Annotated in this window: 96 protein-coding genes and 3 pseudogenes (2 of these 99 cut by a window edge); 49 read left to right on the plus strand and 50 right to left on the minus strand. The window is 66.3% G+C overall.

Annotated features, from left to right (window positions below):
* The 4 genes from P5703_RS23390 to P5703_RS23405 all read left to right on the plus strand — a co-directional run.
* Positions 1 to 795: the 3' portion of a tripartite tricarboxylate transporter substrate binding protein gene (locus tag P5703_RS23390; RefSeq protein ID WP_111481836.1), read on the plus strand. The gene continues 180 nt to the left of window position 1, outside the view; only the last 795 of its 975 coding nucleotides appear in the window; the start codon falls outside the window, past its left edge; it ends in the stop codon at positions 793 to 795.
* A gap of 78 nt (positions 796 to 873) precedes the next feature.
* Positions 874 to 1317, plus strand: coding sequence for a tripartite tricarboxylate transporter TctB family protein (locus P5703_RS23395; protein WP_063541127.1), 444 nt, complete (start codon positions 874 to 876; stop codon positions 1315 to 1317).
* Between the two features lies 1 nt (position 1318).
* The gene (locus P5703_RS23400; protein WP_285590483.1) at positions 1319 to 2833 is read left to right on the plus strand and encodes a tripartite tricarboxylate transporter permease; all 1515 of its coding nucleotides are present in this window, start codon (positions 1319 to 1321) and stop codon (positions 2831 to 2833) included.
* Position 2834: 1 nt separating this feature from the next.
* Positions 2835 to 3857 carry an AbrB family transcriptional regulator gene (locus P5703_RS23405; RefSeq protein ID WP_013984386.1) on the plus strand — a complete coding sequence of 341 codons (1023 nt, stop codon included), beginning with the start codon at positions 2835 to 2837 and terminating at the stop codon, positions 3855 to 3857.
* Here the strand turns inward: P5703_RS23405 and P5703_RS23410 are convergent.
* Together P5703_RS23410 and P5703_RS23415 are read right to left on the minus strand one after the other, a co-directional pair.
* Positions 3854 to 5533, minus strand: coding sequence for a Na/Pi cotransporter family protein (locus P5703_RS23410; protein WP_011915039.1), 1680 nt, complete (start codon positions 5531 to 5533; stop codon positions 3854 to 3856). The two genes, P5703_RS23405 and P5703_RS23410, sit on opposite strands and share 4 nt — an antisense overlap.
* 135 nt (positions 5534 to 5668) lie before the next feature.
* Positions 5669 to 6556: a cache domain-containing protein gene (locus P5703_RS23415; RefSeq protein ID WP_014598046.1), complete on the minus strand. Its 888-nt coding sequence runs from the start codon at positions 6554 to 6556 to the stop codon at positions 5669 to 5671.
* A gap of 226 nt (positions 6557 to 6782) precedes the next feature.
* On the opposite strand from P5703_RS23415, the gene recC reads away from it, so the two are divergent.
* From recC to P5703_RS23435, 4 genes are all read left to right on the plus strand, one after another.
* A complete protein-coding gene (recC, locus tag P5703_RS23420; RefSeq protein WP_011915037.1) occupies positions 6783 to 10061 on the plus strand; it encodes an exodeoxyribonuclease V subunit gamma in 3279 nt (1092 codons plus the stop codon).
* 663 nt (positions 10062 to 10724) lie between these two features.
* Positions 10725 to 14273, plus strand: coding sequence for an exodeoxyribonuclease V subunit beta (gene recB / locus P5703_RS23425; protein ID WP_011915036.1), 3549 nt, complete (start codon positions 10725 to 10727; stop codon positions 14271 to 14273).
* Positions 14274 to 14343: 70 nt separating this feature from the next.
* Complete coding sequence (gene recD / locus P5703_RS23430; RefSeq protein ID WP_011915035.1) at positions 14344 to 16194, plus strand: exodeoxyribonuclease V subunit alpha; 1851 nt, start codon at positions 14344 to 14346, stop codon at positions 16192 to 16194.
* A gap of 130 nt (positions 16195 to 16324) precedes the next feature.
* Entirely contained in the window at positions 16325 to 16768 is a 444-nt protein-coding gene (locus P5703_RS23435) for a hypothetical protein (RefSeq protein WP_014598042.1), read from the plus strand.
* Here the strand turns inward: P5703_RS23435 and P5703_RS23440 are convergent, their stop codons facing one another.
* The gene (locus P5703_RS23440) at positions 16769 to 17677 is read right to left on the minus strand and encodes an AEC family transporter (protein ID WP_020305612.1); all 909 of its coding nucleotides are present in this window, start codon (positions 17675 to 17677) and stop codon (positions 16769 to 16771) included.
* 172 nt (positions 17678 to 17849) lie between these two features.
* Between P5703_RS23440 and P5703_RS23445 the strand changes: the two genes are divergently transcribed.
* Positions 17850 to 19043: a GGDEF domain-containing protein gene (locus P5703_RS23445; protein WP_014598040.1), complete on the plus strand. Its 1194-nt coding sequence runs from the start codon at positions 17850 to 17852 to the stop codon at positions 19041 to 19043.
* Positions 19044 to 19053: 10 nt separating this feature from the next.
* Here P5703_RS23445 and P5703_RS23450 read toward each other — a convergent pair whose 3' ends face one another.
* Positions 19054 to 19455, minus strand: coding sequence for an acyl-CoA thioesterase (locus P5703_RS23450; protein ID WP_003303235.1), 402 nt, complete (start codon positions 19453 to 19455; stop codon positions 19054 to 19056).
* A 223-nt stretch (positions 19456 to 19678) separates the two neighbouring features.
* Between P5703_RS23450 and P5703_RS23455 the strand changes: the two genes are divergently transcribed.
* The 5 genes from P5703_RS23455 (at position 19679) to phoU (ending at position 26623) form a co-directional block, all read left to right on the plus strand.
* A complete protein-coding gene (locus P5703_RS23455) occupies positions 19679 to 20644 on the plus strand; it encodes a PstS family phosphate ABC transporter substrate-binding protein (protein ID WP_011915030.1) in 966 nt (321 codons plus the stop codon).
* Between the two features lie 161 nt (positions 20645 to 20805).
* Entirely contained in the window at positions 20806 to 23082 is a 2277-nt protein-coding gene (locus tag P5703_RS23460) for an ABC transporter permease subunit (RefSeq protein WP_011915029.1), read from the plus strand.
* 27 nt (positions 23083 to 23109) lie between these two features.
* Positions 23110 to 24780 (plus strand): phosphate ABC transporter permease PstA, encoded by a 1671-nt coding sequence (gene pstA, locus P5703_RS23465; RefSeq protein WP_037004313.1) that lies wholly within the window; start codon positions 23110 to 23112, stop codon positions 24778 to 24780.
* A gap of 101 nt (positions 24781 to 24881) precedes the next feature.
* Positions 24882 to 25709, plus strand: coding sequence for a phosphate ABC transporter ATP-binding protein PstB (gene pstB, locus P5703_RS23470; RefSeq protein WP_015275234.1), 828 nt, complete (start codon positions 24882 to 24884; stop codon positions 25707 to 25709).
* A 185-nt stretch (positions 25710 to 25894) separates the two neighbouring features.
* Positions 25895 to 26623: a phosphate signaling complex protein PhoU gene (gene phoU, locus P5703_RS23475; protein WP_020305617.1), complete on the plus strand. Its 729-nt coding sequence runs from the start codon at positions 25895 to 25897 to the stop codon at positions 26621 to 26623.
* Positions 26624 to 26678: 55 nt separating this feature from the next.
* Here phoU and P5703_RS23480 read toward each other — a convergent pair whose 3' ends face one another.
* The gene (locus P5703_RS23480) at positions 26679 to 27593 is read right to left on the minus strand and encodes a LysR family transcriptional regulator (protein ID WP_020305619.1); all 915 of its coding nucleotides are present in this window, start codon (positions 27591 to 27593) and stop codon (positions 26679 to 26681) included.
* Positions 27594 to 27681: 88 nt separating this feature from the next.
* Between P5703_RS23480 and P5703_RS23485 the strand changes: the two genes are divergently transcribed.
* The gene (locus tag P5703_RS23485) at positions 27682 to 28593 is read left to right on the plus strand and encodes a DMT family transporter (protein WP_014598034.1); all 912 of its coding nucleotides are present in this window, start codon (positions 27682 to 27684) and stop codon (positions 28591 to 28593) included.
* Positions 28594 to 28617: 24 nt separating this feature from the next.
* Here the strand turns inward: P5703_RS23485 and P5703_RS23490 are convergent, their stop codons facing one another.
* The 3 genes from P5703_RS23490 to P5703_RS23500 all read right to left on the minus strand — a co-directional run bounded on the left by P5703_RS23490 (position 28618) and on the right by P5703_RS23500 (position 32586).
* A complete protein-coding gene (locus tag P5703_RS23490) occupies positions 28618 to 29991 on the minus strand; it encodes a DUF3482 domain-containing protein (RefSeq protein WP_014598033.1) in 1374 nt (457 codons plus the stop codon).
* Positions 29984 to 31378 (minus strand): DUF2868 domain-containing protein, encoded by a 1395-nt coding sequence (locus tag P5703_RS23495; RefSeq protein ID WP_020305623.1) that lies wholly within the window; start codon positions 31376 to 31378, stop codon positions 29984 to 29986. The genes P5703_RS23490 and P5703_RS23495 overlap by 8 nt, the downstream gene beginning before the upstream one ends.
* A gap of 92 nt (positions 31379 to 31470) precedes the next feature.
* Positions 31471 to 32586: a glycerophosphodiester phosphodiesterase gene (locus P5703_RS23500; RefSeq protein ID WP_020305624.1), complete on the minus strand. Its 1116-nt coding sequence runs from the start codon at positions 32584 to 32586 to the stop codon at positions 31471 to 31473.
* A gap of 148 nt (positions 32587 to 32734) precedes the next feature.
* Between P5703_RS23500 and P5703_RS23505 the strand changes: the two genes are divergently transcribed.
* Both P5703_RS23505 and P5703_RS23510 read left to right on the plus strand, forming a co-directional pair.
* Entirely contained in the window at positions 32735 to 33250 is a 516-nt protein-coding gene (locus tag P5703_RS23505) for a dihydrofolate reductase (protein WP_020305625.1), read from the plus strand.
* 87 nt (positions 33251 to 33337) lie between these two features.
* Positions 33338 to 33985, plus strand: a complete 648-nt coding sequence (locus tag P5703_RS23510; protein WP_011915019.1) for a YitT family protein — start codon at positions 33338 to 33340, stop codon at positions 33983 to 33985.
* Here P5703_RS23510 and P5703_RS23515 read toward each other — a convergent pair.
* On the minus strand, positions 33978 to 34433 hold the full coding sequence (locus tag P5703_RS23515; protein WP_125460090.1) for a metallophosphoesterase family protein: 456 nt from the start codon (positions 34431 to 34433) through the stop codon (positions 33978 to 33980). The two genes, P5703_RS23510 and P5703_RS23515, sit on opposite strands and share 8 nt — an antisense overlap.
* A gap of 97 nt (positions 34434 to 34530) precedes the next feature.
* Between P5703_RS23515 and P5703_RS23520 the strand changes: the two genes are divergently transcribed.
* Both P5703_RS23520 and P5703_RS23525 read left to right on the plus strand, forming a co-directional pair.
* On the plus strand, positions 34531 to 35649 hold the full coding sequence (locus P5703_RS23520; protein WP_125883035.1) for an NAD(P)/FAD-dependent oxidoreductase: 1119 nt from the start codon (positions 34531 to 34533) through the stop codon (positions 35647 to 35649).
* 97 nt (positions 35650 to 35746) lie between these two features.
* Positions 35747 to 37480, plus strand: coding sequence for a DUF4153 domain-containing protein (locus P5703_RS23525; protein ID WP_285590496.1), 1734 nt, complete (start codon positions 35747 to 35749; stop codon positions 37478 to 37480).
* Positions 37481 to 37538: 58 nt separating this feature from the next.
* Here P5703_RS23525 and ilvD read toward each other — a convergent pair whose 3' ends face one another.
* Positions 37539 to 39377 carry a dihydroxy-acid dehydratase gene (ilvD, locus tag P5703_RS23530; protein ID WP_013984363.1) on the minus strand — a complete coding sequence of 613 codons (1839 nt, stop codon included), beginning with the start codon at positions 39375 to 39377 and terminating at the stop codon, positions 37539 to 37541.
* 511 nt (positions 39378 to 39888) lie between these two features.
* Between ilvD and P5703_RS23535 the strand changes: the two genes are divergently transcribed.
* Positions 39889 to 40737, plus strand: a complete 849-nt coding sequence (locus P5703_RS23535) for a poly(ethylene terephthalate) hydrolase family protein (protein WP_169918081.1) — start codon at positions 39889 to 39891, stop codon at positions 40735 to 40737.
* Between the two features lie 50 nt (positions 40738 to 40787).
* Here P5703_RS23535 and P5703_RS23540 read toward each other — a convergent pair whose 3' ends face one another.
* A complete protein-coding gene (locus P5703_RS23540; RefSeq protein ID WP_013984361.1) occupies positions 40788 to 41984 on the minus strand; it encodes a class I SAM-dependent rRNA methyltransferase in 1197 nt (398 codons plus the stop codon).
* A gap of 100 nt (positions 41985 to 42084) precedes the next feature.
* Positions 42085 to 42624, minus strand: a complete 540-nt coding sequence (locus P5703_RS23545) for a type 1 glutamine amidotransferase domain-containing protein (protein ID WP_013984360.1) — start codon at positions 42622 to 42624, stop codon at positions 42085 to 42087.
* A gap of 130 nt (positions 42625 to 42754) precedes the next feature.
* Here P5703_RS23545 and P5703_RS23550 point away from each other — a divergent pair, with 130 nt between their 5' ends.
* The 4 genes from P5703_RS23550 to P5703_RS23565 all read left to right on the plus strand — a co-directional run bounded on the left by P5703_RS23550 (position 42755) and on the right by P5703_RS23565 (position 46885).
* Positions 42755 to 43621 carry an HDOD domain-containing protein gene (locus P5703_RS23550; protein ID WP_019406047.1) on the plus strand — a complete coding sequence of 289 codons (867 nt, stop codon included), beginning with the start codon at positions 42755 to 42757 and terminating at the stop codon, positions 43619 to 43621.
* A gap of 56 nt (positions 43622 to 43677) precedes the next feature.
* Entirely contained in the window at positions 43678 to 44490 is an 813-nt protein-coding gene (gene mutM, locus P5703_RS23555) for a bifunctional DNA-formamidopyrimidine glycosylase/DNA-(apurinic or apyrimidinic site) lyase (RefSeq protein ID WP_017244120.1), read from the plus strand.
* Positions 44491 to 44604: 114 nt separating this feature from the next.
* Positions 44605 to 44946: a hypothetical protein gene (locus P5703_RS23560; RefSeq protein WP_013984357.1), complete on the plus strand. Its 342-nt coding sequence runs from the start codon at positions 44605 to 44607 to the stop codon at positions 44944 to 44946.
* A 103-nt stretch (positions 44947 to 45049) separates the two neighbouring features.
* Positions 45050 to 46885 (plus strand): Na/Pi cotransporter family protein, encoded by a 1836-nt coding sequence (locus P5703_RS23565; protein WP_125460085.1) that lies wholly within the window; start codon positions 45050 to 45052, stop codon positions 46883 to 46885.
* Here P5703_RS23565 and ggt read toward each other — a convergent pair.
* From ggt to P5703_RS23595, 6 genes are all read right to left on the minus strand, one after another.
* On the minus strand, positions 46869 to 48602 hold the full coding sequence (gene ggt / locus P5703_RS23570) for a gamma-glutamyltransferase (protein WP_125460084.1): 1734 nt from the start codon (positions 48600 to 48602) through the stop codon (positions 46869 to 46871). The genes P5703_RS23565 and ggt overlap by 17 nt on opposite strands.
* Positions 48602 to 48853 (minus strand): YfhL family 4Fe-4S dicluster ferredoxin, encoded by a 252-nt coding sequence (locus P5703_RS23575; RefSeq protein ID WP_008568547.1) that lies wholly within the window; start codon positions 48851 to 48853, stop codon positions 48602 to 48604. Before P5703_RS23575 ends, ggt begins: the two co-directional genes overlap by 1 nt.
* Before the next feature lie 102 nt (positions 48854 to 48955).
* Positions 48956 to 49435 carry a pantetheine-phosphate adenylyltransferase gene (coaD, locus tag P5703_RS23580; protein ID WP_044403635.1) on the minus strand — a complete coding sequence of 160 codons (480 nt, stop codon included), beginning with the start codon at positions 49433 to 49435 and terminating at the stop codon, positions 48956 to 48958.
* Positions 49436 to 49565: 130 nt separating this feature from the next.
* Complete coding sequence (locus P5703_RS23585; protein ID WP_169918079.1) at positions 49566 to 51161, minus strand: GMC family oxidoreductase; 1596 nt, start codon at positions 51159 to 51161, stop codon at positions 49566 to 49568.
* A gap of 70 nt (positions 51162 to 51231) precedes the next feature.
* Positions 51232 to 51777, minus strand: coding sequence for a twin-arginine translocation pathway signal protein (locus P5703_RS23590; RefSeq protein WP_074967169.1), 546 nt, complete (start codon positions 51775 to 51777; stop codon positions 51232 to 51234).
* 33 nt (positions 51778 to 51810) lie between these two features.
* Positions 51811 to 53241 (minus strand): coniferyl aldehyde dehydrogenase, encoded by a 1431-nt coding sequence (locus P5703_RS23595; protein WP_169918078.1) that lies wholly within the window; start codon positions 53239 to 53241, stop codon positions 51811 to 51813.
* Between the two features lie 201 nt (positions 53242 to 53442).
* Between P5703_RS23595 and P5703_RS23600 the strand changes: the two genes are divergently transcribed.
* Positions 53443 to 54114: a TetR/AcrR family transcriptional regulator gene (locus P5703_RS23600; RefSeq protein WP_169918077.1), complete on the plus strand. Its 672-nt coding sequence runs from the start codon at positions 53443 to 53445 to the stop codon at positions 54112 to 54114.
* Positions 54115 to 54135: 21 nt separating this feature from the next.
* On the opposite strand, the gene P5703_RS23605 is transcribed toward P5703_RS23600, so the two are convergent.
* Positions 54136 to 55122: a hydrolase gene (locus P5703_RS23605; RefSeq protein WP_256449711.1), complete on the minus strand. Its 987-nt coding sequence runs from the start codon at positions 55120 to 55122 to the stop codon at positions 54136 to 54138.
* A gap of 174 nt (positions 55123 to 55296) precedes the next feature.
* Between P5703_RS23605 and P5703_RS23610 the strand changes: the two genes are divergently transcribed.
* Entirely contained in the window at positions 55297 to 55701 is a 405-nt protein-coding gene (locus P5703_RS23610) for a hypothetical protein (RefSeq protein ID WP_043942372.1), read from the plus strand.
* Here P5703_RS23610 and rsmD read toward each other — a convergent pair.
* Genes rsmD through P5703_RS23625 form a run of 3 tightly spaced genes read right to left on the minus strand, consistent with a single transcriptional unit; the run spans position 55695 to position 59198 of the window.
* A complete protein-coding gene (rsmD, locus tag P5703_RS23615; protein ID WP_011915000.1) occupies positions 55695 to 56312 on the minus strand; it encodes a 16S rRNA (guanine(966)-N(2))-methyltransferase RsmD in 618 nt (205 codons plus the stop codon). The genes P5703_RS23610 and rsmD overlap by 7 nt on opposite strands.
* Positions 56312 to 57853, minus strand: coding sequence for a M16 family metallopeptidase (locus tag P5703_RS23620; protein ID WP_169918075.1), 1542 nt, complete (start codon positions 57851 to 57853; stop codon positions 56312 to 56314). The genes rsmD and P5703_RS23620 overlap by 1 nt, the downstream gene beginning before the upstream one ends.
* A complete protein-coding gene (locus P5703_RS23625; RefSeq protein ID WP_049340272.1) occupies positions 57846 to 59198 on the minus strand; it encodes a M16 family metallopeptidase in 1353 nt (450 codons plus the stop codon). The genes P5703_RS23620 and P5703_RS23625 overlap by 8 nt, the downstream gene beginning before the upstream one ends.
* A 227-nt stretch (positions 59199 to 59425) precedes the next feature.
* On the opposite strand from P5703_RS23625, the gene ftsY reads away from it, so the two are divergent.
* The 4 genes from ftsY (at position 59426) to rpoH (ending at position 63338) form a co-directional block, all read left to right on the plus strand.
* Positions 59426 to 60688: a signal recognition particle-docking protein FtsY gene (ftsY, locus tag P5703_RS23630; RefSeq protein ID WP_111481861.1), complete on the plus strand. Its 1263-nt coding sequence runs from the start codon at positions 59426 to 59428 to the stop codon at positions 60686 to 60688.
* Positions 60685 to 61353, plus strand: coding sequence for a cell division ATP-binding protein FtsE (gene ftsE / locus P5703_RS23635; RefSeq protein ID WP_011914996.1), 669 nt, complete (start codon positions 60685 to 60687; stop codon positions 61351 to 61353). The genes ftsY and ftsE overlap by 4 nt, the downstream gene beginning before the upstream one ends.
* Positions 61353 to 62372, plus strand: coding sequence for a permease-like cell division protein FtsX (gene ftsX / locus P5703_RS23640; protein WP_084903600.1), 1020 nt, complete (start codon positions 61353 to 61355; stop codon positions 62370 to 62372). Before ftsE ends, ftsX begins: the two co-directional genes overlap by 1 nt.
* A 111-nt stretch (positions 62373 to 62483) precedes the next feature.
* Positions 62484 to 63338, plus strand: coding sequence for an RNA polymerase sigma factor RpoH (gene rpoH, locus P5703_RS23645; protein ID WP_011914994.1), 855 nt, complete (start codon positions 62484 to 62486; stop codon positions 63336 to 63338).
* A 76-nt stretch (positions 63339 to 63414) separates the two neighbouring features.
* Here the strand turns inward: rpoH and P5703_RS23650 are convergent, their stop codons facing one another.
* From P5703_RS23650 to mtgA, 3 genes are all read right to left on the minus strand, one after another.
* On the minus strand, positions 63415 to 65976 hold the full coding sequence (locus tag P5703_RS23650) for a hybrid sensor histidine kinase/response regulator (protein ID WP_043942283.1): 2562 nt from the start codon (positions 65974 to 65976) through the stop codon (positions 63415 to 63417).
* Positions 65977 to 66156: 180 nt separating this feature from the next.
* Positions 66157 to 68085 (minus strand): phosphodiesterase DibA, encoded by a 1929-nt coding sequence (gene dibA, locus P5703_RS23655; protein WP_125872275.1) that lies wholly within the window; start codon positions 68083 to 68085, stop codon positions 66157 to 66159.
* A gap of 124 nt (positions 68086 to 68209) precedes the next feature.
* Positions 68210 to 68938 carry a monofunctional biosynthetic peptidoglycan transglycosylase gene (gene mtgA / locus P5703_RS23660; protein ID WP_020305647.1) on the minus strand — a complete coding sequence of 243 codons (729 nt, stop codon included), beginning with the start codon at positions 68936 to 68938 and terminating at the stop codon, positions 68210 to 68212.
* Positions 68939 to 69005: 67 nt separating this feature from the next.
* On the opposite strand from mtgA, the gene P5703_RS23665 reads away from it, so the two are divergent.
* The 5 genes from P5703_RS23665 to P5703_RS23685 all read left to right on the plus strand — a co-directional run bounded on the left by P5703_RS23665 (position 69006) and on the right by P5703_RS23685 (position 72875).
* The gene (locus P5703_RS23665; protein WP_014598011.1) at positions 69006 to 69380 is read left to right on the plus strand and encodes a DUF423 domain-containing protein; all 375 of its coding nucleotides are present in this window, start codon (positions 69006 to 69008) and stop codon (positions 69378 to 69380) included.
* Between the two features lie 87 nt (positions 69381 to 69467).
* Positions 69468 to 69668 carry a sulfur carrier protein ThiS gene (thiS, locus tag P5703_RS23670; protein WP_003282763.1) on the plus strand — a complete coding sequence of 67 codons (201 nt, stop codon included), beginning with the start codon at positions 69468 to 69470 and terminating at the stop codon, positions 69666 to 69668.
* A 77-nt stretch (positions 69669 to 69745) separates the two neighbouring features.
* The gene (locus P5703_RS23675; RefSeq protein WP_013984334.1) at positions 69746 to 70540 is read left to right on the plus strand and encodes a thiazole synthase; all 795 of its coding nucleotides are present in this window, start codon (positions 69746 to 69748) and stop codon (positions 70538 to 70540) included.
* Between the two features lie 64 nt (positions 70541 to 70604).
* Positions 70605 to 71321: a tRNA (guanosine(46)-N7)-methyltransferase TrmB gene (trmB, locus tag P5703_RS23680; RefSeq protein ID WP_003282761.1), complete on the plus strand. Its 717-nt coding sequence runs from the start codon at positions 70605 to 70607 to the stop codon at positions 71319 to 71321.
* A 216-nt stretch (positions 71322 to 71537) separates the two neighbouring features.
* Complete coding sequence (locus tag P5703_RS23685) at positions 71538 to 72875, plus strand: DUF1329 domain-containing protein (RefSeq protein ID WP_011914986.1); 1338 nt, start codon at positions 71538 to 71540, stop codon at positions 72873 to 72875.
* Between the two features lie 43 nt (positions 72876 to 72918).
* Here P5703_RS23685 and arcC read toward each other — a convergent pair whose 3' ends face one another.
* The 4 genes from arcC to arcD form a co-directional block, all read right to left on the minus strand.
* On the minus strand, positions 72919 to 73848 hold the full coding sequence (gene arcC, locus P5703_RS23690) for a carbamate kinase (RefSeq protein WP_014598010.1): 930 nt from the start codon (positions 73846 to 73848) through the stop codon (positions 72919 to 72921).
* 40 nt (positions 73849 to 73888) lie between these two features.
* Complete coding sequence (locus P5703_RS23695) at positions 73889 to 74899, minus strand: ornithine carbamoyltransferase (protein WP_011914984.1); 1011 nt, start codon at positions 74897 to 74899, stop codon at positions 73889 to 73891.
* Positions 74900 to 74950: 51 nt separating this feature from the next.
* Positions 74951 to 76207 carry an arginine deiminase gene (gene arcA / locus P5703_RS23700; protein ID WP_014598009.1) on the minus strand — a complete coding sequence of 419 codons (1257 nt, stop codon included), beginning with the start codon at positions 76205 to 76207 and terminating at the stop codon, positions 74951 to 74953.
* 91 nt (positions 76208 to 76298) lie between these two features.
* Positions 76299 to 77726: an arginine-ornithine antiporter gene (arcD, locus tag P5703_RS23705; RefSeq protein ID WP_254161967.1), complete on the minus strand. Its 1428-nt coding sequence runs from the start codon at positions 77724 to 77726 to the stop codon at positions 76299 to 76301.
* 187 nt (positions 77727 to 77913) lie between these two features.
* Between arcD and P5703_RS23710 the strand changes: the two genes are divergently transcribed.
* A complete protein-coding gene (locus tag P5703_RS23710) occupies positions 77914 to 78276 on the plus strand; it encodes a DUF5064 family protein (protein WP_255222867.1) in 363 nt (120 codons plus the stop codon).
* Positions 78277 to 78282: 6 nt separating this feature from the next.
* Here P5703_RS23710 and P5703_RS23715 read toward each other — a convergent pair whose 3' ends face one another.
* From P5703_RS23715 to P5703_RS23760, 10 genes are all read right to left on the minus strand, one after another.
* Complete coding sequence (locus tag P5703_RS23715; protein ID WP_125852415.1) at positions 78283 to 78606, minus strand: DUF3392 domain-containing protein; 324 nt, start codon at positions 78604 to 78606, stop codon at positions 78283 to 78285.
* Between the two features lie 9 nt (positions 78607 to 78615).
* Positions 78616 to 79794: a radical SAM family heme chaperone HemW gene (gene hemW, locus P5703_RS23720; protein ID WP_125842301.1), complete on the minus strand. Its 1179-nt coding sequence runs from the start codon at positions 79792 to 79794 to the stop codon at positions 78616 to 78618.
* Positions 79791 to 80384, minus strand: a complete 594-nt coding sequence (gene rdgB / locus P5703_RS23725; protein WP_011914978.1) for an RdgB/HAM1 family non-canonical purine NTP pyrophosphatase — start codon at positions 80382 to 80384, stop codon at positions 79791 to 79793. Before rdgB ends, hemW begins: the two co-directional genes overlap by 4 nt.
* A complete protein-coding gene (locus P5703_RS23730; protein ID WP_013984330.1) occupies positions 80381 to 80803 on the minus strand; it encodes a DUF4426 domain-containing protein in 423 nt (140 codons plus the stop codon). The genes rdgB and P5703_RS23730 overlap by 4 nt, the downstream gene beginning before the upstream one ends.
* A gap of 24 nt (positions 80804 to 80827) precedes the next feature.
* Positions 80828 to 81427 carry a methionine biosynthesis protein MetW gene (gene metW, locus P5703_RS23735; RefSeq protein ID WP_011914976.1) on the minus strand — a complete coding sequence of 200 codons (600 nt, stop codon included), beginning with the start codon at positions 81425 to 81427 and terminating at the stop codon, positions 80828 to 80830.
* Positions 81428 to 81436: 9 nt separating this feature from the next.
* Positions 81437 to 82576 carry a homoserine O-succinyltransferase MetX gene (gene metX / locus P5703_RS23740; protein ID WP_013984329.1) on the minus strand — a complete coding sequence of 380 codons (1140 nt, stop codon included), beginning with the start codon at positions 82574 to 82576 and terminating at the stop codon, positions 81437 to 81439.
* A 130-nt stretch (positions 82577 to 82706) separates the two neighbouring features.
* A complete protein-coding gene (locus P5703_RS23745; protein ID WP_049340280.1) occupies positions 82707 to 84674 on the minus strand; it encodes a dynamin family protein in 1968 nt (655 codons plus the stop codon).
* Positions 84675 to 84943: 269 nt separating this feature from the next.
* Positions 84944 to 85534 (minus strand): YggT family protein, encoded by a 591-nt coding sequence (locus P5703_RS23750; RefSeq protein WP_014598006.1) that lies wholly within the window; start codon positions 85532 to 85534, stop codon positions 84944 to 84946.
* A gap of 9 nt (positions 85535 to 85543) precedes the next feature.
* On the minus strand, positions 85544 to 86368 hold the full coding sequence (gene proC / locus P5703_RS23755; protein ID WP_049325487.1) for a pyrroline-5-carboxylate reductase: 825 nt from the start codon (positions 86366 to 86368) through the stop codon (positions 85544 to 85546).
* 10 nt (positions 86369 to 86378) lie between these two features.
* On the minus strand, positions 86379 to 87068 hold the full coding sequence (locus P5703_RS23760) for a YggS family pyridoxal phosphate-dependent enzyme (RefSeq protein ID WP_020305660.1): 690 nt from the start codon (positions 87066 to 87068) through the stop codon (positions 86379 to 86381).
* A 66-nt stretch (positions 87069 to 87134) separates the two neighbouring features.
* Here P5703_RS23760 and pilT point away from each other — a divergent pair, with 66 nt between their 5' ends.
* Positions 87135 to 88169 (plus strand): type IV pilus twitching motility protein PilT, encoded by a 1035-nt coding sequence (pilT, locus tag P5703_RS23765; RefSeq protein ID WP_011914970.1) that lies wholly within the window; start codon positions 87135 to 87137, stop codon positions 88167 to 88169.
* 59 nt (positions 88170 to 88228) lie between these two features.
* Entirely contained in the window at positions 88229 to 89374 is a 1146-nt protein-coding gene (locus P5703_RS23770; protein WP_019405534.1) for a PilT/PilU family type 4a pilus ATPase, read from the plus strand.
* Here P5703_RS23770 and P5703_RS23775 read toward each other — a convergent pair.
* Complete coding sequence (locus tag P5703_RS23775; RefSeq protein ID WP_019405533.1) at positions 89371 to 90204, minus strand: TIGR03915 family putative DNA repair protein; 834 nt, start codon at positions 90202 to 90204, stop codon at positions 89371 to 89373. The genes P5703_RS23770 and P5703_RS23775 overlap by 4 nt on opposite strands.
* Positions 90204 to 91418: a putative DNA modification/repair radical SAM protein gene (locus P5703_RS23780; protein ID WP_049340316.1), complete on the minus strand. Its 1215-nt coding sequence runs from the start codon at positions 91416 to 91418 to the stop codon at positions 90204 to 90206. Before P5703_RS23780 ends, P5703_RS23775 begins: the two co-directional genes overlap by 1 nt.
* Positions 91419 to 91553: 135 nt before the next feature.
* On the opposite strand from P5703_RS23780, the gene P5703_RS23785 reads away from it, so the two are divergent.
* Complete coding sequence (locus P5703_RS23785; RefSeq protein WP_011914966.1) at positions 91554 to 91949, plus strand: NINE protein; 396 nt, start codon at positions 91554 to 91556, stop codon at positions 91947 to 91949.
* Positions 91950 to 92006: 57 nt separating this feature from the next.
* On the opposite strand, the gene P5703_RS23790 is transcribed toward P5703_RS23785, so the two are convergent.
* The 7 genes and pseudogenes from P5703_RS23790 to gshB all read right to left on the minus strand — a co-directional run bounded on the left by P5703_RS23790 (position 92007) and on the right by gshB (position 97873).
* A complete protein-coding gene (locus P5703_RS23790) occupies positions 92007 to 93281 on the minus strand; it encodes a dihydroorotase (protein WP_011914965.1) in 1275 nt (424 codons plus the stop codon).
* Positions 93281 to 94297, minus strand: a complete 1017-nt coding sequence (locus tag P5703_RS23795; RefSeq protein WP_011914964.1) for an aspartate carbamoyltransferase catalytic subunit — start codon at positions 94295 to 94297, stop codon at positions 93281 to 93283. Before P5703_RS23795 ends, P5703_RS23790 begins: the two co-directional genes overlap by 1 nt.
* A gap of 52 nt (positions 94298 to 94349) precedes the next feature.
* Positions 94350 to 94865, minus strand: coding sequence for a bifunctional pyr operon transcriptional regulator/uracil phosphoribosyltransferase PyrR (pyrR, locus tag P5703_RS23800; RefSeq protein ID WP_095460260.1), 516 nt, complete (start codon positions 94863 to 94865; stop codon positions 94350 to 94352).
* A 17-nt stretch (positions 94866 to 94882) separates the two neighbouring features.
* A complete protein-coding gene (ruvX, locus tag P5703_RS23805) occupies positions 94883 to 95311 on the minus strand; it encodes a Holliday junction resolvase RuvX (protein ID WP_011914962.1) in 429 nt (142 codons plus the stop codon).
* Positions 95308 to 95877, minus strand: coding sequence for a YqgE/AlgH family protein (locus tag P5703_RS23810; RefSeq protein ID WP_125460074.1), 570 nt, complete (start codon positions 95875 to 95877; stop codon positions 95308 to 95310). The genes ruvX and P5703_RS23810 overlap by 4 nt, the downstream gene beginning before the upstream one ends.
* A gap of 65 nt (positions 95878 to 95942) precedes the next feature.
* Positions 95943 to 96836, minus strand: a complete 894-nt coding sequence (locus P5703_RS23815) for an energy transducer TonB (RefSeq protein ID WP_019405529.1) — start codon at positions 96834 to 96836, stop codon at positions 95943 to 95945.
* 87 nt (positions 96837 to 96923) lie between these two features.
* A pseudogene (gene gshB, locus P5703_RS23820) lies at positions 96924 to 97873 on the minus strand (glutathione synthase).
* Between the two features lie 236 nt (positions 97874 to 98109).
* On the opposite strand from gshB, the gene pilG reads away from it, so the two are divergent.
* From pilG to P5703_RS23860, 10 genes and pseudogenes are all read left to right on the plus strand, one after another.
* Positions 98110 to 98517 (plus strand): twitching motility response regulator PilG, encoded by a 408-nt coding sequence (gene pilG / locus P5703_RS23825; RefSeq protein ID WP_003282729.1) that lies wholly within the window; start codon positions 98110 to 98112, stop codon positions 98515 to 98517.
* Positions 98518 to 98561: 44 nt separating this feature from the next.
* Positions 98562 to 98927: a twitching motility response regulator PilH gene (gene pilH, locus P5703_RS23830; RefSeq protein ID WP_003297216.1), complete on the plus strand. Its 366-nt coding sequence runs from the start codon at positions 98562 to 98564 to the stop codon at positions 98925 to 98927.
* 41 nt (positions 98928 to 98968) lie between these two features.
* On the plus strand, positions 98969 to 99505 hold the full coding sequence (locus P5703_RS23835) for a chemotaxis protein CheW (RefSeq protein WP_013984316.1): 537 nt from the start codon (positions 98969 to 98971) through the stop codon (positions 99503 to 99505).
* Positions 99506 to 99583: 78 nt separating this feature from the next.
* Entirely contained in the window at positions 99584 to 101632 is a 2049-nt protein-coding gene (locus P5703_RS23840; protein ID WP_020305670.1) for a methyl-accepting chemotaxis protein, read from the plus strand.
* Positions 101633 to 101692: 60 nt separating this feature from the next.
* Positions 101693 to 102558 (plus strand): annotated as a pseudogene (locus tag P5703_RS23845) (CheR family methyltransferase).
* Complete coding sequence (locus P5703_RS24060) at positions 102555 to 103112, plus strand: Hpt domain-containing protein (protein WP_502989191.1); 558 nt, start codon at positions 102555 to 102557, stop codon at positions 103110 to 103112. Before P5703_RS23845 ends, P5703_RS24060 begins: the two are co-directional and overlap by 4 nt.
* A complete protein-coding gene (locus P5703_RS24065; protein WP_502989192.1) occupies positions 103064 to 105418 on the plus strand; it encodes a FimL-related protein in 2355 nt (784 codons plus the stop codon). The genes P5703_RS24060 and P5703_RS24065 overlap by 49 nt, the downstream gene beginning before the upstream one ends.
* Positions 105415 to 109854, plus strand: a complete 4440-nt coding sequence (locus P5703_RS24070) for a hybrid sensor histidine kinase/response regulator (RefSeq protein ID WP_502989193.1) — start codon at positions 105415 to 105417, stop codon at positions 109852 to 109854. The genes P5703_RS24065 and P5703_RS24070 overlap by 4 nt, the downstream gene beginning before the upstream one ends.
* A complete protein-coding gene (locus P5703_RS23855; RefSeq protein ID WP_014597991.1) occupies positions 109847 to 110899 on the plus strand; it encodes a chemotaxis protein CheB in 1053 nt (350 codons plus the stop codon). The genes P5703_RS24070 and P5703_RS23855 overlap by 8 nt, the downstream gene beginning before the upstream one ends.
* Positions 110896 to 111366 (plus strand): chemotaxis protein CheW, encoded by a 471-nt coding sequence (locus P5703_RS23860; protein ID WP_011914952.1) that lies wholly within the window; start codon positions 110896 to 110898, stop codon positions 111364 to 111366. The genes P5703_RS23855 and P5703_RS23860 overlap by 4 nt, the downstream gene beginning before the upstream one ends.
* Before the next feature lie 24 nt (positions 111367 to 111390).
* Here the strand turns inward: P5703_RS23860 and P5703_RS23865 are convergent.
* Positions 111391 to 112095, minus strand: a pseudogene (locus P5703_RS23865) (16S rRNA (uracil(1498)-N(3))-methyltransferase); the annotation flags it as partial.
* Between the two features lie 86 nt (positions 112096 to 112181).
* Positions 112182 to 113273 carry the 3' portion of an adenosylmethionine--8-amino-7-oxononanoate transaminase gene (locus P5703_RS23870; RefSeq protein ID WP_285585059.1) on the minus strand. Its footprint extends 315 nt past the window's final position, so 1092 of the gene's 1407 nt are visible here — the last part of the coding sequence; its start codon lies off the right edge, out of view — the gene reads right to left on this strand; its stop codon occupies positions 112182 to 112184.

Genomic DNA, 113273 nt, shown 5'->3' on the forward strand with positions numbered 1-113273 from the left:
ATGCGCGTCACCTACATGCCTGGCGGTGTCGGCGCGGTGGCCTACAACGCGGTGGTCGCCCAGCGTGCGGCGGAAGCCGGCACCATCACCGCCTTCTCCAGCGGTTCGCTGCTCAACCTCGCCCAGGGCAAGTTCGGTCGTTACGACGAGAACGCTGTGCGCTGGCTGGCCGCGGTCGGCACCGACTACGGCGCCATCTCGGTACGCGCCGACGCGCCCTACCAGAACCTCGACGAGCTGATCGCCGCGGTGAAGAAGGACCCGGGCAGCGTGGTGTTCGGCGCCGGCGCCACCATCGGTGGCCAGGACTGGATGCAGACCGCGCTGATCGCCCGCGCTGCCGGTGTCGATCCGAAGAAGCTGCGCTACGTCGCCTTCGAGGGCGGCGGCGAGACGCTCACCGCCATGCTCGGTGGTCACGTGCAGGTCACCAGCAGCGGCCTCGGCGAAGTCACCCCGCAGCTCGATGCCGGCAAGATCCGCATCCTCGCCGTGCTCTCCGACGAGCGTCTGCCGGGTAAGCTGGCCGGGATTCCCACTGCCAGGGAGCAAGGCTACGACATCAGCTGGCCGGTGATCCGCGGCTTCTACATGGGGCCGGAGGTGCCTGACGAGGACTTCGACTGGTGGAAGACCCAGTTCGACACCCTCCTGGCCGACGAGGACTTCGCCAAGCTGCGCGAACAGCGCGACCTGTTCCCGCTGTCGATGACCGGCGACGAGCTGGAAGCCTTCGTCCAGAAGCAGGTGCAGGACTACAAGGCGCTGGCCGGCGAGTTCGGCCTGGTCAAGTAACGCGAACCGGCCCGCGTTCGCGGGCCGCACGGTCGACCCGGCAACTGCCGGGTCGCCGAATCCCAGAGGTATCCCGTCATGTACGTACGTGTCTTCGCCGCGGCGTGGCTGCTCGCCTGCGCCGGCCTCGCCCTGCTCGCCTGGGGCTTCGAGGCGCCCTTCGCCTACGACCCGGTCGGGCCGCGCGCCTACCCGTTGTTGCTGCTGTTGCTGATGGCCTGTGGTGCGGCGTGGCTGCTGTTCAAGCCGCACGGTGAGCCAACACCGCCATTCGATCGGCCCAAGGCGCGCCGCGCCGTGCTGTGCGTGCTGGCCCTGCTGGCCTACGCGCTGCTGTTCGAAACCCTGGGTTTCGTCATCAGCACCGCCCTGGCCGGTTTTGCCCTCGGTCTGCTGTTCAATGGTCGCCTGTGGCCCAGCGTGATCAGCGGTGCGCTGCTTGGCGTGCTGCTCTACGGGCTGTTCGATTACCTGCTGGACGTGCCGCTGCCGCTCGGCCTGCTGCGTCTGCTGGAGAGCTGATATGGAAACTTTGAATTTCTTGCTGCAGGGCTTCGACGTCGCCACCCGGCCGACCAACCTGCTGGTGGCGCTGTTCGGTGCCTTCGTCGGCACCGTGGTCGGCCTCTTGCCGGGGCTCGGCCCGATCAATGGCGTGGCGCTCTTGCTGCCGCTGGCCTTCGCCCTCGGCCTGCCGCCGGAGACCGCGCTGATCCTGCTCGCCGCGGTGTACCTGGGCTGCGAGTACGGCGGACGCATCTCGGCGATCCTGCTCAACGTGCCGGGTGATGCCGCCGCGGTGATAACCACCCTCGATGGCTACCCGCTGGCGCGTCAGGGCAAGGCTGGCATCGCCCTGTCGCTGTCGGCGGTGAGCTCGTTCATCGGCAGCATCATCGCCACCTGCGGCGTGGTGCTGTTCGCTCCGCTGCTGGCCAAGTGGGCGGTGGCCTTCGGCCCGGCGGAATACTTCGTACTGATGATCTTCGCCATCGCCTGTCTCGGCGGCATGGTCGGCGACAAGCCGGTGAAGACCCTCATGGCCGCGCTGATGGGCCTGGCGCTGGCCACCGTCGGTGTTGACTCGACCACCGGCGTCTACCGCTTCACCTTCGGCAGCGTCAGCCTGTCCGACGGTATCCAGTTCGTCATCGTGGTGATCGGCTTCTTCAGCGTCAGCGAGATCCTGCTGATGCTGGAAAAGACCCACAGCGGGCAGAAGGCGGTCAAGGCCAGTGGCCGGCTGCTGTTCAACTTCAAGGAGTTCTGCCTGACCTTCTGGACCATGGTGCGCAGTGCCGTGGCCGGCTTCGTCATCGGCACCCTGCCGGGCGCCGGGGCGACCATCGCCAGCGCCATGACCTACATGAGCGAGAAGCGCATGGCCGGCGAAAAGGGCCGCTTCGGCGATGGCGACCTGCGCGGCCTGGCGGCACCGGAAGCCGCCAACAACGCCTCGGCCTGCGGTTCGCTGATCCCCATGCTGACCCTCGGCGTGCCGGGTTCGGGCACCACCGCGGTGATGATCGGCGCACTGACGCTGTACAACATCACCCCGGGGCCGCTGTTGTTCGAACAGCAGCCGGACGTGGTCTGGGGTCTGATCGCCTCGCTGTTCATCGGCAACGTGATCCTCTTGATCATGAACATCCCGCTGGTCGGCCTGTTCTCGCGCATGCTCAGCGTGCCGAACTGGGTGCTGGTACCGACGATCACGGTGATCAGCATGGTCGGCGTGTATTCGGTGCACAGCACCGTGTTCGACCTGGTGCTGATGGTCGGCCTCGGCGTGTTCGGCTACCTGCTGCGCAAGCTGGACTTCCCGCTGTCGGCGCTGATCCTCGGTTTCGTCCTCGGCGAGATGATGGAAGACAACCTGCGCCGCGCGCTGTCGATCTCCAACGGTGAGCTGGGCATTCTCTACGGCAGCCCGATCACCCTGGCACTGTGGGGGCTGACCGTGGCGATGCTGGCCATGCCGGGGCTGCGCTGGTACCTCAAGCGTCGTCGCGGCAACGCGGTCGAGGCACAGGCCTGATATGCACCAGCGGCTGCCGGCCTGGTGGGCGACGCCGCTGATCGGTGCGTTCGGCGGCTGGCTGGCGAGCCTGGCCAACTGGCCGCTGCCGTGGATGGTCGGCTCGCTGCTGGCGGTGATCGCCGTGCGCTGCAGCGGCTGGCTGGTGAGCGAAGTGCCGCGCGGCCGGCAGGTGGGGCAGTGGATCGTCGCCAGCGCCATCGGCCTGCATTTCACCGGTGAGGTGATGCGCGAGGTGCTGGCGCACTTCGGCGTGATCCTCGCCGGCGCCGTGGGCACCCTGCTGCTGGGGCTGATCGGCATCTTCATCCTGCTGCGCAGCGGCAGCGACCGTGCCACTGCATTCTTCGCCAGCATGCCGGGTGGCGCCAGCGAGATGGTGGTGCTGGCCAACCGGCACCAGGCCGAGGCGGCCAGCGTGGCGGCGGCGCACAGCCTGCGCCTGCTGCTGGTGGTGCTGATCGTGCCAGCGCTGTTCACCTGGGGGTTGCCGACCGTCGCGGCGCCGCCCGCGGCCCCGGTGAGCTGGCCCTGGCTCGCCGTGCTGCTGCCAGCCGGTGGTCTGCTGGCGCTGCTCTGGAAGCGCCTTGGCCAGCCCAACCCCTGGATGCTCGGCCCGCTGACCGTCTGCGCGCTGGCCAGCGTGGCGTTCGACCTGCACATCGGCCTGCCGGGCTGGGCCGGCGCGCTCGGCCAGTGGCTGATCGGCTGCTCGCTGGCCTGTCATTTCGATCGGCCATTCTTCCGCAGTGCGCCGGCCTTCCTGTTGCGCATCCTGCTGTTCACCCTGCTGGCCATGCTGGTCGCCGCTGCGCTGGGCGGTGCCCTGGGCTGGCTGACGGCGCTGGACGAGGTGTCGCTGATGCTCGGCATGATGCCCGGCGGCATCACCGAGCTGTGCCTGACCGCCGAAGCCTTGCAGCTGTCGGTGGCGCTGGTTACCGCGGTGCAGGTGCTCAGGCTGTTTCTGGTGATGTTTCTCGCCGAGCCGTTGTTCCGCCTCTGGCAGCGCCGCGCAGGCTAGGCGGGACGCCCCGGCAGGTGCGGCTCGCTGGGCAGCACCTCACGGTTGGTGTCGCCGGAAGTGCGCGGCTTGCCCGGGCCTTCCAGAGCCGGATAGGCGGCGCTGCAGAACAGCGAATTGAGCCGTTTCATGTCGGCAATCAGCTCCAGATGCGCCGCGCTGGTCTCGATGCTTTCCACCACTTGTCGGTGCAGCCGATGCACATGGGAATGGGCCAGCTCGCGCTCCAGTTTGCGGAACTGGCGCTTCTGCTGCAGAAGCTGGCGCGCACCGTGGGAGTCGCCGGAGATGAACACCGACAGGCCCAGCCGCAGGTTGGCGCTGAGCTGGGCATGCAGCTGGCCGAGTTCCTCCAGCCCGCTGTCGGAGAAGGAACGGCGCTTGGCGGTCTTGAGGTTCTGCACCTTGCTCGCCATGTGCTCGATGATGTCGCCGGCCTGCTCCAGATTGATCGCCAGTTCAATGATCTCCGCCCAGCGCCGGCCTTCCTGCTCGGCCAGGTCCTCGCGGGGCATCTGCGCCAGGTAGAGCTTGACCCCGCTGTAGAGCGCATCGACGTCGTCGTCCAGGCGGCGGATCTCCTCGCCCGGTTCGGCACGGTCCTCGCGCAGCACTTCCAGCAGGCGCGCCAGCATCAGCTCCACCATGTCGCCGATGCGCAGGGTCTCGCGCACTGCATTGGCCAGCGCCAGGCTCGGCGTGTCCAGCGCCGCCGGGTCGAGGTGCCGCGGCTGCGCCACGCCGTTGTCCAGCTGGCGCTCGGGCAGCAGGCGCTCGCACAACCGGCTCATGGGGTGCACGGTGGGCAGCAGGAGCAGGCAGCGCAGGCTGTTGTAGACCAGGTGGAAGCCGATCACCTGGGTCTGCGCGCTGTAGCCGAGGGTGTCCATCCAGGCCACCAGCGGCACCAGGAAAGGCAGCACGATGAGGCCGGCGAGCTTGTACAGCAGGTTGCCCAGCGCCACCCGCCGCGCCGAGGCAGGCTGCAGGCTGGCGTTGAACCAGGCGAGCAGGCCGCTGCCGATGTTGGCGCCGATCACCAGGCCGAGTGCCACCGGCAGGCTGATCAGGCCCGCGCCGGCCAGCGTCGAGGTCAGCAGCACCGCCGCCAGGCTGGAATACGACAGGACGGCGAACAGCGCACCCACCAGCACCGCCAGCAGGGTGTCGCCGGCGAGCGAAGAGAACAGCACCTGCATGCCGCGCGCCTCGGTGATCGGCTCGGCGGCGTGCACGATCAGCTGCAGGGCGAGGATGATCAGGCCGAGGCCGATCAGCACGCGGCCGATCTGGCCGGTGCGGCTCTGCTTGCGCGAGAGGAACAGGCTGACACCGACCAGCGTCAGCAGCGGCGACAGCCAGGACAGGTCGAGGGTCAGCACCCGCGCCATCAGCGCGGTACCGACGTCCGCGCCGAGCATGATCGCCAGTGCCGTGGGCAGCCCCATCAGGCCCTGAGCGACGAAGGAAATGGCCAGCAGTGCGGTGGCATTGCTGCTCTGCACCAGCGCGGTGACGCCGATGCCGGCGCCGAAGGCCAGCGGCGCGTTGCCCATGCTCTGGCCGAGCATGCGCCGCAGGTGCGAGCCATACACCCGCATGATCCCGGTGCGCACGATATGCGTACCCCAGACCAGCAGGGCAATGGACGACAGCAGGTGCAGCAGGGTCAGCATGGTTCGGGCTCCTGCCCCGGCGAGCGGCAACGACGACAGCCGCGTCATGAAGACGCAGATCTGCACCGGGGATACTCGATTGACCCTGGCCCGCCGGCCCCGTTCACCGAACCGTCACAAACCCTGCGAGTGCCCTCAGGGGCGGGTGTAGTAGCCCACGCCCAGCAGCACGTCGTCGACCCGCTGGATCAGCGTGTGCTTCTGCTCGACCGCATTGGTCGCCGGGTTGCGCCAGACGTAATCCACCGTGCCCGAACCCTGCTTGCGTGCCAGTTCGATCATGTCCTTGAACAGCGGCTTGCCGGCGGCATCGGTGACGCTGCGCACATCGACGCCCACCAGGTTCGGCGAGCTGCCGCTGGCGCGGTAACGGCCGTCGTCGAGGCCGATGGCGAAGACGTATTCATCCTGGAAGACGAAGCCGCCGCGCGGGTCGTTGAAGCTGCGGAAGGCTGCCTCGGCGCCCTTGTCCTTGACCTGCCGAACGGCGCGGTCGAGCAGCGCCTTGGCATGTTCGGCCGTGGCGCGGGGGATGTAATAGCCGACGCAGAGCACATGGTCGCCGACCTTGCGGAACTGGCTGATCTTATTCTCGACCTTGTTGTCGGCGGGGTTGAGCCACTTGTACTCGACTTCGCCGCTTTCCTGCCTGGCCGACTTGTCCAGCAGCTCGCGCATGAACGGCTTGCCGGAGGCGTCCTTCAGCTCGCCGACGTTCAGTCCCACCAGGCTGGCCGACGGCCCGCTGCTGGCCTGCATGGTGCCGTCCTCGCCGAGCACGAAGATGTAGTACTGGCCGCGGACGAATTCGCCGCTGCGGTCGTTGAAGGCGGCCAGCGCCTGCTCCGGGCCCTTGGCCTGGAAGGTCAGCACGGCCTGGTCGAGCAGGGCGCGAGCCTGGCTGGCGTGGCTGCGCTCCACCGAGCCAAGGGTGCGTTGCGGGGCCTGCTCCTGGGCATGCAGCAGCGGCGTGGCGCCCAGGGTGGCGGAAAGGGAAAGGACGAGCAGCGTCTTGCGGTTCATGAACGACTCCCGAGCGGATGGCGGGCGACCAAGCAGCCGCCCCTCAAGCCCATGCTAGGCAGCCGCGGCGCAATTGATATTGGTCGAGAGAAGCAAAAGGGCAGGGCGAAAGGAGGAGAAATACCGCGACACGGCCTGTCGCATCCGGGATGCAGACTCAAGCGCACGGCTCGCTCCCCTGCGGAGCGGCCTGTAACCTAGCGACTTCTGTTCACGCGGTGCGCCCATGCTCAGCCTCTACCACGCCCCTGATCTCGAAACCCTCGGCGAACTGGCCACCACGCTGCTCGCCCAGCCGCTGGCCGACCCCTTCGCGCCGGCGCGGGTGGTGGTGCCGAGCCAGGGCATGGGCCGCTGGCTGACCCTGGAGCTGGCGCGCCGGCAGGGCATCGCCATGCAGCTCGAGCTGCAGCTGCCGGCGGCCTTCGTCTGGGACCTGAGCCGCACGGTGCTGGGCAGCCTGCCCGAGCAGTCGGCGTTCTCCCCGACCACCCTGACCTGGCGCCTCTACGGCTGGCTGTGCGAGCCGGCCAATCTCGAGCTGGCGCCGCGTTTGGCGCAGTACCTCGATGGCGGCGATGAGCGCCGGCGGCTGTCATTGGCGGCGAAGATCGCCGACGTCTTCGACCAGTACCTGCTCTATCGCGACGACTGGCTGGCGGCCTGGGAGCGCGGCGAAACCCTCGACCTCGGTCCCGACGAAGCCTGGCAGGCGCTGCTCTGGCGCGAACTGACCAAGGACGGCCACCCGCACCGCGCGCGCCTGCTCGGCGACCTGCTGCAGCGCCTGTACCGCGACGAGCCGTTGCCGGACCTCCCCGAGCGCCTGCTGGTGTTCGGCATCAGCAGCCTGCCGCCGCACCATCTTCGTGTGCTCGACGGCCTGGCGCGGCATATCGACGTGGTGGTCTGCGCGCTCAACCCAAGCCGCGAAGCCTGGGGCGAGATTCGCGATATTCGCGAGCTGGCCAGGCAACCGGAAAGCGGTGTCGATGACTGGTATCTGGACGTCGGCCATCCGCTACTGGCGAGTCTCGGCAAGCAGGGTCGCGACTTTTTCGACTCGCTGTTCAGCCTGACCGCCAGCGAAGGCAGTCAGGAATTCGGCCTGTATTCCGAAGACGAGGACCTGCACGACGACAGCCTGCTGCATGCCTTGCAGAACGACATCCTGCGCCTGCGCACCCGCCTGCCCGATGAGCGCATCAGCCTGGCCGAGAACGACCGTTCGCTGGAGGTGCATATCGCCCACTCGCCGCTGCGCGAGGTGGAAATCCTCCACGACCAGCTGCTGGCGCGCTTCGCCGCCGACCCGGCGCTGACGCCGGATCAGGTGGTGGTGCTGACCCCCGACATCGAACGTTATGCGCCTTTCATCGAGGCGGTGTTCGCCCCGCGCGAGGGCAGCCCGCGGATTCCCTACAGCCTCGCCGACCGCAGCCTGCGCGCCGAGGTACCGTTGATCGAGGCCTTTCTCGAACTGCTGTTGCTGGCGCAGAGCCGTTTCGCGGCCGAGGAAATCCTCGCCTGGCTGGAACAGCCGGCCATCGCCCGCCGCGCCGGCATCGAAAGCGAAGACCTGCCGCTGCTGCGTGACTGGCTGCGCGAGGCCGGCGTGCGCTGGGGCCGCGATGGCGAGCAGCGCGCACGGCTGGGCCTGCCGGCCGAACCGGCCTTTACCTGGCGCCAGGGGCTGGACCGCCTGCTGCTGGGCTTCGCTGCACCGCCGCAGCTGGCCGGCGACCGCGCGCCCTTGCTTGGCGAGCACTGGCCGCTGGACGCGCTGGAAGGCGCGCGCGGGCAGTTGCTCGGGCGATTGGTGGGCTTCGTCGAGCGGCTCGGCAGCCTAGCCGATCAACTGGCTCGGCCGCGCCCGCTGGCCGAGTGGGCGGATGACCTGCAAGTGCTGATCGATACGCTGTTCGACGAGCGCGAGGCCGGCGAGACGCTGCTGCTGCTCTCCCAGGCCTGCGCCGCCCTGCGCGATCAGGCCCAGGCCGCCGACCTCACCCGGCCCATCGAGCTGGAACTGGTGCACCAGCAGCTCAGTGCCGCGTTGCAGCAGGGCGGCGGCGCCTCGGGCTTTCTCACCGGTGCGGTGACCTTCTGCACCATGGTGCCGATGCGCAGCCTGCCGTTCCGCGTGGTCTGCCTGCTCGGCCTGGACGATGGCGCCTTCCCGCGGCGCACGCCGCCGTCGGGCTTCGACCTGATCGGCCGACATCCGCGCCGTGGCGACCGGGCGCGGCGCCTCGACGACCGCTACCTGCTGCTGGAGACGCTGCTCTCGGCGCGTCAGGCGCTGTACCTGTCCTATGTCGGCCGCGACCCGCGCGACAACGCCGTGCTGCCGCCCTCGGTGTTGCTCAGCGAGGTGCTGGAGGCGGTGGACATGACCGCCGTGCTGGCCGACGGGGCGCGGCCGGTCAGCCAGAAGATCCTCATCGCGCATCCGCTGCAGCCGTTCTCGCCGCGTAATTTCGGCGAAGCGCCCTGTGCCGGCTATTCGCTGCCCTGGTTCCGCGCCGCCCAGCGCCTGGCCGAGCCACCACAGGCGCAGGCGCAACCCTTCGCCAGCCTGCTCGCCGAACCCGATGAGGCCTGGCTGACCATCGAGCCGTCGCAGCTGCTGCAGTGCTTCCGCCACCCGGCGCGCTTCCTGCTCGAACAGCGCCTCGGTCTGCGCCTGGCCGATGATCAGGAATCGCTTGCCAGCGACGAACCGTTCGACCTGGAAATGCCGGCCTGGAACGGCCTGCGCCGCCTGTCGCTGCAAGCGATGGAGCAGCGCTGGAGCGACGAGGAGGAGCGGCGCATGGCCTGCGCGGCGGGCTGGCTGCCCACCGGTGAGCTGGGCCAGGCGCTGTGGGGCAAACTGCGCGGACCGGTGCGTGCATTTGCACCGCGGCTGTTCGAACTGCGCCCGGACGCCGTGCCCGAGCCGCTGCCGGTGGACATCAACCTGGCCGGCGTGCGCGTGCATGGCTGGCTTGATGGCGTGACGCCGGGCGGGCTGTTCGGCTGGAAGCTCGGCCGCCTCGGCGAATGGGATCTGCCGCCGTTCTGGCTGCGCCACCTGCTGCTCAACCTGTGCGCCACGCCCGGCATCGAACGCCACAGCCTGATGCTTTCGCCGGCCGGTGACTGGCAGCTGGGGCCGCTGGCCAATGCGGCCGAGCTGCTGGAGCCCTGGCTGGTGGCCTACCGCAGCGCGATCCGCGAGCCACTGCCGCTGTTGCCGCGCAGCAGCCAGGCGTTCGCCCGCGGCTACCGCAAGCCGAGCCGCGGCAGCGAGCCGCTGGACTGCGCCCGCAAGCGCGCCCGCGAAGCCTGGTTCGGCGCCGAATTCAGCCCCATTGCCGCCGAAGCCGAAGACCCCTGGAACGCCTTGGCCTTCCGCGACAGCGATCCGCTGGACGAGCGTTTCGAAACCCTGGCCGAACAGCTGATCGGCCCGGCGTTGGATGCGTTGGCGGATGGAGAGGAGCAGAGTGATGACGTCTGAAGCATTGTGTCTCCACTTGCTGCCGTGCCTGTTCGACGGTCAGGGTTTCGCCCCTGACGGGCGAGTCACTTTCTCTTTGCTTGCGGATCGCCGCCCGGTGCAAAGAGAAAGTAACCAAAGAGAAAGCACACCCCGCATCCGGCCCCGGCTGCGCCGGGGTTCCCTCGTTCCATCGCTGCTCCAGGGGCACGCTCAGAAGGGACGTCCCTGTCCCTTCGGAGCTCTCGCGGCGTCCATGCCGCTCGACCCCTTGCGCATCGACTCCACTCGGCCTCCTGAGGGGCCCCGGTTCGCGGCGCCAGCTCATGTCGGTATACGTGCTTTTCGCGGTGGCATCGGCTTCTTGTTTTTCAGGCGCAGGCGCTGTCAGGCGACTCATGAATCCCCTTCAGGAGGCCGAGCGCAGGCGTTGTGTAGGGGGACGCGAGGCATGGATGCCGAGCGAGGCGCGAAGGGACAGGGACGTCCCTTCGCGGCGTGCCCCCGGAGCAGCGCCGGAGCGAGGGAAGTCTGGCCGCGCAGCGGCCAGACCCGGATGTTGGGGTGCCCTTCTTCTTGCTTACTTCTTCTTGGGCAAGCAAGAAGAAGTAAGGCGCCCGGCGGGGCGCAACCCGAGGGTGCGGCCAGCACTGCAAAGTCGGCTTTGGCTCGGAGGATCAAGCCATGAAACTCGACCTCCTCGACTCGCCCTTCGACGGCCGCTCGCTGATCGAAGCCAGCGCCGGCACCGGCAAGACCTGGACGCTCACCGCGCTCTATGCGCGTCTGCTGCTGGAACGCCAGCTCTCGGTGGGGCAGATTCTGGTGGTCACCTACACCACCGCCGCCACCGCCGAGCTGCGCGAGCGCATCCGCGCGCGGCTGGCCGATCTGCTGGCGGTTTATGACGGCACGCCGAGCAGCGATGACTTCCTCAATCGCCTGCACGCCCGCTATCCGGACGACGCCTCGCGGCGGCGCCTGTTGCTGGCGGTGCACGGCTTCGACGAGGCGGCGATCTTCACCATCCACGGCTTCTGCCAGCGCGCCCTGCAGGACGCGGCCTTCGAGGCCGGCGGCGACTTCGACAGCGAGCTGACCGCCGATGACCGCGAGATCATCGACGCGCTGCTCGCCGACGCCTGGCGCAGCGAGCTGGCCGATGCCGACCCGGCCTGGGCACGCTTCCTGGCCAAGAGCCGGATCACTCCGCAGTGGTTGCGCCAGCGCCTGCGCAGTCATCTGGGCAAGCCCTATCTGCGGGTCGAGCCGCAGGGTGCGCCGGTCGCGGCCGATCTGCGCCCGGTCGAGGCGGCCTGGCAGCGGGCTGCCGAGTTGTGGAAGCAGGCGGGCACCGCCTGGATCGCCGAGCTGCTGACGCATGGCGGGCTCAGCCAGAGCACGCACAAGAGCGTCAAGTTTGCGCCATGGCAGGCGGAACTGGATGCCTATTTTGCCGATCCGGCGGTGATGTTCGACCTGCCCGAGGGCGCGGCGAAGTTCGGCGTGCGCGCCCTGAGCAAGGCCTGCAAGAAGGGCTTCGACGCGCCGGTGTGCGAGCTGGCCCAGGCCCTGGACGAGCTGGCCGATCAGGTGGCCGACGCACTGCCAGCGGGCAAGCAGCGGCTGATCGCCCTGCAGGTGGCGCTGCTCGAGCGGCTCAACCGAGAGTTGCCTGAACGCAAGGCGGCGCAGAGGCTGCTGGCCTTCGACGACCTGCTGAATCGTCTGGATCAGGCACTGCAAGGCCCGGTCGGCGAGGACCTGGCGGCCTCGCTGCGCGCCACCTATCCGCTGGCGCTGATCGACGAGTTCCAGGACACCGACCCGATCCAGTACGCCATCTTCAACCGCATCTATGCCAAGGGCCGTGATGCCTCGCTGTGCTTCGTCGGTGACCCCAAGCAGGCGATCTACGCTTTCCGCGGCGCGGACCTGGCCACTTACATGACGGCCAAGCAGCAGGCCGATCGCGAACCCTTCAACCTGCCGACCAACTACCGCTCGACGCCCGAGCTGATCGCCGCGCTCAACCAGCTGTTCGACCATCCGCAGCCGTTCGCCCAACCCGACCTGCGCTACCCACCGGTGGGTGCCGCCGACAAGCCGCGTGCGAGCCTGCGTCTGGCAGAGGAGGGCGAGGCGGCGCCGCTGTCGCTGGTCTGGCTCGGCGACGATCCGCTGGGCAAGGGTGACGCCGCGCAGCTGGCGGCCAGTGACACCGCGCGACGGATCGCCGTGCAGCTGGCCGCCGCCGCCGAGGGACGCGCAGGTTTCGACAAGGATGGCGGTTTCGCCCCGCTCAAGGGCGGCGATATCGCCGTGCTGGTGGCCAATCACCGCCAGGCCGGGATGATCGCCGACGAGCTGGCCGCGCGTGGCGTGCCCAGCGTGCGCCGCGGGCGCGACAGCGTCTGGCGCAGCGAGGAGGCCGGCGAACTGGCCGCGGTGCTTGCCGCCTATGCCGAGCCGGGACGCGAGGGTTTGCTGCGGCATGCCCTGGCGACGCGCCTGCTGGGCCGCAGCGCCGCCGATCTCGCCCGCTGCCAGGATGACCAGCATGAATGGGACGCCGAGCGCGAAGCCGCCGAGCGCTACCACCAGCTCTGGCAGCAGCAGGGCTTCATGCGCGTGTTCCGCGCCTGGCTCGACGAGCAGGCGGTGGCCGAACGCCTGCTGGCGCGGGTGGATGGCGAACGGCGGCTGACCAACCTCTTGCACCTCGGTGAATTGCTGCAGGCCGAGAGCCTGCTGCGGCCCGGGCTCGAGCCGCTGCTCGCCTGGTTCAACGCCCAGCGCGGCAGCGAAGGCGCCGGTGAAGAAGCGCTGCTGCGCCTGGAAAGCGATGCCGAACGGGTGCAGATCGTCACCATTCACACCAGCAAGGGTCTGGAATACCCCTTGGTGTTCTGCCCGTTTCTCTGGGACGGCAAGCTGCTCGGCAAGAACCAGGACAGTGCCCGTTGTCACGATGCCGATGGCCAGCCGCTGCTGGACCTGGGCAGCGGCGAACTGGAGGACAACCTCGAACGCGCCCGTCAGGAGGTGTTCGCCGAACAGCTGCGGCTGGCCTACGTCGCCCTGACCCGCGCGCGTGACCGGCTCTGGCTGCATTGGGGGCCGGTGAGCCTGCCCAAGGCGAAGAAGGATGGCAGTCTGCCCGACGAAGGCTTGCACAGCAGCGCCCTGGCCTGGCTGCTGCACGGCCGCGAACTGCCGGGCGAGCAGCCACTGACGGAGCTGGGCAACCACCTGGCTAGCCTCAACGGCGGTAGCTTGCGTCTGGCCATCGAGCGGCTGGTCGCCACGAGCGACGGGCGCATGGCCTGCCTGCCGCTCGAGTCGCGTGAGGCCAGCACCCAGGGCAGCAGCCGCGCAGCGCCGCCCGAGCAGCTGGCGCAGCTCAACCGCAGCCTCTACAGCGCCTGGCGCATCGGTAGCTTCTCCGGGCTGGCCGCCGGCATGCACATGGAAGCGCCGGACCGCGACGCCCTGGCGATGCCCGATGCCGGCGAGCCGGGCAGCGGCTTCTTCGCCTTCCCACGCGGCGCGCGGGCCGGTACCTGTCTGCATGCCATCCTCGAGGACTGGGCACGGGGCAAGGGCGAGCTGGCCCAGCTGGTCGAGCCGGCGCTCAAGGCCTACGGCTTGCCCCTGGACTGGCGGGACGTCGCCACGGCTCAGCTGGAGCGGGTGCTGCAGACCGATCTGGACGGCGCCGGGTTGACCCTCGCCAGCCTGCTGGCCGCGCGCCGGCTGCCGGAGCTGGGCTTCACCTTCCCGGTGCGCGAGCTGGACGTGGTTCGCCTGCGCGCCTTGCTGACCGACCCGGCCAACGGGCTGGCCGCACCGCTGCGCGAGGCCGCAGCGCGGCTTGAATTCGACAGCCTCAAGGGCTTTCTCAAGGGCTTTATCGACCTGACCTTCGAGCACGGCGGCCGCTGGTACATCGCCGACTACAAGTCCAACTGGCTCGGCCCGGACGCCAGCTACTACGGCGGCGAGCGGTTGCTGCAGGCGCTGGCGGGCGAGCACTACTACCTGCAATACCTGATCTATCTGGTGGCGCTGCGCCGCTTCCTGCGCCAGCGTCTGACAGATTTTCGCGATGAGCAGCTGGGCGGCGCCTTCTACCTGTTCCTGCGCGGCATGCCCGAGGCGGGCGTCTACTTCGCGCGGCCGGACGATGCGCTGCTCGATGGGCTGGATCGACTGTTCGAGGAGGGACGGTGATGGTGCGCTTTGGCGGTCTTGACCGCGACAATGGGCGTGGCAGCGCTTTTCTGCCGACCAGGAGCGATGTATGACCCTTGCCGATCTGCCCCTCGGCCCGCTTGAGCGCGCCTTTGTCGCCAGCCTGCAACGCCTGGAACCGCAGGCGCCCGAAGCGGTGCTGCTCGCCGCCACGCTGTGCTGTGAGGCGTTGGCGGCCGGCGATGTCTGTCTACCACTGGAACGCCTGGCCGGAAGGCGCCCCTGGCCCGATGTCGATCTCAGCATGCCGGCGCTGCCCGTCTGGCGCGCACAGCTCGAAGCTTCCACGCTGGTCGGAACACCGGACGACTATGCGCCGCTGACCCTGGTCGGCGACCGGCTCTACCTGGCCCGCTACCAGGCCTACGAACAGCAGCTGGCCGAACAGCTGCTGGCCCGCACCGGCGATGCGCCCGAGGTGGACGAAGCACGGCTCGCCGAGAGCCTGGCGCGCTTGTTCGCCTTCAATCAGCAGCGCCCCGACTGGCAGCGCCTGGCCGCCGCGCAGGCAGTTCGGCGGCGCCTGGCGGTGATCTCCGGCGGGCCTGGCACCGGCAAGACCACCACCGTGGTGCGCCTGCTGGCGGCGCTGCTCGAGCAGCCTGGCGGCGAGCGCCTGGCCATCGGCCTCGCCGCACCCACCGGCAAGGCCGCGGCGCGCATGGCCGAGGCGATCCGCAACGCCAAGGCCGAGCTGCCGGTCAGCGATGCGGTGAAGGAGGCCCTGCCGGACGAGGCGCGGACCCTGCACCGCCTGCTCGGCAGCCGCGGGGACAGCCCCCGCGTGCGCCACGATGCGGCCAATCCGCTGGCGCTGGACGTGCTGGTGGTGGACGAGGCGTCGATGGTCGACCTGGCGCTGATGGCCAAGCTGGTCGCCGCGCTGCCGCCGAAGGCGCGGCTGATCCTGCTCGGCGACAAGGATCAGCTGGCCGCCGTGGAGGCCGGTGCGGTGTTCGCCGAACTCTGCGAAGGCCGTGGCTTCGATGCCGGGGCGGCAAGCGAGCTGGAGCGCATCACCGGCCAGCCCGTGCCGGTCGAGACGCCGCGCTCGCGCCTCGGCGATGCGGTGGTGCTGCTCACCCACAGCCACCGCTTCGCCGGCGACAGCGGCATCGGCGAGCTGGCGCGGCGTATCAACGCCGGCGATGCGAAAGGCACCGTCGCGCTGCTGCAGGAAGGTCGTGCGGATCTCGCCTGGAACGCGACGCCCAGCCCGACCGCCTTGATCGAGCGGCTGGAACAGGGTTACGGCGGCTACCTGCAGGCTGCGCGGCAGGGTGATCCAGGCGCGGCGTTCGAGGCCTTCAATGGTTTCCGGGCGCTGACTGCGCAACGCGAGGGCCCGTTCGGCGTGACCGGTATCAACGAGGCGCTGGAAACGCGCTTCAGGCGTCGCCTCGGCGTGCCGGCCCGCGAACGCTGGTATCCCGGCCGTGCGGTGATGGTCCGGCAGAACGACTACGCGCTGGGGCTGTTCAACGGCGATGTCGGCCTGTGCCTGAAAACCGAGCAGGGCCTGCGGGTGTTCTTCGAGGGTGACGACGGTTACCGCGGCTTCGCGCCGGCACGGCTGCCGAGCCACGACAGCGCCTTCGCCATGACCGTGCACAAGAGCCAGGGCTCGGAATTCGCCGAGGTGCTGCTGGCATTGCCGGATCAGCCGAGCCCGCTGCTGACCCGCGCGCTGTTCTACACCGGCATCACCCGCGCCAAGCGCCGGGTGGAGATCTGGGCGCTGCCGGCACGTCTGGCCGAAGCGGTCAGCACCCGCGCCGAGCGCGCCGCCGGGCTGGCCGAGCGGCTGGTTCCGGCGGGTGCCGCGGCCGATGCCGATGCGGTGCCAGAAGCCCCGATCGGTGCGGCGCCAACCGAGGGCGATCAGGTCAGCCTGTTCTAAAAGCGTGCGCGGCTGCTCGAAGCCGGCACGATCGCGGCTCATCGCCTCCGTTTCGTGAAGCGGTTGTGGGTTTGGCTGGCGCAATTCTGTTCCGATGCGCGTTCGCCGAAAGCCGATACCAGGACTCGCGATGAAAACCTTCTTTCTTCTGCTCTGGGGCGCGCTCAGCCTGACAATCAGTACCGCGGCGCTGCGTGCCCTCTGGCTCGAGCCGTCGCTGGCCAGCGGTTTCGCGCTGCTGCTGGTCGTCTACTACATCGTCTGCTTCTTCCAGCTCATCCGTGCCGCCTATCTGCCGTGGGGGCTGCTGGGTGCCTACCGGCGTGCCGGCTATTGGCTGTGCCTGATCCTGCTGCCGCTGACGCTGATTCCCCTGCATGCCGCCTATGAGATATGGCAGCAGGGCGGCTACGTCGCGGTCGAAGCCTCGCTGCATACCGAGTGGCTGCACCTGCTGCTGGGCTGGTTGCAGGACGCCCTCGGTTACCTCGGGCCGCTGCTGGTGCTGTGCGCCGTGGGCATCGGCCTGGCGCTGATGCTGCTGCGTCTGTTGCGTGGGCAGGTGGCGCGCTGATCAGCCGTTCAGCAGGGTGAGCACCAACGGCAGGCTGGCCGCGGCCAGCAGCGTCTGCAGGGTGATGATGCCGGCCATCAGGTGGCTGTCGCCGCCGAGCTGGCGGGTCAGCACGTAGGCGGTCGGCGCGGTGGGCAGGGCGAAGAACAGCACCAGGATGGTCGTTTCCATCGCCGGCAGGCCGAGCACGACCGCGACGCCGTAGGCCAGCAGGGGCACGGCGAGCAGACGTACCGCGCAGTTCCAGCCCAGCGCCGGGATTTCCCCGCCCAGTTCCTGCGGCTTGAGCGCCGCGCCGACACAGAGCAGGCCCAGTGGCAGGCTGGCTGCGGCCAGCAGGCCGAGCAGCCGGTCGGTACCGCCCGGCAATCCCAGCCCTGACAGATTCACCAGCGCGCCGGTCAGGCAGGCCAGGATCAGCGGGTTCTTCGCGATCGGCAGCAGCAGCCCGCGTACGCTGACGCCGCGCTCGGCGGTCAACGCCCAGACCGACATCACGTTCACCGTGGGCACCATCAAGGCCAGCATCAATGCTGCCAGGGCCAGACCTTCCTTGCCGAACAGGCTGCCGACCGCCGCCAGCCCGAGGTAGGTGTTGAAACGCAGCACGCCCTGGGTGATGGCACCGAAGCGGCCAGCGGACCAGCCGCGCAGTCGCTTGGCGATCAGCAGCCCGACCCAGGCCAGACCGAGGCCGAGCATCACCGCGCCGGCCAGTTGCGGCAGGGCGGGGTTGTCCAGCGGCGCGGTGGCCAGGCTGCTGAACAACAGGGCAGGAAACAGGACGAAGTAGTTGATGCGCTCGGCGCCGGGCCAGAACTCCTCGCTGGGAAAGGCCCGCAGACGCAGGAAATAACCAGCAACGATCAGCGCGAACAGAGGCCAGAGGGCCAGCAGAAGGGTGGTCACGGATACATCCAGCAATGCATGTGGGTCGATCTTCGATGCTGGAAACGTCCAGTGCAAGTCTTGTGTCCAACCAGCCATTCGCCGCTGTCGCTACGCTGGTCGGGCCAGGAACCATCACTAATGGCTCGGTGATATCATTCATGCCCTGAACCGCGAGCTGCCGATGTCACCCATGATCGACCATCCCTCTGCCGAGGATTTTCGCGATACCCCCTACGGCCGGCAGCTGCACAGCGGGTTTCGTCTCCTGCGCTTCAAGTCCGAGCTGGAACGCGAGTTTCGCCAGTACCTGGATCGGCATGCGCGCACGTCGCAGCGGCTCGCCGCGCTGCTGCTGATCATCGCCGTCTCCGGCTACCTCTATGTCGAGCACCGGCTGTTCAGCCTCGCCGACACCGGCTGGCTGGCGACGCTGACGCTGCTGCGCATCCTGCAGATCCTGCCCGGTGTCGTCGTGCTGGTGCTGACGTTCTACAGCCGCACCTTTCGCGCCCAGGCCAACCGCATCTTTCCGGTGCTGCTGGTGCTCATCGGGATCATCGCCGCGCTGATCGACATTCGCTTCGAGGCCCTGGGAACCGAGCTGAACTTCCGCTACGGCGCCGGATTGCTGATCGTCAGCTCGTTCTTCTTCCTCGGCGTGACCTTCTGGTGGGCACTGCTCTGCGCGGTGCTGATCGTGGTGGCCGATGTGCTCATCGCCGGTCTGATTCTCACGCCCGAACAGATGCCCGAGCACTGGATCGCCGTCAGCTACTACCTGCTGCTGCTGATCATCGGTGCCATCAGCCGCTACGTTCACGAGTATTCGCAGCGCGACCAGTTCCTGATGCGCAAGCTGCTGGGCTGGGTGGCCGAGCATGATGCCCTGAGCGGCCTGGCCAATCGGCGCAGTCACGACCTGGCGTTGCGTCAGCGGATCGCCCAGGCGCGCCGGGACCGCCAGCCGCTGAGCCTGCTGTTGCTCGATCTGGATGATTTCAAGGCCTACAACGATACGTTCGGCCATCCGGCCGGCGATGCGCTGATCCGTTCATTCGGCGAGCTGGTGGCAAAGTTCGCCCGACGGCCGTTGGATCAGGCTGCGCGGGTCGGCGGCGAGGAGTTCGCGCTGCTGCTGTACAACTGCGACAACGCGGCGGCGCAACGCATCGCGCGGCAGCTGGTGGCCGCGCTGGCGGCGCTGGAGGTCAGGCATCCGCGCGATCCGGCGTCGCGCGTGGGGGTCAGCATCGGCGTGGCCACGCTGCAGGATGGTCAGCAGGCCGAGCAGCTCTATCACAACGCCGACATGGCGCTGTACCAGGCCAAGACGACCGGCAAGAACCGCTTCGCGGTCGCCCCCGGGCAGGCGCGCCGCGACTAGCTGGCCAACCTCAGCGGCGCGGCGGGACCGAACGGGTGCGGCCGCTGCCGTCGATGGCGACGAAGACGAACACCGCCTCGGTGACCTTGCGCCATTCGCTGGACAGCGGGTCGTCGCTCCAGACTTCCACCAGCATGCGAATCGAGCTGCGCCCGACTTCCAACGTCTGGGTATAGAAGGACAGCTGCGCGCCGACGGCCACCGGCACCATGAAGGCCATGCGATCGATGGACACCGTGGCCACGCGGCCGGCCGCCACGCGGCTGGCCATCGCGGTACCGGCCAGGTCCATCTGCGACACCAGCCAGCCGCCGTAGATATCGCCGAACCCGTTGGTTTCGCGCGGCAATGCGGTGAGCTGCAGGGCCAGGTCGCCCTGGGGAATCGGATCTTCCTGTTCGTATTCTTTCATCGGTCGGACTCGCGGCGCGTTTGTTGTTCTGGCGCGAAATGCCCGCGCTAGCGCGGGCGACGGCGCCGAGTATAGCGGCAGTGCAGACGTACAGCGACCGCGCTGGGTCAATGGGCCGGTTCGTAATCAGATTGTCACACTTGCTTCATAGAGTGTTCACACGGCCTGCAGATACTGGCCCCCGTTCCAACACACTCGAGCACACACCTGCTAGGAGCAAGGTATGAAACTGAATCGTTTGATGGCGGCCCTCACCTTCGTAGCCGCTGGCGTGGGCGCCGCAAGCGCAGTCGCTGCAGTAGACCCGGCACTGCCGAGCTACCAGAAGACCTCTGGCGTTTCCGGCAACCTGTCCAGCGTCGGTTCCGACTCGCTGGCCAACCTGATGACCCTCTGGGCCGAAGAGTTCAAGCGCAGCTACCCGAACGTCAACATTCAGATCCAGGCCGCCGGTTCCTCCACTGCGCCGCCCGCGCTGACCGAAGGCACCGCCAACATGGGCCCGATGAGCCGCCCCATGAAGGACAACGAGATTCAGGCCTTCGAAGAGAAGTACGGCTACAAGCCGACCGCCGTGCCGGTGGCCATCGACGCCCTGGCGGTGTTCGTGCACAAGGACAACCCGATCAAGTCCCTGGACATCGAGCAGGTCGACGCCATCTTCTCCAGCACCCGCCTGTGCGGTGGCGAGAAGGACATCAAGACCTGGGGCGATCTGGGCATGACCGGCGAGTGGGCTGCCAAGCCGATCCAGCTGTTCGGCCGCAACTCGGTATCCGGCACCTACGGCTACTTCAAGGAAGAAGCCCTGTGTAAAGGCGACTTCAAGCCCAACGTCAACGAGCAGCCGGGTTCGGCCTCGGTGGTGCAGTCCATCTCCAGCACCCTGAACGCCATCGGTTACTCGGGCATCGGCTACAAGACCTCCAGCGTGCGCGCCGTACCGCTGTCCAAGGGCGGCGAAGCCTTTGAGGCGAGCGAAGAGAACGCCCTGGCCGGGAAATTCCCGCTGGCTCGCTTCTTCTACGTCTACGTCAACAAGGCGCCGAACAAGCCGCTGAGCCCGATCGACGCCGAGTTCCTCAAGCTGGTGCTTTCCAAGCAGGGCCAGGACGTCGTGGTCAAGGACGGCTACATCCCGCTGCCGAAGAAGGTGGTCGACAAGACCATGCAGGAGCTGGGTCTGTAAGACCCGCGTAACGGCCGGCGCCCGCTGCGCCGGCCTTGCGCAGATGCCCGCCACGCTGAACGCGCTGGCGGGCATCGTCGCGTCACCTGGCTGTAACTTTTCTGTCACACGGCTTTATTAGATTAGGCGCCCCGAAGGGCCGCTCGGCCCAGGAGCCTGGCATGAACGACATGGACAACATGACCGCGAATTACGATGTGCAACGGCTGGACTTCAACACGCCGGCACTGCAGCGCAAGCGGCGCATACGCGCGCTGAAAGACCACCTGGCGCGCTGGTACGTGTCCATCGGCGGCCTGGCCGTGCTGGGCGCTATCACCCTGATCTTCTTCTATCTGGCGCAGGTCGTGCTGCCGATGTTCCAGGGCGCCGAGCTGGAGGCCCGCAAGGCTCAGCAGCCGGCCTGGCTGGCCGATGCCGGCAAGCCGCTGCTGCTGGCCATCGAAGAGCAGAACCAGGTCGCCCTGCGTCTGGGCGAGGACGGCCAGGCGCGTTTCTTCAGCCTGCGCGACGGTGCGCTGCTGACGAGCAAGCCCCTGCCGCTGCCGGAAGGCAGCCGCATCGTCTCGGTGGGCCAGGACACCCCCGGCACCCGCCGAGTGGTGCTCGGTCTGGACAATGGCCAGGCCCTGGTGCTGGAGCACAACTACAAGGTCACCTACCCGAACAACCAGAAGACCATCACCCCCGAGCTCGCCTATCCCTTCGGCGAGGCGCCGCTTGAGCTCGATCCGGAAGGCCGCCCCATCGAGCGTGCCGCTATCAGCCTGAACGGCAAGACCCTGCTGGTCGCCGGCGCCACCGGCAGCGCGCTGCATGCCCAGCGCATCGCCAGCAGCGAGAACCTGCTGACCGGCGAGGTGACCCTCGAGCAGGAGCGCCTGAACCTGCCGCAGCTGGCCGAGCCGATCCGTCAGCTGCTGATCGACCCGCGGCACATGTGGCTTTACGCGATCAGCGGCAAGGCCAGCGCGGATGTCTTCGACCTGCGCCGCAAGCAGCTCAACGGTCGTTACAAGCTGGTCGGCGACGGCAGCGAGATCACCAGCGTCAGCCCGCTGCTGGGCGGCATCTCGCTGATGGTGGGCGACTCCAGGGGCAGCATCGGCCAGTGGTTCATGGTGCGTGCGGCCGATGGCCAGGCCGAACTGAAGAACGTGCGCAACTTCAAGCTGGGCAGCAGCCCGGTCCGCCAGATCCTCCCGGAGGAGCGCCGCAAGGGCTTCCTCGCCCTGGACGACAGCGGCAGTGTCGGCATCTTCCACAGCACCGCACACCGCACGCTGCTCAAGGAGCAGGTCGCCGATGGCGCCGCGCTGGCGGCCATGTCGCCGCGCGCCACACGTCTGCTGCTGGAGTCGGCGCAGGGGCTGCAGCGCTTCGTCATCGACAACCCGCACCCGGAGATTTCCTGGAGCGCGCTGTGGGGCAAGGTCTGGTACGAGAGCTATCCGGAGCCCGATTACGTCTGGCAGTCCACCTCCGCCAACAGCGATTTCGAACCCAAGCTGAGCCTTGCGCCGCTGGCCTTCGGCACGCTCAAGGCAGCCTTCTACGCCATGCTGCTGGCGGCCCCGCTGGCCATCTGCGCGGCGTTCTATACCGCCTACTTCATGGCGCCGTCGCTGCGCCGCAAGGTCAAGCCGGTGATCGAGCTGATGGAGGCGCTGCCGACGGTGATTCTCGGCTTCTTCGCCGGCCTGTTCCTCGCGCCGTTCCTGGAGAACCACCTGCCGGGCATCTTCGCCCTGCTGCTGCTGATGCCGGTGGGCATCCTCTTCGCCGCCTGGACCTGGAGCCGCCTGCCGCAAAGCGTGCGCCTGGCGATCCCGGAAGGCTGGGAAGCGGTGCTGCTGATCCCGGTGATCCTGCTGGTGGGCTTCGGCTCGCTGGAGATCAGCGGGCACCTGGAGAACTGGTTCTTCGGCGGTGACATGCGCCTGTGGCTGTCCAACGACATGGGTATCCCGTTCGACCAGCGCAACGCCCTGGTGATCGGCCTGGCGATGGGTTTCGCGGTGATCCCGACCATCTACTCGATCGCCGAGGACGCGGTGTTCAGCGTGCCGCGCAGCCTCACCCTTGGCTCGCTGGCCCTGGGTGCGACGCCCTGGCAGACGCTGACCCGCGTGGTGCTGCTGACCGCCAGCCCTGGCATCTTCTCGGCGCTGATGATCGGCATGGGCCGCGCGGTGGGCGAGACGATGATCGTGCTGATGGCCACCGGCAACACGCCGATCATGGAAGCCAACATCTTCGAAGGCATGCGCACCCTGGCCGCCAACGTCGCGGTGGAAATGCCCGAATCCGAGGTGGGTGGTACCCATTACCGCGTGCTGTTCCTCGCCGCGCTCGTCCTGCTGATGTTCACCTTCGTGATGAACACCCTGGCCGAGCTGATTCGCCAGCGCCTGCGCGGCAAGTACGCCAGCCTGTAACCCGATTTCGCCAAAAGGTATCGATCCGTGAAAAAGGATTCGTTGAACAGCTGGGTCAAGAGCGGCACGCCCTGGATCTGGATGAACGCCGGCGCGGTGTCCATCGCCGTGATCATGACCCTGGGGCTGCTGGCGATCATCGCCGTGCGCGGTCTGGCGCACTTCTGGCCGGCCGACGTGATCGTCGCCGACTACAGCATGCCCGGCGCGGAAATGCGCGTGCTGGCCGGCGAGGTGGTGCAGGCCGAGGAAGTGCCACGGGCACGCCTGGCTGCCAGCGGGCTGCCGGTGAACGTCGAGGGCGGCGAGTTCATGACCCGCGAGCTGCTCAAGGTCGGTAACCGCGAGGTGTACGGCGCGGACTTCTCCTGGGTGATCGGCGAATGGCTGAGCAACCAGCGCAAGCCGGCCGAGCTGATGGTGCTGGAGCGTCGCGAGTGGGGCAACTTCTATGGCTATCTGCTCAACGTCAAGGAAGCCGGCCAGCTGGTCGCCGAAGGCGATGCCGCCTGGGGCGAGCTGCAGCGTCGGATCGATCGGGTCGACCAGCTGCATGCGCAGATCTCGCGCATCGAGAAGGTGGAGATCGGCCGCATCAACCATGGCCTCGAACGCCTGCGTCTGAAGACCCGCAAGCTGGAGCTGGACGACCGTCTGGATACGGCCGCCCAGGCCGATCTGGACGCCGAGCGCGCCCAGTGGGATGCCGAGTACCGGGTGCTGGAAGACAAGCTGGTGGCGCTGCAGCAGCAGTTCAACCGCGACAGCATCACCGTGCGCACCGCCGACGGCCGCGAGCAGGAGATCACCCTCGGCAAGGTGGTGCGGGCGTTCCAGCCCAATGCCATGTCGACGCCGCAGAAGCTGATGTTCTACTTCGCCAAACTGTGGGAGTTCGTCAGCGACGAGCCGCGTGAGGCGAACACCGAAGGCGGCGTGTTCCCGGCGATCTTCGGCACCGTGCTGATGACCCTGATCATGGCGGTGATCGTCACCCCGTTCGGTGTGATCGCCGCGGTCTACCTGCGCGAATACGCCAAGCAGGGCCTGCTCACCCGGATTATCCGCATCGCGGTGAACAACCTCGCCGGGGTGCCGTCGATCGTCTATGGCGTGTTCGGTCTGGGCTTCTTCGTCTACGTGCTGGGCGGCTCGCTGGATCGGCTGTTCTATCCCGAAGCCGCACCGGCGCCGGTGTTCGGCACGCCGGGCCTGATGTGGGCCTCGCTGACCCTGGCCATCCTTACCCTGCCGGTGGTGATCGTCGCCACCGAGGAAGGCCTGGCGCGCATCCCGCGGATGATCCGTGAAGGCTCTCTGGCTCTCGGCGCGACCAAGTCCGAGACGTTGTGGAAGGTGGTGCTGCCGATGGCCAGCCCGGCGATGATGACCGGTCTGATCCTCGCCGTGGCGCGTGCCGCCGGCGAAGTGGCGCCGCTGATGCTGGTCGGCGTGGTCAAGCTGGCACCGAACCTGCCGCTCAACGGCAACTACCCTTACCTGCATCTGGATCAGAAGATCATGCACCTGGGCTTCCACATCTACGACGTCGGCTTCCAGAGCCCCAACGTCGAAGCGGCGCGGCCGCTGGTCTATGCCACCGCACTGCTGCTGGTACTGGTGATCGCCACGCTCAACTTCAGCGCGATCTACATCCGCAACCACCTGCGCGAGAAGTACAAGGCGCTGGATCACTAATTGAAGCGGCGAGTTCAAGCCAGCGGCCTCGGGAGAACGAGGCGCTGGTCTGGACTTGCAGCCTGTAGCTTGCAGCTGGCAGCTGCGAACGGAGCGAACACATGCAAACCAACACGCATTCCATCGATATCTCGGCCCTCGGTCGTGACAAGCGCAGCCTAAACCTGGCCAAAGAGCCGGTGGCCATCGAAGTGCCGGATCTCAGCCTGTACTACGGCCAGAAGCAGGCGCTGTTCAACGTCAGCATGAACATCCCGCGCCAGCGCGTGACCGCCTTTATCGGCCCGTCCGGCTGTGGCAAGTCGACCCTGCTGCGCTGCTTCAACCGGATGAACGATCTGGTCGACGGCTGCCGCATCGAAGGTGCGATCAACCTCGACGGCACCAACATCTACCGCAAGGGCGAGGACGTGGCCGACCTGCGTCGTCGCGTCGGCATGGTGTTCCAGAAGCCCAACCCGTTCCCCAAGAGCATCTACGAGAACGTGGTCTACGGCCTGCGTATCCAGGGCATCAAGCAAAAGCGCGTGCTCGACGAAACCGTCGAATGGGCGCTCAAGGGCGCGGCGCTGTGGGACGAGGTCAAGGACCGTCTGCACGAGTCGGCGCTCGGCCTCTCCGGTGGTCAGCAGCAGCGCCTGGTGATCGCCCGCACCATCGCCGTGCAGCCGGAAGTGCTGCTGCTCGATGAGCCGAGTTCGGCCCTCGACCCGATCTCCTCGCTGAAGGTCGAAGAGCTGATCTACGAACTGAAGGCCAAGTACACCATCGTCATCGTCACCCACAACATGCAGCAGGCCGCGCGGGTGTCCGACTACACCGCGTTCATGTACATGGGCAAGCTGATCGAGTACGGCGACACCGATACGCTGTTCACCAACCCGGCCAAGAAACAGACCGAAGACTACATCACGGGCCGCTACGGCTAGTCTGGCCATGTCAGAGCGCGCCAGGCGGCGTCGGCGGAACTTGCCGTACAAATCGTACTGTCTGCGTTCCGCCTCCTTGCCTGACACACTCTGCCAAAGCCCAGACGGGCTTGCGTGGGATTCAATCTACCTGGGTGCGCTGCGCACCAGAGCCGCTTAGCGGCAGTCTCCTCGGAGCGAGAACAATGATCAGCAAAGACAGCCACACTCAACACATTTCCCAGCAGTTCAACGCCGAGCTGGAGGAGGTGCGCAGCCACCTGCTGGCCATGGGCGGGCTGGTGGAGAAGCAGGTCAACGATGCGGTCACCGCGCTGATTCAGGCCGATTCGGGCCTCGCCCAGCAGGTGCGCGAGGTGGACGACCAGATCAACCAGATGGAGCGCAACATCGACGAGGAGTGCGTGCGCATTCTCGCCCGCCGTCAACCGGCGGCCTCCGACCTGCGTCTGATCATCAGCATTTCCAAGTCGGTGATCGACCTCGAGCGCATCGGTGACGAGGCGACCAAGATCGCCCGCCGCGCCATCCAGCTGTGCGAGGAAGGCGAGTCGCCCAAGGGTTACGTCGAGGTGCGTCACATCGGCGACCAGGTGCGTCGGATGGTGCAGGAATCGCTGGATGCCTTCGCTCGTTTCGATGCCGAACTGGCGCTGTCGGTGGCGCAGTACGACAAGACCGTCGACCGCGAATACAAGACCGCGCTGCGCGAACTGGTCACCTACATGATGGAAGACCCGCGCTCGATCTCCCGCGTGCTCAGCGTGATCTGGGCGTTGCGCTCGCTGGAGCGCATCGGCGACCACGCGCGCAACATCGCCGAACTGGTGATCTACCTGGTGCGCGGCACTGACGTGCGCCACCTCGGCCTGGCACGCATTGCCGAGGAAGTGGAAGGCACCAAGGAGCGCTGATCGGTGCGCCGGTAGCGGTGCGCGTCCGCTCACTGTCTGCGGGTGCGCGTTGCGCTCAGCTGGCTATCAGCGCCTCGCTCAGATAGTCGATCAGTGCCCGCGTCTTCGGCGGCAGGTGATGATTCTGTCGCCACAGCAGCCAGGCCGCGCCCTGGTAGGAGCCGGTGTAGCGCCACTGCGGCAGCACTTCGCGCAACTGCCCGTCGGCCAGCGCCTGGGCGGCGGTGAAATGCGGCAGGCAGGTGATGCCCAGGCCCGCCAGCGCCACCAGTAGCCGCGCCTCGCTGTGGTTGCTGATGTAGCGGCCACGCACTGTCACCGTTTCCTGTTGCTCGCCGCGGCGCAGGTGCCAGCGATTGTCTCCCGCCGTTTCCCCCAGATACAGGCAGCTGTGGCGCAGCAGGTCCTGCGGATGTTGCGGCTCGCCGTGGCGCTGCAGGTAGTCGGGGCTGGCGCAGAGCAGTTGGCGCACCGTCCCGAGCGGCTTGCCGGCCAGGCCTTCGGGTGGGTTGTCGGTGACCTGCACCAGCAGGTCGAAACCGTCCTCGATCAGGTCCGGGCTCTGGTCGCTGATGCGCAGCTGCACATCGACCTCGGGGTGGCGCTGGAGAAAGGCCGGCATCAACGGCCCGACGACGAACTTGCCATAGGCCTTCGGCACGCTCAGGCGCACCAGCCCGCGCGGGCTGCGCATCAGCCGCTCGCCGATGGCGACGGCAGCATCGGCCGCATCGAGCATGTCCCGGCAATGCTGGTAGAACTCCGCCCCGGCCTCGTTCAGCCGCAGCTGGCGTGTGGTGCGTTCCAGCAGGCGCAGCGCCAGGGCCTGCTCCAGCCGTGCTACCTGGCGGCTCACCGCCGACGGTGTGCTGCCCAGCAGGCGCGCGGCGCCGGAGAAGCTGCCGGCCTCGACCACCCGCACGAACACGGCCATGTAGGGCAGCAGGGCTGCGCTGTCATTCGTTCCCATGCGGAACAGGTCCTGTGCTGTTTCGCTGGATTATCGACTGCCGCGACAGGCCCGACAATCAGCGCCTGATTGGTGCGGGGATTCGAACATGAAAGGCACGTTGAGACAGGGGCTGTGGCTGGCCGATGGCATGCTGCTGACGGTGGCGCTGATCTGGGGCAGCAGCTATGCGGTGGCCAAGCAGGCGCTGCTGTTCTACCCGGTGCTGGGTTTTCTGGCGATCCGCTTCGGCCTGACCTTTGTCCTGCTGCTGCCGCAACTGCGCGGCGCCGGTCGCCGGGCGCTGCGCCCCGGCCTGCCGCTGGGGCTGGTGATGCTGGCGATCTTTCTCTGTGAGACCTGGGGCGTGATGTTGACCAGCGCCAGCAATGCGGCGTTTCTGATCAGCCTGTGCGTGGTGATCACACCGTTCATGGAATGGCTGCTGCTGCGCCAGCGGCCGCACAACACGCTGTTCCTCGCCTGCGCGCTGTCGCTGGCGGGCGTCTGGCTGCTGACCGGCGGGCCGCAGCTGTCGCTCAATCTCGGCGATGCGCTGATGCTGGCCGCCGCGTTGCTGCGCGCGGTGCTGGTCTGCCTGACTCGGCGATTGACGGCCGGCCGGGAAATCCCGGCACTGGCGTTGACTGCGGTGCAGAGTGGAGTCGTTGCGGCGGGCTGCATCCTGCTCGCCGTGTCGCTGCCGGGCGGACTGCCGGCGCTGCCGGTGGAGCCGGGTTTCTGGTTCGGCACGCTGTATCTGGTGCTGTTCGCCACGCTGTTCGCCATGTTTGCGCAGAACCGCGCGCTGGGGCGCAGCAGCGCAACGCGGGTGTCGCTGCTGATGGGCTCCGAACCGCTGTTCGGCGCGATCATCGCAGGTCTCTGGCTGGGTGAGCGGCTGGGGCCGATGGGCTGGGCGGGTGGGTTGCTGATCATGCTGGCAACGCTGTGCACCCTGGGCATCGGCCGCCAGCCGGCGCCGAGCACGGCCGGCGATGGTGCGCCGGCCCGTGCCTAGCGTGCAGGCACGGCGACAGGCTGGTCAGCCCTGGCGCAGTTCAGTCTGCAGCTCGTCCAGCGCCGTCTGGCGCTCGCCGTCCTGCAGGCGGGCGCCGGGGTTGAGCGAGGACCACTCGGGATGCGCGCGACAGCGTTGCAGGGCTTCGGGCAGCTTGCCCTCGCGCCAGCCCTGATCCTGCGGCGTGGCCAGGCGGATCGCCTCGGTGGCGGCGTGCCCCCGAGTTGCAAGCACGGCCAGCAGTTGACGCTGGCGCAGGGCGAGCAGGCGCAGTACGGCGTCGTCGACGCTCAGCTCGCGCTGCCCCTTGAGCTTGCCGAGCAGGCGATTGCCATAGTGCCGCGCGGTCTGCGCGCCGCCGCCGGCAATGGCGCCGAGCAGCGCCGCGGCGCCGAGGGTGATGCCGCCGACCATCAGGTCGACGCCGGCACCGGCCGCGGCACCTGCGGCCATGCCGCCGCCGATCTTCACGCCCAGCTGCTTGAGGGTCTCGGGGTTGAACAGGTCGTCGCCCCAGCGCCCGTCGAGTAGCGGCAGATCACTGGCCGCCGCATCGTCCTGGCGAAAGGCATACAGGCGCAGCAGCGCCTCGACGCAGCGCTGTTCGCGGCGGCGCACGGCATCGTGCAATTCACGAATGGCGCCGCGCTCCAGTTCCGGCTGTGCGGCCACGCTGCGTCGGCAAGCGGCGACATCCACCAGCAGTTCGGCGATCAGTCGCTGGCCGCTGGCCAGACGTGCAGCAGCCTGGGCCTCGTGGTCCTCGATCAGTCGCTGCAGCTTGGGTCGCGCCTGTTCCAGCAGCAGTGCCAGGCTTTCGTACAGCCGGCGCTCACCGTCCACGGGTGGCGCCACGCTGTCGAAGCGCACCAGTGCATGCAGGCCAAGGCGGGCCAGGGCCTGACGCCATTCCTCGTCGCGGTGCCCCGGCTGGGCGACGAAGTTGAGCACCGGCAACAGCGGCTTGCCGCAGCCGGCGAGCACCGCCAGCTCGTCCTTGTACTTGGCCAGCACCGGCTCACGGGCGTCGATCACGTAGAGCCCGGCGTCGCTGGCCAGCAACTGACGCAGCACCTTGGCTTCCTGCTCGAAGCGCTGGCGTGCCTCGCTGCCGTCGAGAAAGCGCGCGGTGCGTGCCGGGCCGTCGAGGCGCTCACCGGGGCGCTCCAGCCGTTCGAGGTAGTCGAGCAGGGCGATGGCATCTTCGAGGCCCGGGGTGTCGTAAAGCTCCAGCAGCGGCTCGCCGTCCACCGACAGCCGCGCACCCTCGACGTGGCGGGTGGTGCTCGGCCGGTGCGAGACCTCACCGAAGCCGATGTCGCGGGTCAGGGTGCGCAGCAGCGAGGTCTTGCCGACATTGGTATGGCCGACCACGGCCAGTTTCAGGGCTTCAGTCATGGCCTGTCTCCAGCCAGCGCAGCGGGGCGCAGCTCGAATGCGCCAGCCCCAGGGTATCCAGCGCCTGGTGCCAGTCTTCCAGGCGCGCGCTGTCCAGGGCCTCGCCCGGTGGTGCCTGCAGCAGCCAGACGCGAGTCGCCGCCGCGCAGCGCGACAGCTCGCCGATCAGCGCCAGGGTGCCGCGGTCGGGTGAGCGTCGCGGATCACAGGCGACGGCCAGGCGTGCCGGCGGAAAGCGGGTGAGTTGATCGAGCAGCCGTCGGCGCCCCTCGCGGTCGTCGAGGATGCCGGCATCGGCGATACCCTTGGACAGAGCCGGCGGCCACGGGCGGCTGCCGTCCAGCTCGATGGCCACCAGCACGGCGCCAGCGCTGCCATCGAGCTGAGCGCCGGCAGTCGGTGCGTGCAGTTGGGCGGGCGCCGCATCACGGATGCCGAGGCGCTCGCTGGGTGGCTGCAGGCGTTCGCGCAGCAGGCGGTAGGCCGGCAGGTTCAGATCGAGGGTCAGCGCAGCCCGCCCACGGCGCCAGCGCCACAGGCAGAGGCTCGCCAGCAGCAGTCGCGGCAGCAGGCCGTAGACCAGCAGCACGCCGACCAGCCAGCCAGCCCAGCGTTGCCGGGCGCCGTCCAGATCGCCGGCGAGTGCGCCACTGGCGCGGATCTGCTCGACATCCGGCACGCTGAAGCCGAGCAGGGCCGGCAGCGCGCCGAAGGCCTGGGTCAGGCCGACGAAGGCGTTCTCGCCGAGGATGGTGGTTTCCCAGACGAAGCCGTAGCGGCGGGTCGCCAGCAGGGCGAGGAGGGTGAGCAGGGCGCTGGCCATCGCCAGCAGCCATAGGGCGTGCACGCCGGTTCCCAGCAACCAGCGGCCGAGTCGGCGCTGATGCAGCACGCTCAGCAGGGCTGGGGCCAGCTGCGCGGCGCGGGCATCACGGGCGAGCTTTTCGCTCAGCCAGAGCCACAGCCGCCCCAGCGCGCCGCTGCTGTCACCGGTCAGCAGCAGGCCGAGCAGCCAGCCGAGCAGGGTCAGCAGGTTCAGCCCGAGCAGGCTGCCCAGCGCCCAGAACACGTTGACCGGTCGCTGCCCGTCGCCGAGCGCGGCGAAGGCCAGCCCGGCACCGGTGAAGAGCGCCAGCAGGATCAGCGCGAGCGCGCCCAGGCGGGCGCCCTGACGCCAGTGCCGAAGCGCCTCGATGAGCCCGTCACGGTGCGCCAGCCAGAGCGCGCGGCGCTCGATCAGCGCCGGCAGATCGCCGCCCTGGGTACGGGCCTGGCGGTTGGCCTCGTCGTCGTCCAGCGGCCCGGCATGCTCTTCGCGCAGGCGCACGGCTTCGGTCAGCCAGATTCGGTCGAGCGGAGTGAGATCGGGAGAGGGGCGGACGGTCACGCGGCTTCTCGCTGGCGGGTCGAGCCCTGAGGATAACCGCTGCCGCGCGGAACGGGGAAACGGGGAGCCGTTGCGGCTCCCCGCTGTGGTCGTCAGTCGGCGTTGCGCAGGCGCACGGCGATATCCGGCTGGTCGATGAACAGGCCATCGATGCCGGCATCGAGGAAGGCGCGGATCTCCGCTTCGCTGTCGCCGCGCTCGTGGCGCTTGTCGCTGCTGCGCAGGTTGGCCGGGAGGAAGGCGTTTTCTGCGCGGAAGGTGTACGGGTGGACCTTGAGCCCGACCGCATGGGCGGCGGCGACGAAGCCGGTCGGCGTGCCCAGATTGCCGTTGCCGTCACGCGGGATGATGTAGCTCTTCTCCGGGCCGACGCCGGCGGCGTAGCGGGAGATGGCCTTGAGCCCGGCGGGGGTGGCCATCTGCGCGTAGGTCAGCTTGGTCCCGCGCACCTGCTGGTCATACGGCTGGCCGGAGCTGAACAGCTGCACCAGGCGCAGCTGGGTCAGGCGGCTGAGGGTCTTGAGGTTGTCCACCTCGAACGACTGGATATACACCGGCGCGTGGCGCCCGACGTAGCCGTTGCGGGTGAGGATGCGCACCAGCGGCTTCTCCATGGCCAGGCCGAGCTGCTGGAAATGCGTCGGATGCTTGGTTTCCGGGTACAGACCGATGCGTCGGCCCTGGCTGAGCTGCAGCGTTTTCACCAGGTCGATGATCTCCTGCAGGGTCGGGATTTCCAGGCTGCCGTCCATGCGGGCATTGCCCGGGCGGATATCCGGGATGCGCTCGATGGCGCGCAGGGTCTTCAGCTCTGCGAGGGTGAAGTCTTCGCTGAACCAGCCGGTGAGGGTGACGCCGTCGACCTGCTGGGTGCGCTTGCGATCGGCAAACTCGGGGCGCTGGGCGACATCGGTGGTCAGGCCCAGCTCGTTGTCGTGGCGGGCGACGATATGGCCGTCACGGGTCATCACCAGGTCCGGCTCGATGTAGTCGGCGCCCTGGAAAACGGCCAGAGCATAGGCGGCCAGGGTGTGCTCCGGTACATAGCCGCTGGCGCCGCGATGGGCGATCACCAGCGGGGTCGGCTCGCCCCGCGCAGCCTGGTGTTTCGCGGCCTGTTCATCCGCCGCAGCGAAGCCGGCGAGCGGTAGCAGCAGGGTGCAGGCGGTGAGCCAGCGGCGAAGGGAAGCGGTGGTCTTGCGGGCCATTTCGGCATCTCCTCGGATTGGATGTCACAGCCTGCGCCACATGCATGACCGGACGTTGACGCTGCGTTGCTCCTTGCGTTGCAAAACGGTTAAGCCGACGAACGGCTGGCGCTGCGGGAATCGGGGCCGCTCTGGTATTCTCGCCGCCATGAATCAGACCCGCCTTCCCCTCGCCATGATCGCCGCCCTCGCGCAGAACCGCGTGATCGGCCTCGACAACCGCATGCCCTGGCATCTGCCCGCCGATCTCAGGCATTTCAAGGCCATGACCCTTGGCAAGCCGATCATCATGGGTCGCAAGACCTGGGACTCGCTCGGCCGCCCGCTGCCGGGGCGGCTCAACCTGGTGGTCAGTCGCCAGGCCGATCTGCAGCTCGACGGCGCGGAAACCTTCACCGATCTGGATGCCGCGCTGGTGCGTGCCGAGCAGTGGGCGCGCGAGCAGGGTGTCGCCGAGCTGATGCTGATCGGCGGTGCGCAGCTATACGCCCAGGCGTTGGGGCAGGCGCAGCGGCTTTACCTGACACGGATCGATGCCGCTCCAGAAGGCGATGCGTTCTTTCCGGCCTTCGACGAAGCCGAGTGGCAGTGCATCGACAGCCAGCCGCACCCGGCCGAGGGCGAGGCGCCTGCGTATCGGTTCGAGACCTGGCAACGGCGCTGATCGGCGCCGTCTTCGCTTGATCGGCGCCAAGTCCTTCCGCCTGGCCAGCTTCTATCCTTCGCAACAACCGTTTTCGAGACCCAGCCGATGCAAACCCGCGAATCCGACGTGCCGCAAGCCGAGCGCGTATCGGCGATCTTCGTTCGTCACCCGCTGTGGGAGGACGCTCTGGCGCTGCTCACCGGCACCGCGCTGGTCGCCCTTGGCATCGCCTTCTACAGCCACGCCGGGCTGCTGACCGGCGGCACCGTTGGGCTGGCCTTTCTGCTCAAATACCTGGCCGGCTGGTCGTTCGGCCCGGTGTTCTTCCTGCTCAACCTGCCGTTCTATGCACTGGCGATCTGGCGCATGGGCTGGAAGTTCACCCTGCGCACCGTCTGCGCAGTAGGGCTGGTCTCGCTGTTCGCCGAGCTGACCCCGCAGTGGGTACGCTTCGCCGAGCTGAACGTGGTTTACGCCGCAGTGTTCGGTGGTTTCGCCATCGGCATCGGCCTGCTGATCCTGTTCCGCCATCGCGCCAGTCTTGGCGGGGTGAACATCCTCGCGTTGTTTCTGCAGGAGCGTTTCGGCCTGCGCGCCGGTACCTTCCAGATGGGCATCGACGCGCTGATCGTCATGGCCGCGGTGTTCGTCGTACCGGTGGACAAGGTCCTGCTGTCGGTGCTCGGCGCCGTGGCGCTGAATCTGGTGCTGGCGATCAATCACCGCGCCGATCGCTACATGGGCGTCAGCTGAGGCTGATCAGCTCCACCTGCGCCTGGCCGTCGTTCAGCTCCAGCAGTGCCAGGCTGATTGGCAGGCTGAAGCGTCGCGGACCGGCGCTGCCCGGGTTCACGTAGAGCACGCCGTCGCGCCGCTCGACCTTCGGTTTGTGCGAGTGGCCGGCGATCACCACGTCGACGCCGGCGGCAAGCGGGTCGATATCCAGCTGCTTGAGGTCGTGCAGCACGTGCAGGGTGAGACCCTCGATGCGCAGGTCGAGGCGTTCGGGCAGCACCTGCGCCCAGTCGGCGGTATCGATATTGCCGCGGATCGCCTCCAGCGGCGCGATGGCGCGCAGCCCGTCGAGCACCTGCGGTTTGCCGATATCGCCGGCGTGAATGATCTGGGCGCAGCCCTGCAGTGCCGCCACTGCCTCGGGGCGGAGCAGGCCGTGGGTGTCGGAGATCAGGCCGATGCGCATGCCGGTGTTCCCTTTAACTGCTTCGTCAGGTCATCCGACCCTTGGCCGACCGCTGTGGTTGCGGCAGGCTTGGGCTGTTCGGGTCGAGGAGTCTGGCATGGATCGGGTGGATTGCGTGGTGGTGGGTGCGGGAGTGGTCGGGCTGGCGGTGGCGCGTGCGCTGGCGCTGGCCGGTCGCGAGGTGCTGATACTGGAAGCCGAGGCTGCCTTTGGCACCGCCACCAGCGCGCGCAACAGCGAAGTCATCCACGCCGGCATCTACTACCCCAAGGGCTCGCTCAAGGGCCGGTTGTGCGTGGCCGGGCGTCGCCAGCTCTACGATTTCTGCAACAGCCACGGCGTGGCCCATCGACGTTGCGGCAAGCTGATCGTCGCCACCGACGAGGCCCAGATCGCTGCGCTGGAACAACTGCGGCGGCACGCGCTGGCCAATGGGGTCGATGACCTGCAGCGTCTGGATGGTCACGAGGTGCTGGCGCTGGAGCCGGAAGTACAGGCGGTGGCAGGGCTGCTTTCGCCAAGCACCGGCATCATCGACAGCCACGCGCTGATGCTGGCACTGCTGGGCGATGCCGAGCGCCACGGCGCGGTGCTGGCACTGAATGCGCCGGTAACGGCGATCACCGTCGGCAGCACGGGCTTGCAGGTCGAGGTGGGCGGCGCCGATCCGTTGCAGCTGCTGGCCCGCACCGTGGTGAATTGCGCCGGGCATGGTGCGCCCATCCTCGCCGCGCACACCGCCGGGTTGGCCCCGGCGGCGCGGCCGCGGCAGTTCTTCGCCAAGGGCAGCTACTTCAGCCTGAGCGGGCGCACGCCGTTTCGCCATCTGGTCTATCCGCTGCCCGAGCCCGGCGGCCTCGGCGTGCACCTGACCCTGGATCTGGCCGGGCAGGCGCGTTTCGGCCCGGACGTGCAGTGGGTGGAGGACCTGAATTACCGCATCGAGCCGGAACGGGCCGAGGGCTTCTACGCCGCGATTCGCCGTTATTGGCCGGCGCTGCCGGACGCTTCGTTGCAACCGGCCTACACCGGCATCCGCCCGAAGATCAGCGGGCCCGGCGAGGCGGCCGCGGACTTTCGCATCGATGGCCCGGCGCAGCACGGCGTCGCCGGGCTGGTGAACCTGTTCGGCATCGAGTCGCCGGGCCTGACTGCCTGTCTGGCGATTGCCGAACACGTCCTTGGGTTGCTCGAGCCCACGGCATTGGCGACCTGATCACGCGCTGTCGCGCTCGCGTTGCGGCCCGTGCGGACGGGCCGCACACTGCAACCCGCCGCGATCGGACGGCGCATCACCGGCAAAAGGAACGTGCATGGAACTGACAGGCGAAGCCCGCCCGCTGAAAGTCTATCTGGCGGTCGGATTGCTGCAGGGTTTGGCGCTCTGGGCGGCCAGCGAGACCTGGCCGCACGCTGCTGGCTGGCGGGTTCTGTGTTCGGCGCTGCTGGCCCTCACGGTAATTGGCGGCTGGCAGGTGCAAATGCTCTGGGGCGGGTTGTGCGAGGCCGGACGCTGGCGCCTGGTGCTTGCCTCTGCCGCGCTGCCGGCCGTGCTGGCGGGCGGCCTCGCGCTGCAGTTCGAGCAGCCGCGCTGGTATTACCTGGGTGAATCCGTCGGTACCCTGCTGCTCTGGAGCAACCTGATCCTGGCCTATGTGCTGACACCCTTCATCCAGGCGCGGGATATCGATCATCGTTGGCGTGTCGCCTACGCCGCGCTATACCGGCATGCCATCAACAACGGCCTGCTGCTGTTCATGGCGCTGCTGATGCTGGCGGCGTTCTGGCTGCTGATCTGGCTCTGGGCTGGCCTGTTCAAGCTGGTCGGCATCAGGCTTTTCGCAACGCTGTTCGAGTCGTCCGGCTTTATCTGGGTGGCCAGCGCGACGGTCGTCGCCATCGGGCTGTGGATCGGTCTCGAGCGTGGCCAACTGGTCGATGCGCTGCGCAACGTGCTGCAGGCGATGTGTCGCTTCCTGCTGCCGCTGACGGTCCTGATTCTGCTGCTGTTCGTGGTTTGCCTGCCGTTCACCGGTCTGCAGCCGTTGTGGGAAACCCGCCACGCGACGCCGATCCTGCTGGCCATGGTGTTCGCCCATGTCGCGCTGCTCAACGGCGTCGTTCAGGATGGCCGGCAAGCGGTGCATTACCCGCGTGCGCTGCGCGTGCTGGTCGACGCCAGCTCCCTGTGCCTGCCGCTTCTGGCCGGTCTTGCGGTTTACGCGCTGTGGCTGCGGATCGGTCAGTACGGGCTCACGCCTGATCGGGTGGTGGCGCTCGGGGCGACCCTGGTGGCGCTGCTGCACGCGCTGGCGCTGACGGCGGCGGTGCTGCAACGGCGGGATGGCTGGTTGGCGGGCTTGCGCCGGAGCAACCCGCTGCTGGCGCTGGTTTCGGTGGCGCTGTTGCTGCTCATGCATTTGCCACCGTTGAGCCCGTTGCAGCTCAGCGCAGCCAACCAGTACCAGCGCCTGCTCGACGAGCAGGTGTCGGCAGAACGCACCGACCTCGGCGCACTGCGCTTTCAGCTGGGACAACCCGGTCGCGACCATCTCGAAAAACTGCGCCAGCGCCTGAGCCAACCGGGCATCGCCGACGCGCGTCGGGCGCAACTGCAGGCGGACCTGCAGCGACTGGACAAGGCCGACAACTACTGGAACTGGCGACACGCGCACGACATGGCCAACACCGCTCCCGTGCCATGGATCGGCGCGCCTCTCGAAGATGCCGACGGCGCCTTGGCCCAGGCGATTGCGACCCAGGGCTGTGACGGTGACTGCGCCCTGTTTGCCGTCGATCTGGATGACGACGGCGAGCCCGAGGTACTGCTGCTACGCGGTGCGCGGCCGCGAATCGTGACGGTGCTGGGGCGTGAGGCGAACGGCAGCTGGCGCTGGATCGGCCACCTTCGCAGCGCCGACGAGCAGACCCTCGACGGCGCGACCCTCAAGGAGCAGATCGAGCGTGGGGCCTGGCGGGTGGTGGCGCCGCGTTTCAATGCGCTGCAGATCGACGGGATACGGCTGGAGCCGGCGATTACCGAATAGCGCGCATGAAAAAGCCCGACGCAAGGTCGGGCTTTTTTGTTGCGGCTGCGGCAGCCGATCAGCCGTCCAGCATCGCCTTGTCGCGCACCGCGCCCTTGTCGGCGCTGGTGGCCAGCAGGGCGTAGGCCTTGAGCGCGGTCGAGACCTTGCGCGCGCGCGGCTGCGCCGGCTTCCAGCCCTTCTTGTCCTGCTCGATGCGACGGTGGGCCAGCTCTTCATCCGACACCTGCAGCTGGATGCTGCGGTTGGGAATGTCGATCAGCACCTTGTCGCCGTCCTGCACCAGACCGATGGCGCCGCCCGCGGCCGCTTCCGGCGAAGCATGGCCGATGGACAGGCCCGAGGTGCCGCCGGAGAAGCGACCGTCGGTGAGCAGCGCGCATTCCTTGCCGAGGCCCTTGGACTTCAGATACGAGGTCGGGTAGAGCATTTCCTGCATGCCCGGGCCGCCCTTCGGACCTTCGTAGCGAATGATGACGATGTCGCCTGGCTTCACCTCGTCGGCGAGGATGCCTTTCACGGCGCTGTCCTGGCTTTCGTAGATCTTCGCCGTGCCTTCGAACACGTGAATGGACTCGTCCACGCCGGCAGTCTTCACCACGCAGCCGTCCAGGGCGATGTTGCCGTAGAGCACGGCGAGGCCGCCTTCCTGGGAATAGGCGTGCTCGACGCTGCGGATGCAGCCTTCGGCACGGTCCAGGTCCAGGCTCGGCCAGCGGGTGGCCTGGCTGAAGGCGACCTGGGTCGGGATGCCCGCCGGGCCGGCCTTGAAGAAGGTATGTACCGCTTCGTCCTGGGTCTGGGTGATGTCCCATTCGGCGATGGCATCGGCCATGCTCGGGCTGTGCACGGTGGAAACATCGGTGTGCAGCAGGCCGCCGCGGGCCAGCTCGCCGAGGATGGAGAAGATGCCGCCGGCGCGGTGCACGTCTTCCATGTGGTACTTCTGGATGTTCGGTGCCACCTTGCACAGCTGCGGCACCTTGCGCGACAGCGCGTCGATGTCGCGCAGGTCGAAGTCGACCTCGGCTTCCTGGGCTGCGGCCAGGAGGTGCAGGATGGTGTTGGTCGAACCGCCCATGGCGATGTCCAGGGTCATGGCGTTCTCGAAGGCCTTGCGGCTGGCCACGTTGCGCGGCAGTACGGACTCGTCGCCGTCCTGGTAGTAACGCTTGCACAGCTCGACGGCGATACGCCCGGCGCGCAGGAACAGCTGCTCGCGGTCGGCGTGGGTGGCCAGCGTGGTGCCGTTGCCCGGCAGGGACAGGCCGAGGGCTTCGGTCAGGCAGTTCATCGAGTTGGCGGTGAACATGCCCGAGCAGCTGCCGCAGGTGGGGCAGGCGCTGCGCTCGTATTCGGCGACCTTCTCGTCGGAGCAGGAATCGTCGGCGGCCACCACCATGGCGTCGACCAGGTCCAGGCCGTGGTTGGCCAGCTTGGTCTTGCCGGCTTCCATCGGCCCGCCGGAGACGAACACCACCGGGATGTTCAGGCGCAGCGCGGCCATCAGCATGCCGGGGGTGATCTTGTCGCAGTTGCTGATGCAGACGATGGCGTCGGCGCAATGCGCATTGACCATGTACTCCACGGAGTCGGCGATGATCTCGCGCGACGGCAGCGAATAGAGCATGCCGTCGTGACCCATGGCGATGCCGTCGTCGACCGCGATGGTGTTGAATTCCTTGGCCACGCCGCCGTGCTTCTCGATCTCGCGGGCGACCAGCTGGCCCATGTCCTTGAGGTGCACGTGGCCGGGGACGAACTGGGTGAAGGAGTTGGCGATGGCGATGATCGGCTTCTTGAAGTCTTCATCCTTCATGCCGGTGGCGCGCCACAGCGCCCGGGCACCGGCCATGTTGCGGCCGTGCGTGGAGGTTTTCGAACGGTAATCAGGCATGACGGTTCCTGCGGCTAATCAGGTAATCGGAGGTATGCGTATGGTGAGCAACGCCTGTGCCGGATGCAACGGAGGGTGACCGCGCGTTCGGAAGGGGCCGGGTCGAGGCGGGGTAATCGCTCGTGGGGCCTGGGCTCTGGGTCCGCCGTGTGGTGAATGGCGAGATATCACCGATTCTACGCACGTTCCGGCAGCCGGGCCAGGCGGGACGATTGCCGGTACGCCGGCATGCCGCGAGCTAGCCGCGCGGGGCCGCCTGAGCGGCCGTCCGGGGTGCGCATCCGCCGAAATTCGCCGCTTTGACCGCTGGTCCGCTTCTGCCTGCGTGCGACTGGCGGGTCGATTATCGCTCGCTACAGTCCATTCCCGACCGCTTCGCTGGCTGTCGCGCCTCTGCAGATGCGCGCTGCCCGCGGGTGGTCGGTCGCCGGTAGGTGTCCGTTTCGCGGCGGTAGGGCAGCGTTCGACCGGCGATGAATCCTTATACCAATGACAAGAACGAGGAATGCAGATGCACAAGTTCACACTTGGATGCCTGAGTGCCACGGCGCTGGTCGCCCTGTTCGTTTCCGCCATCGCCGCTCCGCTGCCCGATACGCCCGGCGCGCCGTTCCCGGCGGTTTCGAGCTTCGACAATTCCGGTCCGTACGCGGTCACCAGCCAGAGCGAGGGGCCCAGTTGCCGTGTCTATCGGCCACGCACGCTCGGCCAGGGCGGGGTCCGGCACCCGATCATCCTCTGGGGTAACGGCACCGGTACCGGGCCGACGACCTATTCCGGACTGCTGACCCACTGGGCCAGCCATGGATTCGTCGTCGCCGCGGCGGAAACCTCCAACGCCGGCACCGGACGGGAGATGCTCGCCTGTCTGGATTACCTGGTGCAGGAGAGCAACCGCACCTATGGCACCTATGTCGGCGTGCTCAATACCGGGCGGGTCGGGACCTCGGGGCACTCCCAGGGCGGCGGCGGTTCGATCATGGCCGGCCGGGACGACCGCGTCCGGGCCACCGCGCCGATCCAGCCGTACACCATCGGCCTCGGCCATGACTCGTCCTCGCAGCGCAACCAGCGCGGGCCGATGTTCCTCATGTCCGGCGGGGCGGACACCATCGCCGTGCCCTACCTCAATGCGCAGCCGGTCTACAGCCGGGCCAACGTGCCGATCTTCTGGGGCGAGCGGCGCTATGTCAGCCATTTCGAGCCGGTTGGCAATGGCGGCGAGTATCGCGGCCCGAGCACGGCCTGGTTCCGCTACCAGCTGATGGACGACCAGTCGGCGCGCAGCACCTTCTATGGCCGGCTCTGCCGGCTCTGTACCAGCCTGCTGTGGAGTGTGGAGCGCAAGGGCATCGAGTAAGGCAGGGGAAGCGCAGGGCGGTCCGCCGCCCTGCGCAACCGGATGGCCGATCAGCTGTTGGGCAGGATGCGGCAGGTCAGGCTCTTGATGTAGCGGGTCTCCGGGATCGCCGGATGCACCGGGTGATCCGGACCCTGGGCGCCGCGCTCGAGCAGCTGGATGTTGCGATCCAGATGGCGCGCGCTGCCGAGCAGGATGTTCTGCAGGTCGTCCTCGGGCAGGTGCATCGAACAGCTGGCGCTGACCAGGATGCCGTCCTTGTTCAGCAGCCGCATGGCGGTTTCGTTGAGGCGGCGGTAGGCGGCCTCGCCGTTCTTCAGATCCTTCTTGCGCTTGATGAACGCCGGCGGATCGGTGATCACCACGTCGAAGCGCTCTTCGGCGTTCTTCAGTTCCTTCATCGCCTCGAAGGCATCACCTTCGACGCAGGTCATCTTCTCGGCTACACCATTGAGCGCAGCGTTGCGCTCCACGCCATCCAAGGCAAAGGCCGAGGCGTCGACACAGAACACTTCGCTGGCGCCGAAGGCGGCGGCCTGCACGCCCCAGCCACCGATGTAGCTGAACAGGTCGAGCACGCGCTTGCCCTTGACGTAGGGCGCCAGGCGCGCACGGTTCATGCGGTGATCATAGAACCAGCCGGTCTTCTGGCCCTGCAGCACCGGCGCCTCGAACTTCACGCCGTTCTCTTCCAGCGCGACCCACTCCGGTACCACGCCGAAGGCGGTATCGACGTAGCGTTCAAGGCCTTCGGCATCGCGGGCGCTGGAGTCGTTCTTCCACAGCACGCCGCGCGGCTTGAGCACCTGCACCAGCGCTTCCAGCACGGCATCCTTGTTGCGCTCCATAGTGGCCGAAGCCAGCTGCACCACCAGGTGGTCGTGGAAGCGGTCCACCACCAGGCCCGGCAGCAGGTCGGAATCACCGTAGATCAGGCGGTAGCACGGCTGATCGAACAGGCGCTCGCGCAGCGACAGCGCGACCTGGATGCGATGCACCAGCAGCGACTTGTCCAGGCTGTGCTTGAGATCGCGCGACAGCAGCCGTGCGCAGATCAGGTTGTTCGGCGACACCCCGACGATGCCCAGCGGCTTGCCTCCGGCGGCCTCGAGGATGGCCTGGTCGCCAGCGGCGAAGCCGGCCAGGGGCGTGGCCGCGGTGTCGACCTCGTTGCTGTAGACCCACAGGTGGCCCGCGCGCAGGCGGCGATCGGCATTGGCTTTGAGGCGCAGGCTGGGCAGGGTCATCGGCAGGGCTCCGGAAAAAAGACGGGCATTCTAAACGAGCGGCAGGCGGCGCGCGCCGGGTCGGCGGAAAAACGCTCGCCGCGTGCTGCCGCTGTCTCGCTCAGGCGGACAGGGCGTCGATCAGCGCCTGGCTGAATGCCGGGATGTCATCGGGTTTGCGGCTGCTGATGAGCTGGCCGTCCACCACCACCTGCTCGTCGACCCACTCGGCACCGGCGTTCTTCAGGTCGTCGGTGAGCGAGGGCCAGCTGGTCATGCGCTTGCCCTCGACCAGGTCGGCGGAGATCAGCAGCCAGCCGCCATGGCAGATCACCGCGATGGGCTTGTTCGCATCGGCCGCCGCCCGGACCAGCTTCTGCGCGGTTTTGTCGGTGCGGATGGTGTCGGAATTGACCACGCCGCCGGGCAGCAGCACGGCGTCGTAGTCCTCCATGCGTATGCTGTCGAAGGTGTTGTCGACATGGAACTTGGAGGCCGGGGTGGTGTGGTTCCAGCCGGTCACCTCGCCGTTCTTGGCGGAGATGATCTCGGCGGTTGCGCCGGCCTTTTCCAGCGCCTCCTTGGGCCCGGTCAGCTCGACCTGCTCGAAACCGTCGGTCACCAGAATGGCCACGCGTTTGCCGTTGAGGGATTGGGACATGGGCTTACCTCCGTCTGTCTGTCGGTAACACTCGCCGAATGCGAGTCACTTGAAATGGGACCCACATCTCAGCCAAAGTTCGCCCTTTCCTGCCGATAGCACTTTGCCTTACCTGTCCGAGCGTCCCGCCATGGCCGTTGAACTGTCCGCCGATCAAATCCGCCGGGTGCTGCAAGGCATCAGCGTGCCGCCGCAGCCGCAGATCATGGTCGATCTGCAGATGGAGCAAGTCATGCCGGTGCCCGACCTCAAGGCCATCGCCCGGTTGATCAGCCAAGACCCGGGGCTCTCCGGCGCGCTGCTGAAGATCGTCAATTCGCCGTACTTCGGCCTGACCAACCGCATCGCCTCCATCCAGCAGGCGGTCAACCTGCTCGGCTGCGACTCGGTGATCAACCTGATCAACGCCCAGTCGATCAAGGGCGAGATGAGCGACGAGACCATCGTCACCCTCAATCGCTTCTGGGACAGCGCGCAGGACGTGGCCATGGCCTGCCTGACCCTGGCCAAGCGCATCGGCTACCAGGCGCCGGACGAGGCTTACGCACTGGGGCTGTTCCACAACTGTGGCATTCCGCTGATGCTCAAGCGCTTCCCCGGTTACATGGCGGTGCTGGAGGAAGCCTACGCCAGTACCGGCGAGGGCCAGCGCATCGTCGACATCGAGAACCGCGTGCTCAGCACCAACCACGCGGTGGTCGGTTACTTCACCGCCAAGTCGTGGAACCTGCCGCTGTACCTGTGCGATGCCATCGCCAATCACCACAACGCGTTGTCCTTGTTCTCCGACGACTCGGGGCGTGACGCGCCGATCAAGACGCTGCTGGCGATCCTCAAGATGGCCGAACACATCTGTGCCTGTCATCGCGTGCTGGGCGGTCAGCCCGAGGACCACGAGTGGGACAGCGTCGCGCGCCTGGTGCTCGACTATGTCGGCCTGTCGGATTACGACTTCGTCTGCCTGAAGGAAAGCATTCGCGAACTGGGCGTGGGCTGACGCTCCGGCGCCGGCCTGCTAAGGTCGGCATCCCTTCGCCGTAACCGTATCTCGCCATGCCCGAACTTCCCGAAGTCGAAACCACCCGCCGTGGCATCGAGCCGCATCTGGTCGGCCAGCGCGTCAGCCGCGTGCTGGTGCGTGACCGACGCCTGCGCTGGCCGATTCCGGAAGATCTCGACGTGCGTCTGTCCGGCCAGCGCATCGAGGCCGTCGAGCGGCGCGCCAAGTACCTGCTGATCCGCGCCGAGAGCGGCACGCTGATCGTCCATCTCGGCATGTCTGGCAGCCTGCGTCTGGTGGACGCGGCATCGCCCGCGGCCAAGCATGAGCACGTCGACATCCTGCTGGAGTCCGGTCAGGCCCTGCGCTACACCGATCCGCGGCGCTTCGGCGCGATGCTCTGGAGCGACGAGCCGCTGGCGCATGTACTGCTGGCCAGCCTCGGGCCCGAGCCGCTGGGCGAGGACTTCGATGGCGACCGGCTGTATCGGCTGTCGCGCGGGCGCAGCATGGCGGTCAAGCCGTTCATCATGGACAACGCTGTGGTGGTGGGCGTCGGCAACATCTATGCGAGCGAGGCGCTGTTCGCCGCCGGGATCGATCCGCGGCGGCCGGCCGGCAGCATCTCGCGGGCGCGCTATCTGAAGCTCGGCGAGGAGATCCGCCGCATCCTGGCCATGGCCATCGAGCGCGGTGGCACCACGCTGCGCGATTTCGTCGGTGGCGATGGCAAGCCCGGTTACTTCCAGCAGGAGCTGTTCGTCTATGGCCGTGGCGGAGAGTTCTGCAGGAACTGCGGTGGCACATTGCGCGAGATTCGCCTCGGTCAGCGCGCCAGTGTCTACTGCGGTCGCTGCCAACGCTGAGGCGGCGCAACTGCGCGCGCGTTGACGGCGTTCACGCCCCGCGGGCCCTGGCCGCTGCTATAGTGGCCGCCACAACTAAAATTGCCGCGTTTCGCACAGCTGAAGGACCACACCATGAATCTGTTCCGCTCCACCGCTGCTGTCTTGGCTCTGACCACTGGCCTGCTGGCAATGCCGGCGCACGCGGAATCGGTCCCGCAGAACGCCAGCGGCGATCCGATGTACACCGTCGAGGCTCCGAAGGCCTACTCCATGATCGGTGACCTGGTCATCGCCCGCCCGCTGCTGATCGGCGCGACCGTGCTGGGCGCCGCCGCTTTCGTCGTCAGCCTGCCGTTCACCGCGCTGGGCGGCAATGTCGGTGAGGCGGGCAAGGCGCTGGTGGTCGAGCCAGGCAAGGCAGCCTTCGTACGCTGCCTGGGCTGCACCACCAGCGGCTACAACGCACAGAATTGACCGGCATCATCCGCACCGCGACTGGCAGGCGCTGAGCCTTCCGATCGCGGTGCCGCTGCAGTAGGCTTCGCCTCCCCAGTTCATCTATCCGCGCGAAGCCATCTTGAAACCTTCCTTCTTCAAGATCCTCCTGCCCCTCGCGGGCGTATTGCTGCTGTCCTGGTCGTTCTGGGCCAGCAGCGGCTGGCTCGAACTCTGCGCGGGGCTGGCGCTGTTCCTGTTCGGCATGCAGTGCCTCGAGGAGGGCCTGCGTCAGCTGGCCGGCAGCACACTCGAGCAACTGCTCGCCCGCAGTACCGCGACCCCGTTCAAGGGGCTGATGTTCGGCGTCAGCGGCACCATGCTGCTGCAGTCCAGCACGCTGGTATCGCTGCTCACCATCGCCTTCATCAGTACCGGGCTGATCAAGCTCGCCGGCGGTATCGCCATCCTGTTCGGCGCCAACCTGGGGTCCACCACCGGCATCTGGCTGCTGGCGCTGGCCGGGCAGAACGTCAGCCTGAGTCCGCTGGCCTTGCCGCTGCTGGTCTTCGGGGTGCTGGCCAGCTTCAGCGGCGACAAGGGCAAAGCGGCCGGGCGCATCGTGCTCGGTATCGCCTTCATCTTTCTCGGTATCGATCAGATCAAGACCGGTTTTTCCAGCTTCGGCGGCATGGACCTGTCGCAGTATCACGCCGGCGGGCTGACCGGCCAGCTGCTGTTCGTCGGCATCGGCCTGCTCGCCACCGTGGTCCTGCAATCGAGCCACGCAACGCTGATGCTGACCCTGACCGCGTTGGCCGCCGGTCAGCTGGATCTGACTCAGGCGCTGGCCACCGCCATCGGTGCGAACGTCGGCACCAGCGTCACCACCGCCTTTGTCGGCTCGCTGGGCGGTAACCGCAGCGGCCAGCGCCTGGCCCTGGCGCATGTGCTGTTCAACGTCACGACCGCCATCCTGGCAATCGCACTGCTGGTGCCCCTGGCCTGGCTGGTGCAGTGGCTGGTCGCGCCGCTGGGGTTGGGCGAGAACCGGCTGATTCAGCTGGCGCTGTTCCACAGCCTGTTCAACGGCATGGGCGTGCTGCTCTTCTGGCCCTGGCAGACGCAGCTGGCAAACGTCCTGCTGCGCGTGCTGCCGGAGCGGGCCGAGCCGACGGTGCTGATCACCGAGCTGACGCCAACGCCGGCGGATGGCGTGACCCATGCGCGCTATCTCAACGAGCGGGCACTGGATTCGGCCGATGCCGCGGCCAGCGCGGTGGCTCAGGAGCTGCAGCACCTGGCACGCCTGAGCCTGGAGGTGATCTGTCATGCCCTCTACCTGCCGGTCGAGCAGCTGCGTCAGCAGGGCCGGGTCGACGAAGCGCTGCTGCATGCCCGTCCCGAAGCCCAGGCGCTGGACGCCGAACATCTGTACCAGCGCCATATCAAGGGTGTGTATTCCGATCTGCTGACGTTCATGGGCCGCCTGGAGCTGCCGCTGGACGAGAGCCATCAGGCGTTCTGGGTGAACTGCCAGGTCGCCGCGCTGCAGCTGGTGGATGCGGTCAAGGATGCCAAGCACCTGCAGAAGAACCTTGGCCTGTACCTGCGCCAGGACGATTCCGCCGCGCGCCAGGCCTATGTCGAACTGCGCCGGCAGCTGCTGGAATCGCTACGGGAAATTCGCGCGCTGAATCACTCCGAGCTGCCCGATGAGCTCTGGCGCGAGCGGCTGAACTGGCTGGACGAACGTGCCGCACACTTCGACACCGAGTTTCGCCGGCGGCTGTTCGAGTCGATCCGCAATCACAAGCTGGACGGCCTGCAGACCAGCTCGCTGATGAACGACCTGGGCTATGCCAGCCGCATCATCCAGAGCCTGCGCAACGCCCTGCTGCTGGGTGAGGGCCACGAGCTGACGCGTCAGCTGCGGCAGCTGGCGGCGGACGACGGCCCGGTCATTGTGCAGCCGTGATCGGCTGGCGCCGTGCGGGTACCTTCAGCGCGCGGCCGATGCCGCGCGGGTCGCTGGCCGCTTCGACCTTGCCGCTCGGCTTGTGCCAGTAGAGCACCTGCTGGTTGCCGTAGTCCCGCTCGATCAGCCTGGGCTGGTGGCCGCGGGCACGTAGCGCGTCCAGCTGGGCCGCGCTGAAGGCATCGGCCTCGTACTGCAGCACGTCCGGCAGGTACTGATGGTGGTAGCGTGGCGCCGCCGGCCAGGCCTGCACCGGCTCGCCGTCCAGATAGGACAGGGCCGAGAGCAGCACCATGCTGGGAATGCGACTGCCGCCGGGGGTGCCGAAAGCGGTGAATTCCTCGCGGCTCTCGATGAAGGTCGGGCTCATGCTCGACAACGGCCGCTTGCCCCCGGCGATGGCGTTGGCGCTGCTGCCTTCCAGACCGTAGGCGTTGCTGCCGTCGATGTCGGCGGCGAAATCGTCCATCTCGTCGTTGAGCAGTACCCCGGTGCCGGGCACGGTGAAGGCGGCGCCAAACATCATGTTCAGCGACAGCGTCGCCGCCACCGCATTGCCTTCGGCATCGATCACGGCGAAATGCGTGGTGTGCTCGCCCTCGCGCCAGCGTGGTGCCGGTGGCAGGTCGCTGCTCGGGGTGGCGTGCTCGCGGTCGATGGCGGCGGCCAGCTGGTCCAGGTAGCGCGCGGACAACAGCCGCTCGATCGGTGCGGCGACGAAATCGGGATCGCCCAGCAGCCCGCGGTCACGGTACGCGCGACGCAATGCCTCGACCACCAGGTGGCTGCGCTGCAGCGGTTCGGCCTCACGCCAGGCGAGGCGTTCGAGGATGCCCAGGCTCTGCGCGAGGATCACCCCGCCGGCCGAGGGCGGCGGCGCACCGATCAGCTCGCGGCCATCGGCCAGGGCGAACCGCAGGGGCTCGCGCTCCACGGTGCGGTAGTCGGCCAGGTCGTCCAGCGACCAGATGCCGCCGGCCGCACGTACGCCCTGGACCAGCTTCTGTGCCAGTTCGCCGCGATAGAAGCCGTCACGGCCGTTGCTGGCGAGTCGCTCCAGGGTTTGCGCCAGTTCCGGCTGGCGCAGCAGATGACCTTCGGCCGGAAGATCGCCTTCGTCGAGAAACAGCCGCGCACTCTCGGGATCGTCACGCAGTGCGGCCAGGCGCCAGCTGGCGCGCTGGCGGTACACCGCATCCACCTCGAAGCCGTCGCGGGCCAGGGCGATGGCCGGCGCCAGGGTTGCCTCGAGTGGCAGGCGACCACGTTGTTCGGCGAGCTCGACCAGCGCCGCTGGCGTGCCGGGAATCGCCGCCGCCAGCGGGCCGTTCAGCGACAGGTCGCGCTGGAACTGCCCGTCGCGCAGATACAGGTCCGGCGTGGCGGCGCGCGGCGCCCGCTCGCGGGCGTCGAGAAATACGTGACGGGCCGGTTCGGCGGCCTCGCGCAGCAGAAAGAAGCCACCACCGCCGAGCCCCGAGCCATAGGGCTCGACCACGGCCAGTGCGGCGCTCACCGCGACGGTGGCGTCGAAGGCGTTGCCGCCTGCTTCAAGGATCTGGCGGCCGACTTCGCTGGCCAGGGGGTGGGCAGTGGCGACGGCACCATTGTCGAGCGGGTTGGCCTGGACGCTGCAGGCCAGTAACAGCAGGGCGGCGAACCAGCCGTGGAGCACCCTGAACAGGAGCCTCCGCCGGGTCGGTCGCCGCCAGCGCATCACGCCTTGCCGGTGATGATCAGGTATTTCTGCATCAGTTCGTCCTTGCTCTCGACGTTGTTCTCGTCGAGCGGGATGCAGTCCACCGGGCAGACCTGCTGGCACTGCGGTTCGTCGTAGTGGCCGACGCACTCGGTGCAGAGGTTGGGGTCGATGACGTAGATCTCTTCACCCTGGGAGATGGCGCCGTTGGGGCACTCGGGTTCGCAGACGTCGCAGTTGATGCAATCGTCGGTGATCTTGAGGGACATGGAACAACTCCAGCCGTCCAAACACGGCGGTCTATCGGAACAGGAGCGGAATTGTGCCGGAATGCGGGGGCCGGCGCACCACCTGTGCGCGCCGGCCGGCGGTCAGCGCTTGAAGCGCTCGGCCAGGGCGTCGGCCACGGCGGGGTGGACGAACTTGCTGATGTCGCCGCCCAGGGCCGCGATTTCGCGTACCAGGGTGGAGGAGATGAAGGAGTACTTCTCGGACGGGGTGAGGAACATGCTTTCCACGTCCGGGGCGAGCTGGCGGTTCATGTTGGCCAGCTGGAATTCGTACTCGAAGTCGGAGACGGCGCGCAGCCCACGGAGGAACACGTTGGCGTTCTGTTCCTTGACGAAGTGCGCCAGCAGGGTGGAGAAGCCCACCACTTCGACGTTGGGCAGGTGCTTGGTGACTTCCTTGGCCAGCCCTACGCGCTGCTCCAGGGAGAACAGGGGGTTCTTCTTGGGGCTGGCGGCGACCGCGATGATCACGGTGTCGAACAGGCGGGAGGCACGCTCGATCAGATCGGCATGGCCCTTGGTAATCGGGTCGAAGGTGCCCGGATACAGCACTCGGTTCATCGCTACGTCCTGGGGTGGGTCCGTAAGGGAGTCGGATGGTAGCGCAGGCCGCACCCTGCGGCAAAGGCGCACAGGTGCGGTTCACGCGGTCCGTCGGATGCCGGGCCCGCCGGGCGCGGGCCCGGGGGCGTCAGGCCTTGCCCAGGCGCTTGGCCAGCTCGGTGGAGAGCTGGGCGGTGAGGCCGTAGACCGACAGCTGGGGGTTGGCGCCGATGCTGGTGGGGAACAGCGAGCCGTCGTGGATCGACAGGTTTTCCAGCTGGTGGTGGCGTCCGAGGCTGTCGGTGACGGCCTGCTTCGGATCCTCGCCCATGGCGCAGCCGCCCATGACGTGGGCGCTGCCCAGGCGGGTGCGGTACAGCTCCAGGGACAGGCGGTCGATCAGTTCGCGGGCTTCGGCCGGGGTCTTCACGTAGTCGGCGTCGGCGTGCAGCGGCAGCACGGCCTTGGCGCCGGCGGCGAACTGGATCTCGGCCATGGTGTGGAAGGCCCGGCGCAGGCCGTCCCAGGTGTAGTTGGTGAGGCGGTAGTCGAGCACCGGGCTGCCGTCGCCGCGCAGCTCCACGGTGCCTTCGGCGCTTTCCGGGTGGAAGCCGTCGCGCAGCAGCGCCAGCATCACGTTGGTGTGGGGCAGCTGCTCCATGCGCAGGGCGTTGTCCTCGCCGAAGCGGCCGAGCAGGGTGGCGGTGAGCGCCGGTTGCAGCGGCGGTACTTCGAGTTTGTAGGACATGCGCCCGGTGGTGCCGTCGTCCCACTGGTAATGGTCGGAATAGATGGATTGCGGCGCGCCGTAGAACGGGTTGATGACCTGGTCGAACTGCGCGGCGGAGAAGTTCACCAGGTGCAGGAAGGTGCGCTTGCCGGCGCGGCCGTGAGGGTCGGGGGCGTCGGAGCGCAGCAGCAGGCCGGGGGTGTTGATGCCGCCGCCGGCCAGCACGTAGTGGCGGGCCTTGACGGTGATGGTGCGGCCGGTGGGGGCGACGCAGCGTTCGTCCATGGCCTGGCATTCGATGCCGGTGACCTTGTCGCCCTGGATCAGCAGGCGCTGGGCACGGGCGAGGTAGAGCAGCTCGCCGCCCTTGTCGAGGGTGGCGGGGATGGTGGTGACCAGCATCGACTGCTTGGCGTTGGTCGGGCAGCCCATGCCGCAGTAGCCGAGGTTCCAGCAGCCGCGCACGTTGCGCGGGATGACCTTCCAGTGCAGGCCGAGCTTCTCGCAGCCCTGGCGCAGCACGTCGTTGTTGGCGTTCGGCGGGATGGCCCAGGGCGCGACGCCCAGGCGCTGTTCCATCTTCTCGAACCAGGGGGCCATCTCGGCCGGGCTGTGCCCTTTGACGCCGTGCTCCTTGGCCCAGTGCTCCAGGGTCGGCTCGGGGGTGCGGAAGCTGGAGGTCCAGTTCACCAGGGTGGTGCCGCCGACGGCACGGCCTTGCATGATGGTGACGGCGCCGTCCTTGGACATGCGGCCGATGCCTTCCTGGTAGAGGGAGGGATAGGCCTCGGCTTCCTGCATCTTGAAGTCGCTGCTGGTCTTCAGCGGGCCTTCCTCGATGATCAGCACCTTGTAGCCGGCGGCGCTGAGGATCTCGGCGGAGGTGCCGCCTCCGGCGCCGCTGCCGACGATGGCGACGTCGGCTTCCAGGGTCAGGTCCTGCTCCAGGCGGGAGCCGTTGTGGGTTTTCCAGCCGCGGGCCAGGCCCTCGGCGAACAGATCAGGTACGGGCATCAGCTCAATCCTCGGTCGCGCCGGCCGGCCTGGCGGTCGGGGCGCGGGGTTCTTGTTGTGGTCGCGGCGCTCAGACGGTCGGCGGACCGGGGTAGCCGCAGTGCGCCCAGGCTTCCTGCCGGCTGTACCAGGCCATCATCACCAGCTGCAGCAGGGAGGCGTGCCCCATTTTCAGCAGGCCGATGAAGCTGTTCTGCCAGCGCGAGAGGAAGGTGCGCACGTCGTCGGCGCTGGCGTTCTCCCAGCTGCCCCAGATGCCGGTGAGCGGGCCCCGGGTGATGGGCAGGGCGAGCACGTCGAACAGCTGCACGGTGAGCTTGAGCATCTCCGGGGAGAGGTGGGCCAGGGCGTTGTCCAGGCTCTGGATGGTGCCGGCAACGGCCTGGGGCATCTGCTCGGCGGCGACGGCGCCGGCGAGCATCACCGGGATCAGTGCCTTCAGGCAGGGCAGGTCGGAGTCCCGCAGCACGACCATGCCGTTGGCCGGTGTGGAGGCGGAGCAGCCGGTGAGGGTGGCGGTGACCCCGGCGGTGGCGAGGAATGCGCCGCCGACGAGGCCGACTTTCAGCAGGCCGCGCCGGGTAAGCCCCGGCGCTTGGAGGGTGGTGTCTGTCATTGTTGTTGTGACCCCATCAGGTCCCTTGCAGGGTTAGCGAACGAACAGCTTGTAGACCAGTTTCTGAATGGCTTTGCCGTAAGGCGGGTAGATCATCCGGGCGGCGTTGAAGCGTTGCTTGGCGAACACCGCCTTGGCCTTGCTGAAGGTGAGGAAGCCTTCATGGCCGTGGTAGTGGCCCATGCCGGACGGGCCGATGCCGCCGAAGGGCATGTCGTCCTGGGCGACGTGCAGCAGGGTGTCGTTCAGGCAGACGCCGCCGGAGTGGGTCTGCTCCAGCACGTGCTGCTGCTCGCGCTTGTCGTAGCCGAAGTAGTAGAGGGCCAGGGGGCGCGGGCGCTGGTTGACGTAGGCGAGGGCGTCGTCGAGGCGGTCATAGGGCACCACCGGCAGCAGCGGGCCGAAGATCTCGTCCTGCATCAGCTTCATGTCGTCGTTCACGTCCAGCACCAGGGTGTGGGCCAGGCGGCGGGCCTGGTCGCCGGGGAACAGCGGGATGAGCCGCGCGCCCTTGGCTTCGGCGTCCTGCAGGTAGCCCTTCAGGCGCTGCAGCTGGCGCTCGTTGATGATGGCGGTGTAGTCGGGGTTGTCCGCCAGCTTCGGGTAGAAGCGGTTGACCGCCTCGCGGTAGGCGTCGATGAAGCCCTGCACACGGTCCCGCGGGACCAGTACGTAGTCGGGGGCGACGCAGGTCTGGCCGGCGTTCATGGTCTTGCCGAAGGCGATGCGTTCGGCGGCGTCCGCCAGGGGGACGCCGGCGGAGACGATGGCCGGTGACTTGCCGCCCAGCTCCAGGGTCACCGGGGTGAGGTTCTCGGCGGCGGCGCGCATCACGTGGCGGCCGATGCTGGTGGCACCGGTGAACAGCAGGTGGTCGAAGGGCAGCTTGGAGAAGGCGACGCCCACGTCGGCCTCGCCCAGCACCACGGCGACCTGGTCCTCGGGGAAGATGCGCCCAATCAGTTCCTTGAACAGCTGGGAGGTGGCCGGGGTGGATTCGCTCATCTTGATCATCACCCGGTTGCCGGCGGCCAGCGCACCCACCAGCGGGCCGATGGCGAGGAACAGCGGGTAGTTCCACGGCACGATCACGCCGACCACGCCCAGGGGCTGGTAGACCACCTTGGCGGAGGCGGGCTGGAAGGCCAGGCCGACGGCGCGGCGGGAGGGCTTCATCCAGCGGCGGATGCGGCGGCGGGCGTAGTGGATGCCGTGCAGGCTGGGCATGATCTCGGCCAGCAGGGTCTCGTCCGCCGAGCGGTTGCTGAAGTCCTGGCTGACGGCGCGGATCAGGGCGTCCTGTTCGTTGAAGATCAGGTCGCGCAGCGACTGCAGCCACTGCATGCGCTGCTCGGCGCTGGGCATCGGGTGGTTGCCATAGGCGGCACGTTGGCGGGCGAACAGTTCTTCCAGCTGGCTGATCTGCTGCTGGGTCTGCTGCAGGTAGGCGACATCGGCGACCATGGCGGCACCTCTTCGTTATTGTTGGACATGCCGATTTCTAGAGTAATTGCTCTAGAGTGTCAAATAGCATGACGCGGCCGGCCGACCCTTGCCTACCAAACGAAAAGTTGGGCTGCCCGCCCCCGGGGCGTCGATTCACGGCCTCTGGGTAGTTTTGTTACCCTCGGCCACCTTTTTGGCGCCTGTGAGACCGACCCGCCCATGGCCCCACGCATCAAGACCCGCGAACGCATCGTGCAGAGCAGCCTGGAGCTGTTCAACGCCCAGGGCGAGCGGACGGTCACCACCAACCACATCGCCGCGCACCTGGGTATCTCGCCGGGCAACCTCTACTACCACTTCGCCAACAAGCAGGCGATCGTCGCCGAGCTGTTCGGCCGGTATGAGGCGCGGGTGGACACCTTCCTGCGCCTGCCCCAGGACCGGCCGCTGAACATGGACGACAAGACCTTCTACCTGGAGGCGCTGCTGGCGGCCATGTGGCACTACCGCTTCCTGCACCGCGACCTGGAGCACCTGCTGGAGTCCGATGACGAGCTGGCGGCGCGCTACCGGGTGTTCGCCCAGCGCTGCCTGGGGCATGCCCAGGCGATCTACCGGGGCTTCGTCGAGGTGGGGATCCTGCGCATGGATGCGGCGCAGATCGAGGCGCTGGCGCTGAACAGCTGGATCATCATGACCTCCTGGGTGCGCTTCCTCTGCACCACCCGCAGCGCCCCGGGCGACCTGGACCAGCGCCTGCTGATGCGCGGCATCTACCAGGTGCTGGCGCTGGAGGCGGGCTACGTCACCGAGGGCTGCCGGGAGGCCGTGGCGGCACTCCAGGCCCGGTTGTTCGTGCCGCTGGAGCAGGTGGTGCCGCCGCTGGGCTGACGTTGGCCAGGCGCAGGCCTGTCAGCGCGGCAGCGCGGCCAGCCAGGCGGGAATGCGTCGTTCCAGGTAGTAGTCGGGCTGGCGCGGCGAGCCGCCGATGAAGCCCACATGCCCCCCCTTGTCGTGCAGCTCCAGCCGGGTGCTGGCGGACAGCTCGTGGGCCTCCGGCACGCTGTGGCGGAACACGAAGGGGTCGTCCGCCGACTGGATCAGCAGCGTCGGCACGCGGATGGCACCGAGGAAGAAGCGGCTGGAGGCGCGCCTGTAGTAGTCGTCGGCATCGGCGTAGCCGTGCAGCGGCGCGGTGATGCGCCCGTCGAAGTCCCAGAAGGTGCGCAGGCCGTCCAGCGGGCCGAGCTGCTCCAGCACCGACAGGCGGTCGGCCATGCCCTGGTGGGCGAACAGGCGCTGCTTGTCCCGCACGTAGGCGACCATCTCGCGCATGAAATGCCGCTGGTAGACCCTGGAGAAGCCCAGGCCGATGCGATCGGCGCACTGGTCCAGGCGGAACGGCACCGACACCGCCACCGCACCCTGCAGTGGGCAGGCCTCGCCGGACTCCCCCAGGTACTTCAGCAGCACGTTGCCGCCCAGGGAGTAGCCCACTGCATGGAGCGGCGCCAGGGGGCGGGTGCGGCGCAGGTGTTCGACGGTGGCGGCCAGGTCTTCGCTGGCGCCGGAGTGGTAGCCCCGGGGCAGCAGGTTGGGCTCGCCGGAGCAGCCGCGCCAATTGATCGCCACGCTGGCCCAGCCCTGCTCCGCCAGGCGCTGCTGCAGGCCGAGCACGTAGAGCGAGCTGGACGAGCCGGTCAGCCCGTGGAGCACCAGCACCAGTGGGGCATGGGCGTCATGGGGGCCGTACCAGTCCAGGTCGATGAAGTCGCCATCCTCCAGCCACAGGCGCTCGCGCTGGCGTTCCAGCCGGGGCGGGTTGCGAAAGAAGGGCGACCACAGCGTCTGCAGGTGCGGGCCTGGCAGCCACCACGCCGGTTGGAAAGGGTCGGACACGTTCGCTCGGATTCCTCTGTTTAAGCGCGACGTTAGAGCGCTGCCCGGCGGAAGAAAAGCGCCATGCAGGGGCTGAATGGTGCTGGCCGGGCGGCGGCGTATGCCTTTGGAGATATGGTCAGCGCCACGCGGGCGGTGGACAGTGGGCGCCGGTATACCCATCTGGACCAAACCATGACCCTGACCCCCTTCGACCAACTGCTGGCGGCTGCGCGCCAGGAGCGTGTACCGCAGCGCCTGCTGTTCGTCTTCGTCAGCGCCGAACTGCCTGCCGATGCCACCGAGGCCGAGCGGCAGCGCTTCGAGGAAAACGGCGGCGGCTCGCTAAAGCCGGTGCTCTGCGTCGACAAGCTGCCCGAGGAACTGCGCGATTTCGCTACCCTGCGCGAGGAGTCCGCACGTACCGGCGTGGCCTGGGACCTGCTGTTCGCCGCTGCGCTGCCCGGCCATGCCGGCATCACGCCCAGCTCCGACGAGGCCGAGCAGCCGTTGAAGATGATGGTCGGCTCGATCGAGACCGGCAATATCGGGCGCTTTCTCGCCTTCGATCGCCACGGGCAGACCGTCGACTTCTACTGAGTGGCGGTTGGCTCGCTGGGGCCCTGGCGTTCCCACAGGGCATAGAACACCTTGCCGGCCTTCTTCTCCCGATGCAGTCGCCAGTTGCCGGGCAGGCCGAGGCTGGAAGGCGGCGCTTCGCTTTCGGTGTAGACCCAGGCGTGCGCGGCCAGCCAACCCTTGCCTTCGAGCAGCTCGCAGGCCGGCTGCAGCAGGTTCCTGTTGAACGGCGGGTCGAGAAAGACCAGGTCGAAGGGCGCCGGCGTCTGGCTGTCCAGATAGCGCAGGGCGTCGCTCTGCAGCAGCTGGCCGTGGCCGCAGTTGAGGGTGTCCAGGTGCTTGCGCAGGCTGGCGATGGCGTTGGCGTTCACGTCCAGCGCCAGGGCCATGCTGGCGCCACGCGACAGCGCCTCCAGATAGAGCGCGCCGCTGCCGGTGAACGGGTCGAGTACCCGCGCGCCCGAAAGGTAGGGCGCCAGCCAGTTGAACAGGGTTTCGCGGACCCGGTCCGGCGTCGGCCGCAGGCCTTCGGCATCGGGGAAGCTGAAGCGGCGCGAGCGCCATTCGCCGCCGATGATGCGCAACTGGCCCTGGCCGCCATGGGCGCTGGGGCGAATGGGTGGATTGGCCATCAATGCTCCGGAACGCCGCTGGGCTGTTCGATTGGTTTTTCGCTGGGCGGCGGCAGCGGTTGCTGCTCGACGCTGGGCCCGGCGGTGACGATGACGAAGGCATCTTCCTGCAGGTGCTTGTTCATCGCGTTCTTGACCTGTTCGACCGTCAGCGCCTGGATTTCGCCCATGAAGTCTTCCAGGTAGGTCAGCGGCAGGCCGTAGAAGCCGATGCTGCCGAGCTGGCCGACGATATCGGCGTTACTGGCGGTGGACAGCGGGAAACTGCCGGCGATCTCGCGCTTGCTGCGCTCCAGCTCGGCCTCGGTCGGGCCTTCGGCGAGGTAATCGCGTACCAGCTGCTGCACCAGTTCCAATGCCCCATCGGTGAGTTCGGCGCGAGTCTGCATGCTGATCATGAACGGCCCTTCGGCGCGCATCGGGCTGAAGCCGGAATAGATGCCGTAGGTCAGGCCGCGCTTCTCCCGTACTTCTTCCATCAGTCGCGTACCGAAACCGCCACCGCCGAGGATTTGATTGCCCAGATAAAGCGCCGCATAGTCCGGATGGCCACGAGGGATGCCGAGCTGGGCCAGCATCAGGTGGCTCTGGTTGGAGGGGAAGTCGATGTGGTGCTTGCCGGCCGCGGGTGGTTGGGGCGAGGGCGTCGTCGGCAGTGCCGGACCTTGTGGCAGCGCGGCGGAAACCTGGGCGGCGAGTGCTTCGGCTTCCTCACGGGAAAGGTCGCCGACCAGCGCGATCACCGCATTTCCAGCCGCGTAGGCACGGGCATGGAAGTCGCGCAGCTGCTCGACGCCGATCGCCGGAATCGACTCGGGCGTGCCTTCGCTGGGGTGGGCGTAGGGGTGATTGCCATATAGCTGGGCGAACAGCTCCAGGCTGGCCAGCTTGCCGGGGTTCTGCTTCTGGAATTCGAAGCCGGCCAGCAGCTGGTTCTTGATCCGCTGCAGCGAGTCCTCGGGGAAGGTCGGCTGGCCGATGACCTGATTGAACAGCGCCAGTGCCGGCTCGCGCTTGTCCGGCGCGCTCAGGCTGCGCAGGCTGACCACCGCCATGTCGCGGTAGGAGCCGTTGCCGAAGTCTGCGCCGAGGCCTTCGAAACCACGGGCGATGGCGCTGACGTCCTTGCCTTCGACGCCCTCGTTGAGCATGGCATTGGTCAGCAGCGCCAGGCCGGGTTCCTCACCGTCCTGGCTGCTGCCGGCGGAGAAGGTCAGGCGCAGGTCGAACATCGGCAGCTCGCGAGCCTCGACAAACAGCACCTTGGCACCTTCGGCGGTCTGCCAGCTCTGGATGTCCAGTTTGCGTCGGGCCAGCGGCTGGTCGCTCAGTTCGCTGAGGGACTCGAGGCGGGGTTTCTCCGTTGCCGTGGCCGCTTCGCTCGCTACGGCGGGTTGGGCGGCCTCGCGGGCCACGTCCTGTTTCACTGGTTCGCCGGGGCGCGGCAGGGCGGTGGAGCCTTCATCGCAGCCCGCCAGGCCGAAGCTGGCCGCCAGCAGCAGGCCGAGCAGGCCGTTGCGCAGGGCTTTGCAATCACTCATCTCGGGCTTCCTCGGGCAGAACATGGGCGACGCTCAGGCGCGAGCGGGTGAAATAGCTGCGCGCAGCCTGCTGGATGTCTTCGGGCGTGACGGCCTCGAGCGCCGCCAGCTCCTCGTCCATCAGCCGCCAGGACAGGCCGACGGTTTCCAGCTTGCCGATGGTGGTGGCCTGCTGGGTGATGGAATCGCGCTCGTACACCAGCCCGGCGATGACCTGGGCGCGAACCCGCTCGAGTTCGTCCGCCGAGGGTGGCGCCTCCTTGAGCGCGTCCAGTTCCCGCCAGAGACCGGCTTCGACTTCTTCCAGGGTGCGGCCCTTCTGCATGTTCGGCGCGGCGCTCAGGACAAACAGGCTGTCGCCGCGGGCGTAGGCGTCGTACCAGGCCGAGGCGCTGGTCACCAGCTCCTCGCCACGTTCCAGCCGCTCCGGCAGACGCGCGCTGTAGCCACCGTCGAGCAGGGCGGAGATCAACCGCAGCGCGTGCACCTGGCGGGCATTCTCCTCGGTCGCGAGACTGGGGGCGTTGAACGCCATCAGCAATGTCGGCAACTGCGTCCTCACGTGCAGCCTGAGGCGGCGCTCGCCCGGTTCGTCCAGTTCCAGCGGCCGCTTGGCCGTCGGCACCTCGCGTCGTTCGATGCCGCCGAAGAAACGCTCGGCCAGCCCGCGTACCTCGTCGGCTGTCACGTCGCCGACCACCACCAGGGTGGCATTGTTCGGCGCGTACCATTGCTCGTACCAGGCACGCAGCTCGTCGGCCTGCATGCGATTGAGGTCATCCATCCAGCCGATGGTCGGGTTGCGGTAGCCGCTGGCCGGATAGGCGATGGTCTTGAAGCGCTCATAGGCCAGCGAGCTGGGCTTGTCGTCGGTGCGCAGGCGGCGTTCTTCCTTGATCACTTCGATCTCGCGGGCGAACTCTTCTGGCGGCAGCTTGAGGCTGGCCAGGCGATCGGCTTCGAGTTCGAAGGCCACGGCCAGACGGTCGCGGGCCAGCACCTGGTAGTAGGCGGTGTAGTCGTCGCTGGTGAAGGCGTTTTCCTCGGCGCCCAGCTCACGCAGGATGCGCGAGGCTTCGCCGGCGTCGAGCTTGCGGCTGCCCTTGAACATCATGTGTTCGAGGGCATGGGACAGGCCTGTCTGGCCGGCGGTCTCGTAGCTGGAGCCGACCTTGTACCAGAGCTGGGAAACCACCACCGGGGCGCGGTGATCCTCGCGAACGATCACCTTCAGGCCATTGTCGAGGAAGAACTCGTGGGTCGGCTGGTTGTCTGCTGCAGCCACTAGCGGCAGATAGAGCGCTCCGAGCAGCAGGGCGGCGGCGCGGCGTAACGTCAGAGGCATAGTCGGGACTCGTCCAGGTTGGTGCCCGCCACGGTGGATGGCAGGGCGGCGACACGGCAGCCATGGTAATGGCCGGCGCGGGTCAGGCAAAGCCGGGGTATCCGTACAGCCGGCTCGGTCGCAGTGCCGCGCTTAGCGCACCTGCTTGGCGAGGTGCTAGGATAGGACCCATTTTGAGGCCGGCAGCCTGGCTGCCGGCGTTTCGCATCCTTGAGAATACCTTCTCCATGTTTGGTTCCAACGACGACAAGAAGACGCCGGCCGAGCCCGGCGAGAAGAAAGGCCTGTTCGGCTGGCTGCGCAAGAAGCCCCAGCCCGCTTCGGCAGAGCAGCCCGCCACCGAGCCTCAAGCGGACAGCGAACCGGTCGAGCAGACCGTGGCGAATGTCGAAACGCCTGCCGCCACGCCGCAGCATGAGGAGCCTCGCGCCGTCGAGGCCGATCTGCAGCCGACCGAGGTGATCGAGTCGCCGCTGCCAGACCCTGTACCCGAACCCGAACCCGAACCCGAACCGGTATCTGCCCCGGTCGTTGCGGCCACGTCGGAAGCGCCGGCCAAGCTCGGCTTCTTCGCTCGCCTGCGCCAGGGTCTGTCGAAGACCAGCGCCAGCATCGGCGAAGGCATGGCCAGCCTGTTCCTCGGCAAGAAGGCCATCGACGACGATCTGCTCGACGAGCTGGAAACCCGCCTGCTGACCGCCGACGTCGGCGTCGAGGCGACCACCGCCATCATGCAGAACCTCACCCGGCGCGTCTCGCGCAAGGAGCTGGCCGACAGCGGCGCGCTCTACACCGCGCTGCAGGAGGAGCTCGTCGGCCTGCTCAAGCCGGTCGAGCAGCCGCTGGCGATCGATGCCGGCAAGCGTCCCTACGTGATCCTGGTGGTCGGCGTGAACGGCGTCGGCAAGACCACCACCATCGGCAAGCTCGCCAAGAAACTGCAACTCGACGGCAAGAAAGTCATGCTCGCCGCCGGTGACACCTTCCGCGCCGCAGCGGTGGAGCAGCTGCAGGTCTGGGGCGAGCGCAACGGCATCCCGGTGATCGCCCAGCACACCGGCGCGGATTCCGCCTCGGTGATCTTCGATGCCGTGCAGGCCGCCAAGGCACGCGGCATCGACGTGCTGATCGCCGACACCGCCGGCCGCCTGCACACCAAGGACAACCTGATGGAAGAGTTGAAGAAGGTCCGCCGGGTGATGGGCAAGCTCGACGAGTCGGCGCCACATGAGGTGCTGCTGGTGCTCGATGCCGGTACCGGACAGAACGCCATCAACCAGACCCGCCAGTTCAACCAGGCGGTCGAGCTGACCGGGCTTGCGCTGACCAAGCTCGACGGCACCGCCAAGGGCGGCGTGATCTTCGCCCTGGCCAAGCAGTTCGGCACGCCGATCCGCTACATCGGCGTAGGCGAAGGTATCGACGATCTGCGCACCTTCGAGGCCGATGCCTTCGTCAAGGCGCTGTTCGCTCAGCGGGAAGACGCATGATCCGTTTCGAACAGGTCGGCAAACGCTACCCCAACGGTCACGTCGGGCTGCACGAGCTGTCCTTCCAGGTCAGGCGTGGCGAGTTCCTCTTCGTCACCGGCCATTCCGGCGCTGGCAAAAGCACACTGCTGCGCCTGTTGCTGGCGATGGAGCGGCCCACCAGCGGCAAGCTGCTGCTGGCCGGGCAGGACCTGTCGCGCATCACCAATGCGCAGATTCCCTTTCTGCGCCGACAGATCGGCGTGGTGTTCCAGAACCACCAGTTGCTGTTCGATCGCACCGTATTCGACAACGTCGCCCTGCCGTTGCAGATCCTCGGGCTGAACAAGCGCGAGATCGGCCAACGGGTGATGACGGCGCTGGAGCGGGTCAGCCTCAAGGACAAGGCGCTGCAGTATCCGGCGGACCTTTCCACCGGTCAGCAGCAGCGTGTCGGCATCGCCCGTGCCGTGGTGCACCGTCCGGCCCTGCTGCTGGCGGACGAGCCCACCGGCAACCTCGATCCGCGCCTGGCCGCGGAGATCATGGGCGTGTTCGAAGACATCAACCGTCTGGGTACAACCGTGCTGATCGCCAGCCACGACCTGGCGCTGATCGCACGAATGCGCCATCGCATGCTGACCCTGCAGCGTGGTCGCCTGATCGGTGACGGAGAGGCCAGCTGATGAGCAACGAACGTAACGCCAAAACCAATCCAAGCACGGCCGAGCGCGTCGGTGGTTCGGTGAAGAAGCCGGAGCAGCCGCGTGGCGACGAGCCCGATTTCAAGACGCTGTTCCACGCCTGGCTCGAGAGCCATCGGGCGAGCCTGGTGGACAGCGTCGGGCGCCTGCTCAAGCAGCCCATCGGCAGCTTCTTCACCTGTCTGGTGATGGCCGTGGCGCTGAGCCTGCCCATGGGGCTGGCGCTGCTGCTGGACAACGTCGAGCGGCTCGGCGGTTCCTGGCAGCGCGCTGCGCAGATCTCGCTGTTCATGCAGCTGGACGTCGACGCCGCCACCGGCGAGCGGCTGCGCGACCAGGTGGCCGGAATGCCGGACGTGGCCGAAGCCGACTGGATCAGTCGCGAGCAGGCGCTGGAAGAGTTCCAGCAGCTATCCGGCCTCGGCGAGGCGCTCAAGGAGCTGCCGGAGAACCCGCTGCCCGGCGTCATCCTGGTGACCCCGGACGAGGTGGACAAGGACAAGCTCGAGGCGCTGCGCCAGCAGCTGGCCGAGTTGCCCGGCGTGCAGCAGGCGCAGCTGGACCTGCTCTGGGTCGAGCGGCTGACGGCGATCCTCAAGCTCGGCGACCGCTTCGTCTTCGGCCTCACACTGTTGCTGGTGGCCACGCTGCTGCTGGTGATCGGCAACACCATTCGCCTGCACATCGAGAACCGCCGCACCGAGATCGAGGTGGTCAAGCTGGTGGGCGGTACCGACGGCTACGTGCGCCGCCCCTTCCTCTACATGGGGGCCATCTACGGCCTCGGTGCGGGGCTGATCGCCTGGCTGCTGCTGGTCTACGGTCTGGGCTGGCTGAACGAAGCCGTGGTCAACCTCGCGGGCCTCTACGGCAGCGATTTCGGCCTGGAGGGCGTGCCGGCCGGCGATGCGCTGTCGCTGGTGATCGGTGCGGTGCTCCTTGGTTACATCGGCGCCTGGCTGGCTGTCGCACGGCACCTCAGCGAGCTTGCGCCAAGGTAAAAAGCCCTTTTAATACAATCGCTTAGCGGGTGTGTAGGGGAACTTTTCCACAGGCTTGCAGTCTCATGCGGCAATGCTAAACTGCTGCAGCTTCGTCATTGGAGGTACTGCATGACAACTACTCTGCAACCTGTTCAAGCGCTAGTCCCGGGAGCGAATCTCGAGGCCTACGTGCAGACCGTGAACAGCCTCCCGCTGCTCACCGTCGAGCAGGAGCGCGAGCTGGCCGAGCGCCTTTTCTATCATCAGGATCTCGAAGCGGCTCGGCAGATGGTGCTGGCGCACCTGCGTTTCGTCGTTCACATCGCTCGCAGCTATTCCGGCTACGGGCTGGCCCAGGCTGACCTGATCCAGGAAGGCAACGTCGGCTTGATGAAGGCGGTCAAGCGCTTCAACCCGGAAATGGGTGTACGGCTGGTGTCCTTCGCCGTGCACTGGATTCGCGCCGAAATCCACGAGTTCATCCTGCGCAACTGGCGCATCGTCAAGGTCGCCACCACCAAGGCGCAGCGCAAGCTGTTCTTCAACCTGCGCAGCCAGAAGAAGCGTCTGGCCTGGCTGAACAACGATGAAGTGACTGCGGTGGCCGACAGCCTTGGCGTCGAGCCGCATGAAGTGCGCGAGATGGAAAGCCGCCTGACCGGCCATGACATGGCCTTCGATCCGGCAGCCGATGCCGATGACGACAGCGCCTATCAGTCGCCGGCTCACTACCTGGAAGACCATCGCTACGATCCGGCGCGTCAGCTGGAAGATGCCGACTGGAGTGACAGCTCCACCTCCAGCCTGCACGCCGCGCTCGAGGGGCTGGACGAGCGTAGCCGCGACATCCTGCAGCAGCGCTGGCTGAACGAGGACAAGGCGACCCTGCACGACCTGGCGGCCAAGTACAACGTGTCGGCCGAGCGCATTCGTCAGCTGGAAAAGAACGCGATGAACAAGCTCAAGGGCTCGATCCAGGCCTGACGCCCTTCAGCAGAAATAGATCGCGGGATGCCGACGGCTCCCGCGATTTTTTTTGCCTGTCATCTTCAGACTGTGATCACGGGCTGCCGGGACGGCGGTGCCCACGCGCTTTCTCGACCGCGGCCAGCAATTGCGCATTGGTGATCGGCTTGTGCAGCCAGACGATCTCTTCCGGGAACTGCGCGCGGTCGAACTGGTGGGCGGCGGAGATGACCACGATGGGCAGATCCTGCAGCACGGGCTTATCTCGCAGTTCGGCGATCAACTGCATGCCGCTGCCATCAGGCAGGTGCAGGTCGAGGGTCATGGCTTCGTAATGCTCGCTGGCGAGCTTTTCCCTGGCCTGGTGCAGGCTCTGCACGCGGTCCGCGGCGTAACCGCCTTCGCGCAGCATCAGGTGCAACAGGCGGCCGGTGTCCGGCTCGTCCTCGACCACCAGGATGCGTGGCAGATCTTCGCCGCCGTCGGTCTCGGTGGAGGGCAGCTGGATCGGCAGTTCGCACCAGAAGGTCGTGCCCTGGCCCGGCTCGCAATCGAAGCCGACCGTGCCGCCCATGCGCTCGATCAGCTCCTTGGTAATGGCCAGGCCCAGGCCGGTGCCGGATTTCTGCCGGCTGTCGGAGGCATCGGCCTGGGCGAATTTCTCGAACACCCGCGAGCGGAACGCTTCGGGAATACCCGGTCCCTGATCGGTGACGCTGATGCGCACGCGCTGGCCGCGCAGGCTGCTGTGGACGCGGATGTGACCACCCGCCGGAGTGAATTTGAAGGCGTTGGACAGGAAATTGCCGAGCACCTGCTGCAGGCGCATGCCATCCACCCAGACCCGCACGTCAGTGGCGTGCTCCAGGCTGCAGCGCACGCCGTGCTGATCGCATAGCGCCTGATTGCTCGCCAGGGATTCCTTGAGCAGCTCGCCGAGCGAGTGTTCGCGCAGTTCGAAGCTCATCTTGCCGGCGGCGATCTTCTCCATGTCCAGCAAGTCGTTGATCAGATGGCCCAGGCGCAGGCTGTTGCTGTAGGCGATTTCCAGCATCTGCTGCATGGACGGCGGCGCCTTGCCGAGCGCGCCACCGACGATCAGCCCCAGCGCCCCGCTGATCGAGGTCAGCGGTGTGCGTAGCTCGTGGCTGACGGTGGAGACGAAGTCGTTCTTCATCTGCTCGATGCGCTTGCGTTCGGTCAGGTCCATCAGCGTGCCGCTGATGCGCTGGGCCATGCCCTGCGGGTCGCGCTGGATGTAGCCGCGCAGCAGCACCGGCACGACATGGCCGTGCTTGTGCTGCAGGCGCAACTCGGTGGTGAAGTGGTCGACGTTGGCGAGCATCGTCTGCGCCAGTCTGGCTTTCTGCTGGGCAAGATCCTCGGCGACGATCACCCGCTCCCACAGCTTGAGGTCGCAGGGCAGCTCGTTGGGGCGATAGCCGAGCATTTCCCACGCGCGGGGCGAGGCGTACATGCTGCCGGCTTCCAGGTCCAGGTCCCAGAGCCCGTCGTTGCTGCCCTTGAGCGCCAGCGACAGACGTTCCTCGCTCAGCCGCAGGTCGTGCCGGCTCTGCCGGATATGCCGCGTCATTTCCTCGGCCAGGGCCTGGGCGCGGCCGTGACGCAGCGCCAGTGACGAGGTGAGAAAGAACACCAGCAGGCTGAGGCCGAGGCCGAGGCCGAATACCAGCGCCTCGTTGGCATGGAAGCGATCCTCGAACTCGGGGCGACTGTCCATGCGCAGCGTCCAGGTCTGGCCGTACAGTTCGAGTCGCTGCAGCGCGCTGTAGCGCGCGCTGCCGGGAGCAGGTGCCTCGCGCGAGGCGTGCAGCAGATGCTCGGGTGCCTCGTCGGCGCTGGCGTAGATGTGCAGCGCCAGCGGCAGGTCGGCGGCGCGCAGGATACCGCGCATCAGGTCGTCGACCCGATAGGGGCTGTAGACGAAGCCGAGCAGCGCCTGCATGCGCTCGTCCGGCGTGCTTGTCGGCAGGTGCGGGCGATACACGGGCACATAGAGCAGCACCCCGGCCTGGACCGTGCCATGGGTCTCCTGTACCAGCGTCACCTTGCCGGTGATGCTGGTCTCGCCGAGCTGCGCCGCGCGCTGCATGGCCTGCTGACGTATCGGTTCGGCGTACATGTCGTAGCCGAAGGCCGCCAGGTTGCGCCCGCTGAACGGTTCCAGAAAGATGATCGAGGTGTACAGCTCGCGCTCGCCAGCTGGGTGGATGTCGTAATCGGCAAAGCCCTGGGAGCGGATGCGCGCCACATGGGCGGCTCGCTCAGCTGGACGGATGGCCTGGGTGAAGCCGACGCCCTGGATGCCCGGATAACGCTCGGCCAGGGCCAGTCGTTCGACGTACAGCCGCCATTGTTCGCGGCTGACCTGCTCCACCGCGTCGAACAGGCCGGCGCCGCCGAGCAGGATCTGTTCATGGTCGCGCAGGCGCTTGCGGATCGCCTCGGTGACCTTCTCGCCCAGCATCTGGAACTGCTCCTGGGCGGCCCGGTCCTCATTGGCGCGCAGGCTCTGCCAGACGACCAGCTGCACCAGCAGCGTGAACACCAGCATGCCCCAGGCGATACCGTTTCGCCGGGTGAAGAACTGGCGCAAGCCGCCAGGGGGACTGTGGTGAATCGATGGGTCGCTCATCATGTTCGCTGTGGTACGCGTGTTTACCCGATCTGCCGACCTTCGGCCGACGGGCGGGTCGCTGGTCGATCGGGCCGGGCGGCGCAACGCCTGCCGGTTTCGACCTGGGCTTTCGGAATGCGGTCCTTGACCGTTCTGTCAGCTTACCCCCGGTGATGGCCTATTGATATAAGCGCTTCGTCAGGGTCTCGACGAGCGGCAGCGCTGTCCGTAGTCGAGCGCGGTGGGTTGCCAGTCGATCTCGTCGGCCGGTCTCGGTCGGGCGAAACCGTAGCCCTGGCCATAGTCGCAGTTCTGCTCCAGAAGGAACGCCGCCTGGTCCGCAATCTCGATCCCCTCGGCAACCACTTTCAGGCCGAGGTTATGTGCCAGGCCGATCACCGAGCGGGTGATGGCGGCGTCTTCGCGGTCCGCCGGCAAGCCGCGGACGAAGCCCTGGTCGATCTTGAGCTTGTGCACGTTCATGCGCTTGAGACGCTGTAGCGAGGAATAACCGGTGCCGAAGTCGTCGATGGCCAGCTGAACGCCGAGGGCGCGCAGCCGTTGCAGCAGTTCCAGCGCACCGTCCGGGTCCTGCATGACGGCGCTTTCGGTGATTTCCAGCTCCAGATGGCGTGCTGCCAGCCCGCTGCTGGCCAGGACAGTGGCAATCTGCAGGTCGAGGTCGCCGTTGCCGAACAGCCGGCTGGAGATGTTCACCGCGATGAAGCCGAGTGGGCGACCCTGGCCGAGCCATTCCCGGGCCTGGTGGCAGGCCTGCTGGAGAACCCAGTGGTCGATGGCGCTGATCAGCCCGGTCTCCTCGGCGATGGGGATGAACACGGCGGGCGAGATCAGGCCCTTCTCCGGGTGCTGCCAGCGCACCAGCGCCTCGAACCCGCTGATGCTGCCCTGGCGCAGGTCGTAGATCGGCTGGTAGTCCATGCGCAGTTGCCCCTGCTCCAATGCCTGGCGCAATGCGGTGACCAGCTCCACGCGCTGGCGCGCCTGGCTGGTCAGCTCCTGAGAGTAGAAAGCGTAGGTGGAGCGGCCGCTGCTCTTGGCCTTGAACAGCGCCGAATCGGCATTGCGCATCAGCTGCTCGACGTTCTGCACGTCGGTGGGGTAGGGGTAGAGCACGATGCCGATGCTGGCGCTGCTGAACAGCTCCCGCTCGCCGAGCCGGAAAGGCTCGTTCAGGCGATCGAGGATGCGTAGCGCCAGGGCGGTTGCCTTTTCCGCGCCGTAGTCCTCGCAGAGCAGGGCGAACTCGTCGCCGCCCAGGCGGCCGAGGGTCATGCCGCTCTCCAGCTGCTCGCTCAGGCGCGCGCTGACGGCCTGCAGCAGGGTGTCGCCGAGGTTGTGACCGAGGCTTTCGTTGATGTCCTTGAAGTGGTCGAGGTCGATCAGCAGCAGCGCGCCGCTGCGCTTGTTCGCCCGGGCGCGTTCAAGGTCCTGCTTGGCGCGCTCGGTGAAGAGCAGACGGTTCGGCAGGTTGACCAGCGGATCGAAATGCGCGAGCTGGTCGAGCTCCTCGCGCGAGCGCTTTAGGGCCGACAGATCGGAGAAAACCGCCACGTAGTGGCTGAGCTGTCCCTCGTTGTCGTAGATGCAGCGCAGATTCTGCCATTGCGGGTACACCTCGCCGTTCTTGCGCCGGTTCCAGATCTCTCCGCTCCAGACGCCATCTTCCTGCAGTGCCTGCCACATCTGCCGGTAGAAGGTGGCGTCATGCTTGCCGGAGGCGAAGAGCTTCGGTGTCTGGCCAAGCACTTCCTCGGTGCTGTAACCGGTGATCCGCGAGAACGCCGGGTTGACGTGCACGATGTGCTGTTGCGGGTCGGTGACCAGCACGCCTTCCTGGGTGCTGTCGAAAACCGCGGCGGCCTGCTTCAGGCTGGTTTCCTGCAGATGCTGGGCGCGCTGCTGCTCATCGAAGCGACGGACGTGCCGGCGACCGAGCACGAACAGCAGGGCGCTGGTGAGCGTCACGAACAGGGCGCCCTTGCCCATCTGCCAGGCCTGGCCGTCACCGCTCACCAGTTGGCCGAGCAGGGTGTCGCCGAGAAGGATCCACAGCATCGCCAGGCAGAAGTAGCCCAGGCTCAGCCGGACGAGAGAGGTGTTCATCGTTGCTCTTGGGTCCGATCGAATACTGCACAGTCAAACCCCATCGCACCATGGCGAGCGGGCGCTAGGTCATCAGGCACCGGTAGTGCTGCGTCCTGCTGCGCCGGTCGTGCTGCATGCCGGCTCACAGCCAGCTCGGCCACCATTCCGGGTGGTTCGGTTTGATTCGCTGCAAGTAATGGCTGCCACCGAGCTGGCGCATCTGCTGTCGAATCCAGGCCGCGCGATTGTTCACATAGCGGCTCGGTTTACCAGCGTTCCATTGTCGCGGGTTGGGCAGCACCGCGGCCAGCAGGCTGGCCTGGTGGGCCGACAGATAGGGCGCGCCGGTACCGAAGTGATGCTGCGCCGCCGCCTGCGCACCGAAGATGCCGTCGCCCCATTCGACGCTGTTGAGGTAGACCTCGAGAATGCGTTGCTTGGGCCACAGCAATTCGATCAGCGCGGTGAACCAGGCCTCCAGTCCCTTGCGCGGCCAGCTGCGGCCGGACCAGAGAAACAGGTTCTTGGCCACCTGCTGGCTCAGCGTGCTGGCGCCGCGCAGAGATCCGCCTCGCTCATTGTGGCTGAGGGCAGCGCGGATTGCAGCGACGTCGAAGCCCCAGTGGTCGGCGAATTTCTGGTCCTCGGCGGCAATCACGGCCATTTTCAGGTCGTCGGGCAGCTCGCGCCATGGTCGCCACTCGCGGGTCAGGTCGATCGCCGCGCCGGTGCGCCAGGATTCGATCTTGCGCTCGATCATCAGCGCGGTGAAGGGCGGCGGCACCCAGCGCAGCAGCAGGACCAGCAGCACCGAAAGGGCGATCAGCCAGAGCAGCAGTTTGGACAGGCGCAGCAGCAGGTTTCGCAACATGGCACGTGGTCGTGGGCGAAAAGAGCGGGCATTATAGCGGCCGCTCAGGCCATCGACCGGAAAAGCAATGATTCGTAGCTATCTCGTGCTTGCCGCCCTGTTCGGTTTGACCGGCGTCGCCCTCGGCGCCTTCGCCTCCCACGGCTTGCGCAGCCAACTGAGCGCCGCCCATCTCGCGGTATTCCAGATCGGCGTGCAGTACCAGCTGATCCATGCCCTGGCGCTGCTCGGCGTCGCGCTGCTCGCGCTGCAACGCCCCGGCCGCCTGCTGAGCGCGGCGGGCGGCCTGTTCGTGGTCGGCATCCTGCTGTTCTCCGGCAGCCTCTATCTGCTCACGCTGACCGGGGTCGGCAAGCTCGGCATGATCACGCCCATAGGCGGCACCGCCTTTCTCGCGGGCTGGCTGTGTCTGGCGCTGGCGGGCTGGCGCATCCGCGGCTGAGCGGGACGAACGGCCGCGGGGTGCGCCTTGGTGCACCGGGTGGTTCGGGCTAGAATGCCGTCCCCTTTCGCAATGGCAGCGAACAGCATGCAGATTCAACTCAACGGCGAACCCTACGAGCTGCCAGCCGGCCAGACGGTGGCCGACCTGCTGGCGCGCCTGGAACTGACCGGTCGCCGCCTGGCCGTCGAGCTCAATCGCGATATCGTGCCGCGCAGCGCGCACGCCAGCACCGCGCTCAGCGAAGGTGACCAGGTCGAAGTGGTGCACGCCATCGGCGGCGGTTAACCGCACCCACTCATCCGAATGACGCCGCCTCTGCGGCGCCCACAGCCCGCAGCAACACGTCCGAACGAGGATTTCCCATGCGCCCAGTTCCGAACGACAAGCCTTTCACCCTGGCCGGTCGCACCTATCAATCGCGCCTGCTGGTCGGCACCGGCAAGTACAAGGACCTCGAAGAGACGCGTGCGGCCATCGAGGCCTCGGGTGCCGAGATCGTCACCGTCGCGGTACGCCGCACCAACATCGGCCAGAACCCGGGTGAGCCGAACCTGCTCGACGTGATCAGCCCGGAGCGTTACACCATCCTGCCGAACACCGCCGGCTGCTTTACCGCCGAGGATGCGGTACGCACCTGCCGCCTGGCCAGGGAGCTGCTCGACGGCCACAAGCTGGTCAAGCTGGAAGTGCTGGCCGACCAGAAGACCCTGTTCCCGAACGTGATCGAGACCCTCAAGGCCGCCGACGTGCTGGTCAAGGACGGCTTCGACGTGATGGTCTACACCAGCGACGACCCGATCATCGCGCGCCAGCTGGCCGAGATGGGCTGCATCGCGGTGATGCCGCTGGCCGGCCTGATCGGCACCGGTCTGGGCATCTGCAACCCATACAACCTGCGCATCATCCTCGAGGAGGCGACCGTCCCCGTGCTGGTCGACGCCGGTGTCGGCACCGCTTCCGACGCCACCATCGCCATGGAGCTCGGCTGCGAGGCGGTGCTGATGAACAGCGCCATCGCCCATGCGCAGAATCCGGTGCTGATGGCCGAGGCGATGAAATACGCCATCGAGGCCGGGCGCCTGGCCTACCTGGCCGGTCGCATGCCGAAGAAGCTCTATGCCAGTGCCTCCTCGCCGCTGGAAGGGCTGATTCGCTGACACCTTTCGTGGCCGGCCTCGACGCTTCGTCGGGGCCGGCTTTTTTATACCTTGCAGGCAGACCATGACTGAGCAGAACCCCGCGGCCGAAGAGCAGCAAACCGAGCACCGCCGCACCATCAAGAGTTTCGTGATGCGCGCCGGGCGCATGACCGAAGGCCAGCAGCGCGGCCTGGAGCAGGGCTGGCCGAAGTATGGCCTGGAGCTTGCCGATGGCCTGCGCGATTTCGATGAGGTGTTCGGCCGCAGCGCGCCGCGGACCTTCGAGATCGGCTTCGGCATGGGCCACTCGACGCTGGAAATGGCCGCCGCGGCGCCGGAGCAGGATTTCATCGGCGTGGAAGTGCATAAACCGGGCGTCGGCGCGTTGCTGAGCGGACTTGTGTCACAGAAACTGACTAACGTCCGGGTCTACAGTTGCGACGCCCTGGAGGTGCTGCGTGACTGCGTGGCCGACGCCAGCCTGGACCGCGTGCTGCTGTTCTTCCCGGACCCCTGGCACAAGAGCCGTCACCACAAGCGCCGCATCGTGCAGCCGGCCTTCGCCGAGCTGGTGCGGCGCAAGCTGAAGGTCGGCGGCGTGCTGCACATGGCCACCGACTGGGAACCCTATGCCGAACACATGCTCGAGGTGATGAATGTCGCCCCGGGCTACCGCAATCTGGCGCAAGACGGACGCTGCGTGCCACGCCCGACGGAGCGCCCGGTGACCAAGTTCGAACGCCGCGGCGAGCGGCTCGGCCATGGCGTCTGGGACCTGAAGTTCCAGCGCATCGACTGAGCGAGGCCAGACAAGCGACACCCGAGACGCCGCGCCGCCGCCTGGCCTGCCTGCCAGCCTACGCGATCGCTCGCCGGATCCAATCGAAGAGCCGCAACAGCGGCCAGGGAAGAGTGCCTGCCAGGACGGCATGCCTGCCCATACCAGACAACAAATGCAATGCCGTCAGCCGGGCATGGCCATGCCCTGCGTCGCGCATAATTGGGGGAGTAGACGATGTACGGAAAGATTGGAATTCTGTTGTTGGCGGCCTGTGCCGCTGTGCAGGCACAGGCCAAGGTGGACAGCACCCAGGCCGCGCGGTTGGGACAGGACCTGACGCCGCTGGGCGCGGAGCGGGCGGGCAATGCCGCCGGCACCATTCCGGCCTGGACCGGTGGCGTCCAGGCACCGGCCGGCTACGAGCCGGGCATGCATCATCCCGACCCGTTCGCCGGAGATTCGCTGCTGTACCGGGTCGATCGCAACAATCTGAAGGAACATGAAAACCAGCTTCCCGAAGGCATGAAGGCGCTGCTGGAGCGCTATCCGGACTACCACCTGCGCGTATTCCCGACCCGCCGCAGCGCTGCGGTACCGCAGCGGATCTACGATGCCACTCGTTTCAATGCCGTCAGTGCCGAGCTGATCGCCAACGGCAACGGCATCCAGGGTGCGGCGGCCGGGATTCCCTTCCCGATCCCGCAGAGCGGCATCGAGGTCATCTGGAACCACATCCTGCATTACAAGGGTGACCAGAGCCACATGATCAACAACCAGGCGGTGGTGATCGGTGGTCGGGCCAATTACATCAAGCGCGACCGGCACGTGTACTACGTCTACAACCGCGAGGGGATGACCTACGCCGATCTGGACAACACCGTGCTGTACTACAAGTACCGCGTCACCGCGCCGGCCAAGCTCTCCGGCACCGCGCTGGTCGTGCAGGACCCGATCGACCAGGTACTGACCACCCGCAAGGCGTGGCGCTACAGCCCGGACGATCGTCGTGTGCGCCGCCTGCCTTCGCTGGCCTACGACTCCCTGCAGCCTGACACCAGTGGCCTGGCCACGGCCGATGTGGTGGACTCGTTCAACGGCGCCCCGGATCGCTACGACTGGGAACTGCTCGGCAAGCGCGAAATGCTCATGCCCTACAACAGCTACGCCGTGCATCAGAAGGGCATTTCCTACGACACCATCGTCCAGCCGCGCACCCTCAACCCCGACCTGCTGCGCTACGAGCTGCACCGCGTCTGGGTGGTCGAAGCCACGCTGCGCAAGGGCTTCAGCCATCTCTACGACAAGCGCCGCTTCTATATCGACGAGGACAGCTGGGCGATCCTGGCAGTCGATCTGTATGACGAGAAGGGGCAGCTGATCGGCCTGCAGGAAAGCCATCCGATCAGCTATTACGACGTGCCGATGTTCAACAGCACGCTGGAGACGCTCTACCATCTCAAGGATGGCAACTACTTCGTCGACGGCCTGGACAACAACGAGCCGATGTACGATTTCAACGTGAAGCTCGGCCCACGCGATTTCTCGCCGCAGGCGCTGCGTCGCGGCAACTGAGGATCACCGGGATAAAAGAAGGGCGCCACTGGCGCCCTTTTTTTCACGCCTGGCACAGGCCTGCGGCCGCCAGGCTGACGCGGGTACCGGCTGCGCCGCGGACAATGGCCTCGATCTGTTCGAGCGAGCCGATCACCGCGACCTTGCCGGTATTACGTGCGAACTGGCAGGCCGCTTCGATCTTCGGTCCCATGGAGCCGGCAGCGAAACCCAGGCCTTGCAGTCGGTCTGGGTGGGCTTCGGCGATCCGCCGCTGCTGCGGGGTGCCCCAGTCCAGGTAGGCGCCGTCGACATCGGTCGCGATCACCAGCAGGTCGGCGGCGAGCTGCTCGGCCAGCAGCGCTGAACACAGGTCCTTGTCGATCACCGCCTCGACCCCTTGCAGCCGTCCGTGCTGGTCGTAGACGGTCGGAATGCCACCGCCGCCGGCACAGATCACCACGCTGCCCTTCTCCAGCAGCCAGCTGATCGGCCTGATCTCGAAGATCCGCTTCGGCCGCGGGCTGGGCACCACGCGGCGGAAATGGTCGCCGTCCGGCGCAATGCTCCAGCCCCGTTGTTCGGCCAGACGCTGTGCCTCTTCGCGTCCGTAGACCGGGCCGATCGGTTTGCTCGGCGCCTGGAAGGCCGGATCCTGCGGATCCACTTCGACCTGGGTCAGCAGGGTGGCGAAGGGCACCTCGAATGGCAGCACATTGCCCAGCTCCTGCTCGATGATGTAGCCGATCATGCCCTCGGTTTCGGCCCCCAAGACGTCCAGCGGATAGCTGGGTACGTCCTTGTAGGCGGCCCCCTGGAGGGCCAGTAGCCCGACCTGCGGGCCGTTGCCGTGGGCCACCACCAGTTGGTTGCCCGGTGCGATCTGCGCGATCTGTGCGCAGGCCCGGCGGATGTTCTCTCGCTGATTCTCGGCGCTCAGCGGCTCCCCTCGGCGAAGCAGGGCATTGCCGCCCAGCGCAATGACGATGCGCATGTCGGTTCCTCCAGGGCGCCCATCACGGGCGCCGGTCACGTCAGATGTCGGCGAGGGTGGAGACCAGGATCGCCTTGATGGTGTGCATGCGGTTCTCCGCCTGCTCGAAGGCAATGCAGGCCGGGGATTCGAACACCTCCTCGGTGACCTCGATACCGTTGGCCAGGTGCGGATAGCGCGTGGCGATCTCCTTGCCGACCTTGGTCTCGCTGTTGTGGAACGCCGGCAGGCAATGCATGAACTTCACCCGCGGGTTGTTGCTCGCCTGCATCAGCGCCGCGTTCACTTGGTAGGGCAGCAGCTGCTGGATGCGCTCGGCCCAGGCGTCCATCGGCTCGCCCATCGAGACCCAGACGTCGGTGTGGATGAAGTCGACGCCTTGCACCGCCGCCTGCGTATCCTCGGTGAGCAGCAGGCGCGCACCGCTCTGCGCGGCGAATTCCTCGCAGGCCTTGACGTGTTGCTCGCTGGGCCAGAGGGCGCGCGGCGCGGCGATGCGTACATCCATGCCCAGCTTGGCGCCGATCAGCAGCAGGGAGTTGCCCATGTTGTTGCGCGCATCGCCCAGATAGGCGTAGCTGATCTGGTGCAGCGGCTTGTCGCTGTGCTCGCGCATGGTCATGACGTCGGCGATCATCTGCGTCGGATGGTATTCGTCGGTCAGGCCGTTGTAGACCGGCACGCCGGCGTAGCGCGCCAGCTCCTCGACGATCTCCTGCTTGAAACCACGGTATTCGATGGCGTCGTACAGCCGTCCGAGCACCCGCGCGGTGTCCTTCATGCTTTCCTTGTGGCCGATCTGCGAGGAGTTGGGGTCGATGTAGGTGACGTTGGCGCCCTGATCGTAGGCGGCCACCTCGAAGGCGCAGCGGGTTCGCGTGGAGGTCTTCTCGAAGATCAGCGCGATGTTCTTGCCCTTGAGATGCTGGCGCTCGGTACCGCTGTACTTGGCGCGCTTGAGGTCGCGGGAGAGATCGAGCAGGTACTGCAGTTCGCGCTCGCTGTGGTGCATCAGGCTGAGCAGGCTGCGGTTGTGAATGTTGAAGGCCATGGGGTGAGTCCTCCGCAATGTCGGTTTGCCGGGGTGGGCCCGGCGCGGTGATCAGTAGTCGAGCGCGTCGCGCGCGATCGGGCAGGTCATGCAGTGGCCGCCGCCGCGACCACGGCCCAGTTCGCTGGCGCTGATGGTGATGACTTCCACCCCGGCCTTGCGCAGCTGTGTGTTGGTGAAGGTGTTGCGGTCGTAGCCGATGACCACCCCGGGTTCAAGGGCGACCACGTTGTTGCCGTCGTCCCACTGCTCACGCTCCACCTCGTAGCTGTCGCCGCCGGTTTCCACCACCCGCAGGGCGGGCAGGCCGAGAGCTTCGGCGACCACCTGGAGGAAGCTGGCCTTTTCCCGGCGCAGGTCGATGCCGCCGGGTTTGCTTTCGTCGGGGCGCAGGCTGAACGCGACGATGCCGTGCACCACGTCGGGGTAGATGGTCACCAGGTCGCGATCGCAGAAGCTGAACACCGTATCCAGGTGCATCGCCGAGCGGGAACGCGGCAGGCCGGCGACGATCACGCGCTCGGCCGCGCCGTGGCGGAACAGCGACTGCGCCAACTGGCCGATGGCCTGCCGCGAGCTGCGTTCGCCCATGCCGACCAGCACCACGCCCTTGCCGAGCGGCATCACGTCGCCGCCTTCGAGCGTGGCCAGACCGTGGTCGAGCTCGGGGTCGCCGTACCAGACCTTGAAGTCCTGGCCGGCGAACTGCGGATGGAAGCGGTAGATCGCGGCCGCGAGCAGGGTTTCCTGGCGGCGCGCGGTCCAGTGCATCGGGTTGAGCGATACACCGCCGTAGATCCAGCAGCTGGTGTCGCGGGTGAACAGGGTGTTGGGCAGCGGCGGCAGGATGAAGCTCGAGTGGCCCAGATAGTCGCGGAACAGGCTGACGACTTCGCCGCTGCGGGTGCCCGGAATGTCGCTGCCGGACACCCCGCCGATCAGGAATTCGGCAAGTTGCCGGGGTTGCTGTTCTTCGAGCCAGCTACGCACCTCGTCCTGCAGGCCGATGCCGACCTGGTTGGCGGTGATCTTGCGGTCGAGAATCCACTTCAGCGCCACCGGATTGCTCACCGTCTCGGTCAGCAGGTTGTGCATTTCCAGCACCTCGACGCCGCGCTCGCGCATCTTGGTGACGAAGTCGAAATGATCACGCTTGGCCTGGTTGACCCAGAGCACATCGTCGAACAGCAGCTCGTCGCAGTTGCTCGGCGTCAGGCGCTGGTGGGCGAGGCCGGGCGAGCAGACCATCACCTTGCGCAGCTTGCCCGCCTCGGAATGGACACCCAGTTTCGTTAGTTGCTGAGTCATGGCATTTGCCTCCGTCAGTCATTGCACCGGTAGGTGCAGAGTGGCTCGCCAACGCTTGTGGCCTTGGCGAGAGAGGGCGCCGGGGCGCCGGTCAGAGGGACAGGAAACCGTCGTAGAGGCCGTAGGCCGCGATCGCCGCCCCGATGAGCACGGCGGCGAAGATCAGCTTCTCGACGCCGCTGAATACCGGCTGCCCCAGTTCGCGCTTGGCCTTGGCGAAGAACAGTGCCCCCGGCGCATAGAGCAGCGCCGACAACAGCAGATACTGGATGCCACCGGCATAGACCAGCCACACGGCATATAGCGTAGCGACGGCGGCGATCAGCGTGTCCTTGCGCCGTTCACCCGCGGCGTTCGCGTATCCCTCGCCGCGAACCCCGAGCAGCAACGCATAGGCCGCCGACCAGAAGTACGGCACCAGGATCATCGAGGTGGCGAGGTAGAGCAGGCTGAGATAGGTGGAGGCGTTGAACAGGGTGATGATCAGGAACAGCTGGATCAGCCCGTTGGACAGCCACAGCGCATTGACCGGAACGTGGCGGGTATTTTCCTTGCGCAGGAAGCTCGGCATGGTGTGGTCACGGGCGGCGGCGAAGAGAATCTCGGCACACAGAAGGGTCCAGGACAACAGGGCACCGGCCAGCGAAACCACCAGGCCGACGCTGATCAGCACCGCGCCCCAGCGACCGACCACCTGCTCCAGCACGCCCGCCATGGAAGGGTTCTTCAGGCCCGCCAGCTCGGCCTGGCTCATGATGCCCATCGACAGGATGTTCACCAGCACCAGCAACGCGAGCACGCTATAGAAGCCGATGACCGTGGCGCGGCCGACGTCGCTACGGCGCTCGGCGCGCGCCGAGAACACGTTGGCGCCCTCGATACCGATGAACACCCACACCGTCACCAGCATCATGTTGCGTACCTGCTGCATCACGCTGCCCAGCTCCGGGTTGCCACGGCCCCAGAAGTCGGCAGTGAACACGTCCAGGCGGAAGGCCACCGCGGTGATCACGATGAACAGGATCAACGGCACGATCTTGGCGATGGTGGTGACCAGGTTGACGAACGCCGCCTCGCGGATACCGCGCAGGACGAGGAAATGCACGCCCCAGAGCACCAGCGAGGCGCCGATCACCGCCGGCAGGGTATTGCCCTCGCCGAACATCGGAACGAAGTAGCCCAGCGTGCTGAACAGCAGCACGAAGTAGCTGACGTTGCCGATCCAGGCGCTGATCCAGTAGCCCCAGGCGGAGGAGAAGCCCATGTAGTCGCCGAAACCGGCCTTGGCATAGGCGTAGACACCGGCGTCGAGTTCCGGCTTGCGGTTGGCCAGGCTCTGGAACACGAAGGCCAGAGTCAGCATGCCCACGGCAGTGATTGCCCAGCCGATCAGGATGGCGCCGGCGCTGGCACTGGCCGCCATGTTCTGCGGCAGGGAAAAGATTCCGCCGCCTATCATCGAACCCATCACCAGCGCCACCAGCGCGCTGAGTTTCAGTTGCTTCGAGGTCGTGGTCATTACCCTGTCTCCTTTCAAGACCGTGCGTAGCGGGACCATTGAATGCCTGCCAGTGCGTTGCGGTCATGACAGACGTCAAGAAAGTGTGTGAGTGATGGTGCAAGGATGCCTTTGGCCGGTTGCGGTGCGATGAACGCAGCCGGACCGGCACAGCCATTGCGCAGTCAGCTTCGAGCGAGGGGAAGCGGTGTTCAGACCCGGACATGTGGAAATCAGCCGGCTGCCGACCGAGGCGCGCCCCGGCTATCACCTGACCCTCGACTATCACGTCGAAGGTGCCGAACCGAGGCCGGAGTGGGCGTGCTTTCACCTGCGCGTCGAGGCACCTCAGGTGCATATCGACGAGCAGTTCCGGATGCATCGGGATGTCGCCTACAACTTCCTGCAGCGCATTCGCCGGTGCCTGCGTGACCATGGCGTACAGGTCAGGCAGGACATCCTGTTCGGCTTTCACGCGTTGTATGACCCGTTGTATGCGGATCTGCGGCAGCAGTTGCACCTGCAGCCCGGCGAGGCGGTCGATCTCGACCGCTTCCTGCGCGAAGGCTGAGTGGCGTCAGTTGCGGTCGGCGATCACGCCGATGAGGAAGAAGATCAGCAGCAGCACCGGCGCCAGGCTGTAGTTGTTCAGGTGCGCCAGGCCCTGGGTCATCCAAGGTGTGAGAAAGACGATGGCCAGGCCGTAGCCCACCGCGCAGACGAGCACGAAGATCAGCGTACGCAGGAAGAAGTTGAGGCTGCTCACCGTGTTCTTGACCCAGGCGTTCACCGCCGGGCCGAACAGCACGAAGAGTGTTGCCATCAGCGCGAGGGAGATATCGGACAGGTGACTGCGGCTCCAGCGCGACAGCGTGACGATCAGGTCGAGTAGCAAATCCATGCAGGGTCCTTAAGGCAGGAAGCTCTGTAGCAGGTCGTTGAGAAACAGCTGGCCTTTGGGCGTCGCCACCAGCCGGTCGGGATCGTTGGACAGCAGACCCCGAGCCTCGGCGTCGCGCCGTGGCTTGGCGATCGCATCCAGCGCCAGCCCTGTGCGTTGAGTGAACAGCACGGCCGGCACGCCGTCGGTGAGGCGCAGCACATTCATCAGGAATTCGAAGGGCAGCTCGTCCGCGGTCAGCTGCTTCTCGCCTGCGCGGAAGGCCTTGGCCGGATCGAGGTAGTCCTTCGGCAGGCGGGTCTTCCAGCTGCGCAGGATGCGGCCGTCGGCATGGCTGAGCTTGGCATGGGCACCGGCACCGATGCCGAGGAAGTCGCCGAAGGTCCAGTAGTTCAGGTTGTGCCTCGCCTGTCGGCCCGGCTGGGCATAGGCGGAGGTCTCGTACTGGCGATAGCCGTGCTCGCCGAGCAGTGCCTGGCCGGCCTCCTGAATGTCCCAGAGGATGTCGTCTTCCGGCAGCTGCGGTGGCTGGCTCCAGAACAGGGTGTTCGGTTCCAGGGTCAGCTGGTACCAGGACAGGTGCGTCGGCTGCTGGGCGATGGCGGTGCGCAGGTCGCTCAGCGCATCCTCCAGGCTCTGGTCCGGCAGGCCATGCATGAGGTCGAGGTTGAAGTTTTCGAAGCCTGCGGCACGGGCCATGTCCGCTGCGCGGATGGCTTCGCCGCCGTCGTGGATGCGCCCGAGCGCCTTGAGCTTGGCGGCCTGGAAACTCTGCACGCCGATCGACAATCGATTGATGCCGAGCTGGCGGTAATCGCGGAACTTGGCCTGCTCGAAGGTCCCGGGGTTGGCTTCCAGGGTGATCTCGATGTTGTCGGCGAACCCGACCAGATGCTCCAGGCCCTCGACGATGGCGGCCAGTGCCCGGGCGGAGAACAGGCTTGGCGTGCCGCCACCGAAGAAGATCGAGCTCAGCCGGCGGCCCTGGACGTGCTCGAGGTCGGCCCGCAGATCCGCCAGCAGCGCGGCCACATAGGCCTCTTCCGGCAGTTCAGGGCCGGCCGTGTGGGAGTTGAAGTCACAGTACGGGCACTTGCGCACGCACCAGGGGATATGGACGTACGCCGCCAGAGGCGGCAGTTCGAAGCGGCCCTGGCCGGTTGCCGGCGCGGCGCTTGCGGCGATCATATCCCCAGCCGCTGCTTGAGCAGGGCCATGGCGCGTGCGCGGTGGCTGAGCTGGTTCTTCTGCGCGGCGGGCAGCTCGGCGCTGGAGCAGTCGCACTCCGGTACCCAGAACAGCGGGTCGTAGCCGAAGCCGTGCTCGCCGCGCGGCGCATGCAAGATGCGCCCATGCCAGAGGCCTTCGCAGATGATCGGCAGCGGATCGTCGGCGTGCCGCACCAGGGCCAGCGCACAGACGAACTGCGCGCCGCGCTCGGCGTCCGGGACGTCGCGCAGTACCTGCAGCAGCTTGGCATTGTTGGCTGCGTCGCCCTGGCCATCGGCGTAGCGCGCCGAGTAGATACCCGGTGCGCCGCCCAGGGCGTCGACCGCCAGGCCCGAGTCATCGGCCAGGGCCGGCAGGCCGGAGATCCGTGCCGCATTGCGCGCCTTGAGAATGGCGTTCTCGATGAAGGACAGGCCGGTTTCTTCCGGCTCCACGGTGCTGAACTCGGCCACCGAGCGGACGCGCACGGCGTCGCCGAGCATGGCCTGGAGTTCCTTGAGTTTGCCGGCGTTGTGACTGGCCAGCACCAGTTCGGAAAAAGGCATCATCGGTCGGGGAAGAATTCCTGGTTGAACTCGAAACTGAACGGCTGCGCGCCGGTCGGCTGCACGGTGAGGCGGAAGCGCAGGGTTTCCTGGGAGTCGAAGGGGAACTGCGCCAGGTAGTAGATCGCCTCGTCGCCTTCCTTGAGCTGCTTGAAGGTGAGCTGGCGATCCTGGCCGAGCAGGTTCTTCACCTGGCCGCTGACCTGGGCGGCGACCGGCTTGCCATCCTTGACCACCGACACGTTGACCACGCCCTGGGTCTTGCTGCGCACCAGGCCGGCGGCTGCGGCGATGTCCGGCTGCAGGAAGCCGGAATTGAAGGCGATGTAATGGATGTCGTACTCGCCGACGCTGTGCTTGCGCTCGGCCAGTGCCGGCAAGGTGAGCAGTGCGGCCAGCAGGCCGATCAGCATGCGTTTCATGGGTCTACCTCCTGCGTTGGTGGGTCAGCGGGACGGCCCGGTGACACGATAGATGCCGATTTCGCCCAGCAGATTGGGCCAGAGTCGGCTCGCCCAGCCGTGCTTGTGGTCGCGGTCCACGGCCAGACGCTCGCGCACCCTGGCACCGCTTTCCTGGCACAGTCGCTCGAAATCCTCGAAGGTACAGAAGTGGATGTTCGGCGTGTTGTACCAAGTGTAGGGGAGGAACTCCGATACCGGCATGCGGCCCTTGCTCGCCAGGTACCAGCGGCAGCGCCAGTGGCCGAAGTTGGGGAAGGTGATGATGCACTCGCGGCCGACTCGCAGCATTTCCTTGAGCAGCTTGTCGGGGTAGTGCACCGCCTGCAGCGCCTGGGTCATCACCACCATGTCGAAGCTGTCGCTGGCGAAGTTGCCAAGGCCGAGGTCGAGGTTCTGTTCGATGACGTTGACGCCCTTGTCGATGCAGGCGGCGATGTTGTCCGGGTCGATCTCCAGGCCGTAGCCGCTGACCTGCTTGTGGTCGCGCAGCCAGGCGAGCAGCTCGCCGTTGCCGCAGCCGAGGTCGAGGACTCGGCTGCCGGCCGGGATCCAGTCTTGGATGATGTCCAGATCGGCGCGCATCTTCGTTCCTTATACGGCTATGCGGTTCATGTAACCGCGGAAGGCTTGCAGGTAGCGGGGGTTGGGAATCAGGAAGGCGTCGTGACCCTGCGGCGCGTCGATCTCCAGGTAGCAGACGTTCTTGCGTGCCGCGAGCAGGGCGTCGACGATTTCCCGCGAGCGTTCCGGCGAGAAGCGCCAGTCGGTGGTGAAGGACATCACGCAGAAGTCCGCCTGAGCGACCTCGAAGGTCCGGGCCAGGTCGTCATCGTTGGCCGCGGCCGGGTCGAAGTAATCCAGCGCCTTGGTCATCAGCAGATAGGTGTTGGCGTCGAAGCGCCCGGAGAACTCCTCGCCCTGGTAGCGCAGGTAGCTCTCGACCTGGAACTCGACGCTGTTGAAGTCGTAGTTGAGCTTTTCGCTCTTCAACCCGCGGCCGAACTTGGTGCCCATGGCATCATCGGACAGGTAGGTGATGTGGCCGACCATGCGTGCCAGCATCAGGCCGCGCTTGGGGATGACCCCCATTTCCTGGAAATGCCCGCCGTGGAACTCGGGATCGGAGAGGATCGCCTGGCGTGCCACTTCGTTGAAGGCGATGTTCTGCGCCGACAGCTTGGGCGCCGAGGCAATCGCCAGGCAGTGACGCACCCGCTCGGGATAGCTGATGGTCCACTGCAGGGCCTGCATGCCGCCCAGGCTGCCGCCGACCACTGCGGCCCACTGGTTGATGCCGAGCCGATCGGCCAGGCGTGCCTGGCTGTGCACCCAGTCCTCCACGGTGACGACCGGGAAGTCCGCGCCGTAGGGTTTGCCGGTGGCCGGGTTGGTGCTGCTGGGGCCGGTGGAGCCGTTGCAGCCGCCGAGGTTGTTCAGGCTGACTACAAAGAAACGATCGGTATCGATGGCCTTGCCCGGGCCGATGCAGGAATCCCACCAGCCGGGCTTGCGATCGTCCTCGCTGTGGTAGCCGGCAGCATGGTGATGGCCGGACAGGGCATGGCAGATCAGCACGGCATTGCTGCGCGCGGCGTTGAGTTCGCCGTAGGTTTCGTAGATCAGCTGGTAATCGGCCAGCGTGCGGCCGCAGGCGAGTGTCAGTGGTTCGGCAAAATGCGCGACCTGCGGACTCACCAGGCCAACGGAATCGGCGGGAATTGCAGTGGGCATCGACCCTGGCTCTTGCTTGGAGAAGGCGGCAAAGTCTAAAGGTAAGCGCGCTGCAATTCATCCTGAAATACAGCGGCGGGTGGGCGCGTTGCCATTTCGCCATCCACGATGGCGTCAAATGGCAGCGAAGCTAGCTGATCTGGACGCTGCTCAGGCTGACCACCTTGCTCTGGCGGCGAAGCGGTGCAGGGCGGCGCAGCGCGCGCAGCATCTCCGCGGCCTGCGTCAGTTGCTGTTCCAGTTCGCCGCTGTAGCGGGTCAGCAGCTGACCGCGCTGGCTGTTCTGCTGGCTTTCCTTGGCCAGGCTCTTCAGGCGCAGCATGTGGGTTTCCAGCTGCTGCTTGTGCTCCAGCGAAAACTGCAGCAGCGGCGTCAGGGCATCGCCGGACCAGCGCTCGGCTTCCTGGCGCAGGCGCTGATGCAGGCCGATGACCTCCTGCACCAGGGTGGCGAAGAAGCGCCGGGTCAGCGTGCGCTGCTCGGTCAGCAGCGTCTTGAGCTGCAGGCGGAACTGGTCGGCCTTGCCTTGCAGGGCACGCAGTTCGCGCTGGTAGGGCTGCAGCTGGAACAGTGGCGGGTCGATGCCGTGCAGCGGGTTCTCTTCGCTATGCCGGCGATAGATCGCCGACACCATCTTGTTGGCCCGTTCGGCTTCCTGTTCGAGGATGCCCAGGTCCTGCTCAACCGAGCGGAAGAAATGCAGGATCGCCAGGTTGATCCCCAGCGTGGTCAGGCTGCCGGTCAGGCTGCGGCGCAGGCGGGTCAGGTGCTCTTCCAGCCGCTCCGCGCGGATCGCCGCCCGCAGCAGCTCGCCTTGGCGCTGCAGCAGGCGCTGGTTGGTCTTCAGGTCGAGCAGGCGCTTATGGTGGCGGTTGTGCTCGTGGCGCGTGCGCGCGGTGAGCTCAAGCAGCATCTGGCCGCTGCCCTGCTGGTGACTGGCGAGCAGGTCGCGTTGCTCGATGACCTTTTCCAGGCGCAACCGCAGGGCGTGCTGGCTGTTCTGGATCAGCGCCATTACCTGGAGCACCACCTGATCTTCGAGCAGGCGCTCCTTCTGCGCCAGGATGCGCTGGCTGAGCAGCTGCTCCAGCTCGGCCAGCTGACTGCGTTCGAGCAGCGCCTGATCGCCCCGGATCTTCGCCATCAGCGCCTGTTTGGCCGAAAGCGGCAGGACGTCGGCCGCATCGATGCCCAGCTGTTGCGCGGTGGTCTCGCGGATCTGCTCGATGGCGTTCTGCACGAATGCCTCGCCGGCGACATCGTCCCAGAGCACGTCGATCTTGTTCAGCACGGCGAACAGGCTGTTCTGCGTGTCTTCGTCGAGCTGGCGGATGTGTTGCTGCCAGATCTGCATGTCGCTGGCGGTGACGCCGGTGTCGGCGGACAGCAGGAAGACGATGGCCTGGGCGTTGGGCAGCATCGACAGGGTCAGTTCGGGTTCGCTGCCCAGCGCGTTCAGACCGGGCGTGTCGAGGATGCGCAGACCCTGCCGCAGCAGCGGATGGTCGAAGTTGACCATGGCGTGACGCCAGGCGGGCACCAGTACATCGTCGCCGCCGCCCACGCTCTCCAGCGTGGCGGGATCGAAGCCGAGGGCGATCGCCTGTTCCACCGGCACGGTCTTGGTTTGCGCGACCTGGGCGAAGGCCTCGGCCATGCTCTGCGGGTCACGTGGGTCCAGCGGCAGGTTCAGCCACAGTCGCGAGGTGCGCTTGAGCTGGGCGATGCTGGTGTCTTCCAGGCGCGACTCGATGGGCAGCAGGCGAATATAGGATCGTTCCGAACGCGGGTCGAAGAGCAGCTCGGTGGGGCACATGGTGGTGCGACCGGCGCGGGACGGCAGGATGCGCTGGCCATAGCTGGAGAAGAACAGGCTGTTGATCAGCTCGGTCTTGCCGCGGGAGTATTCGCCGACGAACGCCAGGGTGATGTGATCGGTGCGCAGCACCCGTAGCGCACGTTCCAGGCGCGCGTCGACGGCCTCGCTGCTCAATCGGTTGTGCGCCAGCCAGCTGCGATAGCGGGTGATCTCACGAATCAGATCGCGCTTCCAGGTGACGTAGGCGTCCACGTGTCGATCGAGTCGTTCCATGCTCATCCAGCTCCCGGTGTGATTCGGCGAATTATCGGACCCGCCGATGCGCGGTCAATTCAGTCCAGGCCTGACGCGACCGAACGGGCCTGCCGGTGGCATAGACGGTCATCGCCGGCTCGGGTCGAGTCGATGTCCTCGTTCACATCCCCGCGGTCATGCCGCGAGGTAGGATGGAAACAGCCGAGAAAATGCAGTCTACGTGCTGCCAGGCGGCAAGCCGAGGCGCTTTTCGCGTCGGCCCGCCGCTTTGACTGCAAAGCATGAACGGCGTCTCAGATAAGCATGCGCAGGATGTTCGGCATGTGGGTCATGGTGGCCAGGTTGTTCACCACCAGCATGTCCAGCAGCTTGATCGCGAGGAAGGCGAAGATCGGCGAGATATCCAGCCCGCCGAGGTTCGGCAGCAGGCGGCGGAAGGGCATCAACACCGGCTCGCAGATCTGGCTGACCAGCTGAGCGCCCGGGTTGTGGCTGCCCGGCGCGACCCAGGAGAGGATCACGCTGATGATCAGCGCCCAGAAGAAGATGTTGAGGAACAGGCCGGTGATGCCTACCAGCGCCCAGACAAGGAGCAGCAGCGGATTGCCGGTGGTGCCGTAGGCGATCAGCAGGATCAGCGCCATCAGCACCATCTGCACGATGATCGCGAGTACCAGCGAGGACAGGTCCAGCGAGCCCATGCTCGGGATGACGCGGCGCATCGGGCGTAGCAGCGGGTGGGTGGCCTTGACGATGAACTGGCTGAGCGGGTTGTAGAAGTCGGCACGTACCAGCTGGAGGATGAAGCGCAGCAGCACGATCAGCAGGTAAAGGCTGCCCAGGGTCTGGATGACGAGGATCAGGGCTTGCGAGAGTTGGGACATGAATGCTCCTTATTGGCCCAGTTGTTCGGCCAGTTCGGCCGAGCGTTGTGCAGCGGCGTTCAATGCCTGCTGCACCAGCTGCTCGAAGCCGCCAGCCTGGAAGGCTTTGATCGCCGCTTCGGTGGTTCCGTTCGGCGAGGTGACGCGGCGTCGCAGTTCGGCCGCCTCGACATCGCTCTCGCAGGCCATGCGGGCTGCTCCCAGTGCGGTCTGCAGGGTCAGCTGGGCGGCGGTTTCGCGAGGCAGGCCGAGCTGCTCGCCGGCAGCGGTCATCGCCTCGATGAGCAGGAAGAAATAGGCCGGGCCACTGCCGGAAACGGCAGTCACCGCATCGATCAGGTGCTCCTCGTCGAGCCACAGCGCCATGCCGACGGCTGACAGCAGCTGTTCGGCCTGGGCCTTCTGCTCGGCACTGACCTGGGCGTTGGCAAACAAGCCGCTGACGCCCTGGCGCAGCAGCGCCGGTGTGTTGGGCATGCAGCGCACGATCGCCTGCGGCCGCGGGCCGAGCCAGCGCTGCAGGCTGTCGCAGCTGATGCCGGCAGCGATGGAAACAATCAGCGGCCCATGTTCGAGGTGGGCGGCCAGGTCGCGGCAGACGGCCTGCATCACCTGCGGCTTAACCGACAGCACCACCACATCGGCGTCAGCCAGTGCTTCGGCATTCTGGGCGAAGGTCTGGATGCCGTGTTCGGCGCTGATTTTCGCGCGCTGTTCGGTACCCGGGTCGCTGGCGCGGATGGCATCAGCGGCGATGCCCTGGGCACGCAGCCCGCCGATCAGGCTGGCGGCCATGTTGCCGGCGCCGATGAAGGCGATGCGGGGAGAGGTCATAGCGATTCCTTTATTGAGGGCGGCCGTAGTCACGGGCGCCGAAGAGAGCAGTGCCGATGCGAACCCAGGTCGCACCTTCGGCAATGGCAGCTTCCAGATCCTGACTCATGCCCATGGACAGCGTATCCAGATCAAGTGCCAGCTCGTCGCGAAGCTGCCGCAGACGGGCGAAGGCGGCGCGTTGCTCGGCCGGATCCTCGCTGGGGGCCGGGATGCACATCAGACCGCGCAGGCGCAGTCGTGGCAGCGCGGTGATCGCCCGCGCCAGCTGCTGCACCTCCTGCGGTGCACAGCCGGACTTGCTGGCCTCGCCACTGACATTCACCTGCAGGCAGATGTTCAACGGCGGCAGCGCCTCAGGGCGCTGATCGGAGAGGCGCTGGGCGATCTTCAGGCGGTCCACCGAGTGCACCCAGTCGAAGTGTTCGGCGATGGCCTTGGTCTTGTTTGACTGGATGGGGCCGATGAAATGCCAGGTCAGCGGCAGGTCGTCCAGCTCGGCCTGCTTGTCCAGCGCTTCCTGCAGATAGTTCTCGCCGAAATTGCGCAGGCCGGAGGCGAATGCGTCGCGAATGGCAGCGGCTGGCTGGGTCTTGCTGACGGCCAGCAGGCCCACGGTGGCGGGCTCACGACCCACAGCTTGCGCCGCCTCACGGATGCGTGCTCCGACCTTTGCAATATTCTTCTCTATCGTGGACATTACTTGCGCCCGCCGCCTTGGGGTCTGCGCGGCATTCTACCTGCTCGCTTGTAATTGGGGAGTCCCATGGATATCACTGAACTGCTGGCCTTCAGCGCCAAGCAGGGTGCGTCGGATTTGCACCTTTCCGCCGGCCTGCCGCCGATGATCCGCGTCGATGGTGACGTGCGGCGCATCAATCTGCCGGCCATGGACCACAAGCAGGTGCATGCGCTGATCTACGACATCATGAACGACAAGCAGCGCAAGGATTACGAGGAATTCCTCGAAACCGACTTCTCGTTCGAGGTGCCGGGTGTGGCGCGCTTCCGCGTCAACGCCTTCAACCAGAACCGCGGCGCCGGCGCCGTGTTCCGGACCATTCCGTCCAAGGTGCTGACCATGGAGGACCTCAACATGGGTGAGGTCTTCCGCAAGATCACCGACGTGCCGCGCGGGCTGGTGCTGGTCACCGGGCCGACCGGCTCGGGTAAGTCGACCACCCTGGCGGCGATGCTCGATTACCTGAACAACACCAAATACCACCATATCCTTACCATCGAAGACCCCATCGAATTCGTTCACGAGTCGAAGAAGTGCCTGGTCAACCAGCGTGAGGTGCACCGCGACACCCTGGGCTTCTCCGAGGCGCTGCGCTCGGCCTTGCGTGAAGACCCGGACATCATCCTGGTGGGCGAGATGCGCGACCTGGAAACCATTCGCCTGGCACTGACCGCCGCGGAAACCGGCCACCTCGTGTTCGGCACGCTGCACACCACCTCCGCCGCCAAGACCATCGACCGCGTGGTCGACGTGTTCCCGGCCGAAGAAAAGTCCATGGTCCGCTCGATGCTCTCCGAATCGCTGCAGGCGGTGATCTCGCAGACCCTGCTGAAGAAGATCGGCGGCGGCCGCGTCGCGGCCCACGAGATCATGATCGGCACCCCGGCGATCCGTAACCTGATCCGCGAGGACAAGGTGGCGCAGATGTACTCGGCGATCCAGACCGGCGGTTCGCTCGGCATGCAGACCCTGGACATGTGCCTCAAGGGGCTGCTGGCCAAGGGCCTGATCAGCCGCGACAGCGCGCGGGAAAAGGCCAAGCAGCCCGAGAATTTCTAAACGCCTGACAACCCCGGACGCCGCCCGGTGCGGCGCTTGCCACGATTGCGAGTACGACGATGGAATTCGAGAAACTTCTGCGCCTGATGGTCGAAAAAGGCGGCTCCGATCTGTTCATCACGGCTGGCGTGCCGCCGTCGATGAAGGTCAACGGCAAGATCATGCCGGTGAGCAAGACGCCCATGTCGCCGGAGATGACCCGGGAAACCGTGCACGGCGTGATGAACGAGCAGCAGCGCCGCGAGTTCACCGAGAACCACGAATGCAACTTCGCCATCAGCGCCCGCGGCATCGGCCGCTTCCGTGTCAGCGCGTTCTATCAGCGAAACCTGGCCGGCATGGTGCTGCGTCGCATCGAGACCAACATCCCGACCATCGAAGAACTCAAGCTGCCGGACGTCCTGAAGAAGCTGTCGATGACCAAACGTGGTCTGGTGCTGTTCGTCGGCGCCACCGGTACCGGCAAGTCGACGTCGCTGGCCTCGATGATCGGCTACCGCAACAAGAACTCCAGCGGGCACATCATCTCCATCGAAGACCCGATCGAATTCATCCACCAGCACCAGAATTGCATCGTCACCCAGCGCGAAGTGGGCATCGACACCAGCTCCTTCGAGGTGGCGCTGAAGAACACCCTGCGCCAGGCGCCGGACGTGATCCTCATCGGCGAGATCCGTACCCGCGAAACCATGGATTACGCGGTCGCCTTCGCCGAAACCGGCCACCTGTGCCTGGCCACGCTGCACGCCAACAACGCCAACCAGGCGCTGGACCGCATCATCAACTTCTTCCCGCCGGACCGGCACAACCAGGTCTGGATGGACCTGTCGCTCAACCTCAAGGCCATCGTCGCCCAGCAGCTGGTTCCGACCCCGGACGGCAAGGGTCGTCGTGCGGTGATCGAGGTGCTGATCAATACGCCGCTGGCGGCCGACCTGATCCGCAAGGGCGAGGTGCACGAGCTGAAATCGCTGATGAAGCGCTCCACCGAGCTGGGTATGCAGACCTTCGACCAGGCGCTGTACAACCTCTACGTGCAGGGCGAGATCACCTACGAAGATGCCCTGCTGCATGCTGACTCGGCCAACGACCTGCGACTGCTGATCAAGCTGGGTTCGGAAACCGACGGTGAGCACCTGACCAGCGTATCCCAGGGCCTGAGCCTGGAGGTCAGCGACGAGGACCCGGGCCGGCGCTTCCGTTAAGCGTCCGCGTCCGGCTGCCGGCCGATGCGCTTGCCCTGCCGGGCGGCAACGCGCTCGGCCTGGCCATCACGCTGCGCACCGGCGCGTGCGCGACTCATCAATTGCGGAATCAGCATGCCTTCGGGCAGGTTCTTCCAGAACCGTACCGGCAGGTTGCTTTGCAGCACGCTGCGGTTCAATCGGGCCGGATTGAAGGTGCTCTCGTAATAGGCCTTCCATAGTTCGCCGCCGGGGTCGGCAGCGCTCTGCGCCAGGCGCTGCCATTGCGGCGGGCAGGGGCTGACGTGATGAAGGGTCTGACCGTTCCAGCAGACACCATCGTCCGGTGTCGCGATCAGCCAGCTGTTCTCGCCCATGCGCTCGGCGAAATGGTGTGCGGCCCATGGCAGCACGTCGTGCGCCGGTTCGAACCAGGCTACATGCCGCGGGCCGTCGCCATCTTCCAGCGGGCTGAAGCGCAGGAAGGCATGCAGATGGTGCGCCTCGCGGCGAACCGCCTTGATTCGTGCATGCAGCTCGCTGCCATCGACATCGCCCGCCATTCTGGCGCTGGCGTCGCCCTGTATGACCCGCCAGAGCACGCGATACAGCAGGCTCCAGCGATGCTCGGTGCGAAAGCGTGCGGCCATCTCCAACTCATCGAGGAGCTGCCGAGGTACGCGGATGCGCGGCCCGTCGGTGGCTGCTGGCGCGGGCATCGGCTCATCGAACAAGCCGACATCTCCGCCGCTTACCCAGTTCACCTCATGCGGTGCGATCTGCTCCTGCAGCAGCACCCGCGCCGCGTCTCGCCAGCCCTGGAAGCTTCCGTCGAAGCGCACCGTGCGCATCACCAGAGCGCCATCTGCGTAGGCGAGCCGTCGCGCAGGTGCTGCCGCAACGCCGTCGATTCCTGCCCGGCGAGGCTGGGGCGGTAGTCATGGGTGACGATGAACGGCTTGGCCTTTTCCAGTGAGCAGCGCAGGCGGGTCAGGTCCTCGAAGCGGATGCGCTTGTGCCGTCGCAGGTCCACCAGTCGCTTGGCGCTGAGCACGCCGATACCGGGAACGCGGGCAATCATGGTCGGTTCGGCACGGTTGAGGTCAATCGGGAAATGCTCCCGGTTGGCCAGCGCCCAGGCCAGTTTCGGGTCTACGTCCAGGGCAAGGTTACCGGGGCCGCTGAGCAGTTCGCCGGCCGAGAAACCATAGCCGCGCATGAGAAAATCCGCCTGGTACAGCCGATGCTCGCGCAACAGTGGCGGTGCGGCGAACGGCACGCTTTTCGGGCTGTGCGGAATGGGGCTGAACGCCGAGTAGTAGACCCGCCGCAGGCGGTAGTCGCCGTAAAGGGACTGCGCGGTATGCAGGATGGTGCGGTCATCGGTGTCATCGGCGCCAACGATCATCTGCGTGCTCTGCCCGGCAGGAGCGAAACGCGGTGCACGCTTCTCCGCGCTGGCCTCGGCCTCGCCCTGGTGGATGGTGTGCATGGCCTGCTTGATGGTCAGCACCTGTTTTTCCGGGGCCAGGCGAATCAGGCTGCTCTCGGTCGGCAGCTCGATGTTCACGCTGAGCCGGTCGGCATGGCGCCCGGCTTCGGCGATCAGCAGCGGGTCGGCATCGGGAATCGTCTTGAGGTGGATGTAGCCGCGAAATTCATGCTCTTCGCGCAGCAGCCTGGCGACCCGCACCAGCTGCTCCATGGTGTAGTCGGCCGAGCGGATGATGCCGGAACTGAGGAAGAGCCCGCTGATGCAATTGCGGCGATAGAAGTCCAGCGTCAGCTCGACTACCTCCTCCGGCGTGAAGCGCGCGCGGGGTACGTCGCTGGAGCGCCGATTGACGCAGTACTGGCAGTCGTACAGGCAGAAATTGGTGAGCAGGATCTTCAACAGCGCCACGCAGCGACCATCCGGGGTAAAGCTGTGGCAGATGCCCATGCCATCGGTGGCGCCGAGCCCGCTCTTGCCTTTGGACGAGCGCTTCGGCGCGCCACTGCTGGCACACGAAACGTCGTACTTGGCAGCGTCGGCGAGCACGCTGAGTTTGTCGATCAGTTGCATGACGGGAACCATGAGTACTGTTTGCATATACAGTATCACGGCAGGCGACGGCTTCGGTGGCCGTCTGGCGGCGCCGGCTGAGCGAATTATCGGATAAGCTGGTCGTCATTCACTCAACCGCCTATCGAGGTTCGGATGCGGCAGAACACTCACAGCACGCTGATCGGTTATCTCCTGTGGATATTCGGCTTTCTCGGCTCCCACCGCTTCTATTACGGCAAGCCGATCACCGGCACCATCTGGTTCTTCACCCTCGGCCTGTTCTTCATCGGCTGGATCATCGACCTGTTCCTGATCCCCTCGATGGATCGCGAAGCGGACCTGCGCTTCCAGCCGGGGCCTATTGATTACACGGTGGGCTGGATCCTGCTGACCTTTCTCGGCGTCTTCGGCGTGCACCGCATGTATCAGGGCAAATGGATCACCGGCATCCTCTACCTGTTCACCGGCGGGCTGTTCTTCATCGGCGTGCTCTACGACTTCTGGACGCTGAACACACAGATATCCGAGCGCAATCGCGCGCGGGTCTGAGTTCGGCCGAGAAGCCTTGGGCCGGAGCGGGCGAGCAGCCGCCCCGGCCGTCTGCGCTCAGGCCTGGTAGCTGATGTGGCCGTCGACGAGCGTGTAGCGCACCGAACCGGGCAGGCAATGGCCCATGAACGGACAGTTGCGCCCTTTCGAGTACCAGCTTTCGCCAACCAGGGTCGAGCTGTGCGGGTCGAACAGCACCAGGTCGGCGGGCTGACCGGCCTGCAGTCTGCCGGCGGACAGTTGCAGCGCGGCGGCCGGGCCGCTGGTGAGGCGCGCCAGCAGGGTCGGCAGGTCGAGCAAACCGTCGTCCACCAGCGTCATCGCCAGTGGCAGAAGAATCTCCGCGCTGCTGATCCCCGGCTCGGTTTCACCGAACGGCGCCAGCTTGGCGTCGGCTTCGTGCGGTTGATGGTGGCTGGAAATCGTCGAGATCACGCCCGCCTTGACCGCCTCGCGCAAGCCGTCGCGATCGGCCGTGCCGCGCAGTGGCGGCTGCACGTGATAGAGGCTGGAGAAGCCGTGCAGCGCCTCGTCGGTGAGGATCAGCTGATACATGGCCACGTCGGCGGTTACCGGCAAGCCGCGCGCCTGGGCCTGGGCGATCATCTCCGCACCGCGGGCGCTGGTCAGCTGAGCGAAGTGCGCGCGCACGCCGGAGCGCTCCACCAGCAGGAGGTTGCGCGCCAGGGCCACGGTTTCCGCGGTATCCGGAATGCCTGACAGGCCGAGAAAGCTGGCGGCGGCACCCTCATGGGCGAGGCCGCCTTCGGCCAGGTCGCTGTCCTGGGAATGAAAGATCACCGTCAGGTCGAAGGTGGCGGCGTATTCCAGGGCGCGGCGCAGGTTGCGGTTGCTGGCGAACTCGGTGAGCCCGTTGCCGAAAGCGACGCAGCCGGCCTCGCGCAAGGCGACCAGCTCGGACAGCTGTTCCCCGGCCAGGTTGCGGGTCATCGCACCGATCGGGAAGACCTTGGCATGGCCGGATTCGCGGGCGCGGTCGAGGATCAGCTCGGCCACCGCGGCGGTGTCCAGCACCGGACGCGTCTGCGGTGGGCAGCACAGACTGGTGATGCCGCCGGCCGCCGCAGCCAGGGTTTCACTGGCGATCGTGCCCTTGCGGCTGTAGCCCGGCTCGCGCAGCGCGACCGAGAGATCGACGAGCCCGGGTGCGGCGATCAGGCCTTGCGCATCGATTGTCTGCTGAGCCTCGAAGCCGGCAGGAGCCTGGCCAATGGACGTGATCCTGCCATCCTGCAGGAAGATATCGGCGACTTCGTCGCGCCCGCTGTTGGGGTCGATAACGCGCGCGCCGAGGATTCTTGTTGCCACCATCACTGCTGCTCCTCGGATACGGATTCGGAATCGATCTGGCGCTGCGCGGTCTGGCCGCTCATCGCCATGGACAGCACGGCCATGCGGATGGCGATGCCGTAGGTGACCTGGTTGAGAATGACCGACTGCGGGCCGTCGGCCACCGCGGACTCGATCTCCACGCCGCGGTTGATCGGGCCCGGGTGCATGACGATGGCGTCCGGCCTGGCCAGCGCCAGGCGCTGTGTGGTCAGGCCGTAGAGCTTGTAGAACTCGCCTTCGCTGGGCAGCAGACCGCCCTGCATGCGTTCGCGCTGCAGGCGCAACATGATCACCACGTCGACGTCGCGCAGGCCTTCGTTCATGTCGGTGAATACGCGCACGCCGTACTGTTCGATGCCTTCCGGCAGCAGCGTTTTCGGCGCGATCACACGGATGTCAGGGCAGCCCAGGGTACGCAGGGCCAGCATGTTCGAGCGCGCCACCCGCGAGTGCAGGATATCGCCGACGATGGCCACCGACAGATTGTCGAAGCTGCCCTTGTGCCGGCGGATGGTGAGCATGTCGAGCATGCCCTGGGTCGGGTGCGCATGGCGACCGTCGCCACCGTTGATCACCGCCACGTCCGGGCTGACGTGCTCGGCGATGAAATGCGCGGCTCCGGAGTCCGCGTGGCGCACCACGAACATGTCCGCCGCCATGGCTTCCAGGTTGCGCAAGGTGTCGGTGAGGGTCTCGCCCTTGCTGGTGGAGGAAGTCGAGACGTTGAGCGTGATGACGTCGGCCGACAAGCGCTTGGCCGCCAGTTCGAAGGTGGTACGGGTGCGGGTGGAGTTCTCGAAGAAGACGTTGCAGACGGTCTTGCCGCGTAGCAGCGGAACCTTCTTCACCGCACGCGCGCCAACCTCGAGGAAGGAGTCGGCGGTGTCCAGAATCTCGGTGAGCAGCTCGCGGGGCAGGCCGTCGAGGGAGAGAAAATGGCGCAGCTGGCCTTGGTCGTTCAGCTGTAGCGGGCGCTTGGCGTCAGTGGGCGTCATCGCAGGATCTCGGTGGGCAGCGGGAGATAGGCGTTAGAAGGAGGGTGCGGCGTCAGGACTGGCTGGCTTCCAGTCGCTGCGGCTCGAGCGCCAGCGGCGCCGGACCAAGCAGCTTGATGCGCTGATCCGGCGCCAGCGACAGCGTCGCCCCGACCACGTCAGGACGGATCGGCAGTTCGCGGGCGTTGAGGTCGAGCAGGCAGACGAGGGTCACGCTGGCAGGCCGGCCGTAGTCGAACAGCTCGTTGAGCGCGGCGCGGATGGTACGGCCGGTCATCAGTACGTCGTCGATCAGCACCAGGTGCTGGCCCTCGATCTCGAATGGCAGCTCCGAAGGCTGCACCTGCGGATGCAAGCCCTTCTGGGTGAAGTCGTCGCGATAGAAGGACACGTCGAGCACGCCGAGCGGTTCGCTCTGTCCGCGTACATCGAGCAGCGCCTGGGCGACCCAGACTCCGCCTGTACGAATGCCTATGAAGCGCGGCTCGCGGATGTCGCGCTCGTTCAGGTAGCGCTCCAGTGCCTCGGTCATCTCGGGCAGCAGCTGTTCGGGATTTGGCAGGATCATGGGGTCTCCTTTCGGGATCAGGCGCCGGCGTGATCGTTCAGCCAGCCTTCCAGTAACAGGGCGGCGGCCAGGGCATCGACCGGCCGTTCGCGATAGCCTCCGTGCTGGCCCTGGCGCAGCCGCTCGCCTTTGGCCTCGAAGGTGGTCAGGCGTTCGTCGTGGGTGTGCACCGGCAGGTTGAAGCGGCCGTTGAGGCGGCGGGCGAATTTCTCTGCGCGAGCGCTCATCTCGCTCGGACTGCCGTCCATGTTCAGCGGCAGGCCGACCACCAGCGCGTCGGGCTGCCATTCGCGCAACAGCGCCTCGATCTGCTGCCAATCGGGTACGCCGTTCTGCGCCTTGAGCACGCACAGCTCGCGGGCCTGGCCGGTCACGACCTGGCCGACGGCGACGCCGATCTGCTTGGTGCCATAGTCGAAGCCGAGCAGCAGCCGCGGCGTGCTCATGCGTGGCCGACCTGGGTGCTGAGCAGGCGCAGGTCGACGCCCAGCGAGGCGGCGGCTGCCTGCAGGCGCTGATCGTGGGGGAGGTCAAACAGGATCTGTGGGTCGGCCGGACAGCTCAGCCAGGTATTGTCGGCCAGCTCCGCTTCCAGCTGGCCGGCTTCCCAGCCGGCGTAGCCCAGGGCCACGAAATGCCGCTGCGGGCCTTGACCGTCGGCAATGGCGAACAGCACATCCTGGGACGTGCTCATGCCGAGCGGGCCGAGCATCAAGGTCGCCTGAAACTGCTGCTCGGCCGAATGCAGGACGAAGCCGCGGTCGGTCTGCACCGGGCCGCCTGCGAAGATAGGCAGGCTCTGACACAGTGCCGGATTCGGTTCGTCCGGGCGCAGCTGCTCGAGCACATCGGCCAGGCTCAGGCCACTTGGACGGTTGACGATAAGCCCCATGGCGCCTTCCGGGCCGTGCTCGATCAGGTAGATCAGCGTCTGGGCAAAGTTCGGATCGGCCATCTGCGGCATGGCGATCAGAAAGTGATGCTTGAGGTAGCTGGGCGCGGTGCTTTTCATGCGCGTTAGCTTAAGCGTTGCACCGCATTCCGGCTACAGCTGCGACCGTTGGTCCCGCGTGCGTCTCAGCGGCTGGACAGCCGGTCACCGCGTTCGAAGCGCCAGGTGCGGATGATCTCGACCTGATCGTACTTCTGCGCCAGTTCGCCGGTGAAGGGGGCGAACGGCGCGGCCAGGCGAACGATGCGGAGTGCGGCATCATCGAGCACCGGCTGGCCGGACGACTCGATCACGCGCAGTTCCTGCACGGTGCCGTCGCGGTTGATGGTGACGAGCATGCGCAGGCTGCCGTAGATCTGCTGGCGGCGGGCTTCGTCGGGGTAGTTGAGGTTGCCGATGCGCTCGACTTTCTTGCGCCATTCGTCGCGATACCAGGCGCTGATGTCACGCATCGTGGCCGCGCTGTTCTGTCGGCTGACCCGCGGTCGTTTGGCGTAGCGCTCGACGTCCTTCGCCAGTTCGGCCTCAAGGCTGGCGATCTCGGCGCTCAGCTGAGAACTGTCGAATGCCGGGGCGGACTGCGGCTCGGGCTGTGGTTGCGTCTGCTGCTTGACCTCTGCCTTCTGCTGCTGCGGGCTGCGCGTGGTGACGACCGTCTTGGCCGGCTCAGGCCGGGTGCTGGGCGGGGGTGCGGCGGGCGGAGTGACTTTGCGGACTTCGGTGTCCTGAAAGGGTGCCTGCTCGGTGGTCTTCGGCGACGCCTTGTGCTCCAGCGTACCGCTGCCCTGCTGGTTGTCCTGAGCAAGGAAATCCGCGTCCTTGGGCTTTTCCTCGCTCTTGAACGTCGAGAGGGTGATTTCCAGCGTCTTGCTGATCTGCTTCGGTTCGGACAGCGTGAAGCCCAGGCCGAGGATCAGGGCCAGGTGCAGTGCGGCAGCCAGGAAAAGCGTGAAGCCGAGCCGGTCCGCGGGGCGGACTCGGGTCGTTTCAGGCGCAGGATGGCGGATAGCGGCGTTCATCGCGTGTCGGGTCGGCTCGAAGTGCCGCGCAGTCTGCCGGCTTTGAGCTCGCCGTCGCAAGCTCCGAACTCAAAGCTGTTAGCTGGTTCAAGCTTGCAGCTTGGCCGCGATCGCGTCCATGAGGCGTTCGCCGATACGGGTATCGAAGGCATTGTCGATTTCGCGGATGCAGGTCGGGCTGGTGATGTTGATCTCGGTGAGGTAATCGCCGATGACATCCAGGCCGACGAACAGCAGGCCACGTTCACGCAGCTGCGGCCCAACGATAGCCGCGATCTCGCGGTCGCGATCGGACAGCGGTTGCGCCACGCCGCGGCCGCCGGCGGCCAGGTTGCCGCGTGTCTCGCCAGCCGCGGGAATCCGCGCCAGGCAGTAGGGGATTGGCTCGCCATCGATCATCAGGATGCGCTTGTCGCCATCCTTGATCGCCGGAATGTAGCGCTGCGCCATGATCTGCCGGCTTCCATGTTCGGTCAGCACTTCGAGGATCACGGACAGATTGGGGTCGCCCTCGCGATGACGGAAGATCGAGGCGCCGCCCATTTCGTCCAGGGGTTTGAGAATGATGTCACGGTGCTCGTTGGCAAACTCGCGGAGAATGTCGGAGCGTCGGCTGACCAAGGTCGGCGGTGTGCACTGCGGGAACTGAGTGGCGAAGAACTTCTCGTTGCAGTCGCGCAGGCTCTGCGGACGGTTGACCACCAGCGTTCCCGCCTTTTCCGCCAGTTCCAGCAGATAGGTTGCGTAGACGTACTCGCTGTTGAATGGCGGATCCTTGCGCATGAGGATCACATCGAGGTCGGCAAGGGCCATGTCGACCTCCTCGCCTGTCTCGAACCAGTGCTGCGGGTCGTCGAAGACCTGCAGCGAGCGCATGCGTGCGCGGGCCGGTTGCCGAGCTGATAAAGGTCTCGCTGCTCCATATAGAAGAGTGTCCAGCTTCGCGCCTGGGCGGCCAGCAGCATGGCAAGCGAGCTGTCCTTCTTGAAGGCGATCTGCGCGATAGGGTCCATGATGATCCCGACGCGAACGGTCATGAGAGTTTCTCCAGCTATGGGCGGCAACGTGCCGCCGGTGGCGCAAAAGGTCGCTGCAGATTGGCCGTGGTTGTGCACTGGGTCAAGGAAAATCCGGATGCTTTTCCGGTTGATAGCGTGGCTAGGAGGAGTGTGCTAAAAAGGTCCGGCGATTGGGTGCAGCCCATCGGTGGCAGGGCCTCCGGCGCACTGACATAACGATAAACTACGACTCACCGAGGCGATGGTAGGGCGAAATGGAACAGCACTCCGAGGGCTTGAAGGTCATGGTGATCGACGATTCGAAAACGATTCGTCGCACTGCTGAAACCCTGCTGAAGAAAGTAGGTTGCGATGTCATCACCGCAGTGGACGGTTTCGATGCCCTCGCCAAGATTGCGGATACTCATCCCCGCATCATCTTTGTCGATATTATGATGCCCAGGCTGGACGGTTATCAGACCTGCGCGTTGATCAAGAACAACAGTTCCTTCAAGTCGACGCCAGTGATCATGCTGTCTTCCAAAGACGGCCTGTTCGACAAGGCGAAGGGGCGCATTGTCGGCTCCGATCAATACCTCACCAAACCGTTCAGCAAAGAAGAGCTGCTCGGTGCAATCAAGGCTCATGTCCCTGATTTCGCGCCGGTGGAGCAAGCGTCCTGAAGTTCGGCATTGTTTGCCGCTGAAGCCTTCCTAATGGAGAAATCATGGCTCGCGTTCTGATTGTTGATGATTCGCCGACCGAAATGTACAAGCTCACCGCCATGCTGGAGAAGCATGGTCATGTGGTGCTCAAGGCCGAGAATGGGGCCGACGGCGTAGCGTTGGCTCGCCAGGAAAAACCGGACGCCGTGCTGATGGATATCGTCATGCCTGGCTTGAACGGCTTCCAGGCTACGCGCCAGCTGACCAAAGATTCTGAAACCAGTCACATTCCAGTGATCATCGTTACCACCAAGGATCAGGAAACCGATAAGGTCTGGGGCAAGCGCCAGGGGGCCAAGGATTACCTGACCAAACCGGTGGACGAAGCGACACTGCTGAAAACCCTGAATGCCGTTCTGGCAGGCTGATGCCGGGGTAGCCAACACTCGGACAAAGGGACGTGGCCAGCATGCCTGACATGCAAACGCCGTTTCAGCAGTTGCTGGAGCTAGATAAACGATGCCGCAGCTATGCGGCCGGTCTGCCTTCGCAGCAGGAAGCCGTACAAACCTGGGGAGGGATCGGTTTCCGGATGGGCGGGCGACTGTTCGTCGCTCCGATGGGAGAGGTCGGTGAAATCCTGCATGAGCCTCGATATACGTTGCTGCCCGGCGTCAAGAGCTGGGTCAAGGGCGTAGCGAACGTCCGTGGCAGATTGCTGCCGGTGATGGACCTTTGTGGGTATTTCGGACTTGAGCTCTCGCCTTTGCGAAAGCAGCGCAGGGTTCTGGTCGTTGATCATCAGGAAGTGTTTGCCGGATTGACCGTCGACGAAGTCTTCGGCATGCAGCACTTCCCGGTGGAGACCTTTTCCGAGGAGCTGCCTCCGATCGAGGCATCGATTCAACCGTTCATTCATGGTGTGTTCCAGCGCGAGCAGCCCTGGCTGGTCTTCAGCCCGCACGCTCTGGCAACACATCAGGCGTTTCTAGACGTCGCTTATTGAGTTGTAGGTGGGGTCGACCGAGGTCGGCCTTTTGGTTCTTGGATGGAAGCGCACGGAGGTCCAGGCGGGGGCCGGATAATGATCAAAATGAATGCTAATGCTTTGTTGAGCGGGGTGCGCAGCAATACGCTGATCACCGGTTTGTTTATCGTGCTGATCGTTTCGATCGTATTGCTGTTCGCGAACTTCGCGTACGTAAATACGCAAGCGGATCACGATAACGAGTACATCGCTCACGCTGGAGAGCTGCGCGTACTGTCCCAGCAGATCGCCAAGGACGCCGTGGAAGCGGCAACGGGAACACAGGAGGCTTTCGCTTCCCTGAAACAGGCTCGTAACGACTTCAACCAGCGCTGGGGTTATCTGTCTCAGGGCAACGACAGCATTGGCCTGCCCGCCGTGCCCGAGTCGCTGCGCGCGGAAGTCAATGCCGTAGAGCAGGACTGGAGCACGCTGCGTCGCGACACCGACGCCATCCTCTCCAGTGAACAAACCGTTCTCTCGCTGCATCAGGTTGCCAGCACCCTGGCAGAAACCATTCCCCAGCTTCAGGTCGAATACGAGGAAGTCGTCGACATCCTGCTGGAGAGCGGTGCGCCTGCGGCTCAGGTATCGGTAGCACAGCGTCAGTCGTTGCTGGCGGAGCGTATCCTCGGTTCGGTGAACAAGGTGCTTTCCGGTGACCAGGATTCGGTCCAGGCGGCGGACATGTTCGGTCGTGATGCCAGTCTGTTCGGGCGGGTTCTGAACGCCATGATCGAAGGCAACGTCGCCATGGGCATCACCGCGGTTGCCGACGAAGAAGCACGCGATCGCCTTTCCGAAATTTCCGAGCTGTTCCAGTTCGTATCCGGCTCGGTGGACGAGATTCTCGAGACGTCGCCGGAACTGTTCCAGGTGCGCGAATCGGCGAACAGCATCTTCGAAGTTTCCCAGACCCTGCTGGACAAGACCTCTGCGCTGTCGCAAGGCCTGCAGAATCGCGCCGATGCGCGTTACATCAACACCATCATCGGCTACGTGCTGGGTGCGCTTGCACTGGCAGCGATCATTCTCATCGGCCTGGTGATGGTTCAGGAGGCACGTCGCCGCCTGAGCGAAACCGCCGAGAAGAACGAACGTAACCAGGCAGCGATTCTGCGACTGCTGGACGAGATCGGCGACCTCGCTGACGGTGACCTGACGGTAGCCGCCACCGTAACCGAGGATTTCACCGGTGCGATCGCCGACTCGATCAACTACTCCATCGACCAGCTGCGTGAACTGGTAGCCACCATCAACCAGACTGCCGTGCAGGTATCGGGCGCGGCCCAGGAAACCCAGGCGACGGCCATGCACCTCGCCGAGGCTTCCGAGCATCAGGCGCAGGAGATCGCCGGTGCGTCGGCGGCAATCAACGAGATGGCGGTGTCGATTGACCAGGTATCGGCCAACGCCGCGGAGTCGTCGGCGGTAGCGGAGCGCTCGGTAGCAATTGCCAACAAGGGCAACGAGGTGGTGCACAACACCATCACCGGCATGGACAACATTCGCGAGCAGATCCAGGACACGTCGAAGCGGATCAAGCGTCTCGGCGAATCGTCCCAGGAGATCGGTGACATCGTCAGCCTGATTAACGACATTGCCGACCAGACCAACATCCTCGCGCTCAACGCGGCGATCCAGGCCTCCATGGCGGGTGACGCAGGCCGGGGCTTCGCGGTGGTAGCGGACGAAGTACAGCGTCTGGCGGAGCGTTCGTCGGCGGCGACCAAGCAGATTGAGGCGCTGGTTAAGACCATTCAGACCGACACCAACGAGGCGGTCATCTCGATGGAACAGACCACCGCCGAGGTGGTGCGCGGAGCCCGTCTGGCGCAGGACGCCGGGGTGGCACTGGAAGAGATCGAGAAGGTATCCAAGACCCTGGCGGCGCTGATCCAGAACATTTCCAACGCGGCACGCCAGCAGGCTTCCTCGGCTGGTCACATCTCCAACACCATGAACGTGATCCAGGAGATCACCTCGCAAACGTCGTCGGGTACCACCGCTACTGCCAAGAGCATTGGTAACCTGGCGAAGATGGCCAACGAGATGCGCCATTCCGTTTCCGGTTTTACCCTGCCGGATGCTCAGGATCAGGCCTGACTTGATGGGTGCGGCAGTCATTGATGGCTGCCGCCGATGATCACGAGCGAGGGGCAGGGCATGCAGCCGAGGTTGGACTGGGCATTGGAGCCCCTGGCCGATATGTCGCCGGCGGAATTCCATGATTGGCAGACGCTTCTCGAAGAGCGTTCCGGCATGGTCGTCAGCGAGCAGCGGCGCAGTTTCCTGCAGGCCAACCTGAGTGCACGGATGCGCGAAGTCGGGGCTCCCGACTATGCCACCTACTATCGTCAGGTCACGTCCGGTCCGCGAGGTGCGGTCGAATGGTCGACGCTCATGGATCGGTTGACGGTCCAGGAGACGCGCTTCTTCGCCATCCCGCTTCCTTCGAGCTGCTGAAGGCTCATCTGGACCAGTGTCTGGAGCAAAGGGCGGGCGATCGGCCGCTGACGTTATGGAGCGTGGGTTGTGCAAGTGGCGAGGAGACCTACTCGCTGGCGATGACCGCTGCCGAGGCACAGGCGCATAGCTCGGTCAAGGTGGGTTTCGGGGTTACCGGCACCGACATCAGCCTCAGCGCCCTGGCCAAGTGTCGCGCGGCGGTCTACAGCGCCCGTCGGCTGGAGCAGGTCGAGCCGGCATGGCGTGAGCGCTACTTCCTGTCGTTACCCGATGATCGTTTTCAAGTCGTCCCTGATCTCGCTGCACGCGTTTGCTTTGCAAGGCTCAATGTGCTGGAGCTGGCGAATTCGCCGATCTCCGGCATGGATGTCATTTTTTGCCAGAACCTGTTGATCTACTTCCGCCGCTGGCGTCGTCGCGACATCCTCAATCGCCTGGCCGAGTGCCTGGCCCCTGGGGGGCTGCTGGTGATAGGCGTAGGCGAGGTGGTCGGCTGGCAACATCCGGATCTGCTTCCGGTTGCCAATGATCAGGTTCTGGCTTTTACCCGGAAAAGTTTATGAGCGGAGTCGCTATGGGTGATCGGCACGATTATGTCGCCCTGGAGTGGGTGAAAGGCGAGATTGCCGAAACGCTTAAGCAGGCGCGTCAGGCGCTGGAGGCGTTCGTCGAGAATCCACAGGACTCGACTCGGATGAGCTTTTGCGTGACCTATGTGCATCAGGTACATGGCACTCTGCAGATGGTCGAGTTCTTCGGCGCGGCACTGCTCGCCGAGGAAATGGAGCAGCTCGCGCGTGCGCTGCTCGAAGGCCGCGTGGCCAACCAGGGCGAAGCGCTCGAGGTGATGATGCAGGCCATCCTGCAGCTTCCCGTCTATCTGGATCGCATCCAGAGCGCCCGTCGCGACCTGCCGATGGTCGTCCTGCCGTTGCTCAATGATCTGCGTGCCGCCCGTGGCGAAAGCTGCTCTCGGAAACCAGCCTTTTCTCGCCCGATCTCTCCGGGCGCACCCCGGCGCTTTCTCGCGAGTCCGTCGAGCGCCTGCGCACCGAGGAGCTCCCGGCATTGCTGCGCAAGCTGCGCCAGATGCTGCAAGTCGCACTGGTGGGCGTGATCCGCAACCAGGATCTTCCGACCAATCTGGGCTATATGGCTCGGGTATTTGCCCGCTTGGAACAGCTTTGCAAGGATGCGCCGCTGGCTGCGCTCTGGCAGATCGCGTCGGGGCTGGTCGAAGGGCTGGCCAGTGGTGGTGTAAGCAACGGTACATCGGTTCGCACCCTGCTGCGGCAGGTGGACAAGCAGCTCAAGCGGCTGGTCGAGGAGGGCGCAGATGGTATCAACCAGGCTGCGCCTGATGAGTTGATCAAGAATCTGCTCTTCTATGTCGCCAAGGCGCCCGGGCAGACGCCGCGCATCCAGACGCTCAAGCAGCACTATCGCCTCGATGAAGCGCTGCCGGACAGCGCCGTGGTTGATCAGGAGCGCGCCCAGCTGGCTGGCCCGGACCGAGGCGCGATGCGCTCGGTGGTCACGGCACTGTGCGAAGAACTGGTCCGCGTGAAGGACAGTCTTGACCTGTTCGTGCGTAGCGATCGCAAGGTCATTTCCGAGCTTGCGAGCCTCGAAGTGCCGCTCAAGCAGATCGCCGACACCCTGGCGGTGCTCGGCTTCGCGCAGCCGCGCAAGATCATTCTCGACCAGATCGCCCTGGTCCAGTCCGTTGCGCAGGGACGGCAGGCGCCCGACGACGCCGTGCTGATGGATATCGCCGGAGCATTGCTCTATGTCGAGGCCACGCTCGCCGGCATGGTCGGAGGCCCTGCGGAGGAGCGCAGCGAAGCGAATCATCTGCCGACCACCGATGTGGCTCAGATTCACCAGCTGGTTATTCGCGAAGCGCGCAACGGGCTGGAGCAGGCGAAGGATGCGATCATCGAGTTCATCGCCTCGCAATGGAATCACGAGCACCTGGCGCGCGTTCCCGATCTGCTGACCCAGGTCCGTGGCGGCCTGGCCATGATTCCGTTGGAGCGTGCTGCAGCGCTGCTGCAGGCTTGTAACAGCTACATTCAGGACCAGCTGTTGGCCCGCCAGGCTGTGCCTGACTGGCAGAGCCTGGACACCTTGGCGGATGCGATCACCAGCGTCGAGTACTACCTGGAGCGACTGTCGGAAGACTGCGGGACGCAAGGCGACCTGATTCTCGATGTGGCCGAGGAGAGTCTGCAGAACCTGGGTTATTCGCTGGGACAAGAGAAGCCGCAACCGGTAGAGCAGATCGCCGAATCCGAGATGCTGGATCCACTGGACGAGATCGAAGTGCTTCCGGAAGAGCTGGAGGTGAGTCCCGACACGTTTGCCTTTGCCGAGCCCTCTGAAGAACAACAACCGGACGCATCGGAGCCGGCGTTCGTCAGCGAGTCGCAATTGCTGCTCGACGCCGCGGAAGCCGAACCCGAAATCGAGGCGGTGGAATTCGAGCCCGAGTGGACACTAGGGGATTCAACCTCCACGGACGATGAGATCGTCTTCAGTCTGCCGGATGATGAGTCGTCGGCTGCTCCGGCCCTTGCCGAGACGGCGGGCGAGGAGCCGAGCCTGGACGACTGGAGCGTGGCGCAGGTTGCCGAGCTCGATCTTCCCGAAGTGACCCTGCCTGACTTCACGCAGCCCGAAGCAGCTCCCGTTGTCGAACCCGAGCCGGCAATCAGCCTGGAGCAGGTGATGGCCGCGCCGGTTACCGCCATCAATCCGCCGGCACAGGATGTTCCGCCAAGCCTCCTGCCTCCGCCTGCCGACGAGGAGCCGGTCGATGAAGACCTGCTTGAAGTCTTCATCGAAGAGGCCGCTGAAGTCCTGGAAACCATCGGCGAATACCTGCCGCGCTGGTTCTCCGACAGTGATGACAAGGATGCACTGGGTGAAGTCCGCCGTGCATTCCACACCCTCAAGGGCAGCGGACGGATGGTGCGGGCGCTGATCATCGGCGAACTCGCATGGTCCATCGAGAACCTGCTCAATCGCGTCCTGGATCGCACCATCGTCGCCGGCGATTCGGTCAGGCAGGTGGTGCGTGACGTCGTCGAGCTGATGCCAGCGCTGGTCGAGGAGTTCGCCGCCAAGGCGCAGCGCCAGCGTGACGATGTCGATCGATTGGCCGCCACCGCACATGCGCTGGCCAAGGGGCAGCCGGTAGCGCTGCCTCAGCCCGTCGCTGAGGTTGTCGAGGCCTTTGTGCCTGACGTCGACTCAGAGCCCGCACCGATCGCCGAAGCGCCTCAGGCGGTTCTGCCTGAAAATGATGACGATGCGCTGGACCCGCAGTTGCTGGAAATCTTTCGCAACGAGGCAGAGTCGCACCTGACCACGCTCGTCAGCTTTCTCGCAGATTGCGCGCAACGCCTGCCCAACCGGTGACCGATGCATTGCAGCGCGCGCTGCACACCCTCAAGGGCAGTGCGCACATGGCCGGCATCCTGCCCGTTGCGGAAATCGCGACGCCGTTGGAAAAGATGGTCAAGGAATTCAAGACCAACCTGATCCAGATGGACCTGGCGGAAGCCGAGTTGCTGCACGAGGCCGAGTCGCTGCTGCGGCAGGGGCTGGTCAATCTCGACCATGAACCGCTGGCACCGATCGAAGGGGCTCCCGCGTTCCTGGCCAAGGTGCATGCGTTGCATCAGGCGCGACTGGTCGAGGCGGGTGCCCGCCAGCAGAACGATGCAGGCGAGGCGCGCGATCCGAGCATGATTGCGCTGTTCCTCTCCGAAGGCATGGATATTCTGCTGGACGCAGAAGACTTGTTGCGCAGCTGGCGTGAGCATCCGGCCGAGCGCCAGGAGCTGTCCGCTCTGCTGCAGGAGCTGACCACGCTCGGGCAGGGCGCCAAGATGGCCGATCTGCCGCAGATGGAGGCCCTGTGTCAGGTCCTGCTGCGCCTGTATGCCGTCGTCGAAGAGGGCCGACTCGCCGTCAGCGAGCGCTTCTTCGATGATGTCGAGCGCGGCCATGAAGCGCTGGTCGGGATGATGGACCAGGTGGCGGCAGCGCTGCAGGTCAGCGAGCAGTCTGAACTGCTGGCACGTCTGGAGGCGCTGCTGGACGAGGCGATAGACCCGCTGGATCTTGCGCAGTCATTTGCCGAGCCGCAGGTTGCATCGTCCGCGCCCGCGCCCGTTACACAATTGCAAGCCGAAGCCGAAGCCGAAGCCGAAGCCGAAGCCGAAGCCGAAGCCGAAGCCGAAGCCGAAGCCGAAGCGTGGCCGGCCGATCCTGTGGTTGACGAAGCGCAGGATGATCTCGACCATGAAATGGTCGAGATATTTCTCGATGAGGCGGTCGATCTCATGGAGAGCGCAGGCCAGGCGCTGGATCGCTGGCTTGCCGATCCCGCCAATCAGATGGCCCTCTCGGCGCTGTTGCGCGACCTGCATACCCTCAAGGGTGGCGCCCGGATGGCCTCCATTCGCCCGATCGGTGACCTGGCGCACGAGCTTGAATCGCTCTATGAAGGTCTCTCCGACGGCCGTTACGTCCACTCCGTCGAGTTGGCGACGCTGTTGCAGCGCAGCCACGATCACTTGGCCCTGCAGCTCGAACAACTGCAACGCCAGCTGCCGATGAGCTGCGCCGATGCTCTGATCGAGTCGATGCGCGCCTTTCGTCAGGGCGCTTTTCCTGCGTTCGAAGCCGAGGACGTAGTGGCCGAGGCGCAGCCGGATCAGGGTAATGAGTCCCATACGTTCGAGGAGCCACTCGAGGGCGAGGACGCTTTTGACGCTGTGCCGGACCAGCCTCCGGTCATGGAGGTCATCGATCTGCCACTGGCTGACATCGATGAGTCATTCACCAGCGAAGAGGGTGAAGCAGTCAGTCCCCTGGAGGACGTCGAAGCCACCGAGGCCTCGTTCAGCGAAGCGCAGGACGAGATCGAGCTCGAATTGCCTGAAATCGAAGACGCGCCCGCGTCGTTCGAGGTGGCTGCGGATGCCCCGCGAGCCGAAGCGGTCGATCGTCAGCCAGAGCTGGTAGATCGCGACCCCGAGCTGGTGGAGATCTTCCTGGAGGAGGGCTTCGACCTTATCGAAAGCGCGGCCGGCGGGTTACAGCGCTGGATGGCGGATGTCGACAACAGCTTCGAGCTCGAAGCACTGCAGCGGGACCTGCACACCCTCAAAGGTGGCGCACGGATGGCGGATATCCGCGAGATCGGTGATCTCGCCCATGAACTCGAGTTTCTCTATGAGGGGCTGTGCGCGGGCAGCTACCGAGCCAGTTCCGAGCTGTTCGGCCTCCTGCAGGCCTGCCAGGACCGTCTGGCGGAGATGCTCGAAGCGGTGCGGGCGCACAATCCGATCCCTAGCGGTGATGCGCTGATCGAGACGATTCGCCGATTTCGCAACAACCCCGAGGAACAGCTGAGCATCCCCAGCAGCGTATCGCTGAAGGCTGCGCAGGAGGATGCGCAGCAGTCGGCCGAGGCCGAGATCCTCGATATCTTCGTCGAGGAAGCGGACGACCTGCTGGAAGAGATGGAGTCGGCCCTGGGCCGCTGGGATGCTGGCCGCGAGGACGCGGCGCCCCTGGCTGACATGCTTCGCGTGTTGCACACCCTCAAGGGCGGGGCACGCCTGGCGGGGCAGACTGCCCTGGGCAACATGGCCCATGATCTGGAGCAGCGCCTGAGCGAGGCGCAGCAACAGGGCGCCCCCTGGCCGGACAGTCTGTTCCTCGATGTACAACAGGGTTATGACGCGCTGCTCAAGGACGTCGAGCAGTTGCGCGACAGCCTTGCCAGCGATAGCGCCGAGCCGCTGTATTCGGAGCCACAGCATGCGGAGCTGCAGGAGACCGAGTCGCCGTTGCCGAGCGAGCCGCTGACACTGCCGCAGCCGATCGTTGCGGCGAGCAGCCAGCCGGCGCCAAGCGCTGCGCCGGCAAAGGTCCTGCCGTTTATTCGGCGCGCCCAGCAGGCCGCTCAGGAAGCCGCTGCGCGTCGAGCACCACAGGAACTGGTCAAGGTGCCGGCGGAACTGCTGGAAGGGCTTGTCAACCTGGCTGGTGAAACCTCGATCTTCCGTGGTCGGGTGGAGCAGCAAGTCAGCGACGTCGGGTTCACGCTCGGCGAAATGGAAGCGACCATCGAGCGCGTGCGCGATCAGCTGCGCCGCCTGGATACCGAAACCCAGGCGCAGATTCTCAGCCGCTATCAGGCCGAGGCCGAGCGGGCCGGCTACGACGATTTCGATCCGCTGGAGATGGACCGCCATTCGCAGCTGCAGCAGCTGTCCCGTGCGCTGTTCGAGTCGGCCTCCGACTTGCTCGACCTGAAGGAAACCCTCGCTGCGCGTAACCGCGATGCCGAAACCCTGCTGCTGCAGCAAGCACGCGTCAATACCGAGCTTCAGGAAGGCCTCATGCGTACGCGCATGGTGCCTTTCGAGCGGCTGGTGCCGCGTCTGCGTCGTATCGTCCGGCAGGTGGCCGGTGAACTCGGCAAGCAGGTCGAGTTCCTGGTCGGCAACGCCACCGGCGAGATGGACCGCAGCGTGCTCGAGCGAATCGTCGCGCCGCTGGAACATATGCTGCGCAATGCCGTGGACCACGGTATCGAGTCGGTCGAGCGGCGCCGTGCCGCCGGCAAATCCGAGCAGGGCACGATCCGCCTGGATCTGGCGCGTGAAGGCGGCGATATCGTCCTGACGCTGGCGGACGACGGTGGCGGCATCAACCTCGAGGCGGTGCGGCGCAAGGCGATCGAACGCGGCCTGATGTCCGCCGACAGCGGTCTGTCCGAACACGAGATCCTGCAGTTCATCCTCGAGGCCGGTTTCTCCACCGCCGAGCGCGTCACGCAGATCTCCGGCCGTGGTGTCGGCATGGACGTGGTGCATTCGGAGGTCAAGCAGCTCGGTGGCTCCATGAGCATCGAATCGACGCTGGGCCAGGGCACGCGTTTCCTGATTCGCCTGCCGTTCACGGTGTCGGTCAACCGGGCGCTGATGGTCTACTCGGGCGAGGACCTCTATGCGATCCCGCTGAACACCATCGAAGGTATCGTGCGGGTTTCGCCGTACGAGCTGGAGGCTTACTACCAGCCGGATGCGCCGCGCTTCGAATATGCCGGTCAGGCCTACGAGCTGCGTTACCTCGGCGATCTGCTGAACAACGGGCAGAAGCCGAAGCTGGTCGGACAGAGTCTGCCGCTGCCGGTGATTCTGGTGCGTTCCAAGGAGCACAGTGTCGCGGTGCAGGTCGACAGCCTGGCCGGCTCGCGCGAGATCGTGGTGAAGAGCCTCGGCCCGCAGTTCGCCGGCGTCCATGGCATCTCCGGCGCGACCATCCTCGGCGACGGTCGCGTGGTGGTGATTCTCGATCTGCTGGCCACCATTCGTGTCCTGCATGCGCATCAGATCATTCAGCAGCAACAGCCGAGGCTGATCGATCAGCTGCCCGAATCCGTCGAGGTGGAAAGCGAGCGGCCGACGCTGGTCATGGTGGTCGACGACTCGGTCACTGTGCGCAAGGTCACCAGCCGCCTGCTGGAGCGCAACGGCATGAACGTGCTGACCGCCAAGGATGGGGTGGATGCGATCACCCAGCTGCAGGAGCGCAAGCCGGACATCATGCTGCTGGATATCGAGATGCCTCGCATGGACGGCTTCGAGGTCGCCACGCTGGTGCGCCATGACGAGCGCCTCAAGGACCTGCCGATCGTCATGATCACTTCGCGTACCGGCGAGAAGCACCGGGATCGCGCGTTGAGCATCGGCGTCAACGAATACCTGGGCAAGCCGTACCAGGAGTCCGTCCTGCTCGAGGCCATCCAGCGCCTGGTCCACGCCGATGTCTGAAGTGCTCTCCACCCGTATTGCGGTACTCGCCGATACCTCGCTGCAGCGTCACGTGCTGCAGCAGGCGTTGACCGGAAGTGGCTATCAGGTGGTGCTGAACAACGACCCGGCGCGTCTTGAACCTGCCGATCTGGATAGCACCGAAGCGGACCTGTGGCTGGTGGATCTGGCCCAGACCGAAGACTCCCCGCTGGTGGATGCCTTGCTGGAGCGCGACACCACGCGGGTGCTGTTCGGCGAAGGGCATGCGCCGGAACGCCATTCGGAGTTCTACCCACGCTGGGAGCGCAGCCTGTTCAGCAAGCTCAAGCGCCTGGTGGGCGATCCGTCGCGTGCCGTCGGGCCACGGCTGGACGTGTTGCAGGGCGAAGGGCAGCGTCCGGAGCGACTGACGCTGCCTGCAGTGCTGGCCGATTCCGCGCTGCGTGCCGGAGAACCGGCACATCAGGTCTGGCTGCTGGCAGCCTCGCTGGGCGGGCCGGAGGCGGTGAAGGCCTTTCTGGATGCCTTGCCCGGCGGGTTGCCGGTGGGCTTCGTCTACGCCCAGCATATCGAGGCGAGCTTCGAGTCGGCGCTGTCCCAGGCCGTGGGGCGCCATAGCCAGTGGCAGGTGCGGCAGGTCCGCCCGGGTGAGCCGGTTCGCTGCGGCGAGGTGGTAATCGCCCCGATCAGTGAGGAGCTGGCGTTCGAGGACGATGGCAGCGCGCGCCTGACCGGCCGCTGCTGGCCAGAGCCGTACAGCCCCTCGATCGACCAGATGATGCTGAACCTGGCCCAGCAGTTCGGCGGCCGCTGCGGTGTCATCGCCTTCAGCGGCATGGGAAGCGACGGCAGTGCCGCGGCGGCGTACGTGCTGCGTCAGGGCGGCAAGGTATGGACGCAGCGCGCCGACTCCTGCGCCTGCTCGAGCATGCCGGACAACCTTCGCGAGGGCGGCTACAGCTCCTACAGCGGTGATCCACGAGAACTGGCGCAGGCGCTAGTCAATCATCTGGTGAACCAGGCCGGGGCGCCCACCACGTCTTTTCAACGGGATAATTCATGAGTCAGACGGTCATTTCTCAGGACGCGGAAAGCCTTACCGGGCTGCTGATGCCGCTTGCCGATCGCATGCTGCTGGTACCCAACGTGGCGGTAGCCGAGCTGATTCCGTACCGTGCGCCACAGGCGGTACAGGGCATGCCGGCCTGGTTTCTCGGCCAGGTGCAGTGGCGCGACCTGAGTCTGCCATTGCTGTCATTCGAGGCCGCCTCCAGCGGCGAGCCGCAGCCGGTGGGCAGCGCCGCGCGGGTGGCCGTGCTCAACGCTGTCGGCGGGCGCGATCACGTCAAGTTCATTGCCCTGCTGGTGCAGGGCATTCCGCACTCGATCAAGGTCGATGCGAGCCTGGCGCGGGCGGACGTAGAACTTGCACCGCTGGAGCTGGATGCGGTCAACCTCGGTGATATGCAGGCACGTATTCCCGACCTGGTCGGCCTGGAGCAGAAGCTGGCAGACGCCGGCCTGATCTGACTGCGGTCCGCGGCTAGAAGTCGCCCACAGCTGCTGCGCCACGCTCAATGCCACCACCGGTGCGGTCTCGGTGCGCAGTACTCGCGGGCCGAGCCGGGCCGGCAGAAACCCCTGGCCGCTGGCCAGCTCGACTTCGCTATCGCTCAGGCCGCCCTCCGGGCCGATCAGAAATGCCAGGCTCTGCGGCTTGGCATGGCTTGCCAGCGGCTCGGCCACCGGGTGCAGCACGAGCTTGAGGTCGGCCTCGACGTCCAGCCAGTCGCGCAGCGTGACCGGCGCATGGATGATCGGCAGTACCGAGCGGCCGCACTGCTCGCAGGCGCTGATGGCGATCTGTCGCCAATGGGCCAGGCGCTTGTCGGCGCGCTCATCGTTGAGGCGGACCTCGCATCGCTCGCTGATCAGCGGGGTGATTTCGCTGACGCCCAGCTCGGTGGCCTTCTGGATCGCCCAGTCCATGCGTTCGCCACGGGACAGGCCCTGACCGAGGTTGATTCGCAGCGGTGATTCCGGCATTCCCGTCAGGCGTTCGTGCAGTTCCACGCTGACGCTCTTCTTGCCCACCTCCAGCAGTTCGCCGCGGTACTCGGCACCGCTGCCGTCGAACAGTTGCACCGCGCTGCCGGCCGACAGGCGCAGGACCCGCCCGATGTAATGAGCCGATGCCTCGGGTAACGCATGCTGGCCGAGGGAAAGAGGGGCGTCGATGAAGAAGCGGGATAGGCGCATAGGGCAACGGCAGGGCGTGGTGGATGGAACGGCAAGTCTAAAGCATCGGCAGCCCGCTCAGCAGGCCGCCGCACGCTGCGTGGTGTTCAGCCCGGATCGCGGAAGCCCGGATAGAGGCCGCTCGGCATCCCCACCTGGACGGTGTCGCGGGTGGCGATATCGATCCCTTCGCTGGCAACCGCGGCGAGGAAGTCGATCTGCTCTTCGGTGATGCAGTACGGCGGCAGGAAGTACACCACGCTGCCCAGCGGGCGCAGCAGGGCGCCGCGCTCCAGCGCATGCTGGTAGACCTTCAGTCCGCGACGTTCCTGCCAGGGGTAGGCCGTACGGCTGGGTTTGTCCTGAACCATCTCGATGGCCAGCGCCATGCCGGTCTGGCGCACCTCGGCCACATGTGGATGCTCGGCCAGGTGCGCGGTGGCGCTGGCCATGCGTGCGGCCAGCGCCTTGTTCGCCTCGATGACGTTGTCCTCGGCGAAGATGTCCAGCGTCGCCAGTGCGGCGGCACAGGCCAGCGGATTGCCGGTGTAGGTGTGCGAATGAAGAAAGGCGCGCAGGGTCGAGTAGTCGTCGTAGAACGCCTGATACAGGCGGTCGGTGGTGAGCACCGCGGCCATCGGCAGATAGCCGCCGGTAAGGGCCTTGGACAGGCAGAGGAAGTCCGGCGTGATGCCGGCCTGCTCGCAGGCGAACATCGTGCCGGTGCGCCCGAAGCCGACGGCGATCTCGTCGTGGATGAGGTGCACCTCGTAGCGGTCGCAGGCTTCGCGCAGCAGCTTGAGGTAGATCGGATGATACATGCGCATGCCGCCGGCACCCTGGATCAAAGGCTCGACGATGACCGCGGCGATGTCCTGATGATGCTCGGCAAGCGTCTGCTCCATGTGCGCAAACATCTGCCGGGAGTGCTCCTCCCAGCTGACACCCTCAGGACGCAGATAGCAATCCGGACTCGGTACCTTGAAGGTATCCAGCAGCATGGGCTTGTAGGTATCGGTGAAGAGTGCGACATCGCCCACCGACATCGCAGCAACGGTTTCGCCGTGATAGCTGTTGGTCAGGGTGACGAATCGCTGCTTCTGCCCACGGCCGCTGTTACGCCAATAGTGGAAGCTCATCTTCAGCGCCACTTCGATACCGGTCGAACCGTTGTCGGTGTAGAACACCCGGTCCAGCCC

This window comes from Stutzerimonas sp. FeSN7 (genome assembly GCF_030263795.1).
GTDB lineage: Bacteria > Pseudomonadota > Gammaproteobacteria > Pseudomonadales > Pseudomonadaceae > Stutzerimonas > Stutzerimonas stutzeri.

What these genes read in the sequence shown, in the direction of transcription:
- P5703_RS24060 (WP_502989191.1), top strand. Translation starts at nt 102,555, where the DNA reads ATGAGCGGAGTCGCTATGGGTGATCGGCACGATTATGTCGCCCTGGAG.
- thiS (WP_003282763.1), top strand. Translation starts at nt 69,468, where the DNA reads ATGCAGATTCAACTCAACGGCGAACCCTACGAGCTGCCAGCCGGCCAG.
- P5703_RS23860 (WP_011914952.1), top strand. Translation starts at nt 110,896, where the DNA reads ATGAGTCAGACGGTCATTTCTCAGGACGCGGAAAGCCTTACCGGGCTG.
- P5703_RS23665 (WP_014598011.1), top strand. Translation starts at nt 69,006, where the DNA reads ATGATTCGTAGCTATCTCGTGCTTGCCGCCCTGTTCGGTTTGACCGGC.
- P5703_RS23540 (WP_013984361.1), bottom strand. Translation starts at nt 41,984, where the DNA reads ATGACCCTGCCCAGCCTGCGCCTCAAAGCCAATGCCGATCGCCGCCTG.
- P5703_RS23510 (WP_011915019.1), top strand. Translation starts at nt 33,338, where the DNA reads ATGCAAACCCGCGAATCCGACGTGCCGCAAGCCGAGCGCGTATCGGCG.
- ruvX (WP_011914962.1), bottom strand. Translation starts at nt 95,311, where the DNA reads ATGAGCACGCCGCGGCTGCTGCTCGGCTTCGACTATGGCACCAAGCAG.
- coaD (WP_044403635.1), bottom strand. Translation starts at nt 49,435, where the DNA reads ATGAACCGAGTGCTGTATCCGGGCACCTTCGACCCGATTACCAAGGGC.
- P5703_RS23715 (WP_125852415.1), bottom strand. Translation starts at nt 78,606, where the DNA reads ATGGATTTGCTACTCGACCTGATCGTCACGCTGTCGCGCTGGAGCCGC.
- P5703_RS23455 (WP_011915030.1), top strand. Translation starts at nt 19,679, where the DNA reads ATGAAACTGAATCGTTTGATGGCGGCCCTCACCTTCGTAGCCGCTGGC.
- P5703_RS23560 (WP_013984357.1), top strand. Translation starts at nt 44,605, where the DNA reads ATGAATCTGTTCCGCTCCACCGCTGCTGTCTTGGCTCTGACCACTGGC.
- P5703_RS23460 (WP_011915029.1), top strand. Translation starts at nt 20,806, where the DNA reads ATGAACGACATGGACAACATGACCGCGAATTACGATGTGCAACGGCTG.
- P5703_RS23620 (WP_169918075.1), bottom strand. Translation starts at nt 57,853, where the DNA reads ATGAGTGATTGCAAAGCCCTGCGCAACGGCCTGCTCGGCCTGCTGCTG.
- ggt (WP_125460084.1), bottom strand. Translation starts at nt 48,602, where the DNA reads ATGCGCTGGCGGCGACCGACCCGGCGGAGGCTCCTGTTCAGGGTGCTC.
- P5703_RS23585 (WP_169918079.1), bottom strand. Translation starts at nt 51,161, where the DNA reads ATGCCCGTACCTGATCTGTTCGCCGAGGGCCTGGCCCGCGGCTGGAAA.
- pilH (WP_003297216.1), top strand. Translation starts at nt 98,562, where the DNA reads ATGGCTCGCGTTCTGATTGTTGATGATTCGCCGACCGAAATGTACAAG.
- hemW (WP_125842301.1), bottom strand. Translation starts at nt 79,794, where the DNA reads ATGATCGCCGCAAGCGCCGCGCCGGCAACCGGCCAGGGCCGCTTCGAA.
- P5703_RS23480 (WP_020305619.1), bottom strand. Translation starts at nt 27,593, where the DNA reads ATGGGAACGAATGACAGCGCAGCCCTGCTGCCCTACATGGCCGTGTTC.
- arcD (WP_254161967.1), bottom strand. Translation starts at nt 77,726, where the DNA reads ATGACCACGACCTCGAAGCAACTGAAACTCAGCGCGCTGGTGGCGCTG.
- P5703_RS23415 (WP_014598046.1), bottom strand. Translation starts at nt 6,556, where the DNA reads ATGAACCGCAAGACGCTGCTCGTCCTTTCCCTTTCCGCCACCCTGGGC.
- P5703_RS23610 (WP_043942372.1), top strand. Translation starts at nt 55,297, where the DNA reads ATGACCCTGACCCCCTTCGACCAACTGCTGGCGGCTGCGCGCCAGGAG.
- P5703_RS23550 (WP_019406047.1), top strand. Translation starts at nt 42,755, where the DNA reads ATGGCCGTTGAACTGTCCGCCGATCAAATCCGCCGGGTGCTGCAAGGC.
- P5703_RS23445 (WP_014598040.1), top strand. Translation starts at nt 17,850, where the DNA reads ATGATCGACCATCCCTCTGCCGAGGATTTTCGCGATACCCCCTACGGC.
- P5703_RS23490 (WP_014598033.1), bottom strand. Translation starts at nt 29,991, where the DNA reads ATGACTGAAGCCCTGAAACTGGCCGTGGTCGGCCATACCAATGTCGGC.
- P5703_RS23810 (WP_125460074.1), bottom strand. Translation starts at nt 95,877, where the DNA reads ATGAAAAGCACCGCGCCCAGCTACCTCAAGCATCACTTTCTGATCGCC.
- ilvD (WP_013984363.1), bottom strand. Translation starts at nt 39,377, where the DNA reads ATGCCTGATTACCGTTCGAAAACCTCCACGCACGGCCGCAACATGGCC.
- P5703_RS23650 (WP_043942283.1), bottom strand. Translation starts at nt 65,976, where the DNA reads ATGAGCGACCCATCGATTCACCACAGTCCCCCTGGCGGCTTGCGCCAG.
- P5703_RS23785 (WP_011914966.1), top strand. Translation starts at nt 91,554, where the DNA reads ATGCGGCAGAACACTCACAGCACGCTGATCGGTTATCTCCTGTGGATA.
- P5703_RS23435 (WP_014598042.1), top strand. Translation starts at nt 16,325, where the DNA reads ATGAAAACCTTCTTTCTTCTGCTCTGGGGCGCGCTCAGCCTGACAATC.
- P5703_RS23685 (WP_011914986.1), top strand. Translation starts at nt 71,538, where the DNA reads ATGTACGGAAAGATTGGAATTCTGTTGTTGGCGGCCTGTGCCGCTGTG.
- P5703_RS23450 (WP_003303235.1), bottom strand. Translation starts at nt 19,455, where the DNA reads ATGAAAGAATACGAACAGGAAGATCCGATTCCCCAGGGCGACCTGGCC.
- P5703_RS23790 (WP_011914965.1), bottom strand. Translation starts at nt 93,281, where the DNA reads ATGGTGGCAACAAGAATCCTCGGCGCGCGCGTTATCGACCCCAACAGC.
- P5703_RS23485 (WP_014598034.1), top strand. Translation starts at nt 27,682, where the DNA reads ATGAAAGGCACGTTGAGACAGGGGCTGTGGCTGGCCGATGGCATGCTG.
- P5703_RS23515 (WP_125460090.1), bottom strand. Translation starts at nt 34,433, where the DNA reads ATGCGCATCGGCCTGATCTCCGACACCCACGGCCTGCTCCGCCCCGAG.
- ftsY (WP_111481861.1), top strand. Translation starts at nt 59,426, where the DNA reads ATGTTTGGTTCCAACGACGACAAGAAGACGCCGGCCGAGCCCGGCGAG.
- P5703_RS23595 (WP_169918078.1), bottom strand. Translation starts at nt 53,241, where the DNA reads ATGGTCGCCGATGTCGCCTACCTGCAGCAGACCCAGCAGCAGATCAGC.
- P5703_RS23840 (WP_020305670.1), top strand. Translation starts at nt 99,584, where the DNA reads ATGATCAAAATGAATGCTAATGCTTTGTTGAGCGGGGTGCGCAGCAAT.
- P5703_RS23855 (WP_014597991.1), top strand. Translation starts at nt 109,847, where the DNA reads ATGTCTGAAGTGCTCTCCACCCGTATTGCGGTACTCGCCGATACCTCG.
- P5703_RS23395 (WP_063541127.1), top strand. Translation starts at nt 874, where the DNA reads ATGTACGTACGTGTCTTCGCCGCGGCGTGGCTGCTCGCCTGCGCCGGC.
- P5703_RS23545 (WP_013984360.1), bottom strand. Translation starts at nt 42,624, where the DNA reads ATGTCCCAATCCCTCAACGGCAAACGCGTGGCCATTCTGGTGACCGAC.
- P5703_RS23410 (WP_011915039.1), bottom strand. Translation starts at nt 5,533, where the DNA reads ATGCTGACCCTGCTGCACCTGCTGTCGTCCATTGCCCTGCTGGTCTGG.
- mutM (WP_017244120.1), top strand. Translation starts at nt 43,678, where the DNA reads ATGCCCGAACTTCCCGAAGTCGAAACCACCCGCCGTGGCATCGAGCCG.
- pstB (WP_015275234.1), top strand. Translation starts at nt 24,882, where the DNA reads ATGCAAACCAACACGCATTCCATCGATATCTCGGCCCTCGGTCGTGAC.
- P5703_RS23695 (WP_011914984.1), bottom strand. Translation starts at nt 74,899, where the DNA reads ATGGCCTTCAACATTCACAACCGCAGCCTGCTCAGCCTGATGCACCAC.
- P5703_RS23780 (WP_049340316.1), bottom strand. Translation starts at nt 91,418, where the DNA reads ATGCAACTGATCGACAAACTCAGCGTGCTCGCCGACGCTGCCAAGTAC.
- arcC (WP_014598010.1), bottom strand. Translation starts at nt 73,848, where the DNA reads ATGCGCATCGTCATTGCGCTGGGCGGCAATGCCCTGCTTCGCCGAGGG.
- trmB (WP_003282761.1), top strand. Translation starts at nt 70,605, where the DNA reads ATGACTGAGCAGAACCCCGCGGCCGAAGAGCAGCAAACCGAGCACCGC.
- recC (WP_011915037.1), top strand. Translation starts at nt 6,783, where the DNA reads ATGCTCAGCCTCTACCACGCCCCTGATCTCGAAACCCTCGGCGAACTG.
- P5703_RS23775 (WP_019405533.1), bottom strand. Translation starts at nt 90,204, where the DNA reads ATGCGCACGGTGCGCTTCGACGGAAGCTTCCAGGGCTGGCGAGACGCG.
- P5703_RS23675 (WP_013984334.1), top strand. Translation starts at nt 69,746, where the DNA reads ATGCGCCCAGTTCCGAACGACAAGCCTTTCACCCTGGCCGGTCGCACC.
- proC (WP_049325487.1), bottom strand. Translation starts at nt 86,368, where the DNA reads ATGACCTCTCCCCGCATCGCCTTCATCGGCGCCGGCAACATGGCCGCC.
- rsmD (WP_011915000.1), bottom strand. Translation starts at nt 56,312, where the DNA reads ATGGCCAATCCACCCATTCGCCCCAGCGCCCATGGCGGCCAGGGCCAG.
- P5703_RS23760 (WP_020305660.1), bottom strand. Translation starts at nt 87,068, where the DNA reads ATGTCCACGATAGAGAAGAATATTGCAAAGGTCGGAGCACGCATCCGT.
- P5703_RS23525 (WP_285590496.1), top strand. Translation starts at nt 35,747, where the DNA reads ATGGAACTGACAGGCGAAGCCCGCCCGCTGAAAGTCTATCTGGCGGTC.
- P5703_RS23405 (WP_013984386.1), top strand. Translation starts at nt 2,835, where the DNA reads ATGCACCAGCGGCTGCCGGCCTGGTGGGCGACGCCGCTGATCGGTGCG.
- P5703_RS23625 (WP_049340272.1), bottom strand. Translation starts at nt 59,198, where the DNA reads ATGCCTCTGACGTTACGCCGCGCCGCCGCCCTGCTGCTCGGAGCGCTC.
- rdgB (WP_011914978.1), bottom strand. Translation starts at nt 80,384, where the DNA reads ATGATGCCTTTTTCCGAACTGGTGCTGGCCAGTCACAACGCCGGCAAA.
- ftsE (WP_011914996.1), top strand. Translation starts at nt 60,685, where the DNA reads ATGATCCGTTTCGAACAGGTCGGCAAACGCTACCCCAACGGTCACGTC.
- metX (WP_013984329.1), bottom strand. Translation starts at nt 82,576, where the DNA reads ATGCCCACTGCAATTCCCGCCGATTCCGTTGGCCTGGTGAGTCCGCAG.
- P5703_RS23400 (WP_285590483.1), top strand. Translation starts at nt 1,319, where the DNA reads ATGGAAACTTTGAATTTCTTGCTGCAGGGCTTCGACGTCGCCACCCGG.
- P5703_RS23535 (WP_169918081.1), top strand. Translation starts at nt 39,889, where the DNA reads ATGCACAAGTTCACACTTGGATGCCTGAGTGCCACGGCGCTGGTCGCC.
- phoU (WP_020305617.1), top strand. Translation starts at nt 25,895, where the DNA reads ATGATCAGCAAAGACAGCCACACTCAACACATTTCCCAGCAGTTCAAC.
- P5703_RS23745 (WP_049340280.1), bottom strand. Translation starts at nt 84,674, where the DNA reads ATGAGCATGGAACGACTCGATCGACACGTGGACGCCTACGTCACCTGG.
- P5703_RS23750 (WP_014598006.1), bottom strand. Translation starts at nt 85,534, where the DNA reads ATGTCCCAACTCTCGCAAGCCCTGATCCTCGTCATCCAGACCCTGGGC.
- ftsX (WP_084903600.1), top strand. Translation starts at nt 61,353, where the DNA reads ATGAGCAACGAACGTAACGCCAAAACCAATCCAAGCACGGCCGAGCGC.
- P5703_RS23600 (WP_169918077.1), top strand. Translation starts at nt 53,443, where the DNA reads ATGGCCCCACGCATCAAGACCCGCGAACGCATCGTGCAGAGCAGCCTG.
- P5703_RS23730 (WP_013984330.1), bottom strand. Translation starts at nt 80,803, where the DNA reads ATGAAACGCATGCTGATCGGCCTGCTGGCCGCACTGCTCACCTTGCCG.
- P5703_RS23815 (WP_019405529.1), bottom strand. Translation starts at nt 96,836, where the DNA reads ATGAACGCCGCTATCCGCCATCCTGCGCCTGAAACGACCCGAGTCCGC.
- P5703_RS23770 (WP_019405534.1), top strand. Translation starts at nt 88,229, where the DNA reads ATGGAATTCGAGAAACTTCTGCGCCTGATGGTCGAAAAAGGCGGCTCC.
- arcA (WP_014598009.1), bottom strand. Translation starts at nt 76,207, where the DNA reads ATGACTCAGCAACTAACGAAACTGGGTGTCCATTCCGAGGCGGGCAAG.
- dibA (WP_125872275.1), bottom strand. Translation starts at nt 68,085, where the DNA reads ATGAACACCTCTCTCGTCCGGCTGAGCCTGGGCTACTTCTGCCTGGCG.
- pilT (WP_011914970.1), top strand. Translation starts at nt 87,135, where the DNA reads ATGGATATCACTGAACTGCTGGCCTTCAGCGCCAAGCAGGGTGCGTCG.
- P5703_RS23520 (WP_125883035.1), top strand. Translation starts at nt 34,531, where the DNA reads ATGGATCGGGTGGATTGCGTGGTGGTGGGTGCGGGAGTGGTCGGGCTG.
- P5703_RS23835 (WP_013984316.1), top strand. Translation starts at nt 98,969, where the DNA reads ATGCCTGACATGCAAACGCCGTTTCAGCAGTTGCTGGAGCTAGATAAA.
- rpoH (WP_011914994.1), top strand. Translation starts at nt 62,484, where the DNA reads ATGACAACTACTCTGCAACCTGTTCAAGCGCTAGTCCCGGGAGCGAAT.
- recB (WP_011915036.1), top strand. Translation starts at nt 10,725, where the DNA reads ATGAAACTCGACCTCCTCGACTCGCCCTTCGACGGCCGCTCGCTGATC.
- mtgA (WP_020305647.1), bottom strand. Translation starts at nt 68,938, where the DNA reads ATGTTGCGAAACCTGCTGCTGCGCCTGTCCAAACTGCTGCTCTGGCTG.
- metW (WP_011914976.1), bottom strand. Translation starts at nt 81,427, where the DNA reads ATGCGCGCCGATCTGGACATCATCCAAGACTGGATCCCGGCCGGCAGC.
- pilG (WP_003282729.1), top strand. Translation starts at nt 98,110, where the DNA reads ATGGAACAGCACTCCGAGGGCTTGAAGGTCATGGTGATCGACGATTCG.
- P5703_RS23505 (WP_020305625.1), top strand. Translation starts at nt 32,735, where the DNA reads ATGAATCAGACCCGCCTTCCCCTCGCCATGATCGCCGCCCTCGCGCAG.
- P5703_RS23590 (WP_074967169.1), bottom strand. Translation starts at nt 51,777, where the DNA reads ATGACAGACACCACCCTCCAAGCGCCGGGGCTTACCCGGCGCGGCCTG.
- pyrR (WP_095460260.1), bottom strand. Translation starts at nt 94,865, where the DNA reads ATGATCCTGCCAAATCCCGAACAGCTGCTGCCCGAGATGACCGAGGCA.
- recD (WP_011915035.1), top strand. Translation starts at nt 14,344, where the DNA reads ATGACCCTTGCCGATCTGCCCCTCGGCCCGCTTGAGCGCGCCTTTGTC.
- P5703_RS23575 (WP_008568547.1), bottom strand. Translation starts at nt 48,853, where the DNA reads ATGTCCCTCAAGATCACCGACGATTGCATCAACTGCGACGTCTGCGAA.
- P5703_RS23795 (WP_011914964.1), bottom strand. Translation starts at nt 94,297, where the DNA reads ATGACGCCCACTGACGCCAAGCGCCCGCTACAGCTGAACGACCAAGGC.
- P5703_RS23500 (WP_020305624.1), bottom strand. Translation starts at nt 32,586, where the DNA reads ATGGCCCGCAAGACCACCGCTTCCCTTCGCCGCTGGCTCACCGCCTGC.